The organism is Streptomyces sp. NPDC043738, assembly GCF_056436545.1.
Genome location: NZ_JBWKCJ010000017.1, coordinates 54,991 through 167,283, shown reverse-complemented (window position 1 = coordinate 167,283; position 112,293 = coordinate 54,991). Strand labels below are relative to the sequence as shown.

The following is a 112,293-nucleotide window of genomic DNA, read 5'->3' as shown; positions in this document are numbered from 1 at the left end:
ACTCCTCTTGCTCTTCCTTCGGGGGCAGGGATACCGCCTCCCCCCCCCCCCCCCCCCCCCCCCCCCCCCCCCCCCCCCCCAGGGCGCCATCTGTACGGCGGCCGCTCATACTCCGGCCGTGACCGGTTCTACCCGCCGCGGGCGGATCAGCAGCGCCGCCCCCGCGAGTCCCGCACTGACGATGGCCAGTCCCACCGCGACCACTTCGGGCCACATCGCGGTGTCGCCCAGTCCGCTGCCCAGTGGTGTCAGGACACCGGCCCGGGACAGTGCGTGCAGGGCGACGATGACCATGGCCGCGGCCGCGCTCACGGTCCAGACCATGGCGGTGTCGCGCATCGCCAGCCAGCCCGCCAGCAGCAGGTAGATGACGGTGATGGCCATCGAGAGCCCGGCGGCGGCCTGCGCGCCCTGCATGTGCGAGGAGTTCACCGGCAGATGGCCCAGACCGCACAGCGCCAGCGCCGCGGCCGCGGGCCAGCGCAGTACCGAGCGCAGCACTCCGGGGAGCGCGTAGCCGGGCGGCCGGGGCTCCTGGTGCGCGGCCTGCCACCCCGGACCGCCCTGCGGCGGGTGGCCGGCCGGCTGCTGGGCCCAGGGCGGGCGGTTGGGGTGCTGCGGCGCGGCCTCGCGGCGTGCGGCGTGCGGCTGCCCGGCGTTGCCCAGGGGCCGTACGTCGGGGTCGAGGACGTGCATGGCCGCGGTGGGCTCCGGCTCCATGGGGCCACCGGGACCGGGAGGGAAGTGGTCGGACAGGTGCGGGGAGTCGGCGCCGTAGGGGCCGGCGCCGCCGAAGAGGTCGGCGCCGCCTTGCTTCGTGCGGTCGAACAGCTCGATCAGCTGCGCGACCTCCTCCACCGACCTGCCCACCGCCGCGGCGCGCAGCGCGTCATGGCTCGACTCCACGGTGTTCGGGGCGGCCCGGAGCAGGTCGAAGAGCGCAGCGACCTCGCTCACCGGACGGGACACGACCGCCACCCGCAGGGCCTCGTCACCCGGGTTGGGAACGTCGTCGCTGCGCTTGAGCAGTTCCACAAGCGCGGCGACTTCCTCCAGGGGCCGATGGGTGACTGCCTCGAACAGAATGGTGCGGGCCGAGTTCTTTTCAGGGGTGTCGGGCGGAATGTGCTCGCCGTGTTCTGTCGATGACAGTTCGGCGTCGCCCCCACAAAGTGCTGGTTCGGATGTCATGGAGGGTCTCCACTGAACGAGGAGAGCGTCAAACACCAGAAGCGCTGACACTCAGCGGACGTTGTGCTGCTGTGCTTCAGCCAACGTCCCTCTGGGCCGCCCCCGCCATTCAGGAAGGCCATCCGGTGGAGACACGCCGATACGCCCGGGCGCGCCGCGGTCGGAGGGTTCCTACGATCCGGCTTCGTTGCGGCCGGCGGATTTCCGCGGCCGGGAGAGTGGCCCTTCGAGGTGCCGACGGCCGCCGAGCCTGATTCGCTGGTATAGGCGACTCCCCTACACCGTGCGAGGACAGAACATGAATGCCTCAGGAGAATCACGCGCACGAATCCAGCAGATGCGCGACAAGGCCCAGGAATTGAAGGCCGCCGCGGAGCGCACCAGCGACCCGGACGAGCGGAAGCGGCTTCAGGAGAAGGCCCGCAGGCTGCAGTCCCAGAGTGAACAGGAAAGCATGATGCGGGGCGGGGACATCTACCCCGCGGAGTGAGTGAGCGACAGGTGAGAACGGGACGCGGCCTGAGGGCCGCGTCCCGTCCGCGTGTGGCCTCGCACGGGTGCAGGCGGTACGCGCTCACACCGTGAAGGGCTGCTGCTCCAGGAACCCCTCGGCGGGCTGACCGGTCACATAGAGGTTGGGCACCTGGGTGGGCGGCATATTGTGTCGGATGTTGAGGTGGAAGCTGCGGTAGCCACCGCGGAATGCCCCGTTGTCCCAGACCTTCAGCAGAGTTCCGGTGAATTCGCCGTTGACGTCGCCGTCGGAGGCCAGCTGATCGTCCTGGCAGGCGGAGATGAGAAGTGCGTCGGCGGAGCGCTCGCGCCCCTTGCCCGCGGCGAGATCGCGCTGGATTTCCTGGAAGAACTCCTTGTCGCGCTGGTAGATCTCCTGCTGTTTGGGGACCGGCATGAGGCGTGCGTTCTGCTCGTCCCCGCCGGGCAGCTCGATGGCGGTGCCGCTGTGGCAGCAGTCCAGGAGGGCCAGGATGCGGACTCCCTGGGCGAAGCGCCCGAATTCCCGGTGCAACTCGTCGTCGAGGAATTCGCGGTCGTAGAACACCAGGGTCTCGTCGAACGCGTCCGGCTCCTCGTCGCGGCCGTCGGTGTGCGGGACCTGTCCGCCGTGTCCGGAGTAGGTGAACAGCAGGATGTCGCCGCTCTTGAGGGCCTTGGCCGCCGCCCGCAGCTCGGCGGTGATGTTCCGCACGGTGCCGTCCGAGGTGAGCAGGGTCGTGTCGTCGAACCCGGCTCCGTGGGCCAGCCGCGCCATGTCGTGTGCGTCGTTCTCGCAGGCGACGAGCCGGCCGTCCCAGCCGCCGTACCTGTCGGGATCGACCTGGTTGAGTCCGACGTGGAGGGAGAGGCCGGTCGGCATGGTGGTGCTCCTTGGGGACGGCGGGGTGACGGGCAACGCCTGGATGCGTTCCGTGAGCCGTCGGCCGCTGAACGCGGCGCGCTGCCCAACCGCCTGAACGGGCCCCTCCCGGCGGGTCGCCGGGGACGCCCCGGCTGTTCGAGTGGCTTCCCGCGGGGCACCGATTCGGTGGTCCGCGCCACCGGGAACCGGTGGACACATGATCCCATCAGATTCCCCGCGGTCGGGTGGGTCGACGGCCCGGATCGAGTCCCGGGATCCGTTGGCCGACCGAGCGGGCTACGACGAGAACTTCCTCGGCGTCCCGGTCCCGCTGCCGACGCCGACCAGCCCCGATGTGCGGTCCGTGGTCCTGCCGTACACCCACTTCACCGTCCTCCTGCGCCCGGACCGGCGGATGGCGGCCGCCACCGCGGTGTGCATCGACGGGCGCCTGCTGGTGGAACACGTGCCCCGGGAGAGCAGCTGGCGCTTCGATCCGCGGCTGGACGAGCACCACCAGACCGGTGACGAGGTGTACCGCGACAACTCCCTGGACAAGGGGCATCTGGTGCGCCGGCTCGATCCCGTATGGGGCGAGGCCACGGAGGCGAACAAGGCCAACGCGGACACCTTCCACTACACCAACGCCGCCCCGCAGGCCGATGTCTTCAACCAGGGCAAGCAGCTGTGGCAGGGGCTGGAGAACTTCCTGCTCGACCACGCCGCGACGTTCGACCGCAAACTGACCGTGCTGACCGGACCGGTGCTGCACGACTCGGACCCCCCGTACCGGGGCGTCCAAGTACCGCTGCGCTTCTGGAAGGTGGCGGCGTTCCTGCAGGACGGATCGCTGGCGGCGACGGCGTACGTCCTGGACCAGAGCCCGGACCTCACCCGGGACGCCGAGCGGGCGCTGGCCGGCGCGACGCCGGGGGCGCCGCCTCCCCTGGGCGCCTTCCGGACGTTCCAGGTGCCGGTGTCGGACGTCGTCGAGCTGACCTCGCTGGACCTCGGGCCGCTGCCGGCCGCCGATCTGATGCCGGCCGTGCGCGCCCCGGGCGAGCGCTGGAAGCGCCTCGCCTCCCACGACGACATCATGATGCAGCGCTGAGGCGCGGAGGGAAGCGCAATGCCACCCACGGTTGTCTACGTCCACGGAAACGGGAACAAGCCGCGCGCGGAGCTGCTCAAGTCCCAGTGGGACGCGGCGCTGTTCGGCCGGGACATGGGTGCGGCGTCGCGGATGGCGTACTGGGCCCCGCTGCGGTATCCGACGCCGCTGCCCGACCTGCGGCCGGACCCGCTGGACGGCGGGCCGGAGCTGATCGAGGAGCTGCCGGCGCTGGCCGAGCGCGCCGAGGCCGAGCCGCCCGAGGACTTCGTGGCGCGGACGCTGGAGGAGGCGCGGCGGGAAGCCGGCGACCTCGGGCTGGAGGGGCGCGCCGGCCTCGAGGAGAGTGCCCTGGCCGACTGGCTGCGGGACATGACCTACCTCGCGGACACGCTGGCCCACGCCGGTGAGAGCGAGGAGCCCGGCGCGGAGCTGCCGCTGGAGGCGCTGCCGCTGCCCCAGTCGGGCCGGACTGCGCTGTTCCGGCTGCTGGTCAAGCACGCGTTCCAGGATGTGCACGCCTACTTCTTCGGCGGGGCGGGCCCGGCGATGCGGCAGGTGGTCGCACAGGCGCTGGACGGCCCGGACGGCGGCCCGCTCGTGGTCGTCGGGCACAGCCTGGGCACGATCATCGCCTACGAGGTGCTGATGGAGCAGGGGCGGGAGGTGGAGCTGCTGGTCACCGTCGGCTCCCCGCTGGCCATCGCGGAGGTGCAGGACCATCTGGCGCGGCCGCCGGCGGTTCCGGCGGGCGTGGCCGCCTGGCGCAACGCCTCGGACCTGCGGGACCTGGTGGCGCTCGACCACACCCTGCGGCCCGAGTACGCGCCGCAGGAGAAGGTCACCGATCTGCTGGTCACCAACGACAGCCGCAACCACCACGGCGTCACCGAGTACCTGTCCCAGCGCCAGGTCAGGGAGCCGGTTCAGCGGATCTTCGACGACGGTGCGGGGTAGGTGCGACGTGCCGCTGGACGAGACGGAGTGGGACCTGGTCACCGACTGGGCGCAGACCTATCTGCTCGACAACGTCGAGCCGCACGCCCAGCTCGCCCAACACGGGTTCCCGTCGGAATTCATCGCCGCGCTGCCGCTGGGGCGCGTCAGCTCCGACAACGCCCGCGCCCTGGTGCACCAGTCGCGTACGGACATCCAGGGGCAGCTCAGGCTCGTCGAGGCGCTCACCAAGGAGGACCGGCTGCGGGTGCTGCCGCAGGTGAGGAAGGCCGAGGAGTTCCGGGACCGGCTGCGCGAGGACTTACGCGCCCACAACGCGCAGGACAACTTCCGCACCTGCGTCCTGAAGAACGGCACCGAGGCCTTCATCGACCGTGCGGACCTGCGGGAGACCCTGCGCCGGTTCATCGCGGACCCCGACAAGTTCATTCTGCTGGTCGACGGCGAGCCCGACAGCGGCCGGTCCTACACCTACGGCTTTCTGCGCCACATCGGTCAGCACTGCGGATTCCGTCCCGTACGGGTCACCCTGTCACGCACCTCCACCGCCGCCCGGGTCGTCCGGCGGCTGGCCGACTTCGTCGCCGGTCCGCACGCCGGGGCCTCCGCGCCGCACCCCACCGGCCTCGACGACCTGCTCCCGTCGATCGACGAGGCGGCGCACTGGGTGGCCGGGCGGGCGACCGCCTCCGAGGAACGCCTGTGGCTGGTCCTGGACGAGTGCGACAAGCTCGACCCCAGCTCCGATGTGTGGGACTTCATCGGGCAGCTGGCCATGGCCATCTACGAGCACGCCGACGTACGGGGCGACGACGCGCCCCGCCTGGTGCTCCTGGGGTACGGGCGCTCGATGCCGGAGCTCCCCCACGACCTGCGGGGAAACATCTGCCGGGACACCGCCCGGGTGGCCGAACCCGGCGATCTGCGGACCTTCTTCGACCAGGTCTTCCACGAGTCGCCGCCCGCGCTCCTCGGCAGCGGCGACGCCCGGGAAGCCACCATCGCCGAACTCGTGGACGTGGCCGTCGCGGAGGTGCTGCACGCCTCCACCGCGGACGCCCGGCACGGCGAAAGCTATATGCGCAGGATCTGCACGGCCGCAGAGGGGGCCATCCGTGTCTATCGATCCCTCTGAGCGGTCGACCGAACCGCCTTGCGACGTACGGGAGTTGTTCGCCACCCGGTTACGGGCGGCGCTGCGCACCGGCGAGGACCGGTCCCCCGATGTGCCCGCGGTCCGCCGGGCCTACCGGGAGGCGGCCTGTCTGCTGGCCCGCTTCGATCCCCGCCGGCTCAAACTGCCCGGGGAGGAGTGGCCGGCCGGCTCCGCGGCCCTGGAGCTGGTCGACGACTGCACGACCCTGGGCATGCCGGACCGGGCCGAGTGGGCCCTGGCCTCGGACGTCCGGGAGGAGGCGTTACGCGGGCTGGCCGGGCCCGCGGCGGCCCGGCGGGTCCTGGAGTGCAACCTCGATCAGCTTCCCGCCGGGCCCGGACCGGAGCGTTTCGCGCTGGCCTTCCTGTCCGGCGGCCCGCCGGCCACCGACCGGATGTCCGCCGACGAACTGACCGACGTCCTCCAGGCGGTGCTGTGGCTGTCCCGGGTACCGGGCATGACCGGCCTTCCGGACACCGCCGAGCTGCAGCACTCCCTGGAGCGGGCCCGCCTGCTGGAGCCGCTGGAACGCCTCGTGCGGCAGCCGTTCCAGGGCCGGGACCGCGAACTGGCGGAGCTGCGGCGCTATGCCGGCCTGTCCGCCCTGTCCGGGCAGCAGCCCTTCGACGCCCCCGCCGGCGGCCGCCTGGAGCCGGCGCTGCCGCTGGTCATCCACGGCCCCGACGGCATGGGCAAGAGCACCCTCCTCGCCAAGTTCGTGCTCGACGGCGCCCACGGTCTCGGCGACGGCTTCCCCTTCGCGTACATCGACTTCGCGCGGCCCACCCTCTCGCTCCGGGAGCCGGTCACCCTGATCGCCGAGGCCGCCCGGCAGCTCGGTGTCCAGTACCCGGCCCACCGCGCCGAGCTGGACGCGCTGGCGGACGAGGCCCAGCAGGTGGTCCGCAGCCAGCGTGAGGGGCAGGACCGGGTGACCCAGCTGCGGCAACTCGCCACCACCCGGGCGGTGCTGGGACGCCGTTCCTCCCAGCAGTTCCAGATGCTGGCCGCCGGACGGGAGACCGATCTGATCCGGCGGGTCGCCGACGTCCTGGTCCGGGCGGTCGCCGACGGCAAGACCGACCCGAGTCAGCCGGACCCGCCGTTCGTGATCGCCGTCGACTCGTTCGAGGAGGCGCAGTACCGCGGATCACCTGTGGTGGGACGGATGTGGGCGATCTTCCGCTCGCTGCAGAGCGTCTATCCGGGGTTGCGGTTCATCGTCTCCGGGCGGGCGCCGGTGGAGCATCCGGCGAGGGCCACGCCCCCGCTCGACATCGAACTCGGCGAACTCGCCCCGGAGGCGGCCGTCGACATGCTGCTGTCCTGCGGAGTCGAGGACCCGGAGCTGGCGCGGGCGCTGGCCGACCGGGTCGGCGGCCATCCGCTCAGCCTGCGGCTGGCCGCCCGGGCCGCCACGCTCGCCGGGCCGGAGCCCGAGCGGACCCGCGAGCTGATCCGCAGCCTGCCCGAACGCCGCCGCGAGGGCTTCCGCCACGTCGACCAGCTGCTGGTCCAGGGCATCCTCTACGACCGGATCCTCGGTCACATCGCCGACGAGGACGTCCGCCGGCTCGCCCACCCGGGCCTGGTGCTGCGGGTGATCACCCCGGAGGTCATCAAGGAGGTGCTCGCCGAACCCTGCGGGCTGCCGGCGGCGACCACGGACCGGGCCCGTGCGCTCTTCGACGAACTGAGCCGCCTGGACATGGTCGAGCCGGCCGGCCCGGACACCGTGCGCTACCGCGGCGACGTCCGCGCCATCATGCTGCGGCTGCCGGGCGGCGAGCGTACCGAGGTGATGCGGGCCGTCGAACGGCGCGCCGTCGACTACTACGCCGCACGCGACGGGCTGGAGGCCCGGGCCGAGGAGATCTACCACCGGCTGCGGCTGGACGAGAACCCGCGCTCGGTGGAGGAGCGGTGGCTGCCGGGCGTCGAGCGGTATCTGGCCGGGGCCCAGCAGGACATGACGCCCCGGGCGGCCGGGCTGCTCACGGCCCGGCTCGGGGGTGGGACACCCGACCAGGTGGCGGCGGGCGCCGACCAGGAGGACTGGGAGCGGATCGCCGCCCGCGAGGTGGAGGACCTGCTGGCACAGGGGTTCGCACAGGCGGCGTTCGAGCGGATCGGCCGGCGCCGGCCGTGGACTCCCTGCAGCCCGCTGCACGCGCTGTTCGCCGAGACGCTCGCCCGGCTCGGACGGCTGGCCGAGGCCCGTGCGGCCGTGGCGCAGGCCCTCGGTCCGGCGGAGCGCGCGGGGTGCGGGGAGCGCCATCTGGAGCTGCTGCTGCTCTCCGCCCGGCTCGCGGAGGAAGCCGGCGACCGCGAGAGCGCCGGCCGGGACCTGCGGGTGGCGGAGGACGTCGCCGTCGGCCTGGGACAGGACCTGGAGGCGATGGGCGCGCTGCTGGCGCAGGCGCAGCTGACCGCGGGCGACGGCGGCGCGGACCTGGAGGCGGATGAGCAGCTCGCCGAGCGGCTGCGGCAGTTGCCCGACCATGTACTCGCCGATCAGCCCGTCCTCGTGCGCGCGGTCGCCTCGCAGATCTACGAGCTGGAGCCCGGGGCGCTGGACCATGCGCTGGAGGTGGTGGGCCTGTCCGCCGACGACGAGACGCTGGACGCGCTCGGTGCGGCGATGCGCCGCGCGACACTTCGGCAACCGGCGCTGCTGGGCGCCGTGATGGAGATCCTCAACGAGGCCGCGGGGCCGACCCGGCCGGAGGCGGGCGGGGCGCCCAGCAGCATCGCGGGGATCCTGCGGCTGGCCCGCGACCGCGGCACGCTCGACGAGCTGGCCCGGCGGCTGCTGGCCACGCCCGACGAGAGCGGGGAGATCGTCGCCGGAGTGGCGGCGGCCATGGGAGTGGGCAGCACGGGCCGCCCGGCGGCCGCCTCCCGGATCGTCCAGCACACGCCGGTGCCCGGGAGTGCCCCGGCGGAAAGCGGTGAACGGTGAACACCTATCTCTCCACCGACGAGATCCAACGGCTGCTGGACGCCGCCGTGGAGACCGGACTGGCCGACCCCACCGTCCGGCCGCTGCTGCTCGACGGGATCATGCCCCGCTACCGCGGCACCCTTCCGCTCAACCCCGCGCCCGGCCGTCAGGTGCGCTCGGACCTCAATGAGATGAACCGGGTGGAGCGGCTGGTGGACGGCTCGGTGCCGCTGGAGATCTGGCTGCGCAACGCGGTAGCCGAGACCACCGAGGCCGAGCCGCTCACCGTCTTCCAGCGGGCCCTGGACGAGGTGGCCCGCAAGGCGGGCGGGGAGCCGGATGTGCTGGCGGGTCTGCCCACTCCGGCGGCGGAGATCAAGGAGGAGATCATCCACCGGGACGACACCGTCCCGATCGGATTTCTGCGGGGCGGGGAGCTGGCCGGCGGGGCGGTGGCCCGGATCAAGGTGCCGCCGTACGAGGGGGGCGCGCCGCTGCAGCCGAACGGCTTCCCGCACTCCGGTACCGGGTGGCTGATCGCCCCGGACCTGCTGGTCACCAACCACCATGTGGTCAACGCCCGGGCCGGGACCGGCACGGGGCGGCCGATGGCCGACAGCGCGGATCTACGCCTCCAGGCCCGGCACACCACCGCCCGGTTCGACTTCGACACCGACGAGGTGGAGACGGAGGAGGCCACCGTCAGCGAACTCCTCGCCGCGGACGCCGCACTCGACTACGCGGTGCTGCGGCTGGCCCCCGGCCCCGCCCGGCCGGTGCTGAGGCTGGCGGACAGACCGCTGGCGGTCGCCCGGGGCGACTACGTGGCCGTCAACATCATCCAGCATCCGGGCGGCCGGCCGAAGCGGGTGGCGCTGCGCAACAACCTCGTCTACGAGGCGGACGAGCAGGACGTCCGCTACTTCACCGACACCCGCGGCGGGTCCTCGGGCTCGCCCGTACTGACCGACGACTGGAAGGTGGTGGCGCTCCACCGGGGCACGCGGCGGGTGGAGAACGTGCAGTTCCAGGGCAGGACCACGGCGTTCGTCAACGTCGGCACCCAGATGCGCAGCGTGATGCGCCATCTGGAGACCACCAGTCCCGGTGTCCATGCCGAGATCGCCGCGGCACAGGCAGCGGTCTAGCGGGGGCCACAGTCCAAGGAGGGCAAGATGCACAGAGGGAGCAGATCACCGGTCGCGGCCGGGCCGCAGCAGGTCTTCTCGGACCTGCGGGAGGTCGCGGCACGGGTGCGGGACGGGCTGTCCTGGGAGATCCCCGAGTCCCTGGAGGAGCTGCCGGCGGACGAGCTGCCTGCCGGGCAGATCTCCCAGTTCGCCCAGCAGGAGCGCACCCGGGTGCTGTCGGCAGGCGTCAGCGGTCTGGAGAAGCTCGCCGAGGGCCGCGACGACGAGATCAGCGACGACGAGTCCTTCGGCATGGAAGCCATCGTGCTGCTGGAGGGCCGGCCGGCCATCCTCGTCCAGAACCACGACTTCGCGCCGCAGCAGGGGGACTGGGCGGTGCTCGACGGGCACCGGGCGGCGATCCGGGAGTCGCTGGCCCGGGTGGGACGGGTCGAGCTGACCGGGCACATCAGTCTGGACTGGCTCGGAACGGCGTTCCTGGTCGGCCCGGACGTGGTGCTGACGAACCGTCATGTAGCGGCGGAGTTCGCCCGCGGGGGCGGCGCCGACTGGACCTTCCAGCCGGGCGTCAGCGCCAACGTCGACATGGGTGAGGAGTACGGCGGCGCCGAGCCCGGTGGCGGCCCCTCCTTCGACGTCGTGGAGATCCTGGGCATCCACGAGGACGTCGATCTGGCGCTGCTGCGGGTCGCGCCGTCGGACGGCGGCACGCTGCCCGCTCCCCTGGCGGTGGCCGCGGACGCGCCGGGCGACCTGCCCGGGCGCCCGGTGTACTGCGTCGGCTATCCGGCGTACGACGGCCGGCGCAACGAACCGGAGTCGATGCGCCGGATCTTCATGGACATCTACAACGTCAAACGGCTCCAGCCCGGCACCGCCACCGAGCTGGTGCCGGACCGGAACGTCATCAAGCACGACTGCTCCACGCTGGGCGGCAACAGCGGCTCCCCGGTCATCGACCTCACCGACCACCGCGTGCTCGGACTGCACTTCGGCGGCCGCTACGGCTTCGGCAACTTCGCGGTCCCGCTGTGGCAGCTGGTCGACGATCCGCTGCTGGGCCGGGCGGAGATCAACTTCGTCTGACCGGGGGCGCGTGCCGCCGGCCGGTCAGCCCGCCTTCTTGACGAATTCGGTGGTGTAGGTCTTCTTCAGATCCACCGTGGCGTTCTTGAGGTTGGGGTTGAAGGACTTCAGGACGCGCTCGACGGTGGCGGGGCCGTCGGCCGGCATCACCCCGTCCTTGGTGAACATCGGCAGGGTGTCCTTGATGGCCTGGACGTAGAGCTGCTTGCCGCCCTGGGCGTAGTCGGACGGCATCTTCGCGGCGATCTGCTCGGGGGTGTGCGCGGACATCCACTTGAGGGTCCTCACCAGGGCGTTGGCCAGCTTCTGCACCTCCTTCTTGTGGCTGTTCACCCAGTCGGTGCTCATGTAGAGGCTGGAGGAGGGGTACGGGCCGCCGAGCGCCTCCTTCGAGCCCTCGGGGGTGCGCATGTCGATCAGGACCTTGCCGAGCTTCTTGTCCACGATCTGCGCGGCCGTCGGATCGGTGGTCATTCCGCCCTGGATCGAGCCCTGCTGGATGGCGGAGATGAAGGTCTGGCCGGCGCCGACCGCCACCGGCGTGAACTCGTCGGTCCGCACGCCGTTCTTGACCGCGAGGTACTTGGTCAGGAAGTCGGTGGACGAACCGAGGCCGGTGACCCCGAGCTTCTTGCCCTTGAAGTCCTTGGGCGAGGTGAGTTCGCCGGCCGCCTGGTTCGAGACGACCTCGACCTCCCCGGGGGCGTGCGCGAGCTGCACCACCGATTCCGCCTGCTTGCCCTTGACCTGCAGATCGAGGGTGTGGTCGTAGAAGCCGACGACGCCCTGGACGTCGCCGGAGACGAGCGAGGTGGTGGCCTGCACGCCGGCCGGTTCGGTGAGCAGGGTGACGTGGATGCCCTCGTCCTCGAAGTAGCCGAGTTGCTGGGTGAGTCTGGCGGGCAGATAGATGACCTTGTCGAGGCCCCCCACCATGATCTTGATCTTGCCGTTGCCGCCGTCGGCAGCGGAGGTCGTCGCGCCACCGCCGCCGCACGCGGTGAGGGTGGTCAGGGCGAGCAGGGCGGCGGCCGCGACGGCCGGCAGCTTGCGGTGCGTACGCATGATGACGTCCTTGGAGGAAGGTGTGGTGGGATACGGGGAGTTCAGCGGCTGGTGGCGTCGGCCGGCTTCCAGCGGAAGAGCCGCCTTTCGAGGAAGGCCAGCAGCCCTTCGGCGAGCAGTGCGACGACGGCGAGGATCGCCATGGCCGCGTACACACCGGCCGCGTTGAAGGTGCCCTGCGACGCCGAGACCAGCAGGCCGAGGCCCTTGGTCGCGCCGATGTACTCGCCGACGATCGCGCCGATCAGCGCGAAGCCGAAGCTGACGTGCAGGCTGGTGAAGATCCATGAGGTGGCGGAGGGGATGACGACCCGCAGCGTGACCTGGCGGCTGCTAGCGCCGAGGATCCGGGCGTTGGCGACCAGGTTGCGGTCCACCTCCCGGGCGCCCTGGAAGGCGTTGAAGAAGACCGGGAAGAAGACCAGGACCACGGCGGAGGCGACCTTGGAGGCCGGTCCCAGGCCGAACCAGATGAGGAAGATGGGGGCGAGCACGATCCGCGGCAGCGCGTTGAGGACCTTGATGTAGGGGCCGAGGACATCGGCGAGGAAGCGGATCCGGCCGAGCGCGATGCCCAGCACCACCCCGCCCGTCACCCCGATGACCCAGCCGAGCAGCGCTTCGTAGAGCGTGTACCAGATCTGCTCCCACAACGAGCCCTGCGGGGTGCCGTGCAGCGCCCACTGGGTCGTCTGGTCCCAGATCTTCGAGGGCATCGAGAAGTTGAAGGGATCGATCACCGCGGCCCGGGCCAGCCACTCCCACAGGGCGATCAGCCCGACGAGCAGCAGCACCCGCGCACCGTGGACCAGCAGCCGGTGGTTGCGGGCGGTGCGCGCCCGCTCCCGCTCCCGCGAACGGTCGCTTCCCGCAACGGACTTGGTCATCCCGACGCGCCGTGCGGGCACGGTCTCAGGCGGCATCCGCGGCACCCCTCTCGCGGGTGATCCGGACCTCTTCGCCGAGCGAGGACCAGATCTCCCGGTAGATCTCGATGAACCGCGGCTCCAGCCGCACCGACTCGACCTGGCGGGGGCGCGGCAGATCGATTTCGAAGACCTCCTTGACGGTCGCGGGACCGGCGGTCATCACCACGACCTTGTCGGCCAGGGCGATCGACTCCTCCAGGTCGTGGGTGACGAAGACGACGGAGGCGCCGGTCCCCGACCACAGCTCCAGGAGCTCGTCCGACATCAGCGCCCGGGTCTGCACGTCGAGTGCGGAGAACGGCTCGTCCATGAGCAGGAGTTCGGGGTCGTTGACGAAGGTCGCGGCGAGCGCGACCCGTTTGCGCTGACCGCCGGAGAGCTGATGCGGATAGCGGTCCTCGAAGGCCGCCAGACCGACCCGGGCCAGCCATTCGCGCGCCCGCTGCCGGGCCTCGGACTTCGGTACGCCGCGGAAGCGGGGGCCGGCCATCACGTTCGACAGCACGGTGCGCCAGGGGAAGACCGCGTCCTGCTGGAAGACGAAGCCGATCTTCTCGCCGATGCCGCGGACCGGTTCACCGGCGACCAGCACATCGCCCTCGGTGGGCTCCTCCAGCCCGCTGATCAGGGTCAGCGTGGTGGATTTGCCGCACCCCGTGGGGCCGACCACGGCGACGAACTCACCGCGCTCGACGACCAGGTCCAGATCCCGGACGGCGGTGTGCAGCGCCCCCGACGGAGTCCGGAACGTCTTGCTCGTTCCCCGCAGTTCGATAGCGGGGCTCGTGTGGCTGCTCATGGCCCGGGAGGCTAGGAGTGATCCGGGCCACAGCCTGCCTTGTGGGCACAAGCTGCCTTTCTGCGCGCAAACCCTGTTGTGCTCGTTTTGCTCACGCTAGAAACGACAACCGCAATACAGGGGGTGGGCAGTTGGTCACGAACGGCTCATGTCGCGGACGTTGCGGCGTAGGGTCTGACCGATGGGTCAGTGCCTGAGAGGCCCGGCCACGACCCATCGGACAACCCCTGAGGAGAAGGCGTCGGTTCCGCGAGGGCGCGGAGGGCCCGAGACGAGGGAGACCCATGCGGATCCACTGGCCCCGGCGCGTCTTCGCGCAGGTACTGACGGCACAGGTGACCCTCACCACCGGCGTGCTGGCGCTTGCCACCAGCCTGTTCCTCGCCCCGCTCAGCTCCGAGCTGGACGACCAGGCGATGCGGCGGGCGCTGTCCATCGCCCAGACCGCGGCCGCCGATCCCGACCTCGCACCCCGGCTCGTCGCCACCGAGCCGGATGCCCGCGGCCCGGTGCAGGCGGAAGCGGAGCGGATCCGCCGGGCGACCGGGGCGCTGTACGTCGTGGTGATGGACACCCGCGGGGTGCGCTGGTCGCACACCCGCACCGCCGAGATCGGCCGGCACGTCTCCACCGACCCGAGCCGCACCCTGGCCGGTCAGGAGGTGCGGCAGATCGACACCGGGACGCTGGGGCGTTCGGCCCGCGCCAAGGTGCCGCTGCGCGACGCCCGCGGCCGGATCGTCGGCGCGGTCTCGGTCGGCATCGCCTACGACAGCGTCCGGGGGCGGCTGCTGGGCACCATCCCCACCGTGCTGCGGTACGCCGGTGCGGCACTGGCCGTCGGCGTACTGGCCGCCGTCGTGCTCTCCCGCCGTCTTCGCCGCCGTACGCACGGCGTGGCGTTCGCCGACATCTCCGCGCTGCTCGACGAGCGCGAGGCGATGCTGCACAGCATCCGGGAGGGCGTGGTGGCCTTCGACCGGCGGGGCCGGATCCGGCTGGTCAACGACGAGGCCGGGCGGCTGCTCGGGCTCGGTGCGGGGGCCGCGGGACGGGCGTTGGACGAGGTGCTGCCACCGGGCCGGACGACGGATGTGCTGGCCGGACGCGTGGACGGAACGGATCTGCTGGCCGTGTGCGGTGGCCGGGTGCTGATCGCGAACCGGGTGCCGACACGGGACGGCGGGGCCGTGGTGACGCTGCGGGACCGCACCGAGCTGGAGCTGCTGGGCCGTGAACTGGACAGCACCCAGGGGCTGTTGGACGCACTGCGGGCCCAGGACCACGAGCATGCCAACCAGCTGCACACCGTGCGCGGACTGCTGGAACTGGGCCGGCACGACAAGGCGGTGGAGTTCGTCACCGAAGTGGCCGGCGCCCACCGGGCGTCCGCCGAGCAGATCGCCGAGCGGGTGCACGACCCGCTGCTGTCGGCGCTGCTGGTCGGCAAGGCGGCCATCGCCGCCGAGCGCGGGGTGTCGCTGCGGGTGTCGTCCTCGACGCTGCTGCCCGATGCGGTCGTCGACCCGCGCGACCTGGTGACCGTACTGGGCAATCTCCTCGACAACGCACTGGACGCCACCGCCGGGCGCCGCCGCGAGCAGCCGTTCGTCGAGGTGGAGCTGCGCGCCGAGGGCACCACGGCCGTGCTGCGGGTCTCGGACACCGGGCCGGGAGTGCCGCCCGAACTGCGCGAGCGGATCTTCGCCGAGGGCTGGACCACGAAGGCCGCGGTGCCGGCCCCGGGCGACCGCGCCTCCGGAGGGCCGGTGGCCTTCCGGCGCGGCCGGGGCATCGGCCTGGCGCTGGTGCGCCGGCTCGCCGAGCGCCACGGCGGGATGGCCCGGGTGACCGCCCGCGCGGGCGGCGGTGCGGTGTTCACCGTCGTCCTGCCCGACGCGCTCGCCACGACCCTGGACGGCGAGGCGAGCACACCCACGACGATCGGAACGGCGAGATGATCGATGTCCTGGTCGTCGACGACGACTTCCATGTCGCCGAGATCAACGCCGCGTACGTCTCCCAGGTGCCCGGCTTCCGCGTCACCGGTCGCGCCCACACCGCCGCCCAGGCCCTGGCCGCCTTGGAGCGCACGCCGGTCGACCTGGTGCTGCTCGATCACTACCTTCCGGACGAGACCGGTCTGGCCCTGGTGCGGCGGCTGCGGCAGCTGGGCCACCGCGCGGACGTGATCATGGTGACGGCGGCCCGTGACGTGAGCACGATCCAGGACGCCATGCGCTCCGGTGCGCTGCAGTACCTCGTCAAGCCCTTCGGCTTCTCCGGACTGCGCGCCAAGCTCGACGGCTATGCCGCGCTGCGCCGCACGGTCGAGGGGGTGGGCGGCCGCGGCGAGGCCGGCCAGGAGCAGGTCGACCGGATCTTCGGCGCCTTCCGGACCGCCGGAGCCCCCCACACCGAGCTGCCCAAAGGCCACTCGGCGGCCACCGTCGACCTGGTCCGGCGCGTCCTGGACGAGGCCGGGCACCCGCTGTCCGCGCACGAGGTCGCCGAACGCTCCGGCGTCAGCCGCTCCACCGCCCAGCGCTACCTCAAGCATCTGGAGCGCAGCGGCCATATCGCCCTGACGCTCAAATACGGCGACACCGGGCGGCCCGAGCACCGCTACCAGTGGGCGGACGCACAGTGACACCACCGGGTCGCCGACTGTGACCAGGTACGACGTGCGCCCCGGGCCGGACTTCGGCGAAGCGCGTCACACCCCTTGACAGCGCCCCCCGCCGGACTCGACGATCCCGGGGTGAACCTGTCAGACAGCCAGACAGCTGGCGATCCGCCCCGGCGGGTGAGTGCGATGGAAGCGGTACTGAACCATCTGCGCGGCGCCATCGAGCGGGGCGACTACGCGGTCGGGGAGAAGCTCCCCTCGGAGGCAGAGCTCTGCCGTCGCCTGGAAGTGAGCAGACCCGTGCTCCGCGAGGCCCTGCGGGCGCTCCAGACGATGGGGCTGACGGTGTCGCGCACCGGCAAGGGCACCTTCGTCGTCTCCGACGGCGCGGTCGCCGACCCCACCTTCGGCGACTACGCGGCCAGCGACCTCCTCGAAGTACGCCGGCACGTGGAGATCCCGGTGGCCGGATACGCGGCGGTGCGCCGCACCCCCGAGGACCTCGACCAGCTCGGTCACCTGCTGGAGCGGATGGAGCGGGAGACCGACACCACCGCCTGGGTCGCCATGGACACGCTCTTCCACCTCGCCATCGCCCAGGCGGCCCGCAACCCGGTCTTCCGGCGGGTGATCGAGGAGATCCGCGATGCGCTGGCCCGGCAGTCGGCCTTCCTCAACGAGCTCGGCGGACGGCGTGAGCAGGCGAACCGGGAGCACCGGGCGATCGTCGAGGCGCTGATCGACCAGTCCGAGCACGATGCGGCCGAGGCCATGGAGCACCACCTGGCACGCGTCGAGTCGACGCTGACCACCATCGTGCGGCCGTCCCACCGTACGAGCCCTTCCACAGGAAACGAGGATCACGCGTGAGCCACCGCAGCGAGATCACCATGGCAAGGCGCGCGTCTCGCGCAGCCGAGGCCGAGCGAAGCGAGGTCCCGGCATGAGCGAGCAGCACCTCCGGACGGCGGAACCGCAGTCAGAGCAGCGGACCGAACCTCGGCACGTCGACGCGGGAGACGTCGGTTACAGCAAGTCGCTGAAGTCCCGGCACGTCAACATGATCGCCATCGGCGGCGCGATCGGCACCGGACTGTTCCTCGGTGCGGGCGGCCGGCTGGCCGGCGCCGGGCCCTCGCTGGCCGTGGCGTACGCGGTCTGCGGTGTCTTCGCCTTCCTCGTGGTCCGCGCGCTGGGAGAACTGGTGCTGCACCGCCCGTCCTCGGGCGCCTTCGTCTCCTACGCCCGGGAGTTCCTCGGCGAGAAGGGGGCGTTCGTCGCGGGCTGGATGTACTTCCTGAACTGGGCCACCACCGGCATCGCCGACATCACGGCGGTGGCGACCTACACCCACTACTGGGGCATGTTCTCCGACATCCCGCAGTGGGTGATCGCCCTGATCGCGCTCGCGGTCGTGCTGGCCGTGAACCTGATCTCCGTGAAGATCTTCGGTGAGCTGGAGTTCTGGTTCGCGATCGTCAAGGTCGGCGCGCTGGTCGTCTTCATGCTGATCGGCATCTTCCTGCTGGTCACCCAGCACCCGGTCGCCGGCCACTCCCCCGGTCCCTCCCTGATCACCGACAACGGCGGTGTCTTCCCCACCGGCACGCTGGCGATGCTGCTGGTCGTCCAGGGGGTCGTCTTCGCCTACGCCTCGGTCGAGCTGGTCGGTGTCACCGCGGGTGAGACCGCGGAGCCGGAGAAGGTCATGCCCAAGGCGATCAACTCCATCATGTGGCGGGTGGGAGTGTTCTACGTCGGCTCGGTGGTCCTGCTGACGATGCTGCTGCCCTGGAACGCGTACTCGGCCGGCGAGTCCCCCTTCGTGACCGTGCTGTCCAACGTGGGGGTGCCCGCGGCCGGCGGTGTGATGAACCTCGTGGTGCTCACCGCCGCGATGTCCAGCCTGAACTCCGGCCTCTACTCCACCGGCCGCATCCTGCGCTCGATGGCGATGTCCGGTTCCGCGCCGCGGTTCACCGGCGTGATGAGCCGCAGCCACGTCCCCTACGGCGGCATCCTGCTCACGTCGGGGGTCTGCGTGCTGGGCGTGGGCCTGAACTACGTCGTGCCCAGCGAGGCCTTCGAGATCGTGCTGAACTTCGCGGCGATCGGCATCCTCAGCACCTGGGCCATGATCATGCTCTGCCATCTGCTCTTCTGGCGGAAGGCGCGGGCCGGACAGCTCGTCCGCCCGAGCTACCGGCTCCCCGGCTCCCCGTGGACCGAGATCGTCACGCTGGCCTTCCTCGCCATGGTCCTGGTCCTGATGTGGGCCGACGGCGGCGCCGGCCGGACCACCATCCTCTCCCTGCCCCTGATCGTGGCCGCGCTGGTCGGCGGCTGGTTCCTGGTACGGGGCCGGGTCGGGACCGTACGGGATGCGGCGGGGCGTCAGGACGCCGCGGACACCCACCACACCGACAACCCCTAGAGCACCGAGAGCACCGAGAACCGATCATGAGTCAGAGCACCACCCTGCCGCGCCGCGCTCCCCAGGCACCGCCCGAGATCCGCGAACCGGCCCACGCTCCCGTCGCCCATGTGGTGCGCGGCGGCATCGTCGAGGGCGTCCACCACGGATCGGTGGTGGTCCTGGCGGCCGACGGGAGCGTCGCGTTCCAGACCGGCGACATCGAGGCCGCCTTCTACCCGCGCTCGGCGCTCAAGCCGGTCCAGGCGGTCGGCCTGCTGCGCGCGGGGCTGCCGCCCCTGGACGACGAGGCGCTGGCGCTGGTCGCGGCCAGCCACTCCGGTGAGGAGCGGCACCTGGCCACCGCCCGGCGCATCCTCACCACCGCCGGTCTGGCCGAGGACGACCTGCGCAACGTCCCCGACCTGCCGTACGGAAGCTCCGTACGGGACGAGTGGATCGGGCGGGGTCTCGGCCCCACCCGGCTCGCCCAGAACTGCTCGGGCAAGCACGCCGCCATGCTGCTGACGGCCCGGACCCGGGACTGGCGGCTGGAGGACTACCTCGACCCGGAGCACCCGCTCCAGCGGGAGATCGCCGCGGCCGTCGAGGACCTCACCGGTCAGCGCATCGCCCGCGTCACCGTCGACGGCTGCGGCGCGCCGCTGTTCGCCGTCTCCCTGCACGGCCTGACCCGGGCCGCCGCCCGCCTGGCGACCGCCGCTCCCGGCACCGAGGAGGGCCGGGTCGCCCACGCCATGCGCGAGCACCCCGAGATGGTCTCCGGGAGCGGACGGGACGTCGCCCGGCTGGTGCGGGCCGTCCCGGGGCTGCTCGCCAAGGACGGCTTCGAGGGCGTGCAGATCGCGGCGCTGCCGGACGGACGGGCCGTCGGTGTGAAGATCGCCGACGGCGCCGACCGCGCCCGGATGCCGGTGACGGCGGCGGCCCTGGCCCGCTGCGGGATCGATCCCGAGGTCCTCGCCCCCTTCGCCGCCACACCGGTCATCGGTGGCGGCGCCCCGGTCGGGGCGCTCCGGGCGGCGGGCGCGCTCGCCCAGCCCGCCGCCGGCACCCGCCCCACCCCCTCCTGACCCCACGTCAACTCCCCCTGGGCCGCGCCCACCCACCCCTCACGGCGCCCGTCGCCGCCCACCTCGCAAAGGACCACCCGCACCATGACCGCCGCCGCCCACCGCCGCGAACACGATCTGCTCGGCGACCGCGAGATACCCGCCGACGCGTACTGGGGCGTGCACACCCTGCGCGCCGTGGAGAACTTCCCCATCACCGGTACGCCGATCTCCGCCTACCCGCACCTGATCAACGCGCTCGCCGCCGTCAAGGAGGCCGCCGCCCGCGCCAACCAGGACCTCGGACTGCTCGATGCCGAGCGGGCCGACGCCATCGCCGCCGCCTGCCGCGAGATCCGGGCCGACGGCCGGCTGCACGACCAGTTCGTCGTCGACGTCATCCAGGGCGGTGCCGGCACCTCGACGAACATGAACGCCAACGAGGTGATCGCCAACCGGGCCCTGGAGATCCTGGGCCACGACAAGGGCGACTACCGCCATCTGCACCCCAACGAGCACGTCAACCTCAGCCAGTCGACCAACGACGTCTACCCGACCGCGGTGAACGTGGCCACGATCAGCACCGTACGGGAGCTGCTCGACGCGATGACCGTGCTGCGCGAGGCCTTCGCCGCCAAGGCCGAGGAGTTCCGCGACGTCCTCAAGATGGGCCGCACCCAGCTCCAGGACGCGGTGCCGATGACGCTGGGCCAGGAGTTCTCGGCGTACGCGGTGATGCTGGAGGAGGACCAGAGCCGGCTGGCCGAGGCGGTACTGCTCATCCACGAGATCAACCTCGGCGCCACCGCCATCGGCACCGGGCTCAACGCGCCCAAGGGCTACGCCGCGGCGGCCCGCGACCACCTGGCGGCCCTGACCGGCCTGCCGCTGGTCACCGCCGCCAACCTCGTCGAGGCGACGCAGGACTGCGGGGCGTTCGTCCACCTCTCCGGCGTCCTCAAGCGCATCGCCGTCAAGCTCTCCAAGAGCTGCAACGACCTGCGGCTGCTGTCCTCCGGCCCGCGCGCCGGCCTCGCGGAGATCAACCTGCCGCCGGTGCAGGCCGGTTCGAGCATCATGCCCGGCAAGGTCAACCCGGTGATCCCGGAGGTCGTCAACCAGGTCGCCTTCGAGGTCATCGGCAACGACGTCACCATCACCATGGCCGCCGAGGCGGGCCAGCTCCAGCTCAACGCGTTCGAGCCAGTCATCCTGCACTCCCTCTCGGAGAGCATCACCCACCTCGGTGCCGCCTGCCGCACGCTCGCCGAGCGCTGCGTGGTGGGCATCACCGCCAACACCGAGACCCTCCGCGCGAGCGTGGAGAACTCCATCGGGCTGGTCACCGCCCTCAACCCGCACATCGGGTACACCGCCGCCACCGCGATCGCCAAGGAAGCCCTCGCCACCGGGCGCGGGGTCGCCGAACTGGTCCTGGAGCAGGGGCTGCTCCCGGCGGAGCGGCTCGCGGCGCTGCTGCGCCCGGAGGAGGTCGCGGGGACGGGGACCCGGTAGCCCCTCCGGTGCCGCGACGGCCCGGCCCGCGCTCGCGGGGTCGGGCCGTTCCCGTACTCGGTTCGGGCAGGATGGGCACAAGGGAAGCACGAGGGAAGAGGGAAGAGAGATCGCATGCGTATCGCGCTGTGCCAGATGACGGCATCGACCGACCCGAAGGAGAACCTCGCGGCGGTGACGGAGCAGGTGCGCCGGGCGGCCCGCGAGGGGGCGCGGCTCGCGGTTCTTCCCGAGGCCTCCATGGTGCGCTTCGGGGTGCCGCTCGGGCCGGTGGCGGAGCCGCTGGACGGGCCGTGGGCGGAAGGTGTGCGCTCCGTCGCCCGTGAGACGGGGGTGACGGTGGTGGTGGGCATGTTCACCCCGGCGCCCGACGGCCGGGTCGCCAACACCCTGCTGGCCACCGGGCCCGATGTCGAGGAGTCCTACGACAAGATCCACCTCTATGACGCCTTCGGGTTCCGGGAGTCCGACACGGTCGCGGCGGGCACGCGGGTGGTCACCATCGACGTCGACGGGGTCCGGGTGGGCCTGGCGACCTGCTACGACCTGCGGTTCCCGGAGCTCTTCCGGGCCCACGCCGACGCGGGGGCGACGCTGTCGGTGCTGCCCGCCGCCTGGGGCGCGGGACCGGGCAAGCGCGCGCAGTGGGACTTGCTGGTGCGGGCCCGCGCCCTGGACGCGACGGTGTGGCTGGCGGCCGTCGGCCAGGCCGCCCCGGACCCGGCGGCCGATCCGGAGGCGCGCACCAAGGCCCCGACCGGCGTCGGGCGCAGCGTGCTGGTCGGCCCCGACGGGACCGTCCGCGCCCAGCTGGGCAGCGCGCCGGAACTGCTGGTCGCCGACGCGGACATCGAGGAGACCGAGCGGGTGCGACGGGCCGTGGCCGTGCTGGACAACCGCCGGCTGTAGGGGATGTCGCGCCGCGGCCGCGCACCGCGGCGGCCGGTCAGGCGGCCAGCAGGATGCGCTGGGTCGCCCGAAGATGGCGGTCGATGGCCGCGCAGGCGGCCGCGGCGTCGCCGGCGGCCAGTCCGTCGAGGATCCGGCGGTGTTCGGCGAGGATCTCGTGCCGGCGGTGGTCGGAACGGTAGAGCGGGATCGCGCCGGCCCTGGTCTGGCGGCTGCGCAGCGCGGCGTACTGACGGCTCATCAGCGCGTTGCCGGCGGCGGCGACCAGGGCGACGTGGAAGCGCAGGTCGGCGGCGAGGAACTCCTGGACGCTGCCGGTGCCGCGCAGGGCGTCCTGCTGGGCGAGGATGGCGGTCAGCTCGTCGACGGGCACGGTGCCCTCGGCCGTCGTGCGCTCGGCGGCGAAGCGCTCGATCAGGCCGCGCATCTCCATCAGTTCGGCGATCTCCCGGCCGGACAGCGGGGCGATGTGCGCCCCGCGCTTGGGGACCAGCCGCACCAGGTCCTCGGCGGCGAGCAGCAGCAGGGCCTCGCGGATGGGGGTGCGCGAGACGCCGATCCGGTCGGCGATCTCCTGCTCGGACAGGAAGCGGTCCTGCATCTCCGGGTCGGCCAGCACGGTGTCCTTGAGATACGCGTAGGCCTTCTCGCGCCCCGACTGCATCGCCCGCTCCCCCACTCGTGAAGATCCACGCACATCGACGGCACGGCATACGAGCTGTATGTGAAATGCGCGTGGTATGCGAAGGCTACACGGCGCCCGGTCGTCAGCGGCGCACCGCGTCCGGTGCTTCTGATGGAGCGTCACGCAGCCCCAGGCGCAGATGCTCGACATGGAAGAGCGCCTGATCGAGCAGCTCGGCGACATGGTGGTCGTAGAGGGCGTAGACGATCGAGCGGCCGTTGCGCTCGCCGGTGACCAGGCCGAGGTTGCGCAGCAGCCGGAGCTGATGGGAGCAGGCGGACTGCTCCATGCCGACGGCGGCGGCGAGGTCGCCGACCGCGCAGGGGCTCTCCTGCAGGCGGGCGAGGATCCGCAGCCGGGAGGGCGTGGACAGGGCCTGGAGTGTCGCGGCGACATCGGCGGCCCCGACGGCGTCCAGGCGTTCGCGGGTGGTGCTGCGGTTGTCCATTCCGTGGCCCATGGAGCCATCCTAGCGACGAAAGATGAATGCCTCTTCATTTATTCCTGTACGGTGATGAGGTTGCCGGTCCCCGCACCCGTGAAGGGCTGATTCGCCATGCCTTCTGCCGCGCCCTCCGCCGTACTGCGGCGTCCACCACGGCCGGCCCCGCCTCGTCGGCAACCCTCCCGGCGCACCCGCGCGTTCGCGCTGCCCGAGGTCGGCTGGGCGGCCGCGGCCGCCGTCGCGTTCCTGCTCGCGCTGCCGCTGCAGCTCACCGGCGCACCGGCGTGGACCTGGGGACCGCTGTACGCGCTGGCGTATGCGGCGGGCGGCTGGGAGCCGGCCTGGTCCGGGCTGCGGGCGCTCAAGGACCGCACCCTCGACGTGGATCTGCTGATGGTCGTCGCCGCGATCGGGGCGGCCGCCATCGGCCAGGTGCTGGACGGCGCACTGCTGATCGTCATCTTCGCCGGCTCCGGGGCCCTGGAGGCGCTGGCCACCGCCCGTACCGAGGACTCGGTGCGCGGTCTGCTCGATCTCGCGCCGACCACCGCGACCAGGCTGACCGGCAACGACGACGATCCCGAGGCCGAGGAGAGCGTGGCCGCCGCGGACCTCGCGGTGGGCGACGTCATCGTGGTCCGCCCGGGAGAGCGGGTCGGCGCGGACGGCCGCGTACTGCACGGGAGCAGCGAGGTCGACCAGGCGACCATCACCGGCGAGCCGCTTCCGGTGGCCAAGCGGCCCGGTGACGAGGTGTTCGCCGGCACCCTCAACGGCACCGGCGCGCTGCGGGTCGAGGTCGTGCGCGACGCGGGCGATTCGGTCATCGCGCGGATCGTGGCCATGGTCGCCGAGGCCTCCCGGACCAAGGCGCCGACGCAGCTGTTCATCGAGAAGGTCGAACAGCGCTACTCGGTCGGCATGGTGGCCGCCACCCTCGCCGTCTTCACCGTCCCGCTCCTCTTCGGCGCGGACCCGACCCGCTCCCTGCTGCGGGCGATGACCTTCATGATCGTCGCGTCGCCGTGCGCGGTGGTGCTGGCGACCATGCCGCCGCTGCTGTCGGCCGTCGCCAACGCCGGACGGCACGGCGTACTGGTCAAATCCGCCGTCGTGATGGAACGCCTCGGCGAGGTGGACACCGTCGCGCTCGACAAGACGGGCACGCTGACACAGGGCGCCCCCCAGGTCAGTGCGATCCGCCCGCTGCCGGACCCCGGCCCGACCGAGGAGACCCTGCTGACCTGGGCGGCCGCGGCCGAGCACGGCGGCGAACACCCCCTGGCCCGCGCGATCGTGGCCGCCGCCCGCGAACGAGGCCTGTCGCTGCCCGCCGCCGAGGAGTTCACCGCCTCCCCCGGCATCGGCGTGCACGCCACCGTCGGCGGCGCACGCATCGAGGTGGGCGCCCCGGCCCGGCTGCTGCCCGCCGGCCGTCCGGCCACCGCCGCGGCCGAATCACTCGTCGCGGAGCTGGAGCGGGACGGGCTCACCGCCGTAGTCGTCCTGCGGGACGGTGTGCCGGCCGGGGTGCTGGGGCTCGCCGACCGGCTGCGCCCCGGCGCGGCCGCCACCGTCGCCGCCCTCCAGGCCCTCACCGGCCGGATGCCGATGCTGCTGACCGGTGACAATCCACGCGCCGCGGCCCGGCCGGCCGCCGAGACCGGCATCGTCGACGTACGCGCCGGCCTGCTGCCCCAGGACAAGGTCGACGCGGTGCGCGCACAGCAGACGGCCGGGCGGCGGGTGCTGGTGGTGGGCGACGGGGTGAACGACGCCCCCGCCCTGGCGGCCGCGCACACCGGTGTCGCCATGGGCCGAGCCGGCAGCGACCTCGCCCTGGAGACCGCCGACGCGGTGATCGTCCGGGACGAACTGGCCACCGTTCCGGCGGTGTTGGCGCTGTCCCGGACGGCCCGCCGACTCGTCGCCCAGAACCTGTGCCTCGCCGCGGTCTTCCTCTGCGGCCTGGTCGTCTGGGACCTCGCCGGAGACCTCCCGCTGCCGCTGGGCGTCCTCGGCCACGAGGGCTCCACGGTCCTCGTCGGCCTCAACGGCCTGCGTCTGCTGCGCGATACGGCCTGGCAGCGGGCGGCCCGGGCGGGGTGAGGGGGCGCCGGATCCGGGTTCCGGCGCGGCGTGAAACGGCCCGCATCGCCCCATGGCGCACGGGCTGTCACATGGAACGCACCGGCCTGCCCGCCGGCTCTCGGGGTGCGCCGTGGAAGACCTGTTGAACGTGCCACTCGCGGTGTCGTCTCGCAACCGGCAGGACGCCCGGCTGCGGTCCGATGACCGGCCGGCCCGCGAGGGCGAGGACGTGCTGCCGGCTGGCCTCGCTGCGGCCGACGAAACGTTGGGAGACGAGGATGCGGTGATCGCCTCCGAGGCCCAGGACCCCCTTGTCGAAGAGCTTGTGGTGCAACGAGCACAGGCACAGGCCGTTGTCGACCTCGTCCGGCCCGTCATGTGACCACCAGCGCACATGCGCGGCCTCCAGCCCGACCGTGCTCGCGCCGAGCGCCCCGTCGTAACCACAGAACGCGCACCGGAACTCGTAGGCCGTCAATATGAGTTCACGCATGCGTCGATCACGTTGCCGCCGCGCCGGGGCACCCGCGCCGTGCACGACCCCGGTCTCGGCAAGCTCCAGGTCGAGACCGACGGCTTCGCACAGATCGAGGTGCAGCGACGGCGGGAAGTGGGTGTCCAGCAGGACTCTGATCAGCCGGCCCAGCAGCGACGGCTCCTCGGCGAGCGCGGCCCGCAGGCCCGGCGCGAGCCGGCCGGTGGCCCCACTGGAACGAAGGACCCGGACCCCGCTTCCCGGGCTCCCCGGGCCCTGGTCGGTCCTGACCTCCCACACGCCATCACTGACGAGGTGGTGGAAGGGGTATGCGGGCGTCGTCGGGTGCGAGGGCCCGTACTCGGTGAGCAACCGCTTGAGCTCCTCCTCGACCGAGCTGTAGCGCAGTTCGCCGCCGGCATCCTGCTGATAGCTGCCGAGCGCGTACAGCAGCAACAACGGCTTGTGCGGGGCCCGGACGTCGCTGCTCGTCCACCGTCTCAGCTTCGCCACCCGATCAAGCCAGTCCATGGCCGCCAGGGTAGTTCGCGCCCGCCGGAGTCCCGGCCGGGGTCTGCCGGTACCCGCGCAGTGGCCACTATGACCTCGGGCGCCGCCTCGTCCGGATGCAGACTCACCCGCGCGGTGCCGGCCGCGACCGTGTTCCAGCCCGGCTCCGACCCCACCCGGTACGGCAGGTCCTGTTGGTCCGTCACTCACCCTCCCCGTTCCCGACGCCCTCGACCGAACGAACTGAAGGTACGTCAGCCCGTGCTGAAGTAGAGGGATTCCATGTGGCTGGTGGCGTACTCGCCGTGCCGTACTCGCAGCACCGAGGCCTCCAGGTCGGACCTGCCCCACGGGTCGGCGTCCCCGAGGCACGCGGTCGCGAGCGCGCCCCAGTCGTTCTGGTTCGGCTCGTCGTCCAGGTCGAAGTACACGCCAAGGTCGTCGAGGGCCTCCGTGGTGATGCCGAGGGCGGTCATCACCGCCTGGGGGTCGCCGGCGACGACGAACGGTTCGTCGCCGGGCCGGCCGCAGGCGTGGAACATGGTGCCGTCGGGGAGCCATACGAGGTCTTCGGTGTGCTCGGCGCCGCAGTGCACTTCCACCCGGCCCACGATCCGCGCGTCGGGGAAGCGCTTGCGCAGGCGGGCGGCCTCGGCGAGGAGCGGCATGTCGTTGCCGTCGTCCGCGAACGCCGGATCGGAGATCGACATGACGTTGCCCCACGCCCCGGCCTGGACGACGTCCAGATCGGCCCGGGTGGTGACCGTGTGGGTGTCGCTCTGCTTGCGGGGGCCGAGGTCTTCGATCACGCCGTCGATCGTGTCCAGCGAGCGGGCCAACGCGGCGGCCCGGGCGGGATCGTTGGGCGGGAGCTCCGCCGCGTCGACGATGAACGGCGGCTGGAGGACGGTCAGTTCGTAGCGGGCTCCGCTGCCGGTGGTCATGCGGTCTGCCGGGACCGTCCAGAACGCGTTGTCGAGCATGGGGTATACGGTATCGGTGTGACGATCCGACCTGGGGTCCGGTAGCCGGACCAGCCCCCTAAAGTCCGGGCCTGGTACGGAAGTTGGTCGCGCGGGCGCCCCGCCCTGGCATGGCAGGAGACCCGGGGAAGCCCCGCGCCGACGGATCGGCCAGGTCCACGTGGGCGCGTCGACTACTCGTCGACGGATGGCCCGGGCTTCGCCTGGAGCTCGTCGAGCCGCAGGAACGCCAGCGCGCGGCGCATCAGATCGACGAGTTCCTCGGGCTCGTCCTGCCAGGCCCAGTGCTCCATGGTGACGGTGAACGCATCCAGGACCGCGGTGGTCAGCAGACGCACTTCGAGACTGTCGACAGGGGCGTGCACGCGGGATGCCAGCGCGGGCGCGAGCCGTTCCTGCATCTCCCGGCCCGCGGCGAGCCAGCGCATCTTCAGGGCGGGGACGGTCCCCATGACCCGGACCAGCCGACGGGCCCGGGCGGCGTCCTCCAGGCGCCGCTCGGCCGTCGCCGTCCCGAAGGACGCCTCGATGGCGGTGCTGAGCGGTTCCGCGACCGGATGTTCCGCGAGGACGTCCACGAGCTGGCCGACGCTGGAGGCGTAGAGGGGGGTGAGGGCGTCCTCCTTCGCCGGGCAGTAGCGGTAGAAGGTGCGCAGGGAGACGCCCGCGGCCGAGGCGATGTCCTCGACCGTCGTCGTGTCGTACCCGCGGTCGGCGAAGAGGGTCGCCGCGGCCTCCGCGATCTCCAGCCGAGTCTGAAGGCGCCGATGTTCCGTCAGGGACGGACGACCCCGCGCTGCCGCCATTGTGTGCTCCTTGCCGTGCTTCGCCTCGGCCTTTATTGTCACAGACAGATTTTTTGGCACGCCATGCCAAAAAAGCGTATGTTGATCAGCGACTGATCAGGAGCCGATCGATCGGCGACCGGCGGCGTGCGGCCGACGGCCGAAACGTGCAGTGATCAGCGACCGGCGAACGTAGAGCCCCAGCGAAGGAGCCGACCATGTCCCGTACCTACCTCGTCACCGGAGCCGCCTCCGGCATCGGCAAGGCCACCGCCACCCGGCTCAAGGAGCAGGGGAACACGGTCATCGGCGCCGACCTCAGGGACGCCGATATCGTGGCAGACCTCGCCACGCCCGATGGCCGGGCCCATCTGGTCGAGCGTGCAGGCGAGTTGAGCGGTGGACGACTCGACGCCGTGATCGCGGGCGCCGGCCTCGCCGGTTTCGAACCGCGCGCCGTCAGCGTCAACTACTTCGGCGCGGTCGCCACCTTGGAAGGGCTGCGTCCCCTGCTGGCCGCCGGCACGGACCCGCGCGCCGTCGTCATCGCCTCGGTCGCCTCCCTCCACCCTCACGACACGGCCATCGCCGAGGCGGCGCTCGCCGGTGACGAGGAAGCGGCGCTGGCCGCCGCCCAGGCGGCGGTCGACCGGGGAGAGGGCTATGCGATCTACGGCTCGACCAAGGCCGCCATGGCCCGATGGATCCGCCGCACCGCCGTGACCGCCGACTGGGCGGGCGCCGGTATCCCGCTCAACGCCATCGCCCCCGGAACCGTCGTCACCCCGATGACCGAACCCATGCTGGCCAGCCCCGACGTACGCAAGATCGTCGACGCGACCGTCCCCATGCCGCTCCACGGCCACGCCCAGCCGGCACAGATCGCTCCCCTCCTGGCCTGGCTCACCTCACCCGAGAACGAACTGGTCACCGGTCAGGTCGTCTTCATCGACGGCGGCGCCGACGCCGTACTGCGCGGCGACGGAACGTGGTGAACCGCCGGGGGAAGCGACGGATCAGAGACAACCCGCAGTCCTCGCAACCCGCAGTCCTCGGAGGTCCTTGCGTGCACACGCTCACCCGTACCGCCGTCGTCACCGCCGACCCCGATGCCGTCTGGCGGATCATCGGCAAGTTCGGCGGCCTCGCCGACTGGCACCCCCTGCTGCCGCCGTCCGTGATCGAGGACGGCGCCGATCCCGAGTCGCCCGGGGCGGTGCAGGCGTTCTCCGTCAACGGCCAAGTGGTCATCCGGGAACGGCTCCTGGAGAAGGACGACTCGCGCCGGATGCTCCGCTACACCATCCATGAATCCGCCGCCCCTGTCTCCGACTACGTCTCCACGCTGTCCGTGCGGCCGCACGAGGCGGGCGCCGAGATCCACTGGGTCGCGACATACGAGGCCGCCGACGAACTCGTCCCCGCGATCGAGAAGCAATTCGGCGACACCATCTACGCCACCGGCCTGAACGCCCTCAAGGAACGCTTCGCCCTGCCCGCCTAGGGCGTGCCCGGCGGGTCATGCGCGAAGCCGGCGGCGAAGGGCTGCGGCGGTGACGGTGCCGTGCACGACGTACGCCCTCTTGCCGAAGCGCGTGGCCGCCGCCCGGCGGATCTTCAACCGGTTGAGGGGCGCCACACGGCAAAGGCAAGGAGATGTCTCTCCTTGCCACTCTCAACGTATAGCGCACCGGGGGGCTTGCGGCAAGACCCGGGTGGTGGCGCAAAATCGTCGGCCGAGGCCACAAGCTGCAGAAATGGGGCACGACGTGCGTGTGTTGTCGACGTATGGGGGACGCGGTGAGGTCGAACCAGTGGGGGTGCTGACGAGAGGTTCGACAGAGCTGGCGACGCCGGTGATTCGATCGGCCGGTGCAGGGCGACGGGACACGACTGCCGCGGAGGTGTCGCGATGACCGAGCAGTACGTGTGGGATCTTCACGAGGTTGACGAGACACAGGTCTCGGTCGTCGGCGGCAAGGGCGCGCACCTGGGCGGGCTGTCACGGATCGAAGGCATCCGCGTGCCGGCCGGCTTCTGCGTGACGACGGACGCCTTCCGGCGGATCATGGCGGAAGCACCGTCGATCGGCGATCGGCTCGATCAGCTGTCGCGCCTGGCTCGCTTCGACGGGGAGGGGGACGACCGGGAGGCGATCCGCACGCTCAGCGCGCAGATCCGCCGGACCATCGAAGGGATCGCCATCCCGGACGACCTCGCGGCGGCGATCACCCGCGCGCTCGCCCGGCACGGTGAGCAGGCCGCCTTCGCCGTCCGATCCAGCGCGACGGCGGAGGACCTGCCGACGGCCTCGTTCGCCGGCCAGCAGGACACCTACCTGAACGTCGTGGGGCCGACGGCGGTCCTTCAGCACGTCAGCCGGTGCTGGGCCTCGCTGTTCACCGAGCGGGCCGTGACCTACCGCCGGCGCAACGGCATCGACCACCGTACGGTCCACATGGCCGTGGTCGTGCAGCAGATGGTGTTCCCGGATGCGGCCGGCATCCTGTTCACGGCCGACCCCGTCACGGGCAACCGGAAGGTCGCCACCGTGGACGCCGGCTTCGGCCTCGGCGAGGCCCTGGTATCCGGCCTGGTGAACCCGGACGTCTTCAAGGTGCGGGACGGCGAAGTCGTCGCCAGGACGATCGCCGCCAAAGAGCGTGCCGTTCAGGCCCTGTCGGCCGGCGGTACGCAGGAAGTGGCGATCGACGCGCGGCGGCAGGAGCAGCCGGCGCTGACGGACGCGCAGGTGGTGCGGCTCGTGCGGCTCGGGCGGCGGATCGAGGCGCACTTCGGCCGCCCGCAGGACATCGAATGGTGTCTGGTCGACGACGGCTTCCAGATCGTGCAGAGCCGGCCGATCACGACGCTGTTCCCCGTCCCCGAGACCCGCGACCAGGAGAATCACGTCTACGTCTCCGTCGGTCATGGGCAGATGATGACCGACCCCATGAAGCCCCTGGGGTTCTCCATGTGGCAGCTGACGGCGATGGTGCCGATGCACGAGGCCGGCGGGAGGCTGTTCGTCGACGTCACCCGGCGCCTGGCCTCGCCCGCGAGCCGCGCCGGACTCCTGGACGTCCTGGGGAGAGGCGATCCGCTGATCAGGGACGCTCTGGAGACCGTCCTCGAGCGCGACGACTTCGTCCCGTCGCTCCCGGACGCAGGACCCGGCGGACCGCCGGTCGGCGGTGCGCCCGCGCCGATCGAGACCGATCCGGCCATCGTCACCGAGCTGATCGAGCGCAGCCGGGCGTCCATCGCCGCCCTGGAGCGCGACATCCGGACGAAGACCGGGCCGGCGCTGTTCGACTTCCTGCTGGAGGCCTTCGAGGAGCACAAGCGAGTCCTCAGTGATCCGCTGAGCATGCAGGCGATCATGGCGGGGATGGAGGCCACGTGGTGGCTCAACGACCAGCTGCTGGAGTGGCTCGGCGAGAAGAACGCGGCCGACACGCTGACGCTGTCCGCCCCCGACAACATCACGTCGGAGATGGGGCTGGCGCTGCTCGACGTCGCGGACGTGATCCGCCCGCACCCGGAGGTGGTGGCGTTCCTGCAGGGCGTCGAGGACGAGGACTTCCTGGACGAGCTGGCGAAGCTCGCGGGCGGGACCGAAGCGCGCGACGCCATGGAGGCCTACCTCGACCGGTACGGCATGCGTTGCGTCGGCGAGATCGACATCACGAGGCCGCGTTGGCGCGAGCGCCCCACCACGCTCGTGCCCGTGATCCTCGACAACGTCAGGAACTTCGAGCCGGGCGCCGCCGAGCGACGGTTCGAGGAAGGCCGGCAGAAGGCGCGGAAGAAGGAACAGGACGTGCTGTCGCGCTTGCGGGCCCTGCCGGACGGGGACCGGAAGGCCGACGAGGCCAAGCGCATGATCGACCGGGTCAGGACCTTCATCGGGTACCGGGAGTACCCGAAGTACGGCATCGTCAGCCGCTACTTCGTCTACAAGCAGGCCCTGTCGGCGGAGGCCGAGCGCCTGGTGCGGGCAGGCGTGCTTGCCGAGAAGGAGGACGTCTTCTACCTCACGTTCCAGGAACTCCACGACGTCGTGCGCTCGCACCGGGTGGACGACCAGCTCATCCAGCAGCGCAAGGACGCCTTCCGGTCGTACCACGCGCTCACACCGCCCCGGGTGCTCACCTCGGACGGTGAGGCCGTCACCGGCGCGTACCGGCGCGACGACGTGCCGGCCGGTGCCCTGATCGGCCTACCGGTCTCCGCCGGGACCGTCGAGGGAAGAGCCCGCGTCATCCTCGACATGGCGCAGGCCGATCTCGAAGCGGGCGACATCCTGGTCACGCCCTTCACGGACCCCAGCTGGTCGCCGCTGTTCGTCGGAATCGCGGGCCTGGTGACGGAGGTGGGCGGCCTGATGACCCATGGCGCGGTGATCGCCCGGGAGTACGGACTGCCGGCCGTCGTGGGCGTGGAGCAGGCCACCCGGCTGATCCGGGACGGACAGCGGATCCGCCTGCACGGAACCGACGGGTACATCGAGCTCCTGCCCTGACCGGCCGTACCGAGAAGGCGTAGCCCGTACGGCGGCGCACGCGGCGTCGTACCCGGCCGGCTGCGGGCGGCGCGCCACGTCGCCCGGAGCACGGCCGGGCTGCGCGCTTCGGGCTTATGGTGACGCCCGGAGGTGGAGGATGCGAGTGGCGTTGCACGCGCTCGGTATCGGTGACGGTGCCCGTCCCGAGGTGATCCGTGCGGTGGCCACAGCCGCGGAGACGCACGGCTTCGCGAGGCTCTGGTGCGGCGAGCACGTGGTACTCGTGGACGCGCCCGCCTCTCGCTACCCCTACTCCTCCGACGGCAGGATCGCCGTGCCCGCGGACGCGGACTGGCTGGACCCGCTGCTCGCCCTGGCCTTCGCGGCGGCGGTCACCAGCCGGATCGAGCTCGCCTCCGGCGTGCTCCTGCTGCCCGAGCACAACCCGGTCCTGGTCGCCAAGCAGGCCGCCACACTCGATGTGCTCTCCGCCGGGCGGTTCAGCCTCGGGGTCGGGGTCGGCTGGTCGGCCGAGGAGTTCGCAGCGCTCGGAGTCCCCTTCGCCCAGCGCGGGCGGCGCACCGAGGAGTACCTCGCCGCGATGCGCACCCTCTGGACCCAGGACCCGGCCTCCTTCACAGGGGAGTTCACGCGCTTCGACGCGATCCGGGTCAACCCCAAGCCGCTGCGCGGCGGCCGGCTCCCGGTCGTGGTCGGTGGCAACAGCGACGCCGCCTTGCGCCGCGCGGTCACACTCGCCGACGGCTGGTACGGCTTCAACGTCCCGGCGGCCGACGTCCCGGCGCGCCTGGCCGTCCTCGCCGAGGAGTGCGCCCGCCACGGTCGCGCTCCTGACGAGCTCACCGTCGCCGTCGCGCTGAGCGACGGCATCCCGGAACACCTCCCCGCGCTCGGCGCGGCGGGCGTCACCGAACTCGTCGTCGTCGGCGCACCCCCGCCCGGTCCCGACGCGGCGGCCGCCTGGGTCGCGGAACTCGCCCGGACCTGGATCCGCCCGGAGGAATGACCAGGGACGGCGGGGTGAACGTGGCGGTATCGGCCTGTGTGGCGCTGGTGGCGTGCGTACGCGGCGCGGTCGGGGTGTGGCGGGTCAGCGCGGTTGGAGTTGTCCGCTTGTGGGGACGTCGAGGACGAAGAGGTGGCCGATGTCGGCGCCCGGGTAGCCGTAGTCGATGTTCTTCACTCGCAGCCGCTGCGGCGTGGCTTCGACGATCTGGACGGTGACGGGCTCGGAGTGACCGGGCAGGGAGAGCAGCCAGTCCCGGGCGAGGTAGGCCAGTCCCGTGCGGTCCAGCCGCCGGCGGGCGTCGTCTTCTTCGGCGGGGCGGCCGAGCGGGTGGCCGAAGACCGTGACCGGGACGAACAGGCCCGGGTCCGCTGCGGCGGGACGGAGGTACCCGATGAGCTCGTTGTCCTCTCGGCGGTGGTGGCGAACCCAGTGGGCGGGAATCACAGCGGAACGCTCCAAGGTAGAGGGAGAGGGAGAGGTGAAGGTCCAGGGAAGGGCACCTCGTTGGGGGTGGAGGTGCGTCGCCAGGTCGGCGAGGTGGAGGGAGACCGGCGCCGGGGTCTGCAGCCCCCGGCACCCGGTCCCCGGTCAGTTCAGTCGTGCGTCGGCGTAGGCGACCATCGCGTCGCGCTGGTACGCCGCCAGACCGTCGGCGACCCGGTCGTAGGCCGCGCGCCACTGTGCGTCGTCGACATAGTTCTGCCCGAGGGCCTTGAACGCGGCCGCGTTGGGCGTCCACATCCGGCAGATGCCCTGGTAGTGGGTGTCGACCTCGGCCTGCACCGCCGGATCGGCGACCGGTGTGCCCGCCCGCATGAACTCCGCCATGCGCACCATGGCCGCGCTCGCCTCACGCTGCAGCCGCTCCCGGTCGGCGTCGGTGAGCGTGGCGGCGAACCGTGCCGACTGCTCCGCCTGGTCGGGCCATCTCTCGCGCGCCGGGTCCTCATAGCGGGCGGTGTCGAAGCCGGTGAACAAGTTCTCCGGCCGGCTGATCTTTCCCATGTCCGAGGCGTCCTTGTCTTCCTCGAGTTCGGCGATGGTGCGCGCGACCGTGCGGGCGAGCACGTCGAGACGGTCCCGCTCGGCGAGCAGCCTGCGCCGGTGAGCACGCAGCGCGGTCACCCGGTCGACCTGGGACTCCAGCACCGCTGCGATCTCTCGTAGCCCCAGCCCCAGTTCCCGCATCAGCAGGATCTGTTGCAGTCGCAGCAGATCGGTCTTCTCGTAGTGGCGGTGCCCGTTGCCCCCCATGAAGGCGGGAGTCAGCAGACCGATCTCGTCGTAGTGCCGCAGGGTCCGGGAAGTGACCCCGGACATCCGGGCGACCTCCGCGATCGACCAGGCCATGGTCGTGCCCTTTCATCGCCGGGCCGGTCCCTCCGGCCACACCGACGACGGTAGGAGTTGACGTAGCGGAAGGCGCAAGCCGCAGCGGCCACCGCTCACCACACCGCACTCGGTAACCACGGCAGAGGGGCTGCCGGCGTCAGATCCCGTCCACGGCCGCGACCGTGAACGGCGTCTGCGGGGTGCCGGGGACCATGGGGCCGCCCTTGTCGAACTGGGAGCGGACCACCAGGGTGCGGCCGTGCTGCCGTACGAGGGTGGTGGGGACCTGGAGGGCGGGGTCGGTGACCTGGCGCTCGGAACGGGCGGCGGTGCCGTCGGCGAGGAGCCGCCAACGGCTCACCGTGTTCCGGGTGTTGTGGGCCGCCCACAGGGTGCCGTGGCGCAGGTCGAGCCCGTCGGCCAGGAGGCCCTCGCGGCGGAGTTCAGCGAGGCGGAGCGGGAATCGCTCGTCGCGCTCCTGGGCCGGTGCGTGGATCTCCTGGAGTCCGTCCGGCCGTAGGGAGTATCCGCAGGGTCAGGTCAGCCGTGCTCCCCCTCCAGGCGGTCGGTGACCCAGCGGTGGAAGGCACCGATGTGGTGCTCGCTGGGCACCAGCACCCCGCCGTCGCGGTAGGCGCGGGAGTGCATGGCGGGCTGGGTGCGCTCGCAGGCCTCGAAGTCCTGGGTGTTGACCCGGTGGAAGAGCTCGACGGACCGGGAGACGTCGGCGCCGGAGTCGACGACCTCGGGCAGGTACAGCCAGTCGCACTCGACGAGGGTGCGGTCGGGGGCGGTGGGGAACATCCGGTGGACGATGACGTGGTCGGGGACGAGGTTGACGAACACCTGCGGCCGGACGGTGACCGCGTAATAGCGGCGGTCCTGGACGTCCTCGATGCCGGGCAGCCGGCCGAAGCCCGCGCTGCCGTCGACGGTGAACCCCGCGGCCTCCGCGGCGAACTCCGCGCCATGGCCGACGTAGTACTGGGCGGCGAAGCCGTCGGCGAACTCCGGTAGGACGTCGGTGAGTTCGGGATGGATGGTGGCGCAGTGGTAGCACTCCATGAAGTTCTCGATGATGAGCTTCCAGTTGGCGCGCACGTCGTAGCCGATGCGCCTGCCGAGGGCGAGACCTTCGGTGCGGTAGCGGTCGATGGCGGCCGGGTCCCCCAGCCGCTCGACGGCCGCGCCGATCACGGTGTCCTCGAAGGACGGCGGGTCGTCGGCCAGGCACACCCAGGCGTAGCCGAGCCACTCGCGGAGCGGGACGGCGACCAGGCCGCGCTCGGTACGGTCGATGTCCGGCATCTTCTGCAGGTTGGGGGCGGCGATCAGACGTCCGTCGAGGTCGTAGGTCCAGGCGTGGTAGGGGCACTGGAGGGTGCGGCGGACCTCGCCGGACTCCTCGGTGCACAGCTGCGCGCCGCGGTGGCGGCAGATGTTGAGGAAGGCGCGCAGCTCGCCGGCGCGGTTGCGGGTGACCAGTACGCTCTCCCGGCCGACCCGGACCGTGCGGAAGGCGCCGGGCCGGCCCAGGTCGGCGCTGCGTACCGCGCAGAACCACAGGCGTTCGAAGATCTTCTCCTGCTCCTGGCGGAAGATCTCGGGGTCGGTGTAGTAGTGGCCGGCGAGGGTGCTGATCAGGCTCGGGGCGACGCCGGTCGCGGGCCCGGCGGGCGCCGCCGGCGCGGACTCGGTGGGTGTGGTCGTCATGGGTGCTCTCCTCAAACGGCCGCGGCGGCGGGCCGGCCGGGGGTCTTTCCGGCGAAGCGGCGGGCAGGGTCGAACAGCTCGATGGGGTGCGCGGTGGCACCGGTCAGCGCGAGATCGGCGACGATCTCCCCGACCACCGGCACGAACTTGAAGCCGTGTCCGGAGAAGCCGCAGGCGACGGTCACCGTCCCCGGGTGCGCGGGGTGCCGGGTGATCACGAAGTGCTCGTCGGGGGTGTTGGAGTACATGCAGGTGGCGGCCTTGAGGAAGCGGCCGGGCAGGGCCGGGATCCGCGGGGCGAGCTGGTCGGCCATGGCGCGCACCTCGTGGTCGTGCACGGTGCGTTCGATGGTCTCGGGGGTGCAGACGGTGCCCTTGCGGAAGAACGCGACCTTGGCGCCGCCCTCGGGGCCGTCGATCGACGGGAAGCCGTAGATCTGGACGCCCCGCGCATCCTCCCAGATGTAGATCGGATGCCGCTCGGGGACGAACGGCGCGGTGCCGCCGTCGGGGGCGAACCAGTACATGATCTGTCGTTCGATGGTGAACGGCACGCCCAGGTCGGTGAGCAGCGCCGGCGCCCAGGCGCCCGGGCAGATCACCAACTGCCCTGCGGTGTAGGTGTCTTCGGGGGTGTGGACGCGGACACCGGCGCCGCCGGGAAGCTCCTCCCAGCGGATGACCGGCTCCTCGAAGCGCAGCTCGGCACCGTCCTGGGTGGCGAGCTGGACGTGGGCGGCGACGGTGTACTCCGGCCGGACGAGCCCGGCCCGCGCCTCGTACAGCGCGACCTCGTCGTCGGCGGGGGTGAGGGTGGGAAAGCGGCGGCGGATCTCCTTGGCGTCGAGCATGTCGTGCGGCAGGTCCCACTGCCGGGCGGACTGCAGACTGCCGCTGACGGTGCGGCTGTCGGGGCGGCCGATCATCACCCCGCCGCACAGGGTGGCGATCTCGCGGCCGGTGTCCCGCTCCAGCTTGTCGTACAGCTCGTACGAGCGCAGCAGCAGCGGTACGTAGGCCGGGTCCTCGAAGTAGGACTGGCGGGTGATGCGCGAACCGCCGTGGCTGGAGCCGCGGTTGTGCACCGGGCCGAACCTCTCCAGGCCCAGGACCCGTGCGCCGCGGGCGGCGAGATGGTGGGCCGCGGCGCTGCCCATGCCGCCGAGCCCGAGGACGATGACGTCGTACGTGGGGGACACAGTGGCCTCCTGGCGTGTCTGGCGCGTCTGTGGTGTGCGGGCCCGCGGACCCGGACCCATCGGACACGCCCTAGCGGCGGATGCGGGTCATCTTCGGGTCGAAGAGCGGCTCGTCGGCGACGGTCGCCGGGACCTTCTCGCCGAAGTACTCGATGTGCACACCGGTGCCGGTGGCGAGCGGCGGCAGCCAGGCGTAGGCGACGCAGCGGCCCAGGGTGTAGCCGTACGAAGCGCTGGTCACATAGCCCGCGGGCGCACCGTCGAGGTACACGGGCTCCTTGCCCAGGACGTTGGCGGCCGGGTCGTCGAGCACGAGCGCGGTCAGTTTGCGGGTGAGGGCCCGGTTCGCGTCGAGGGCGGCCCGGCCCACGAACTCCTTGTCCGCCCGGACCGCGAATCCGACCCCCGCCTCGTACGGGTCGTGCTCGGCGGTCATGTCGGCGCCCCAGGCGCGGTAGCCCTTCTCCAGACGCAGGCTGTTGAAGGCCGAGCGGCCGGCCGCGATCACTCCGAGTTCCCGGCCCGCCTCCCACAGCGTGTCCCAGAGCCGCAGTCCCAGGTCGGCGGTGGTGTACAGCTCCCAGCCCAGCTCACCGACGTACGACAGGCGCATCGCCGTCACCGGCACATGGCCGAGGTGAGTGCGCTTCGCGCGGAAGTAGCCGAAGCCCTCGTGGGAGAAGTCGTCGCGGGTCAGCGGCTGGACGAGGGCGCGGGCGAGCGGCCCCCACACGCCGACGCAGCAGGTGCCGGAGGTGATGTCGCGGACCCCGACGCCGTCCGGCGCATGCCGCAGCAGCCAGTCCAGGTCGGCCGGGGAGTTGGCGCCGACCTGGAACCGGTCGGGAGCCAGGCGGGCGACGGTGAGGTCGGAGCGGATGCCGCCGGACTCGTCCAGGAGCAGGGTGTAGGTGACCGCGCCGGGCTTCTTGCGGAGGTTGTTGGTGGTCATACGGTCCAGGAAGTCCAGCGCGTCCGGGCCGGTGACCTCCAGCCTGCGCAGCGGGGTCATGTCGTACAGCGCGACCCTCTCGCGGGTCGTCCTCGCCTCGGCGGCGGCGATCGGCGACCAGTGGCGCGCGGACCAGGCGTCGCGCTCGGGCAGGTGGAGTCCCTCGGCCAGCGGGGCGTTGGCCTCGTACCAGTGGGGGCGCTCCCAGCCGCCGCTTTCGAGGAAGTACGCGCCGAGCTGCTGCTGGCGTACGTGGAAGGGGCTGGTGCGCAGCGGCCTGGGCTGCTCCATGGGCTGCAGGGGGTGGATGACGTCATAGACCTCGATGAAGTTCTGGGCGCCGCGGTCGGCGATGTAGGCGGGCGAGCGCTGGGCGTCCTCGAAGCGGTGGAGGTCGCACTCGTGGATGTCGGTGGCGGGCCGGCCGTCCGTCATCCACTCGGCGACGGCCTTCGCGACGCCCGCGGAGTGGGTGACCCAGACCGCCTCGGCGAGCCAGAATCCCCGCAGTTCGCGGGATTCGCCGAGCACCGGCATCCCGTCGGGGGTGAAGGAGAAGACGCCGTTGAAGCCCTCGGCCACCTCCGACGCGCCCAGCGCGGGCAGCAGGGTGACGCTGTCCTGCCAGCTCGGCGCGAAGTCGTCCTCGGTGAACGGCAGCGACGACGGCATGACGGGAGCTTCGTCGAAGGCGGGGACGGTGAAGGGGTCGACGGGCATCGGGCGGTGGGCGTAGGAGCCGATGCCGATGCGGTCGGTGTGCTCCCGGAAGTACAGGTCGCGGTCCTGGAAGCGCAGGATGGGCCGGCTCGCCTCGGTGCGGGGGTCGTTGACACCCGCGAGCTCGGGGAGCGGTGCGGTCCTGGCGTACTGGTGGGCGAGCGGGAGCAGGGGCACGTCCACCCCGGCCATCGCGCCGATCACCGGGCCCCAGAAGCCGGCGGCCGAGACGACATGGTCGGCGGGGAAGGTGCCCCGGTCGGTGATGACGCCGGTGACCTGGCCGTTCTCCCGCTCGATGCCGGTGACGGTGTGCCGTTCCAGGAAGCGGGCGCCGTGCCGCGCGGCCCGCTCCATCTGGGCTCGGCAGGCCAGGGTCGCGCGGGCCAGCCCGTCGTCGGGGGTGTGGAAGCCGCCGTGGAGCACGCTCTCGTCGAGCATCGGCCAGAGCTCCTTGCACTGCCGCGGGGTGAGGAGTTCCCCGCGTACGCCCCAGGAGGCGGCGAGTCCGGCCTTGCGGTGCAGATCGGCCCAGCGGGCTTCGGTGGTGGCGACCTCCAGGCCGCCCACCGGGTTGAAGCAGGGCAGTCCGTCGACCTCCAGGGAGCCGAACTTCCGCACCGTGTAGGCGGCGAACCCGGTCATGGTCTTGGAGGGGCTGGTCTGGAAGACCAGGCCCGGGGCGTGCGAGGTGGAGCCGCCGGGGGCCGGCAGCGGGCCCTGTTCGAGGACAGTGACGTCGGTCCAGCCGCGGGCGGTCAGCTCATCGGCGAGCGAGCAGCCGACGATGCCGGCGCCGATGACAACCACACGGGAACTGTTGGCGGGCGTGCGGGACATGCCCCTCCTCCTGCTGGTCGGGGTGGTCGACGGGGGGTGCTGCGCCGTTACCGGATCGATGGCGTGCGAAGGGGGCCCTACAGGACCACGACGGAGCGCAGCACCCGGCCGTCGCGCATCTTGTCGAAGGCGGACTCCACCTCGTCCAGGCCGATCGTCTCGGTGACGAACCCGTCGAGGTCGAGCCGTCCGCTGAGGTAGCGGTCGATCAGGAGGGGGAAGTCGCGGCTGGGCAGGCAGTCGCCGTACCAGGAGGACTTCAGCGCGCCACCGCGCGAGAAGAGGTCGATCAGCGGCAGCTCGATGCGCATGTCGGGGTCGGGGACGCCGACCAGGACCAGGGTTCCGGCCAGGTCGCGCAGGTAGAAGCCCTGGGTGAAGGTCTCGGGGCGGCCGACCGCGTCGATGACGACATCGGCGCCGTTGCCGCCGGTGAGCTGCCGTACGGCCTCGACGGCGTCCGTACCACGGGAGTTGACGGTGTGGGTGGCGCCGAAGCGGGTGGCGCCGTCCAGCTTCCGCTCGTCGATGTCGATCGCGATGACCCGGCGCGCCCCGGCGATCGAGGCGCCGGCGATCGCGGCGTTGCCGACGCCGCCGCAGCCGATGACGGCGACGGTGTCACCGCTGCCGACGGCCCCCGTGTGCACGGCGGCGCCGTATCCGGCCATCACCCCGCAGCCGATCAGCCCGGCGGCCTCCGGGCGCGCCGACGGATCGACCTTCACCGCCTGTCCGGCCGCGACCAGCGTCTTCTCGGCGAACGCCCCGATACCGAGCGCGGGGCTGAGCGGGGTGCCGTCCAGCAGGGTCATCGGCTGGGCGGCGTTGCGGGAGTCGAAGCAGTACCAGGGCCGGCCACGGCGACAGGACCGGCAGCTGCCGCAGGGCGCCCGCCAGGCGAGTACGACGTAGTCGCCCGGGGCGAGTTCGGTGACGCCGGGGCCGACCGACTCGATGACGCCGGCCGCCTCGTGACCGAGCAGGAAGGGGAACGCGTCGTTGATCGCGCCGTCCCGATAGTGCAGATCGGTGTGGCAGACGCCGCAGGCCTGTACGGCGACGAGCACTTCGCCCGGGCCGGGATCCGGCACCAGGATCGTCTGCAGCTCGACCGGTGCGCCTTGTTTCGCCGCGACGACGGCATGGACTTCGTGTGGCATGCCCTACCCCTCGGTGTTGCGCAGTGCACGACTGGTTGCGCGATGAGAGACATAGTGGGAACGCGGCCTCGGCACCGTCAAGGGGGTACGTGCCAGCGCTTGGTAAAAGGCCCGTGACACGTCACCACACGACTGCGGGGCCGGAACAACCGCTCCGGCCCCGCCCGCGCACCCGTGCCCGTCAGCCGCTCAACAGGCGTACCCCATCCGCCGCGAGAGCTCCTCGGCCGCGGAAACGGTGCCCTTGACGACCTGGGGCAGCCGCTCCTCGTCCAGCCGGTAGGCGGGCACCGAGACGCTGATCGCCCCGATCACCGAGCCGTCGTGCGCCCGCACCGGCGCCGCGACCGCGCGCAGCCCGAGCTCCAGCTCCTCGACCGCCACCGCGAATCCCCGCTCGACGACCTCCCCCAGCTGCCGGCGCAGTTCGGCGGCCGAGGTGACCGTCCGCTCGGTGAGCCGCGGCAACTTCCGCCCCAGGACCGCCTCCTGGACCGGTTCGGGCTGGTAGGCGAGCAGCGCCTTGCCGCTGGAGGTGGCGTGCAGCGGTGTACGGCGGCCGAGCCAGTTCTGCGCGGTGACCGAGGCCGGGCCGCGCGCCTGCATGATGTTGACCGCGGCATCGCTCTCCAGCACCGCGATGTTGACCGTCTCCCCCAGCTCGTCGGCCAGCTGCTTGCAGACCGCCGCGCCCTCCTGGGAGATGTCCAGCCGTACGGCGGCCGCTCCGGCCAGCCGCAGCACACCGGCGCCGAGGTAGTACTTGCCGCGCTCCTGCTCCTGACCCACCAGCCCGCGGCTCTCCAGCACACCGAGCAGCCGGAACGCGGTCGACTTGTGCACCCCCAGCTCGTCGGCGACCTCGGTCACCCCGGCCTCGCCCAGCCGCGCCAGGATCTCCAGTACGGTCACCGCCCGGTCCACCGACTGCACGGCGGTCGCGGGCCCCTTCGGCGGTCTGCCCTCCGCCCGCCCCTCCACGTTGTCCGTCATCTGTTGGATCTCACCACCTGGGAACCCGGTCGCGGGTCCGATCCTGTGCGCTCGGCATTTCCGGGGACCGCTTGACGCACACGCTCCCCGTCTGGATTCTGTTGCGCATAGCGCTTCATCGTGCGCAACGCGAAACTCGATGATACCGAACAGTAACAGGGGGGTCCTGTGATTCCTGTCTGCCATCTCGCCGACCTGCCCGCAGGCGAGTCCGTACGCATCGACACCGCACCTCCGATCGCCGTCTTCAACGCCGACGGGCAGCTGTACGCCATCGACGACACCTGCACCCACCAGGACGCCTCGCTCGCGGACGGCTGGCTGGAGGGGTGTCTGGTCGAATGCCCGCTGCACGCCGCTTCATTCGATCTCCGCACCGGAGCGCCCACCTGCCTGCCCGCACGCCGGGCCGTGCGCACCCATCCCGTGACCGTCGAGGACGGCATGATCTACGTCCACCACGCCGCCGAGGAGGGCACCGCCGCATGAACTCGGTCGCTGTCATCGGGGCGTCGCTGGCCGGGTTGTACACCGCGCGGGCCCTGCGCGCCCAGGGGTTCGAGGGCCGCCTGGTGATCGTCGGGGACGAGCGGCACCGCCCCTACGACCGGCCGCCGCTGTCCAAGGGCTTCCTCACCGGCTCGGCCGGCCAGGAGCAACTGGCGCTCGCCGACGCCGAGGAGATCGCCGGACTCGACGCCGAATGGCTGCTGGGCACCCGGGCGGTCGGCCTCGACACCGCCTCGGGCGCGGTACTGCTCGACGGCGACCGGTCCCTGAGCGCCGACGGCGTGGTCATCGCCACCGGCGCCGCCCCCCGGCGCCTGGCCGGCCCCGCGCCCGGCGGTGCGCACACCCTGCGCACCCTCGACGACGCCCAGGCACTGCGTGCGGACCTCGTCCGGGGCCCGGTCAGGGTCGTGGTGATCGGCGCCGGCTTCATCGGTGCCGAGGTCGCCGCCTCGTGCGCCGCCCTCGGCCATGACGTCACCGTCGTCGAGGCCGCGCCCCTGCCGCTCCTGCCCCAACTCGGCGACGAGATGGCCGGGATCTGCTCCGCGCTCCACGCGGACCACGGCGTCACCCTCCTCACCGGCACCGGCGTCGCCCGCCTGCACGACGGCGGGACCGACCGGCGGGTCACCGCGGTCGAGCTGTCCGACGGCCGGCTGCTGCCCGCCGAGGTCGTGGTCACCGGCATCGGCGTACGCCCGAACACCGACTGGCTCGCGGGCTCCGGGCTGCCGCTCGACGACGGCGTGCGCTGCGACGCCGGCTGTGTCACCCCGCTGCCCAACGTCGTGGCCGTCGGCGATGTCGCCAGGGTGGCCGGTACCCGCGCCGAACACTGGACCAGCGCGACCGAGCAGTCCGCGGTGGCGGCCCGCAACCTGCTGGCCGGCAGCACCGTCGCCACCCATCAGGCACTGCCCTACTTCTGGTCCGACCAGTACGGCGTACGCATCCAGTTCGCCGGCCGGCGGGGCCCCGCCGACACCCCGCGCATCCTCGAGGGCTCACCCGACGACCGCAGTTTCCTCGCCTGCTACGAACGCGACGGGCGCCCCACCGCCGTCCTCGCCCTCAACCGGCCCCGCCCCTTCATGCGCCACCGCCGCGAGCTCGCCCGCGCCACCCAGCCGGCCACCACCTGACCTCCCGCCCGGGAAGGCCCGCCCCGGCCGTCAGCGGCCGCGCTCCTCGCCGTCGCCACGCGGTTCCAGGCGGAAGGTGAACGCGGCGCCGCCGGTGTCGACGGCCGTGGCGCCGCCGTCGACGGTGAGGACCGCGCCGTTGACGAAGGACGCGGCAGGCGAGAGGAGCCAGTCGACGGCCTCGGCGACCTCGTGCGGCTCGCCGGGACGGCCGACGGGGAGCAGCCGGGTGGCCTCCTCGTACGCGGCGTCGATGCCGCCGGTGAGGCCGGCCTCGTCGGCGAACCGCGCCATCCGCCGGTCGGCCATCTCCGTACGCACCCAGCTGGGGCAGACGATGTTGGCGCGGAGCCCGTCGCGTCCGTAGTCGACGGCGAGGGAGCGGCAGAGCTGGAGCAGGGCGGCCTTGGAGGTCGCATAGGCGGCGTTGCCGGCGCCGTTGCGCAGGGCGGAGACCGAGGCGACGGCGACGACCGAGCCGCGCGCCGCCAACAGGTGCGGCAGGGCGGCGCGTTGGAGGAGGAAGGGGCCGGTGACGTTGGTGGTCATCACGGCCTCCCAGTCCTCGACCGACAGATCGCCGACGGAGCCGCTGCGGCCGATGCCGGCGTTGAGGACCAGCCCGTCGAGCCGTCCGTACGCCGACACGGCGGCATCGACCAGGCCCTGGACGGCCTCGGGGTCGGCGGCGTCGGAGGGGTGGGCCAGGGCGCCGGTCTCCTCCGCGAGGCGGTGCAGCGGTTCGGGCCGGCGGCCGGAGATCACCACCTGGTGGCCGGCCGCCCGCAGCAGCCGGGCGGTGGCGGCACCGATGCCCGTACCGCCGCCCGTCACGATGACAACGCGCTGTTCCGCCATGGCCGTTCACCCTCCGGTTGATGATCGTTTGTCGCCCTGGCGATCATACGGAGGGCGACTGCCCGGCCGCCGCACACTTCCGGCCCCGCCCCGCACGGGGCTTCGATGCCGCGCCGTCAGGCGGCCTTCAGCTGACGGGCCGCGGCGTCGACGGTCTGGGTGAGCAGGGTGGCGATGGTCATGGGGCCGACGCCGCCGGGGACCGGGGTGATCAGGGAGGCGCGGCTGCTCGCGGAGTCGAAGTCCACATCGCCGACGTTGCCGGGGTTGTAGCCGGCGTCGACGACGACGGCACCGGGCTTGATGTGTTCGCCGGTGAGCAGACGGGGCCGGCCGACGGCGGCGATCAGCACGTCGGCCTGACGGGTGATCGACGCGAGGTCGGTGGTGCGGGAGTGGCAGTAGGTGACGGTGGCGTTGCGCCCGAGCAGCAGCATCCCGACGGGCTTGCCGAGGATCGCGCTGCGGCCGACCACGACGGCGTGCTTGCCGGCCAGCTCGACGTCGTAGTGGTCGAGGAGGCGGAGGATGCCGGCCGGCGTGCAGGAGGCGAAGCCGTCGACGCCGAAGCTCATCGTGGCGAAGGAGTGGTAGGTGACGCCGTCGACGTCCTTTTCGGGGGCGATGGCCTCGAACGCGGCGCGCTCGTCGATGTGCGGGCCGACCGGGTGCTGCAGGAGGATGCCGTGGACGGTGGGGTCGTCGGAGAGCTCGGTGATGGTGCCGACCAGCTCCGCGGTCGTGGTCTCGGCGGGCAGTGCGACATGCCGCGACCGGATCCCAGCCTTCTCGCAGCGGGCGCGCTTCATCCGTACGTATGTCGCGGAGGCGGGGTCGTCACCGACCAGTACCGTGGCCAGGCAGGGGGCCTGGCCGGTCTCCCGGGTGAGGGTCGCCGCGCGGTCCGCGGCCTGCTCGACGATGCGGCGGGCCAGTGCGCTGCCGTCCATGAGGCGGGCGGTCTGGGACATCGGGTGCTCCTGAGCGTCGTGAGGGATCGCCCAGGCGCGCGGCAGTGGCCAGATGCGGCCGGGCCGCTCCCCGGTGGTACTCCACCCAAGCGCCAGTCACGGCCCGCCGACCACTGTAATCGACGGCCGATCGTTCCTGGGAGCCGGCGTCAGGTGCCTCCGTGACCGCCCGGGGCCGGGGTGGGCGTGCTGGCTTCCCATTGACTGAGGATGCCGTCCCAGTCGTGCTGGGCGGTGGTGATGGCGCTGGGGTCCCAGGTGGCGGGGGCGGGCTGTTGCCCTTGGTACACCTGGTAGTCCTGGTAGCTCTGGTTGCCCTGGTAGCTCTGATAGCCCTGGTAATCCTGATAGCCCCGGTAATCCGCGTTGTTCTGATAGCCCGCGTACTGCTGCTGTTTCCAGGGTTCGTGCTCGTACGTCTCCCGTGGGGGCTGCGCGGGTCGCTCGCGCCAGGCCAGATGAGGCGTCTCGGACTGCTGGGAGGGCTGGAGCGTGGCCATCCGGCGGTGGCGGCCGATGCGGTCCGGTGGTGTGGTCTGGGGGGTCTGGCGGTTCTCGGCGGACAGCTGCTGGGCGCGGGCCGCGAGGAAACGGGCGTCGAGACCGAGTTCGGTGGCCAGGGCCGTGAGGTCGACTCCGGTGTGCCAGCTGCTCATCAGGATCGCGTCCAGGGCCGGCGCCCAGGCCGAGTCGGTGGCCTGGGGCGCAGCGGCCTGGGGCGGGGCGGCCTGAGGTGGGGCGGACGGGGGCGGAGCGGCCTGAGGTGGGGCGGACGGGGGCGGAGCGGCCTGGAGCGGGCCGGTCGCCGGTGCGCCGGCGTGGCCTGTCGGGACCTGGCCGGGCGCGGCGGCCTGGCCCGAGGGGTGCGCGGCGGGGTGGGCGCCGGTCTGCGCCTGCTGGTGGGCGGCGGCCGGCTGTGCGGGGGCGTGCTCCCGGGCGCCGGTCTGCTCGCCCGCGGGCGGCTGCTCGTTGGCGGGGTGGGCGGGCTGGGCGAGCAGGCTCTTGGCGACCGCGCGGGCGTCGTCCTTGCCCACCGTGCGGCGGGCCAGGCGCACTTCGCGTTCGTCCAGGCCGAGCAGGTCCGCCACCACCGCGTCGCTGCCCACGGTCACGGCGAAGGCGGCCAGCGTCCGCGACCGGCGGACCTCGGCCTCGTCGAGGAGTCCCTGCGTCCGGCGGACCTCGTCATCGCTGCTGCAAAACGCCTGTGCGAGTACCGCGTGGCGCTCCCACAACTCCCTCGGTTCCATGACTGCGACAACGTTCCTTCGTCCGGATTGGACTGCTTCCCGGCAATAGATCACTGCATGGGGTGATATTCGAGGGCGTTTCGCCCCCCACGGAAGGACGCATGTGCGGGGAGCCGCAAAAATACGCAGTGACCCCAGGCCCGCAGGATCGTTTCAACGGCCATGAGCGCTCCTACCTCCGGCACCGTCGCAGGTCACGGACAGACTTCCCTCCCCCACCCCGGGTCCATGCCCCGGTGGATCACCGCCGAGGTCGCCCACCAGACCCCGTTGTACGCCACTCTGGTGCGGATTTGGACGGAGCGCGCCGCCACGGTACCCGGGGTCGCCGACCCCGAATGGCAGCGGCTGGTCTCGTACCGCTGCCTGATGGAGGAGACCGAGACCGCGCTGACCGCCCTCCGGCCGCACCGCGCCCCCGACGTGCTGCCCGCGCGCCGGCCGGTCCCGGCCGCCCGGCCCGCCCGGCTGGACTCCTGAGCCGGCCGGATCGCCCGGAGTACCGTTGAGTTGTCGAGATTTCCCGCTGCCCGGCTTCCGGGCCGACAGCGGCTTTGACCAGCGACGGAGCCCGGGTGAGCGCGAGGGATGACACGGACTTCGACCCGATCGGCGCGATCGGGCGGGTGACCGTCTCGATCCCGAGCGACGGACCGGGCGAGGTGCTGCTGCCCGTACGCGGCGGGACCGAGGCCTTCGCCGCCTGGTCCCGAGAGCCCATCGCCCGCCATACGCAGGTCGTCGTGGTGGACCACACCTCGGCGCGGTCGGTGATCGTCGCACCGCTGCCGGCCGCCTGATCCGGACCGGAGCCCGTACGGCCGGGCGGAGGGATGCTCTCCCCGCTCCGCGCCCTCCCGCCCGGAGTGCCCGAGGCCGGCCGCACCGGACCAGGAGCCTTGTGATGTTGTTCTGGCATGTTCCCGCGCCGAACGAGGCGCTGTTGATCTCCGGCTCGAAGCGCCGTGCGGGGGACGCGCAATTCCGTATCGTCACGGGCCATGGCTGCTGGGTCATGCCCGTCAAGCAGAAGGCGAGCCTGCTGTCGCTGTCGCTGCGGGAGGCGGAGATCTCCGAGGACTGCGTCACCCAGCAGGGCATCAGGCTCGCCGTCCGGGCGGTCGCCGTCTTCAAGGTCGGCGACGACCCGACGTCGATCGCCAACGCCGCGCGACGGTTCCTGGACGAGCAGGACACCATGGAGGATCTGGTGGGGCGGATCTTCGCCGGCCATCTGCGCTCGATCGTCGGCGGCCTGACCGTCGAGCAGATCATCCGGGAGCGGGACCGGGTCGCCCAGGAGGTCAAGGACGGCAGCCACTCCGAGATGGAGAAGCTCGGCATCGTCGTCGACGCCCTGCAGATCCAGGAGATCGGCGACACCTCCGGCTACATCACCAACCTGGCCGCCCCGCACGCCGCGGCGGTCGCCAGCGCCGCGCGGATCGCGGAGGCGAAGGCCGACCAGGAAGCGGCCGAGCGGGAGCAGCAGGCGGCGGCGCTGAAGGCGAAGTACGAGCGGGACACCGCGATCAAACGGGCCGGGTTCCTCGCCGAGACCGAGCAGTACAACGCCAGCGCCGCACAGGCCGGTCCGTTGTCCCAGGCCAGGGCCTCACAGCAGGTCATCGAGGAGCAGACCGCGCTGGCCGAGCGGCAGGCCGCGCTGGCCGCCCAGCGGCTGGAGGCCGAGGTGCGCCGCCCCGCGGACGCCGAGGCCTACCGGCTGCGCACCCTGGCGGAGGCTCGGCGCGACCAGGTCCGCTTCGAGGCGGACGCCCGTGCCTACACCGAACGCGCGCTCGCCCAGGCACGCGCCGATGCCAACACCGTGCTGGCCGCCTCGCTGCGGGACGGCAACCAGGAGCTGATCGCCGCCAACCGCACCGTCGAGAACCTCCCGGCGCTGGCCCAGGCCGCCGCCGAGGGCATCTCCGGGTCCCGGCTGACCGTCCTCAACGGCACCGACGGCATCGACGAGATCGCCTCCGCCATCGTCGGTCAGGGCCTGGCCATCCTCGACACCCTGAAGAAGGGATCCGCCGCGGCGCCCGGCACCGCCCCGCCCGCCGCCACTCCCCCGCTGGCGGACGGGGACGGTTCCCTCCCGCAGAAGGTCGCGCCTCCCAGAGGGTGACGGGCCAAAAGCGCGAAGATGAGCGCAGCGGCGCACCGAGTGCGGCGACGTACCGAACGCGGCGACGCACCCGAAGACAGCGACGCATCCGAAGGCAGCAACGTCCTCCCACCGCAGCGAACCGAGAGTGCCTCCCATGTCGAAACCACCGCTCCCCGAAGCCGCCGTCGCCATGCTGGCCAAGCCCAACCCCGCGGTCATCACCACACTGCGGCCGGACGGCCAGCCGGTCTCCACGGCCACCTGGTACCTCTGGGACGAGGGCCGGGTGCTGGTCAACATGGACGAGGGCCGCAAGCGGCTGGAGCACGTCCGCCGCGATCCCCGGGTCACGCTCACCGTGCTCGACGAGAGCAACTGGTACACCCACCTCAGCCTCATCGGCCGCGTCGGGGAACTCCGGGACGACCAGGAACTGTCCGACATCGACCGGCTGGCCCGGCACTACCTCCGGCGGCCGTACCCGCAGCGGGACCGCCGCCGGGTCAGTGCCTGGATCGAGATCGAGCGCTGGCACGGCTGGGGAAGCCTGAAGGACAGCAGCCAGGCGGGGTGAGCCCGGCTACCCGCTCGTCTGCTGCAGGTAGGCCGCGACCTCGGCCACATCGTTCCCGACCGCCAGGACGCCGCCGATGTTCGTGCCCGCCGTGGAGGCACCGTTCACGCCGGCGAAGAACACGTCGAAGCGGTCCTTGCCCGTCTCCAGGTAGCCGGCCGTGGTCTCGGCTCCCACGGCCAGCCGGTCGTTGAGCGCGTCATCGCCCGCCACGGTGCCGGTCTTGGCGAACACCCTGCCGCGTGACGGGCAGTCACGGCAGGAGTCCGCCAGGGTGCCGTCGACGCCCAGGATCGGCAGTGAGGTGCGAAAGCGCTCCGCGTCGGCGGTGTGCTGCCAGTACGTCAGGAGCTGGGCCGCGGCACGTGGTGTGGTCCGGTCGACCGGACTGCCGCCCCGGCCGTCCGCGAGCTGTACGGCCCCGCGGTCCACCTTCGCGCCGTCCAGGAAGGCGGCGAGCACCGGGAATCCGTCCTGGCAGTCGGTCTTCCCCCGGCTCACGGCCATCAGGCAGATCCCGAGATTCGCCCCGAGGTTGTGGCTCACCTTGAGGACGAGCTCGGCGTACTCGGCGTACGGCGGGGAGGTGTACCGGGCCACGGTGGGCACGCCCTGGTAGGAGCGCGGCAACCGGGCGACGGGGTTGGGGCCGACGGCGGGTGCGGTGACCTCCACCCCGGCCCGCTTCAGCGCCTCGATCATCGCGGTCCGGCCGAAGGCGTTCGGGTCCTTGACGGGCGACACCCGCAGGACGGGGGCCGAGCCGGCGGCGATGGTGCCGGCCAGCTGGATGCGGGTGCCGTCGGCGGAGGCCTTGACGGAGATGTCGGTCGGCTTGCCGGCGGCGACGGTGCGGACGGCGGACGTGACCCGGTACGGCGCGACCTTCGGGCGCACCTCCAGGCCGGCCGGTGCCCCCGCTCCGCTGCCGGGGGAGGTCAGCAGATCGATGACGTTGTCGTTGATGATCAGTGGGGTGGGCGTCGGGTCGAACGTCGGGTCCCGGCGGAACAGCCGTGCGTCGACGACCACGTCGCCCTCGACCCGGCGGATTCCCGCGGCACGCACCTGCCGGGCGAGCTGGTCGACGCCGGCCAGCGGGTTCTGCGGGGTGAGGGTGGCGCCGGGGATGTCGTTGGCGTAGGTGTGGTCGATGGTGGTGAAGGCGACGGTGCCGTTCTTGCGCGTCCTGCCGCCGAGTGTCAGGTCCCCCTGCGCGACCAGGTCGAGATCGCCCTGGAGCGTCGCGTTGCGGCGGCTGCCGACGGCGTGCAGCGGGGTGACGAAGCGGTGGCCGCCGCCCAGTGTGTGCCAGGTGCCGCTGACGCCGAACAGTTTGGCCGTGGACCCGGGGATGAAGAACTGATCGGCGTTACGGGACCGGGTCACCTTTCCGGTCTGCGGGTTCTGCTGGAACAGGCCCCACTGGGCGTGCCGGTAGGCGGGCTTTCGCAGGACCGCGGTGATGCGCGGATCGAGGGTCTCGTGGTCCGTGGGGGTGGGCGGGGTGGCCTGGACGAGGGCGGCGAGGACGGCGCCGACGGCCACCACAAGGGCCAGGGCGCGCACGGTGCGCCGGCGGTTCCTCCTGCACGCGGCGGATGGTGACATACGGACTCCACGAGGGACGGAACGCGCCCGACGGCCCCGTTGGCCGGCGGCCGCCGGGGTGGTCGCCGGGTGCGGGAACGAAGGGCGGAACAGGACGCCGCGTCGACTCCGATACGCCTGGCGGGCGGCTGTGCTGCGCCCCGGCACGCGGCAGTGGGCCCGGGAGGAGGCCCCGGGCCCACTGGGTGGACTACCTGGTGGGTGTCAGACGAGCCCGAGCAGCCCGAGGCCGAGCAGGCCGTCCCTGCCCAGGCCGTAGGGGAAGCCGTGGGGGTGAAAGAGGTGACGCCCGTACTCGTAGCCGTCCTTCTTGTGGCCCTTGCCCTTCTTGCCCTTGTGGTCCTTGCTCTTGTTGCCGCTGTGGCCCTTGTTGCCGGTGTGGTCCTTGCCGCAGTGCATGTCGCACAGGGCGCGCTGCGCGCCGCTGGGGGACGCGGTGGCGGCGCCCGCTGCCGGCACGACCAGGACGGCCGCGGTCAACCCGGCCACTGCGAGGCCACGAGGGATCGAACGGAGCATGTTCCCACCTTCACTCGAATCTGCAGAAAAGGAATATCCTCTGCAAACGCGACGTTAGAGTGGCGTTTCACCCCTCTGGTGGTGCCCCGCCGCGGAGTCACTGGAACGCAGCACGCCCCCCTGCTCCCCGTCGTGCGGCAGGCTTTCGAGCAGGCTTCCCAGCGCTCCCGTGACGAGCGCGCAGACCGTGTCGGGGTCGGCGCTCGCCAGTGGTTCCTTGGCGACCACCACACGCATCAAGCCAATTCCCAGCAGCCAGGACAGCGCCAGATCGGCGCGGAGTCCGCCGTTTTCGGAGCGGGAGAGCGTGGCGAGCACGTCCGCGTACTCCTCCCCCAGCCCCCGCAGCGCGTCCGCGATCTCGTCGCTGCCGCCGATCGAGCGCAGGCAGACCTCCAGCGAACGGTCGGATTCCGCGCCGCCGGCCAGCATGCCGCGCAGTGCGACCTCGAACAGCCGCTCGGCGGGGGTGGTCCGCAGCTGCTCCTGCCCGCCGCGCGCCATCACCTCTCCGAACAGGGCCTTCTTCGAGCCGAAGTAGCGGAACAGCAGGGCCTGGTTGGCCCCGGCCCGGGCCGCGATGTCCCGTACCGTCGCCCGTTCGTAACCGCGCTCCGCGAACAGTTCCGACGCCGCGTCGAGCAGACGCAGCCGGGTGCCCTGCGCATCCCTGCGGTAGGTGCCCGCCGTGCCGTGCTGCGGGGTCTCCCCCATCGTCTCGTCACGCTCCTCTCCGTCGGACCGTCACCATGACGGCCACATCGCGTCGTTGACCGCCCCGGGGGAGCGGCCTACCTTTGTAAGCAGGTGCTTACACAAGGGAGGTCGCCGTGACCACAGCCGACACAGCACCCCTCTCCTACCCCTTCAATGTCGCCGAGAGCCTTGAGTTGTCCGACGAGTACGAGCGTGCGCGCCATCGTCCGGGACTGCTGAAGGTACGCATGCCCTACGGCGAGCCGGCCTGGCTCGTGACCCGTTACGCCGAGGCCCGCTTCATCCTCGGCGATCAGCGCTTCAGCCGCGCCGAGAGCGCGCGGCACGACGAGCCCCGGCAGTCCGAGGGCCGCCGCGACAGCGGCATCCTGGGCATGGACCCGCCCGACCACACCCGGCTGCGGGCGCTGGTGGCCAAGGCGTTCACCGTCCGCCAGGTCGAAAAGCTCAGGCCGCAGGTCAGGCAGCTGACGAACGAACTCCTCGACGAGCTGGCGGCCGCCGGACCGCCGGCCGATCTGGTGGACCGTTACGCGCTACCCATCCCCGTCGCCGTGATCTGCCGGCTGCTCGGCGTTCCGACGGAGGACCGGCCGCGGTTCAGGGTGTGGAGCGACGCCGCCCTGTCGACGAGCTCGCTGACCGCCGAGGAGTTCGACACCAATCTCGAAGAACTCCGTGGCTATATGGGCCAGTTGATCGAGGAGCACCGGCGCGCGCCGCAGGACGACCTGATGACCGCGCTCATCGAGGCCCGGGACGTCGACGACCGCCTGTCCGAACTGGAACTCGTCGACCTGTGCGTCGGCATCCTGGTCGCCGGGCACGAGACCACCGCCACCCAGATCCCCAACTTCGTCCTCGCCCTGCTCGACCACCCCGACCAGCTCGCCCTCCTGCGCGAGCAGCCCGGTCTGATCGGCGGCGCGGTGGAGGAGTTGCTCCGCTTCGTCCCGCTGGGCAGCGGCGCGGGGCAGGCCCGCTACGCCACTGAGGACGTCGAGGTCGGCGGCACGCTGGTGCGGGCCGGCACTCCCGTACTGGTGGCGGTGGGCGCGGCCAACCGCGATGCGCTGCGCTTCGACTCGCCCGGCACGCTGGACATCTCGCGGGCGGGGAACCAACACCTCGGGTTCGGCCACGGCGCCCACCACTGCCTCGGCGCCCCGCTGGCGCGCCTGGAGCTCCAGGAGGCGCTCAGCGCCCTGATCACCCGGTTCCCCGAGTTGCACCTGGCCGGCGATCTGGAGTGGAAGAGCCAGATGCTGGTACGCGGCCCGCGGGTCATGCCGGTGGGGTGGTGAGTGCGCGGATGACATGGGAAGTGGACATCGCCCCGCACCAGTGCCTGGCGTCGGGCTCCTGCGCCGCCATCGCTCCGGACCTCTTCGCCCTCGACGGCGCCCATGCCCGGCCGCTGAACGACCGGATCGAGGAGGACGAGCGCGCGTTGGACGCCGCCGACGTGTGCCCGGCCATGGCGATCACCGTCCGGCGCGGGAAGGACGTCGTCGGGCCGCGGCCGTAGGAGGGAGCGGGGCGGGGCCATGGCCAGGAGCCGCGGCCGTGGAGTTGCGACCGCGGCTCAGGGAAGCGGCACGGGCGCGGGCGGGTGGGCCCGCCGTGGCGCGGAGTGCGGCGGGCCGTGATCGTCGGCGCGTGAGGGCGTTCCTCAGTGCCGGAATTTGTCCTTGCCCCGCTCCATCGCGTAATTCACTTTCCCCTTGACTATTTCGGCCTTGCCTTTTCTCGCCAGGCTTGTGTTACCCACGGCCTTCCCGACCGTTTCCTTGGCCTTTCCCTCGGCTATCTGGCCGATGCTCTTGGCCTTCTTTCCGATGCCCATGCCGTGCTCCTTCAGGGTCATTCGGACGGTGGCAGCAGCGTTCCGAACGGACCGAGATCCAGCTTCGGATCCCGCCTGGAAAGCTCGTATCCAGCGCAGAGTCCCATCATACGGTCGCGCGGGATCATCGGCATGGCTCCAGGGCGTCCCCGCCGCCCCTCCGCGCACTCCCCCCACCGACCCGCCGCACGACAGCCCCACAACCGGCCGACGCCACTGACTCACCACCGCCTCGACGCCGACTCGGCAGCGACTCGGCAGCGCACGAAATCGACCACGACTGGGGCGGCCGTTTCCGTCGATATCGGGCAGTCTTGAGGTATGGGAATTCAGAATTCGGATCCGGACCGCACTCCCGGCCTCGGCCCTGGTGGCGGGGTACCGCCCGGGGAGACCCCGCCGGGCGAGGGCAGCACGGGCGCGGAAACCGGCCCCCGCGACCTACAGACGAAGGGCTGGGCCAAGGGCCCGGTCATCATCCTCGGCATCCTCGTCGTGCTCTGCGCGATGTTCTTCATCGCCTATGCGGTGATCGTGGCGCTGTGACAGGGGGTGCCCCGAGGGGCGGCCCGCAAGCCTCCCACTTGGTAATGGGATCCATTTTCAAGTAGCGTGTGCTCGCCGCCGAGAGCCACACCCGCGCTCTTCGCCGAGTCGCACCAGGAGATGAGATCCCCCATGGCCGTACCCAAGCGGAAGATGTCCCGCAGCAACACCCGTCACCGCCGCGCCCAGTGGAAGGCCACCGCCCCCCGACTCGTGCGCGTCACCGTCGACGGCACCCCGCACCTGGTGCCGCAGCGACTGGCCAAGGCGTACGAGCGCGGGCTGCTGCACCCGGAGCGCTGAGCCGGGAGCGCTGAGCCGGGATGACGCACCACCGGCTGCCCGAGGCGTCCATCGGAAACACCCTGGCCGGCCAGGGCCGGTCCGACGGGCCAGGTTCGCGCGCTCGGCCATGACCCGTCGGACCGGCCCTGGGGCGGGTGGCCGGCCGGCGCGCACTCCAGGTCTACTCGCGCATGGCGGCCTGGTACTCCGCGACCTCCAACCGACCGTCGCCGTCGCGGTCCAGCGCCGCGAAGGCCTGCTCCGCCTGCGCGTCCGAGAAGCCGGTCGCCCGCTGCAGAGCCGTGAACTCCGCCCGGTTCACCACACCGTCGTCGTCGGTGTCGGCCAGTGCCACCGTCGCCGCGATCGACGGCCACACCATCCGGCCGATGTCCCCCGACTCGCTGGCACGGACGAACGCGGCGATGAACTGCTCCCGGTCCAGTCGCCCCTCGGCGTCGACGTTCGTCAGGGCGGCGAGCTGCTCGAAGATGTTGCGCATCCCGGCATGCACCGCCTGCGCCTTGGGGGACTCCGGAGGCTCGCCCGCGGCGTCGGCCATGCGGCGCGCCCGCTCGGTGAAGTCCTGCGCGGTCAGGTAGCCGTCGCCGTCGGTGTCGTACAGGGAGAAACGGTGCTCGTACTCCGTGCGCAGCGCATCGGTGATCATGCGTCATCCCTTCTGAACGTGGTGGCTCCTGACGGAGCCCGGAGGGGCGGTCGACCGCCTGGGGGCGATCACCGCCAAGAGCACAGTAAGTGGCGACCCCCTGACCGACCGTCACCAACGTTCGCGATCACGCGACCGCGCCACGCCTGCCACCTCGGTGGCCGCACGCGCACTCGCGTCTGGGCCGGTGCGGTGGATCGCGGTTGATCCATAGGAGTGCACCGACCGCGCCCCGGTCATTTCGCTGCCCGACGGCCCCTGGTGCGCGGGCATACGGTGGTCGGCCAGAGCGAGTGGTGACCACCAGATCGCCGCCAGGCCGGGAGTAGCGATGCGACTGACCAATCTCACCGGGGAGTCGGCCGAATACCTCAGCGCCCGCGAGGAGCTGCGGCAGGCCGAGATCGAGCTGATGCGCCATCGTGAACGCGTCGCCGACCTGCGCCGCCGGTTGCCGCTGGGCCCCGTCGTCGACGACTACGTGTTCGAGGAGGGCCCCGCCGATCTGGAGGCCGGTGACGCGCCGGCGCGGACCGTGCGCCTGGGCGAGCTGTTCACCCGGCCCGGGCGTGACCTGGTCGTCTACCACCTGATGTACGGCAAGCTGCAGACCGAGCCGTGCCCCATGTGCACGATGTGGTGCGACGGGTTCAACGGGGTGGCCCGCCACCTCGCGCGGAACGTGGACCTGGCGATCGTCGCCGCAGCCGGCCTGCCGGCCCTCCGCGCGCACGCCCGCAACCGGAAGTGGACGCAGCTGCGTCTGCTCAGCGCCGGGTCCAGCACCTTCAAGTACGACCTGGGCAGCGAGGACGCCGAGGGCAACCAGGACTCGACGGTGTCGGTGTTCACCCGCGACGACGACGGATCGGTGCGCCACTTCTACTCGGTGCACCCACGGATGTCCGACGACCTCGACCAGCGAGGCATCGACCTGCTCAGCCCGGTGTGGCACCTCCTCGACCTCACCCGCAGGGGCCGGGACGACTGGTTCGCCGCACTCGACTACTAGAGGCTTCCCCCATGGGTCAGGGGCGGACGGCCCCTGACCAGCGGCGCTCGCACCAGGGCAGGTCGGCGGGCGGCTTACGCGCCGTGCACGATCTGGATCAGGTTGCCGCAGGTGTCGTCCAGCACGGCGGTGGTGACCGTGCCCATCTCCAGCGGCTCCTGGGTGAAGAACACCCCGAGGCCGCGCAGCCGGTCGAACTCCGCCCGTACGTCGTCCACGGCGAAGGAGGTGGCCGGGATGCCGTCCTGGACCAGCGCCGTCTTGTACGGCTGCACCGCGGGGTGGCCGGAGGGCTCCAGCAGCAGTTCGGTCCCGTCGGGGGCCTCCGGCGAGACCACGGTCAGCCAGCGGGCCCCGCCGCCCAGCGGGATGTCGTGCTTCTTCACGAAGCCCAGGACGTCGGTGTAGAAGCGCAGGGCCTTGTCCTGGTCGTCGACGAAGACGCTGGTCACATGGATCCTCATGGGGTGCTCTCCGGTGCGTCGGGTCTGAGCCATCGGGTCATGACGCGCTCAAGGGGTTCGGTGTTCAGGTCGTGGAACTTGTAGCGGCCCTGGCGCCGCGCGAGGACCAGACCCGCGGATTCGAGTACGGCCAGATGCTGGCTGATCGCCTGGCGGGACAGCCCCAGACCGTGCTTCGTCGCCAGCCGTGCGCATATCTCGAACAGGGTCTGGCCGTCCCGTTCCACCAGCTCGTCAAGGATGCGCCGACGGGTGGGGTCGGCCAGCGCCTTGAAGACATCCTCCGACATGACCCCACCATAGGCAAGCACAGACTTGCCTATCAAGGCGGGCGCCTGCCGGCACGGGTGCCGGGCGGCCGCCGACCGCGTGGCAGGGTGGAGGCATGTGCGGAAGATATGTCTCCACCCGCCGTCCGCAGGATCTCGCGGCCACGTTCGACGTCGCCCGCTGGGACCCCGACCAGGCGTTGGACCCGAGCTGGAACGTGGCCCCGACCGACCATGTGTGGTCGGTGCTGGAGCGCGTCGAACGCGACACCGGCGAGATCACGCGGCAGCTGCGACCGCTGCGCTGGGGCCTGGTGCCGTCGTGGGCGAAGAGCCTGGACGTCGGCGCGAAAATGATCAACGCCAGGGTGGAGACCGTCGCGGAGAAGCCGGCCTACCGCCGGGCCTTCGCCAAGCGACGGTGCCTGCTGCCGGCCGACGGCTTCTACGAGTGGCAGGCCGTCGCCGCGACCAGGACCGCCAAGGCCCGCAAGCAGCCGTACTTCATCAGTCCCGAGGACGGCCAGGTCATGGCGCTCGCCGGTCTCTACGAATTCTGGCGCGACCCCGGCGTATCCGATGACGAGGCGTCCGGGGCGTGGTGGACGACCTGCACCCTCATCACGACCGAGGCCACCGACGCCGCCGGACGCGTCCACCCGCGCATGCCGCTGGCCATCGCCCCCGACGACTGGGGCGCCTGGCTCGACCCCGCCCACCACGACGCCGACGAGCTCCGCGCGCTGCTGGCGGCCCCTGCCGCCGGGCGCCTGGACGCCCGGGCGGTGTCCACCGCGGTCAACAACGTGCGCAACAACGGCCCGCACCTCCTGGACGACGCCGAGGTCGCCGGCGACGGCGGAGCCTGAGGGCGGCGGGTACGCGGGGAACGCCGCGCCGGACCTCCGCTAGCGGAACGTCCTGCGGTAGGTGTGGGGGCTGACGCCGGTGGTGCGTTTGAAGCGGTCGCGGAAGGTGGTGGCCGAGCCGAAGCCGACCTGGGCACCGATCCGTTCGACGGAGTGGTCGGTGGTTTCCAGCAGGTGCTGGGCCTGCCGGACGCGGGCGCGGTGCAGCCACTGCAGCGGTGTGCTGCCGGTCTGCTCGCTGAAGTGCCGCAGCAGGGTGCGGGTGCTCAGTCCGGCGCGGGTGGCGATGTCCGCCAAGGTGAGGTCCCGGGCGATGTTGTCCTGCAGCCAGGCCAGGAGGGGTTCGAGGGTGGCGCCACGGGGTGTGGGCGGGTGCTGCTGGACGATGAACTGGGCCTGGCCGCCCTCGCGTTCCAGCGGCATGACGGACAGCCGGGCGGCGTCGGCGGCGACGGCGGAGCCGTAGTCACGGCGGATCATGTGCAGGCACAGGTCCAGGCCCGCGGCCCCGCCGGCGGAGGTCAGGATCTGCCCGTTGTCGACGTACAGCACGTCCGGGTCGACGTCGATGTCCGGGTAGGCGGCGGCGAGATGGGCCGCACCGATCCAGTGGGTGGTGGCGCGCAGTCCGTCGAGGAGTCCGGCGGCGGCGAGGATGAAGGTGCCCACACAGATCGAGGCCATACGGGTGCCGTCGGCGGCGGCCCGTACGAGGGCCTGCCGGACGGCGGGTGACAGGGTGCCGGATTCGTCGGTCGTGCCGGGCACCACGATCGTGTCGGCATCGCGGAGTGCGTCCAGGCCCCAGGGGGCACGCAGGGTGAACGTCCCCGCGTCGACCTCGGGCTGCTCGGCGCACACGCGCACCCGATAGCCGGCCCGGCCGTCGGGCAGCCGGCTGCGGGCGAAGACCTCGATGGGGGTGGAGAGGTCGAAGGGGATCACCTGATCCAGGGCGAGGACGGCGACGGTGTGCATGGCGGCAATCTACCGGGCCAACGGATTCCCGCCGAGGGCACGATGACTCATGAAGGACCGCCGGGGGCAGGGAGCGGCGCCGGTCCACTCACTCGTTCTCCTGCCGGTCCTGTTACTCGTTCTCGCGCCGGTTCATGTGCTGGTTCTCGTGCTGGTTCCCGTGCCGAGGCTGCGTTCCGCATGGTCGGCGGACGGTTGACGGGGCCCGTTGGCGCCGTTGGCGATAACCCGTTGAAGGTTGTCGATCTCGCTACTGGGGGCGTGCGAGCGCGGTGACTACCGTCGGTGGCGATCAGGGGTGAGACCACCCGTTAGGCCACAAAGGGGATTCCCATGCACGCTCAGCTCGTCCTGTTCGACGGCTTCGATCCGCTCGACGTCATAGCGCCCTACGAGGTCCTCTTCGCGGGCGGCATCGCGTCCGGCGGTGCCGTGACCGTCGAACTGGTATCGGCTGAAGGCCCGCGCGAGGTCGTCAGCGGTATCGGCGGCCTGACGCTGCGGGCGACCGCCCGCCTGGCACCGGAGCGGGCCGACCTGGTCCTGGTCCCCGGCGCGGCGGGCCGGGTGGGCGATGCGGGCGCGGAGCCCGCCGACGGCGAGAACGGTGGCGGGGCCGGCGACGCGTCCGCCGACGGCAGCATCCGGCCGGTGCTGGCCCGCGCCGTGGAGACCGAACTGCCCCGTCTGCTCAAGGCGGCGATGGACGACGCCGGGGTGACGGTCGCCACCGTATGCGGAGGCTCGCTCGTACTGGCGCTGGCCGGGCTCCTGGACGGGCGCCGTGCCACCACCCACCACCAGGGAACGGACCTGCTGGAGGCGGCCGGCGTGACCGCGGTGGCGGCCCGTGTCGTCGACGACGGCGACCTGGTCACCGGCGCGGGCGTCACCTCCGGCCTGGACCTCGGCCTGTATCTGCTGGAGCGCGAGATCGGGCCGCAAGTCGCCCACGCCGTGGAGCAGTTGTTCGCCCATGAGCGTCGAGGCGTGGTGTGGAGCGACCGCGGCCCCGCGCCCGTCGCCCTCTGAGGGCGCCCGATGACCAAGCTCCTGCTCTCCCTGCACGTCCTGGCCGCCATCGTCGCCATCGGACCGGTGACCGTCGCCGCCAGCATGTTTCCCCCCGCCGCCCGGCGCGCCCAGGCGGCCGGTCCCGACGCCGCCGCGTTCGGTACGGTCCGGCTCCTGCACCGCATCTGCCGGGTCTACGCCGGAGTCGGCCTGGCGGTCCCGGTGTTCGGGTTCGCCACGGCGAGCAGCCTCGGCGTCCTCGGGGACGCCTGGCTCGTCGTGTCGATCGTGTTGACCGCGGTGGCGGCCGGCGTCCTCGCCGTGCTCGTCCTGCCCGGCCAGGACGCGCTCCTGGAACAGCTCGGCGGCACGACCGGCTCCGTCCCGGCCGGCGCCACGGGCCGGCTGGCCATGCTCACCGGGGTCTTCAATCTGCTGTGGGCCGCGGTGACGGTGTTGATGATCGTCCGTCCCGGTTCGACGACGGGGGTATGAGCGTGCGCCGCGCCCCACCAGGCGCCGCGATCGCCGCCGCCGAACCGGTCACCCTCGTGGTGATGCCGGCCCACCTCGCCACCGCGCGACCGGCCGTCAGATGAAGACGGAGAGCAGCAAAGGGAGCACCGAGACGGCGGCGGCCGCGCCGCCCGATGCGAGAGCCAGTCGCACGGTGCGCAGGCGCAGGGTCCAGGGGAAGGCGCCGGAGAGCAGGGCCATGCCCGCGCCGGCCAGGTAGAGCCAGGGGGCGCTCGCCAGCGGGACGGTGATGCCGGCGGGGCAGTGGTCCGGGCCGCAGGAGTCCGTGGCCATCGTCGCGAAGCAGTAGAGGAAGAAGCCGGGAAACCAGAGCAGCCCGATGAAGGACAGCGCGATCGCCGCCGGGCACCACCACTGCGGATCGCGGGTCCGCCGCGTCGGCAGGGGGACGCTCGGCGCCTGGAACCCGGTGGCGGTTGCCGCGTGGTGCCCGGCGAAGGCCTCCGACACCGCGCCGCAGGGGGCGTGTGGCGGCGCTGGAGCGGTCGCATCAGTCATGGGAGCGAGTCAACGTGTACATGACGCCCGCCGTCATCGGGAGGCGTACTCAGCCGCGTGGGGGCAGGTACTCACTCCACGACCTGTCGTGGCGGCACGTCTCCACCGCGGGGCGGGAAGAGCCGGTCGAGGTGGTGGTCCAGGACGGCCGCGGCGGACTCCGGCGTGCGGTGGCCGACCAGGATGCTGGTCCCGAGTCCGGCGGCCATGGCGAGCAGGCTGATCGCTTCGAGGCGTGCGTCCATGCCGGGCGGGGTGAGGTCGGCCCGCTGCGCCTGTTGGAGCAGACCGGTCACGGCGTCCTCGGCCGCGGTGGGGTTGTCGACGAAGGGCTGGCCGGCGAGCGCCTGGTCGGTGACGGACAGGATGGCGTACGAGGTGTAGACGAGGTGGAAGCCGATGCCGGCCTCGTCGGTCGGCAGTGACGCCTTCAGCACGGCCTCGATCACCACCCGCGGCCCGGGGTCCTCCCCGGCGGCGCGCACCCGGGCGGTGACCCGTTCACTGAACCGCTCGGTCAGGTGCTGCAGCCCGTAGAGCAGCAGCTTCTCCTTGGTCTGGAAGTAGTACTGCACCAGCCGCAGCGACACTCCCGCCTCCGCCGCCACGTCGCGCATCCCCACGGCGTGGAGTCCGCACCGCCCCGCGACCCGGACGAGCGCTTCGGCGATCTCGGTACGTCGTGCTTCGTGGTCCACCCGCTTCGGCATCGGCCGCTGCTCCGCTCTCGGTTCGCTGGTCTGGGCCCGGTCGGCCACCTTCATGATACGGCCGTACCACCATCATGGTACGGTCGTACCACAAAGATGGACGCTCCAGGAGGTGGCCACGTGCCCGAGACCATGACCCGCGCCCGGACCGATGTCGGCCGCTATGTGAGCGATGCCTTGCGCGACCGCTACTTCGCCGCCTGCGACGCGGTCTACGCGCTGGGGGCGCCCGCCAGCGAGGAGTTGGACGTGGAGACCACCTTCGGCACCACGCACGTCTACCGGTACGCCCCCGCGGACCCCACCGCGGCGTCACGCACCCCGGTGGTGCTGGTGCACGGGGCGGGCTCCTGCTCCGCCATGTGGTACCCGAACACCGCGGCGCTCAGCGCCGAGCGGCCGGTGTACGCCCTCGACACGCCGGGCGACCCCGGGCGCAGCGAGCAGCGCGAGGCCATCCACCAACCCGAGCGTGCCGCGCAGTGGCTGGACGAGGCGCTCGCCGGACTCGGCCTCGACCGCGTACACCTGGTCGGCTCCTCCTACGGCGGGTGGCTGGTGCTGAACCAGGTGCACCGCAGGCCCGGCCGCCTCGCGTCGGTCACGCTGCTCGACCCGGGCGGGCTGGAGAAGGTCGGCCTGCGCTTCTTCACCTGGATCTTCGTCAGCCTCTTCGCGACCTGCGCGCCCAAGGCGTGGCGCCCGCGGCTGGCGGCCTGGCTGGAGCAGCCGGTCCTCATCGTGCCGGAGCTGCGCGCGATGGTCCGGGCGGGGGTGCGCGCCTACCGCATCCGCCGCCCGGCTCCGCTCCCCCTGTCCGAGGACGCACTGCGCACCATCCGCACCCCGCTCTACCTGGTGCTCGGCAGGCGCAGCCTCCTGGTGCATCCGCAGCGGCAGGTGGAGCGCGTTCCCCGCCTGGTGCCGGGAGCCCGCGCCGAGATCGTCTCCGCCACCGGCCACGGGCCGCAGATCGACCATGCGGAGGAGGTCAACCAGCGGATGCTGCACTTCATGGACACGGTTGACTGACGAGGTGTCAGTTCGCGGCCCCGCCCGGTTCGTCGGGCGGGGCCCGGCGTTCACACCACCCCCTGCGCGAGCACCGCGGTGGCCAGGCGGGTGAAGCCGGCGATGTTGGCGCCGAGCACGTAGTTCCCGGGGGCGCCGTAGCGCTCCGCGGTCTGGCGGCAGGTGTCGTGGATCGTGCGCATCGCTTGGGCGAGCCGCTCGGCCACCCGCAGGGAACTCCAGCTCTCGCGCCGGGAGTTCTGCTGCATCTCGAAGGCGCTGGTGACCACGCCGCCGGCGTTGGCGGCCTTCCCCGGCCCGAAGGCCACCCCGGCACCGTGCAGGATGCGGACGGCGTCGGGGGTGGTGGGCATGTTGGCGCCCTCGGACACCACCTTGACGCCGTGCCGGACCAACGTCGCCGCGGCATCGGCGTCCAGTTCGTTCTGGGTGGCCGAGGGCAGTGCGACCTCGCAGGGGACGTCCCAGACCCGGCCGCCGGGGACATAGACCGCGCAGCTGCCCCGACGTCGTGCGTAGGTGCTGATGCGGCCGCGCTCGATCTCCTTGATCTGGCGCAGGAGTTCGACGTCGATGCCCTTCTCGTCCACCACGCAGCCTTCGGAGTCGGAGGCGGTGACCACATGGGCTCCCATGTCCTGGGCCTTGGCGATCGAGTGCAGGGCCACATTGCCCGAGCCGGACACCGCGACCCGCCGGCCGTCCAGATCCTCCCCGCGGGTGTGCAGCAGTTCGGCGGCGAAGAGCACGTTGCCGTACCCGGTGGCCTGCGTACGCAGCGCGGATCCGCCCCATTCGCGGCCCTTGCCGGTGAGCACGCCCGACTCCCAGCGGTTGGTGATGCGCCGGTACTGGCCGAAGAGGAATCCGATCTCCCGGGTGCCCACCCCGATGTCGCCGGCCGGGACGTCGGTGTGCTCGCCGACATGGCGGTGGAGTTCGGTCATGAAGGACTGGCAGAAGCGCATCACTTCGCGGTCGGAGCGGCCTCGCGGGTCGAAGTCGCTGCCGCCCTTCGCGCCGCCGAGGCCGAGTCCGGTGAGGGAGTTCTTGAACACCTGCTCGAAGCCCAGGAACTTGACGATGCCGAGGTTCACGGAGGGATGGAAGCGCAGGCCGCCCTTGTAAGGGCCCAGGGTGCTGCTGAACTCCACCCGGAATCCCCGGTGGACGAGGGTGGTCCCGGAGTCGTCCTGCCAGGGGACCCGGAAGATCACCTGCCGTTCTGGTTCGGTGATGCGCTCGATCAGGCCCGGCTCGGCGAACTCCGGATGGGCGGCCAGTGCCGGTGCGAGGCAGTCCAGGACCTCGCGCACCGCCTGATGGAATTCCGGCTCTCCGGGATTGCGTTGCCGGACGGCGTCGTACAGCCTTCCGAGGTGCGGGATCCGGGTGTCGGGGGTCGTGGCGACGGGGGCGCGGTACGGCATTCATCCTCCGCGGTGAGGGACGTGGGGCCCGCGGTGGGCGGGGCGGGCTCCGTTGTGGGAGGGGTCGGGTGGCGGCGGTCCCGGCCGGAAGGCGAGCACCGTGTTGTGTCCGCCGAAGCCCGCGGAGTTGCTGAGCGCCAGGCGGACGTCCTGCCGGCGGGGTCCGCCGCTCACCAGGTCCAGCCCGCGGGATTCCGGTTCGGGCCGCTGGAGGTTGGCGATGGGCGGGACGAGTCGGTGCTTCGCCGTCAGCACGGTCAGGGCCGCCTCGATGGCGCCCGCCGCCCCCATGGTGTGGCCGATGACGCCCTTGGCGGAGGTCACCGTCGGGGAGTCGGCGCCGAACAGCTTGTGCAGGGCAGCGGCCTCGGTGCGGTCGTTGAGGGGGGTGCCGGTGCCGTGCGCGTTGATGTGGTCGACCTCGCCCGGGGCCGCGCCGGCCGTCCGCACCGCCTGCTCCATGGCCCGCTGGAGCCCGTGCCCCTCGGGGTCGGGGGCCACCTGGTGGTGGGCGTCGGCGGTCAGCCCGTATCCGGCGAGCCAGGCGTGCACCGGCGCGTGCCGGGCGGCCGCGTCGGTGTCCCGCTCCATGACGACTACGCCCGCCCCTTCGGCCAGGACGAAGCCGTCGCGGGCGGCGTCGAAGGGCCGGGAGGCGGCGGCCGGGCAGCCGTGGCGCCGGGAGAGCGCCCCCATTCTCGCGAAGGCGGTGGCGCACAGCGGCGTGATCATGGCATCGGCCCCGCCGGCGACCGCGATGTCGCAGGCATCGGTGCGCAGCAGCACCGCCGCGAGGGCGATGGCGGTGGCGCCGGACGCACAGGCCGTGGCGGTGTGCAGCACCGCGCCGTGCGCCCGTAGCGCGATCGCCAGTTGTCCCGCGGCCATGTTGGGCAGGAAGCCGGGCAGGGTGAGCGGTGAGACCGACCGGGGGCCGGTGTGCAGGAGCTTGCGGAACTGGTCCTCGTAGGTCTGCACTCCCCCGGCGGCCGAGCCCAGGACGACCGCGACCCGGGAGCCGTCCCACAGGGCCGGGTCCAGTCCGGCGTCGGCGACGGCTTCGCCGGCGGCCGCCAGCGCGAACTGGGTGAAACGGTCGTACCGCCAGGGCCGGGGGCCGGGCACCCGGGTCCGCGGGTCGAAGCCGGGCACCCGGCAGGAGAAGGAGACGGGGAGGCCGGCCAGTGCGGGGTCCTCCGCCGCGGTGCCCCGCCCCGCGCAGACGCCGGCCCAGGTCTGGGCGGTGCCGGTGCCGGCGGGTGTGACCAGCCCGATGCCGGTGACGGCGAGGTCCCCGTTCGCGCCGCGACCGCTCACCGGGGAGCTCCGCCGTCGGACGGTGCGCCGGCCGCGGACAGTTGTGCGTCGACGGCCCGGGCGAGCTGTTCCAGCGTCAGGCCGGTGGCGGAGTCGTCCTCTTCCAGGGGGATGCCGAAGTGTTCCTGGAGCGTGACGTACAGCTCGACGACGGCGAGCGAGTCGAGTTCGAGGCCGGCCAGCGTGCTGTCGGGCCGCATGGCGTCGGCGTCGACCTCGAACTTGTCCGCCAGTACGGTCACGAGGTGGTCGTAGACACTTTCCATGGCTGCTTCCTCCGGCGTGCGGGGTGGGTGGTGGGGTGGGTGGTACGAGGTTCGGGATCGTGCGCCCAGGGCAGCGCGGAGGGCCAGCTCATCGCGAGCGAACCCCAGGTCAGTCCGCCGCCGAAGGCGGTCAGCAGCGTCCGCGTCCCGGGGCGGACGAGCTTGCGTCGGGCGGTGTCGGCGAGGGCCAGCGGGATGGAGGCGGCGGCGGTGTTGCCGACCTCGCGGATGTTGCCGAAGCGGTACCCCCGTGCGATGCCCACCCGGTCGGCGACCGAGTCGAGGATGCGCTGGTTGGCCTGGTGGCCGATGAACGCCCCGACGCCGTCGGGCTGCCAGCCGGCCTGTTCCAGCACCGCCAGCGACGATTCGGTCATCCGGCGGACCGCCTGCCCGTACACCTCGCGGCCGCTCATCCGGAAGTAGCGGTCCTCACGGCACAGACGGCGCGAGGTGTCGGGCCGGCGGCAGCCGCCGGCGGCGATGGCGATGAGGTCGCTGCCCCCGCCGTCGGAGCCCCAGTCGACGGCGGCGACGGCGCCCGGCTCACCACGGTCCCCGGCGCGCAGCAGGACCGCGCCGGCGCCGTCACCGAAGATCACCGCGGTGTCCCGGTCCAGCGGGTCGATGATGCTGGAGTACTTCTCGGCGCCGATCACCAGCGGTCGGGCGCAGACCCCGGTCCGGACCAGTGCGGTGGCGACGGTGACGCCGTAGACGAACCCGGAGCACACGGCCGCCAGGTCGAAGGCGGGGACCGTGCCCAGGCCGAGCCGGTGGGCGACCTCGGGGGCGGTGGCCGGGCAGCGGCGGTCCGGTGTGGTGGTGGCGACCAGGACCAGGTCCGCGCGGGCGCGGGCGGAGGCCTGCGCGGCCCGGCCGGCGGCCACGGCGAGGTCGCCGGTGCTGGTTGCGTCGTCGGCGGCCCGGCGCCGGAGGATGCCGGTGCGGGAGCGGATCCACTCGTCGGTGGTGTCCAGCACACCACGGCGCTTGACGTCCTCGTTGGAGAGCACGCGTGGGGGCAGACAGGTCCCGATGCCGTGGATCACGGCGGTGGGGCTCACCTTGGTCATGGTCGGCAGTCCTCAGGTCGCGGGGTGGTCGGGTCAGGCGGCGAACGGGGAGGGGGGTTTGGGGATTCCGGCCAGTCCGCCGTCGGGGACGGACGCGCCGCCGTCGAGCACCAGCGCCTGACCGGTGAGGTAGGACGCGGCGGGCGAGGCGAGGTAGAGCGCGGCGCAGGCCACCTCGTGCGGCTCGGCCCAACGGCCCAGCGGGACATGGGACATCAGCCAGTCGGACAGCGGCCCCGTGGAGTAGGCGAAGGCCGTCATGTCCGTACGGGTCCAGCCCGGGCACAGCGCGTTGACCCGGATGCCCTCGCGGGCCCAGCCGACCGCGAGGCTGCGGGCCAGCGAGATCTGCGCCGCCTTGGAGGCCGCGTACGCCTCCATCCTGGGTGTGCCCACCACACCGGCGAGGGACGACATCAGCACCACGGCGGCCCGCGGCGAGGCGGCCAGGTGGCGGTGCGCACGCCGGCACAGGGCCGCGGTGGCGTTGAGGTTGACCGACAGCACCTGGTTCCAGTCGTCCTGGTCGGAGTCCTGCAGGGGGTCCAGGGTGGGGCTGCCGTCGGGCCGGGAGGGGAGGATGCCCGCGTTGTGGACCACGACGTCGAGCCCGCCGAGCCGGGCCGCGGCGTCGTCCACCACGGTGTCCGCGGCACCCGGCTCGGCGAGGTCGCCCGGCACGAGGGCCGCGGTGCGCCCCTCCTCCGCGACGAGTCGGGCGGTCTCCTTCAGCGCGGCCGAGGTCCGGGCGGACAGCGCCAGGTCCGCGCCGGCCTGGGCGAGCGCCACGGCCACGGCCTGGCCGATGCCGCGGGAGGCGCCGGTCACCAGGGTGCGCGCGCCGTCCAGCCGGAACGAGGCGAGTGGGGTCATCGGGAACTCCTTTGCACAGCGGGGGTTCGGGCGGGTGGTGGGGCGGTGTGCGGGGTGCGGGCCGGCGCTATCCGGATGGCGGGTGCGCCGGTCCAGGTCAGCAGGGCACTGCCCCAGGTCACACCGGCGCCGAAGACGGCGAGCAGGATCCGGCCGCCGCGCGGCAGCAGCCCGCGGGAGGCGGCGGTGGCCAGTGCGTACGGGGCGCTGGCGGCACCGATGTTGCCCACCTCGTCGCCGACGATGACCAGCCGCTCGGGCGGGATGCCGATGCGCTCGCCGAGGCCGCGCAGCAGCACGGGGTTGGGCTGGTGGGTGATGTACGCGTCGATGTCCTCCAGCCGGAGCCGGTTGCGGACCAGGGCCTCGCCGACCAGCTGCGGAAAGATCCGGGCGATGAAGTCGCGGACCGCACGGCCGTCCATGTGGATGTGGTGCCGGTGCGCGCCGAGGGTGGCGGGGCTCGCGGGGATGCGGCTGCCGCCGGCGGGGATGAGCACGTGGTGGGCGCCGGTGCCGTCGGAGCCGAGGCGGAAGTCGGCGAATCCGCCGCCGCCCGGGACGGGGCCCAGGATCGCGGCGGCCGCGCCGTCGGCGAAGAGCACCGCGGTCCCGCGGTCCGCGGGGTCGACGAACTTGGAGTACGCCTCGACGCCGACGACCGCCGCGTACCGCGCGCCGCGGTTGCCGCGGAGCCAGTCGTGGGCGACCCGGGCCGCGAACAGCCAGCCGGCGCAGGCCGCGCTGACGTCCAGGGCCACCGCGTGCCGGGCGCCGGTCAGGGCCTGGACCCGGCAGGCGGTGGAGGGGCCCAGCTCGTCGGGGGTGGAGGTGGCCGCGATCAGCACGTCGACCTGGTCGATGTCGATGTTCGCGGCGGCCACCGCGGCCCGCACCGCGGCCGCCGCCAGATCGGAGGCGGCCTCTGCCGGGTCGGCCACATGCCGGGTGTGGACACCGGTGCGCTGGGCGATCCACTCCGGTGTGACGCCCGCCGCCGCCGCGACCTCCTCGTTGGTCCGGGTGGTGCGGGGCAGGTAGGTGCCCATGCCCAGCACACCGATACGGGGCATCCTCGGGCAGGTATGGCTCATGACGGCCCTTCCGGTAGCGGGTCGAGGGACTCGGTCAGGGCCGCGGCGTAGTCGTCGGCACCCAAGGGGGCGGGCGGCGCACCGCCCGCGGCGCCCATGGCCTCCTCCAGCAGGGGGAGATGGGGCATCAGCCGGTCGCACAGGCCGTCCAGCACGGCGGGCAGCGCCCGCACCGTGGCCGCGCTCAGCACGCCGGTGGCCTGGAGGCCGCCGGCCAGGCGGCGCGCCTCGACCGCCCCGTACAGCGCCACCAGGGGGCGCAGCACCGCGAGCAGCCCGGGATCGTCGACCGCCGCGAGGGCTCCGGCCAGGCTCTCGGCGACGAGCCGGCTCCCGTAGGCCTCGCCGAGTTCACCGGCCGCGTCCAGCAGCGGATTCCACAGCTCCAGGCCCGTGAGCCCGGCCCGGGTCCGCCGCTCCAGCGTCCGGTGCAACTCCCCTGCCAGCCAGGCCTCCTGGGCTCTGGTGACCGCCGGCCACCACGCGGGGTGGTCCGCGGGGACGGCGGGTGCCGCAACGCCCGTGCGGCGGCCGGCGGCGTGCTGCCCGTTGTGGGCGCCCTCCGCCGCGAGCGCCCGCCCGGCGTCCAGCAGGATCAGCCGGCTGTCGCCGCCGGCGCTGTCGAAGGCATGGGCGAAACCGTGGTACCCCGCCAGCAGGTTGGGCTGCAGGAAGCCCGCGACCCCGCACCGGTGCTGGCATTCGGCGGCCACCCGCGCGGTGCCGCGGACGGTGAGCGCCTTGAGCACCGCCAGGGGCCGGTCGACCGCGGTCCACGGCGCGAAGGTCATCGCGTCGACCGTGCCGCGGCGGCCGGCCACGGCGCGCGACCTGGTCCAGATCTCGCGGGCCGTCCGGCCGGCGCAGGTGAGGGCGAAGGACTCGGCCAGGCAACCGAGCAGCGCGTGCTGCTGGTTGCGGTAGGTCAGCACGCTCGCCCCCGGGGCCAGCCGGCCGTGGGCCCGCCGGCGCGCGGAGAAGCGCAGTGCCCGTACCGCGCACTCCCGTGCCATGGCGGCCATCGCCGAGGGCAGCGTGGCCCACAGGACCTGCCCCACGCACAGGGTCCGCTGGAGCCGGGCGTCCGCGGTGCCGAGCGGATCGTGGAAGGCTCCCTCGTCGTCGATGCGGGCGCGGTCGCGGAGCCACTGCTCGTGGCGCAGCCGTACGCCGTGGAAGCGCACCAGCGCGTAGTCCATCGGCAGGGCCGGCAGTTCGAGGCTGCGGGAGATCTCCACGCCCGGCAGCGGGCCGTGCTCGTCGGTGAGGTCCACCACGAAGGAGAACACCCCGCGGTCCGCCCCGCCGGCCAGCACCCGTGCGCACACCACGGCCGTCTGCGGCATCCGTGAGGAACCGACGGAGGAGAACTTGGCCGCCCCGGCGTCCGGCGTGCCGAGTAGGAACTCACCGGTGCGCGGGTCGAATTCGGCGGTGGTGCGGATTCCCAGGTGGCTGCTGGCGTCGCCGATCTCCGTCACCATGAACACGCCCTTGGAGCGGGCGCTCGCCAGCGCCTCCCACTGGTTTCCGAGGCGGGCCGGGTCGTCCGTCAGCGCGATGACCGAGCCCAGGCAGAGCGCGTAGTGGGAGAGGGTGGCCATGTACAACGGCGGGTCGGCGACCGCGACGCACTCGCTGAGCAGCGCGAGCCGACGGGGGTCGGACAGCAGCTCGGCGGCCGGCGGCAGGGCGTCGGCCAGGCGGCGCAGCCGCCGGTGGATGCGGTGGGCGCGCTCCGCGCGGTCCGCTGTCGGGGGCTCGTCGGTGGCCGCCAGGGCGGCGCGCAGTCGGCCGCGCAGCGGGTCCGGGGACGCCCCGTTGATGAGGTCGTGCAGTTCACCGCGCGGCGGCAGGCGTGTGGTCATCGGGACGGCTCCAAGGGGCGGCGGGGAGGACCGCCGGTCGGCGATGCGGCTCGGGCGGCGGCCCGCGTCCAGGGGAATCCGGGGTCGGCGAGGGGTGCGTGGGCGCGGGCCGCGGCGGGCGGCAGGGTGTGCTGTGCGTTGCGGGTGAGCGAGCGGCCGGTTCCCGCCTCCAGCAGCAACACGGCCCCACGGGTGGTCAGTTGGTGCAGCACCTTCGGCAGCCGTGCGGGGCGGATCAGGCAGTTCGCCAGTCCGCGGGCCACATCGTCGCCGGGCCCGTAGGGGCCGCCGTGGACGGCGGAGAGCACCGGCATCCGGGCGGGGTGGGCGGCGAGCTGCCGGATCGAGGCCGCGAAGGCGTCCGCCGGCCCGGTCAGCGACGGGTGGTGGGAGGAGAACGGCAGCCGCAGCCGGGAGGCCGGCACCCCCTGCCGCCTGGCGAGTTCCTCCACGGCGGCGAGGGCCGCGACGGGGCCGCTGACCACGGTCTCACCGGGGTCGTTCACGCAGGCCAGGGCCAGTTCCGGGGACCTGGCCTCGCGCAGCAGCGCATGGGTGCGGCACTCCGCGGCGCCGATCAGCGTCAGCCCGCCCGCGCAGTGCGTCAGCTGCCGTGCCAGCAGGCAGGCGATCCGGGCTCCGGTGGCGATGTCGAAGACGCCGGCCGCGGTGAGCGCCGCGATCTCCCCGAAACTCACCCCCAGCACCTGGTCGGGTGCCCTCCCGATGGCGCACAGTGCGCGGTGGACGGCCATCGAGGAGCAGAACAGGGCGAGTTGGGCGGTACCGACGGTGGCGGCGGCGAGGTCGCGGCCGCTGGGGGGCGAGTCGCCCAGCAGCGCCTGTGCGAGGGGCGGGATGCCGAACTCCCGGCCCGCCTCCTCCGCTTCCCCGAACACCTCGGCGACCGCGGTGCGTACGCAGTCGTGCGCGCGTACCGCCCGGACGAGCGGGCTGACGGCGAAGTCGCCCTGGCCCGGAAAGAGGTGGACGACCTGGCGGTGTGACGCGTCGGTTTCTTCCGGGGAAACGCCGGTGGTGCCGGTCATATTCACCGCTCCTTTCCGTCCCGCGGTGGCTTCTCCTCGATTGAACAGCGACTTTCGCGAGGATGGGGGTGGCCGTGATACGCGGAGATGTTGAAAGGCGTGAAAGCGCACAGCCGGTCGAATGGTTCAGGGTCTCGGATAAACGGATGTCAGGGCGGACGTACGGTGCAGAATCGCGGTCACCGCGGGGAGCGGGCGAAAAGGGGCGAGGAGTTGCCGCAGCCGGCTCACCGCGAGATCCGCCGCGCCCGACCGCACATGGACGTACTGATCGAGGAAGGAACTCCAGGCGGCACAGGCCTCCTCCACATGACCGAGTCCGACGAGGATCTCGGCGTGCCGGGCATGGCTCAGCGCAAGCCCGCGGTGGTCGTCGCCCGGGCGCCGCGCCAAGGAGTGGTGCAGGGCCGCCCGAGCCGCCGGCAGATCTCCCAGATGGCGGAAGACCTCGGCGCTCTGGAACTCCAGCGCCGCGGACGCGTAGGTGTGGAAGGGACCCGGCGCGCACCCGTGCCGCCGGCCCGACTCGGCCGCGCGCTCGGCCGTGCCCAAGGAGGTGAGCGCCGCATGGCGCAGACCGCAGGCGGCCTGGGCGACGGCGAGTTGGGACAGCAGGAACGCCCGGGTGCCGCCGTCCGGCGCGACGGCGGTGGACGCGGCGGTCTCGGCGGCCTGCAGCGCCGTCCGCCGGTGGCCCAGCGCGAGTCCCTGGGCGCTCAGTCCCCGTAGGGCGACGGCCCAGGCGGTGGCGTCCCCGGACTCCGCGGCCAGTCGCAGGGCGGTGTGGAAGTGGCGTTGGGCGAGTCCGTGGACGGATGCGTCCTGGTACATCCGCGCGAGCAGGAAGGTCAGTCGTGAGGTCTCCACCAGCAGGCCCCGGTGGGTGTCCTGGTCCGTCATCTCCCGCAGCCTGGGGACGATGTCGTCCGCGAGGTAGGTGGCCAGGGTCGAGCGGGCCCGCCGGCCGCCGTGCGCGTTGAAGGACGCCGCGTAGAAGCGCACGGCGAGCCGGACGACGGCGAGTTCCTCCTCGGTCTCCTCACGCCGCACCGCCGGACGCGTCGTCCAGGACCGCGGTTCGGCCCGTGCGCCCGCGAGGTCCGATTCCCGGTACGGCTGGAGTCGTGCGGACACCCGGCGGGTGGGGTCGCTCTCCATGCTGCACAGATCGGTGAGCGCCGATTCGGCCGGTGAGACATGGTCGGGTGGCCGCCCGCTCGTCGGCGCGGAAGGGGCACCGGCGAGTCCTGCCGCGCTCGGGGAGACGGACCGGCCCAGGCGCCGGGTCAGCGCCTCCGCTATGAGTTCGGGCACCGGTGGGGCCGGCTGCGTACCGCTGAGCCAATGGGAGACGGCCGTGCGGTCGTAGTTCAGGTCCAGGTCGATCTCCGCGGCCAGCGCATTGACCGACCGGGCGAGCGCGGCTTGGGTCCAGCGGGCCTCCGCCAGCAGGGACCTCAGGAATTCGTTGCGGCGTCTGGTCTGCGCCACTTTTCGCTCCCGGGCGGAGAGTCGGCCGGCCGGCCAACGGTGGTGGGCCGCTCGTTCCGAGCCAATTCCACGGCCGGGCCGCGGGTGATACAGGGTGCGGAACTGCGGGAATACTTCTGCTGAGTTGTTTTGCGAGGTGCCATGTGCCGTGCCTGGTGCTGCTGTTGTACGTGAGGAATCCTGGTGCGGACCGCCGGAGCGCATTCGGCGCAGAATTCACCGGCGCACGAGCCGGCCAGTGTCCGGAAATCCGCCTTCCGGAACCTGGGGCATAGCCGACGTCCGCCCCTTAACGGAACCATGAATCCGGTCGGGCGGGAACGCCCGGCATGCGGTGGGTCCGTGAACGTGTTGAAAGTCCCCGCACCACGTCGCGGTGCGTCGTATCCGGAGGGAAGACGGATCATGGAAGACGGATCATGAAGGGCCGGCGCCCGAATCGCCTGCTGGCCGCGCTGCTGGCCGAAGCCGACTGGTCCGCCGGGGACCTCGCCCGCGCCGTCAACCTCCTGGGCACGGCACACGGACTGAACCTGCGCTACGACCGGACCTCCGTGGCCCACTGGCTCCACGGATCGCGCCCCCGTCCACCGGTCGACGAGCTCGTGGGGCAGGCGCTGAGCCGCCGTGTCGGCCGGCGTCTGACGCCCGCCGACACCGGGTTCGACGCGCCGGACGCGGGCGGCGACACGGTGGCGGCCGTGCTGCGCAGCGACGATCCGGTGCGGCGGTTGGCCGCGCTGTGCCGGGCGGACGCCGATCCCACCCGCCGGGCGCCGCTGGCCCGCTCGGTCATCTCCGCCCCGCCCCCCGTGCTCCGCAGCTGGGACAAGAGCCCCCCACCGGTCGTGCGACCCACCGGGGTTGGGCGGCAGGCGACCTCGGCGGACGCGGCGCGGCTGACGACCATGGCGTCCTACAGCGCGCTGATGGGGGAGAAGTACGGCGGCGCCCACGGCAGGCCCGCACTGGCGCTGTACCTCGCCGACGACGTGGTGCCGCTGCTCACCGCACCCGCCGATCCGGCGGTCCGCAGCTCCCTGCTCACCGGGGCGGCCCATCTGACGCTGCTGCTCGCCTCGATGACGTCCGATGTGGGGCACACCGCCCTCGCGCTGCACTACTACGACGTCGCCCTCTCACTCGCCCACGCGGCCGAGGACCGCGGCTCCTACGCGATCACTCTGCGCTGTCTGAGTGTGCAGGCGCACCGGCTGGGCGACCACCGCCAGGCCGTCGAGCTCGGCGAGGCGGCACTCGGCGTCGCGGGCTCGGCCGTCCCCCACGCGACCCGGGCCTTCCTGCACGCCGGGCGCGCCGTCGTGCGCGCCGGCGCCGGCGGGCACCGCCCGGCGGCCGCGGATCTCGGGGCGGCGGAACGTCAGCTCGCCCTGGCCACGGGACCGGAGGGCCCCTTCACCAGCTATCCGGAGTCCGCCCTGCGCTACCAGCGGGCCGAGGTGCTCGCGCGGCTGGGGGACCACGACGGCGCGGCGGCCGAGCTGGCACGCTCGCTGGCCGGCCGGCCGGCCGATCACCACAAGGCCCGTACGCTGCTGCACGCCCAGCTCGCGCAGGTCCTGTTGGCCACGCGCGAGGTGGAGGCGGCCGTCGAGCACTGCTTCCACGCTCTCCAGCACCACCAGCAGCTCGCCAAGGGGTCCGTGCACGGCACGCTCCCCCGGCTGGTCCAGCGGCTCGCCCCCTATCAGAGGCATCCCCGCGTCAGGGCCTTCCGCGAGCGTCTGCGCGCGATGCCGCGGTGACACCGCCATGGACCTCTCCCCCCGTTGGAGACAGTCGCACGGTCTTCGGCTCCAGTGCCGCGCCGTCGCGCTCCAGGTCAGAAACAGGCTCTGATCGGGCAAGCATCAGCATCGCCACGTCAAAAGGGTCTGTCACAGCTCTATAGGTGCGTTCGAGCGCCGACTTCTAACCTCCGCGCACCCACCTCGCCACCGGCTTCACCCGTACGCACGCCGCCTCCGGTGCCCCTGGTGATCGACGCCGGAGGTGGGGTGCGACGATGGGCCTGTCATGGATGCGGGGCAGGTTCTCAGGGGGCTACGGGCCGCGGTGTTCGCCGCGGTGTGTGTGCTGCTCGCTGCGCTGGGACACGCGGTGATGTCGGATGCCGCGGTGCCCGCGTGGATGCTGCTCGCGGCCGGCGTGGGAACGGCGGCCGGTGCCTGGTGCTTCGCGGGCCGGGAACGCGGCCCGCTGCTGGTCGGGTTGCTGACCGTCGGCACCCAGGCGGCGCTGCACGGCGCCTTCTCGTTCGGCCAGGCGGTGGCCCGCTCCGGCGGTGGCGGCGAGCCGCTGTCGCTCGCGCGGCGGTGGGCGGACTCCTGGATGTGCGGCGCGCAGGGCATGCGGCTCTCCGACGGCGCCACCGCACAGATGACACAGCTGATGCAGCGGCAGATGGCGTCCGTGCACGGGATGCACGGAGCCTCCGGGATGCCGGGGATGTCCCCGGCGGAGCATGCGGGCCGGCTGCAGCATCTGGATCCGTCCGGTCAGATGACGGGGATGCACGGCGGCGCCACCGGCATGCTGGCCGCCCACCTGCTGGTCGCGCTGCTCAGCGCGTGGTGGCTGTGGGGTGGCGAGCGGGCGGCGTTCCGGCTCGTGCGGAGCGTGTCGTCCTGGCTGTTCGCCCCGCTGGTGCTCGTCCTGCGCGGGGTGCTGCCCGATGCGCCGCCCGCCGTGCGCGCCGCCCGGCAGGAGCCGCGGCGAGCGGTGCAGAAGCTGCTGCTGGCCCATGCGATGTCGCTGCGGGGTCCGCCGTATGAGCCGGCTGTCGGCTGACAGCACGGTCGAATTCCCGAGCCGAGGGGCGGACGGGTGCTGCGCGCCGAGCGCGGACGCCCGGGTCCCGGCTCCGTTTTCACCGGTCGCCGCCCACGTGCGGTGACCGGATCATGCGAAGGACTCCAGATGATGAATCCTGTCCGGATGCCGACGGCATCCGACGCCGGCACACCGGTTCGGGGGCGCGGGCGCCCGCGCCCCGTCCGTTCAGCCGGCCCGTCCGCCGTCCGTGCCCACCGAGCCGGGGGGCGCCGGCCCCGCGGCCACCGACCGCAGGCCGGCGAGCAGCGCGTCGACGGCCGCCGGGTCGTCCTCAAAGGGGGCCGTGGCGCGGTCGAGACGCGCCGTCAGGGCCCGCGCCCGGGCTTCCCACTGCCGGCAGTCCCGGCAGTCGGCGAGGTGGGCGGCGAGCCCGCCGGGCGTGACGCCGGGTGGCGGTTGCTCCCCGTCGAGGCGGGCGGAGAGGGCCGTACGGATGCGCGAGCAGTGCATGTGTCCATCCTCCCCGAAGCACCGCGGTGCGGCGAGGGGCGGTCGCGATATGCGGGATGACGAGGCGGTGACCGGCTGGGCGCTGGCCGCCCGCACCGGTGACGAGCGGGCCGTCGAGCAGTTCGTGCGGGCCACCCAGCTCGATGTGCGGCGCTATGTGACGCATCTCAGCGGCGATCCGCAGGCGACCGACGACCTGGTGCAGGACACCTACGTACGGGCGTTGCGCAGCCTGCCGCGGTTCGAGGGCCGGTCCTCGGCACGTACCTGGCTGCTGACCATCGCCCGGCGGGTGGTGGCGGACCGGATCCGGTCCCATGCGGTCCGGCCGCGGCTGGCCGCGACCGACGACTGGCAGTCGGCGGCGGAGCGGGTGCAGCCGCGCGGGGTGCCGGGCTTCGACGAGGGCGTCGCGCTGTCCGAGCTGCTCGCGGCCCTGGCGCCGCAGCGGCGGGAGGCGTTCGTCCTCACCCAGTTGCTGGGGCTGCCGTACGCGGCGGCCGCCGGCGTGATGGGCACTCCCGTGGGGACCGTACGGTCCCGGGTGGCGCGCGCCCGCGAGACGCTGGTGGCGCTGCTGGCGGAGGCGGAGCGACCGGAACCGGCCGAGCGGCCGCGCGCGCTCGCGGGCGCCGTGGCCTGACGGTCCGCGCCCGGCAGGCGAAGGGGGCTCATGGACGCGCGCCGGTGCGCGTCCATGAGCCCCCTGTCGTCACTGGCCGGGACGCACCGCCCGGGCCCGTACGGTCCGCGGCGGGCTGTCGCGGAAGTGGAGCGTGAAGGTGAGCCGGTCGCCGGGTGCGAGCGCCGGCGGCGGGCTGATCATGACGTCCAGGTCCGTCGGTGTCATCCGCAGGGTGCCGCCGGCCGGGACGGTGGCGGCCCGGACCATCGCCATGCTCCGGGCGTTGTGGCCGATGTCGACGGTGCGGCTGAGCATCGCCCGGTGGCCGGCGGGCCCGGTGACGCCCGTCAGGACGTCGTCCGCGCCGCCGGTGTTGCGGATGGTGAAGAACGCGGCGGTGGCCTCGGAGCCGGCGGGGACCAGCACCCGGCCCTCGGCGACGCTCAGCCGCGCGGGCGTCCCCGCGTTGCCGGTCGCGGTCCACACGGTGAGCGTGCCGAGGGTCGCCAGGCAGGTGAGCAGCGGTACGGCGACGGCCGCTGCGGGCAGCCGGTTCATGCGATTCCTCCAGGTGCCGGGGTACGGGCTCGTTCGGCCTGGCGGGCGGGCCTGCGGGCGCCGCCGCCCGGCTGCCAGGCGCGCAGCCGCAGGCTGTTGCCCACGACCAGCAGGGAGCTGACGGACATCGCGGCGGCCGCCAGCATCGGGTTGAGCAGGCCGACCGCGGCGAGCGGCACGGTGAGGAGGTTGTAGCCGAAGGCCCAGACGAGGTTGGCGCGGATCGTCGCCAGGGTGCGGCGCGCGAGGCGTACCGCGTCGGCGATGGCCTGGAGGTCCTCGCGGACGAGGGTGACATCGGCGGCACCGATCGCGGCGTCGGTGCCGCTGCCCATGGCGATGCCGAGGTCGGCGAGCGCAAGGGCCGCCGCGTCGTTGACGCCGTCGCCGACGACGGCGACCCGGCCGCCCTGCTCCTTCAGCGCCGTGACGAGGGCGGCCTTGTCCTCGGGGCGGGCCTCGGCGTGGATCTCGGTGACGGCGAGCCGGCCGGCCACCGCACGGGCGGTGGCGGCGCGGTCGCCGGTGGCCAGGACTGGCCGCAGGCCCAGGCGCCGCAGATGGTCCACGGCGCGGTAGCAGTCGGGGCGCAGCGTGTCGCCGACGGCGAGGACCGCCTCCGGAGTGCCGTCGACGGTCACCAGCACCGGGGTGTGTCCGGCGGTCTCGGCCGCCCGCACCGCGTCCGGGAGGGGCGCCGGCAGACCGGTGAGGTCGCCGGGGCGGGTGACCTCCACCCGGCGCCCGTCTGCCGTGCCGGATACGCCGTACCCGGGCGTGGCGCTGAAGTCGCCCACCGTGGGCGGGAGTTGATCGCCCTGCGGCCGGGCCGCGCGGGCGTGGGCGGTGATCGCGCGGCCCAGCGGGTGTTCGGAGCCCTGCTCCACGGCGGCGGCCAGGCGCAGCGTGGTGGCCGCGTCGAGGCCGCCGCCGCGCGCGGTGAGGTCGGTGACGCTCATCCGCCCGGTGGTGAGGGTGCCGGTCTTGTCGAGGACCACGGTGTCGATGCGCCGCAGCCGCTCCAGTGCCTGCGGGCCGCGGACCAGGATCCCGAGCTGGGCGCCGCGGCCGGTGGCGGCCAGCAGCGCGGTCGGGGTGGCCAGCCCCAGCGCGCACGGACAGGCCACGACGAGGACGGCGACCGCGGCCGTGATCGCGGCCTGCGGCTCGGCGCCGGCGCCGAGCCAGAAGCCCAGGACGCTGACCGACACGGTCAGTACGGCGGGGACGAAGACGGCCGCCACCGCGTCGGCGAGCCGCTGGATGTGGGTCTTGCCGCTCTGGGCGTCCTCGACGAGCCGGGTGATCCGGGCGAGCTGGGTGTCGGCGCCCACCGCGTCGGCCCGTACCTCCAGCAGGCCGCCGGAGTTGACCGCGCCGCCGACGACCGCCGAGCCCGCGCCGACCTCGACCGGGCGGCTCTCGCCGGTGATCAGGGACAGGTCCAGGGCGGAGCTGCCCTCGACGACGGTGCCGTCGGTGGCGACCCGCTCGCCGGGGCGCACCAGGAAGCGGTCACCGGCCCGCAGGCGGTCCGCGGGAATGCTCCGCCACGCCCCGTTCCCCTCCGGCGGGGGGAGCCCCGGCTCGCCGCCGGGCGCCCGTACGGTGACGTCCTTGACGGCGAGTTCGGCCAGCGCCCGCAGCGCGGAGCCGGTGCCGCGCCGGGCCCTGGCCTCCATCCGGCGCCCGGCCAGCACGAACAGCGGTACGCCGACGGCGGCTTCCAGATAGAGGTGCGCGCTGCCGTCGCCCGCTGTGGGCAGCAGGCGCAGCGGCATCGTCATACCGGGCGCGCCAGCCCCGCCGAGGAACAGCGCATAGCCGGACCAGGCGAAGGTCGCGACGACGCCGAGGGAGACCAGGGTGTCCATGGTGGCGGCGCCGTGCCGCAGGCCCCGCAGCGCCCGCGCGTGGAAGGGCGCTGCGCCCCATACGGCGACGGGTGCGGCGAGCACGAAGCACAGCCACTGCCAGTTGCGGAACTGCCAGCCGGGCACCATCGACAGCGCCAGGACGGGCAGCGAGAGCAGGGCGGTCAGCAGCAGCCGGTGGCGCTCGACCCGGGCGGCCTGGTCGTCCGGGCGCCCGGGCGACGGCGGCCGGTCCTCGCCGCCCGGCTCCGGGGCGACGGGCTCGGGGAGCCGTGCGGTGAAACCGGCCGCCTCGACCGTGGAGATCAGTTCGCTGACGGGGACCGTCGCGGGGTGGCTGACCGTCGCCCGCCCGGTGGCCAGGTTCACCGAGGCCGCGACACCGTCCAGCCGGCCGAGCTTCTTCTCGACCCGCCCCACACAGGCGGCGCAGGTCATCCCGCCGATGGTGAGGGTGGTGGTGTGGTCGGGCAGCGGGTCGCCGGTAGGAGCCCCGGCCGGCGCCCGGTCGCCGACCGATCGGGGTGCGGGCCGCGCCGGCCGCGCACTCATCGTGCCGCTCCCACCGTCACCGGGCGGGGTGCCCCGGCGCCCATGTCGTGCATCCGGCCCATGTCCCCGTCGTCGGCGGGCGCGGTACCGGGCGCCCGGGTGCCGCCTGCCGGGTGCAGGCCCGGTGCCACCGGGCCGGCGAGGGTACCGGCGGCGTACGACAGCGCGAAGAGCAGCACCAGCAGGGCGATGAATCCGATGACCGGTCGTGCGGGCAGCAGCCGTCCGACGGCCGGAGGGAGTGCGGGCCGACTGCGGTCGGCCGGAGAGGTGGACATCGCGTCATGGTCGCAGCCGCGAACGGTGCGAAGCGGGCGTTCGGGGGTCCGTCGGCGCGTGAGGTTCGTCCCGTTCGCCGGCCGGAACCCGAGGGTGCGGCGGACCGACTAACTGGGTTTGTCCGGCGCGCCACTTGACCGCCCGTACGTCGCCGTCCGTCCGCGCGGCCGCCGAATTCCCCGCGGCCGGCGGGAACTCGGCGCGCCCCGCGGCCGACCTTTCCCACGCCGTGCCGTGCGGGTGCGGTTGTCGCAGACCAGCGCCGTTGAGGAGGACGCCTTGTCCACGTTGCCCGATCCCGTCCCGCTGTACGGAGCGGAGTACACCCGCGATCCCTATCCCCTGTACTCCGAGCTGCGGGCGCGCGGCCCGGTCCACCGGGTGCGCTTCCCCAGCGGGGTGTGCGCCTGGCTTGTCACCGGGTACGAGGCCGCGCACCAGGCGCTGACCGACCCCCGGCTGGGCAAGCACCACTCGCGCGGCAACGCGGCCTGGCGGGCGCGCGCCTCGATCATGCCCGAGCCCCAGCACTCCCAGTTGCAGGTGCATCTGCTCCACCAGGACCCGCCCCGGCACACCGCGCTGCGCCGGCTGATCACCGACGCCTTCGCCCCGCAGCGCGTGGCGGCGCTCGAACCCCGCTTCCGGGCGATGGCCGACGCGCTGCTCGACCGGCTCCCGGAGCGCGGCGAGGCCGATCTCGTCGAGGCCTTCGCCGCGCACTTCCCCTTCCAGGTGCTCGCCCATGTGATCGGCCTGCCCGGGGAGTTCGCGGACCGCTTCGACCGAGACTGGGGGAAGGTGGTCCAGCCCGTGGGGCCCGGGGACCCGGGCCGTCCCGCCTACGAGGCGCGGCTGCGCGGGCTGCAGCAGTACATCGCCGATCTGGTGGTCCACAAGCGCCGTGAGCCCGGCGAGGACCTGCTCTCCCGGCTGGTGGCCGCCCGCGACGCCGGTGGGATCGGCCCGGAGGAGCTGGACTCGATGATCTTCCAGCTGCTGGTGGCGGGCCAGGAGCCGGTCACCAACCAGATCACCACGGCCCTGGTCGCCCTGCTGCGCCACCCCGAGCACCTCGCCGAGCTGGCCGGCCGCCCGGAGCTGCCGCCCAGCGCCGTCGAGGAACTCCTGCGCTACGACAGCGCCTTCGAGCTGACGACCTGGCGGTTCTTCGCCGAGGACGCCGATCTGCACGGCACCCCGATCCCGGCGGGCGACTCGGTGATCGTGTCGTTGTGCGCGGCCAACCGCGACCCCGAACGGTTCGCCGACGCGGACGCCCTCGACCTCGACCGCTCCCCCAACCCGCACCTCGCCTTCGGCCACGGCATCCACTTCTGCCCCGGTGCCGCGCTCGCCCGGCTGGAACTCCGGATCGCCCTCGGCGCGCTGCTCCGGCGACTGCCGGACCTCCGGACGGCCGTCGCGGATGCCGAACTGCGGTGGATACCCGCGGTGCTGGCGCGCGGGGTCGACCGGCTGCCGGTCGCCTACGGCGCGGCCGGCGGCTGCCCGGTGTCCGGCGGGGCGGTCACCGCGTGCTGACCAGCCCCACCCGACCGCACACCGCCGCGCCGGCCGACCGGCAGGCCGTCTGCGCGGCGGTGCTCACCACGCTGCTGCCGTACCGCCGCACGCTGGACGCCACCCACCACGACTCCCCCGACGGCTTCCCCGCCCAGCTGCGCCAGCTGGCCGCTCCGGTGGCGGCGGGCGAGCCGATCCTGTTCACCCTGCCGGGCTTTCCCTGCAAGTCGCCCAACCCCGCCAAGGTCCTGGGCCACCTCCCGGACGAGGGCGAACGGCTGGCGCTGCGCTTCCTGGACGCGCTGTGCGCGCGTATCGAGGCCGTGTATCCGCCCGGTGCGCGGGTGGTCATCTGCTCGGACGGACATGTCTTCAGCGATCTCATCGGGGTGCCGGACCGCGACATCGACGCCTACAGCGACGCGCTGCGCGCCCTGATCCGCGCGGAGGGCCTGACCCGGCTGGACGTCTTCGACCTGCGCCAGGTGTACGGGGAGGGGCCGACGCACGACGACAAGCGCCTGCTGGTCGAGGAGCGCCACGCCCCCTCTCTGGCGGAACTGCGGTCGCTGACCCGCAGCGACGAGCCGGCCCGGCGGCTGTACCAGGGCATCACCCGGTTCCTGTTCGAGGACACCGCCCAGTTCCCCGGTACCCGCTCGGCGCTGCAGCGCGACTGCCGCCGGCGTGCCTACGGCGTGATGCGGCGCAGCCGCGCCTGGGGCGAGCTGGTCGCCGTGCACCACCCGGAGGCGTTCCGGCTCTCGATCCATCCGCAGCCGCGGAGCTCGGCCAAGTTCGGGATACGGCTGCTCGAAGCGCCCGATGTGTGGCTGACGCCGTGGCACTCCTGTGTGCTCGAACACGCCGACGGGCGCCGCGAGTTGATGCACCGGACGGATGCCGAGCGGCGCGGCCGGCTGGTGCTGCGCGAGGGGCGGCCGAGCCACTACGTGGCGGGGTGAGCGCGCGGGGCCCCAGAACCCCGCACCCGCGCCGAGCCCGCCCGGTGCGCCTCACCCGTCGCCGGCGGGCAGCGGCTCGCGGTGGTCGAAGGCGATCAACGGGTCGCCGGTGAGCGGGTGTTCGGCCACCGCGGCGCGCACCCCGAACACCTCGGCGAGCAGGGGCGGGGTCAGCACCTCGCGGGGCGTGCCGGAGGCCACCACCCGCCCGGCGTGCAGCACATGCAGCCGGTCGCACAGGGACGCCGCGGCGTTCAGGTCGTGCAGTGAGATCAGCGTCGTGCGGCGCTGTGCGCGCAGCAGCGCGAGCAGTTCGACCTGGTGCCGGACGTCGAGGTGGTTGGTGGGCTCGTCCAGCACCAGTACGTCCGGATCCTGCGCGAACGCCCGTGCCAGCAGCGCGCGTTGGCGCTCCCCGCCGGACAGTGCGGAGAACCGGCGGGCGCCCTGCCCGGCCAGGCCCACGGCGGCCAGGGCGGCCGCGACGGTCTCCCGGTCGGTGTGGTCCTCACCCGCGAACGCCCGCTTGTAGGGCGTCCGGCCCATCGCCACCACTTCGCGCACGGTCAGCTCGAAGTCGCTGCCGCGCTCCTGCGGCAGCGCGGCGACCTGCCGCGCGGTCTGCGCGGGTGTCAGCGCGCCGAGGTCGGCCCCGGCCAGCAGTACCCGCCCCGCGGTGGGCCGCAGATGGCGGTAGACGGTCCGCAGCACGGTGGACTTCCCGCTGCCGTTGGGCCCGACCAGCCCGGCGATCTCCCCGGCCGCGGCCAGCAGACGCACCCCGGCGACCACATCGCGGCCCGCGTAGCCGACGTGCAGATCCTCGATCTCGACGTTCACCGGCCCACCGCCATCCGCCGGTCCAGGATGAACAGCAGCGCGGGCGCGCCGATCATCGCCGTCACCACGCCCACCGGCAGCTCCTGGCTGTCCATGGCCGTACGGCACACGACGTCCACCACCACCAGCAGCAGGGCCCCGGTGAGCGCGGACAGCGGCAGCAGCCGGCGGTGGTCGCCGCCGATGACCATCCGGCACAGATGCGGCACCATCAGCCCCACGAAGGCGATCGCCCCGGAGACCGCGACCAGGACGCCGGTCAACAGGCTGGTCACCACGAACAGTTCGCGGCGCAACCGGGTGACGTCCACGCCCACCCCGGCCGCGGTCTCATCGCCCATGACGAGCGCGTTCATGGGGCGGGCCCGCGCCTGGAGCGCGAGCAGCCCGGCGGCGACCGCCAGCACCGGCGGCCACAGCACGCTCCAGGTGGCCCCGCTCAAGCTCCCCATCAGCCAGAACAGCACGCTGCGGGTCTGCTGCTCGTCGCCGGCCTGCAGCACCAGATAGCTGGTGAACCCGGACAGGAACTGTCCGATCCCCACCCCGGCCAGCACCAGCCGCAGCGGTGAGAACCCTCCCCCGCGCCGCGCCATCCACCACACCAGCGCGAACGCGCCCAGCGCGCCGGCGAAGGCGGCCGCCGACAGTCCCAGGCCCAGCACCCCGCCGGCGCTCGCCCCCAGCACGATCGCGGCGACCGCGCCGAGCGAGGCGCCGTTGGAGATGCCCAGCAGATACGGGTCCGCCAGCGGATTGCGCACCAGCGCCTGGGTCGCCGTCCCCACCAGGCCCAGTCCCGCGCCCACCAGGGCCGCCAACAGGGCGCGGGGGACGCGCAGTTGCCACACGATCAGGTCGTCGGTGCCCGGCCGGGGCGCGGCGCCGCCCAGCCGGCGCAGCACCACCGACCAGACGTGTGCGGGCGCGATGTCGGTGGAGCCGAGCGAGACCGCGGCGGTCAGCGCCACCGCCAGCGCCAGGCCCAGCGCCAGGGCGAGCAGCCCGGCGCGCGGGGTGCGCCGCCCGGGCGGCCCGGGCGGCTGCCGCTGTCCGCGCGGGGCGTCGAGCACGGATGCCACTACCGCTCCGCCTTGAACCGTGCCGCGTGGACGGTGTGCGCGATCGCCTCGACGGTGTCCGCGTTGCCGACGCCGGCGATCGTCGTACGCTCCGAGCCGATCCGCAGCAGGTGCCCGTTGCGCACGGCGGCGAGCCCCTTGGTGGCGGGGAAGCTCTTCAAGAAGGCCTCGGCCTGGTCGAACGCCTTCTTGGTGGCCGCCGCGTCGCCGCGGTCGCGGATCCCGAGCTGGATCCAGTCCGGGTTCTTGGCGACCACGTCCTCCCAGGAGACCGGCTTGAAGTCACCGTCGCAGCCGTCGAAGACGTTGCGCGCCCCGGCCTGGCCGATGACCGCGTTGGCGACCTGGTTGCGGCAGACCGCCATCGGCTGCTTGGTGCCGGCGTCGAAGTCGAAGAAGAAGTACGTCGGCCGCTTGCCGGGCGCGAGGTCGCCCACCGCCTTTCGCACCGCGGCGACCTTGGACCGCATGCCGGCCACCAGTTCGTCCGCCCGCCGGGACGTGCCGGTCACCGCGCCCAGCCGCTTGATGTCCCCCTCCACTCCCGACAGGTCCCGCTGCGGCTTCCCGGCCGTCGGGGCGCAGGCGGTGGAGGCGAGGTGGATGTGCTTGATGCCCGCTGCCTCGAACTCCTCGGCGCTCGGCGCGTCGCCCGCCCCGCCCATGTTGTTCATCGACGCGAACGTGTCGACGTAGAGGTCGGCGCCCGACCCGAGCAGCTTCTCCTTGGGAATGATGTGCCGGCCCAGCACCGGCACCTTCCGGGCCTGCGCCCCGAGTTCGCCGGGCAGGGCGCCCTTGCCGGGCGGGAAGCCGGTCCCGATGACCCGGTCGCCCGCGCCGAGTCGCAGCAGGATCTCCAGGGCGGCGGCGTTACTGGTGACGATCTTGCGCGGTGCGGATGCGAAGGTGGTGGTCGCGCCCTTGCAGTCGGCGATCCGCACCGGAAAACCCGGGCCGCCGCTTCCGGACGCCTGCTCGCCGGTGTCCGCGCCTTCGCCGCCGCACGCGGTGGCGACCAGCGCGACGACCACCGCCAGACCGCACAGCTTCCCACGACGCATGGTGTGTTTCTCCCCTACCCGTCACCAGCCGGTCCCCCGGCCGTCTCACCGGCCGCAGGTGCCGGCCGGCGGGTCGCAGGCACGACCCGGCACAGGTAGTCGGCCCGGGCCGGGGGACGGTTCCCCGGCCGCGGCGCCCTTTTGGCCGGCGCCTCCGGCCGGGGCCTTCCCGACCCGACCCGTCGGACGCGCCCCAGGGTCCGTCCGAGGGGTCATGGCCGGTCCGGCCCGCCCCGCCGAGGGCTCACTTGCGCAGCGGCTGGGTGAAGCGCAGGAGGTTGCCGGCGGGGTCTCGGAAGGCGCAGTCGCGGACGCCGTAGGGCTGGTCCATCGGCTCCTGCAGTACCTCACCGCCCGCGGCGCTGATGCGTTCGAAGGTGGCGTCGCAGTCCCGCGTCGCGAAGATGACGCCGCGCAGCAGGCCCTTGGCCATCAGCTCCGCCATGGCCTGCTTGTCGGCCGGTGAGGCGTTCGGGTCGGCGAGCGGCGGTTCCAGCACGATGTTCACGTCCGGCTGCGCGGGCGCCCCGACGGTCACCCAGCGCATCCCCTCGAACCCGACGTCGTTGCGTACCTCAAGGCCGAGCACATCGCGGTAGAAGGAGATCGCCTTGTCATGGTCGTCGACGGCGATGAAGCACTGGGAAAGGGTGATGTCCATGCCGCTCACGCTACGGGCCCGGCGGCGGGGCCCGCTTCTCCGTTCCTGACCGGTCTGGTGTGGATCTTGGCGATGCAGGCCGGGATGGCGGCGCCATGATCATGACTGCGGGCCCGGTAGGCGCTCGGGCTCTCGCCGACCAGCTGGGTGAAGCGCGAGCTGAACGACCCCAGCGACGTACAGCCGACCGCGAAGCAGACCTCGGTCACGCTCAGGTCGCCGCGCCGCAGCAGCGCCTTGGCCCGCTCGATGCGGCGGGTCATCAGGTAGCTGTACGGCGTCTCGCCGAAGGCGGCGCGGAAGCTACGGGAGAAGTGGCCCGCCGACATCAGGGCGCCGCGCGCCAGCGCCGGGACGTCGAGCGGCTCGGCGTAGTCGCGGTCCATCCGGTCACGGGCCCGCCGCAGCCGGACGAGGTCGTCGAGGTCCTGCCGTTTCATCCGCCGATTTTCCCACAGCGCCCGAGGCCGGTGGTCAGGAGCGTGGACGGCGCGCTGAAGCTGTCGTCGTCCGTCACGGGCGGGTGCGGGGAGCGATCGGGGCCGTACCGGTCAGGAATCGAGAAGCGCCGGTGACCGGGCCGGATCTAGCCTGACCGTCATGGCCGTGCGCGTCGCGTGGCCGGGTCGCAGTGGATCCACAGACCGCCCACGACAGAAGGAGACGACGAGCATGGCCAAGAGGACGGACCCGCGGTCGCCCGCACCGCACGTCGCCGACAGCCACGAGATGATCCGGGTGCACGGTGCCCGCGAGAACAACCTCAAGGACGTCAGCATCGAGATCCCCAAGCGCCGGCTGACGGTGTTCACGGGTGTCTCCGGCTCGGGCAAGAGCTCGCTGGTCTTCGACACGATCGCCGCCGAGTCGCAGCGGCTGATCAACGAGACCTACAGCGCCTTCGTGCAGGGCTTCATGCCGACCACGGCGCGGCCCGAGGTGGACGTACTCGACGGGCTGACGACCGCGATCTCCGTCGACCAGCAGCGGATGGGCGGCGACCCCCGCTCGACGGTCGGCACCGCCACCGACGCCAACGCGATGCTGCGCATCCTCTTCAGCCGGCTCGGCAAGCCGCACATCGGCCCGCCCAGCGCGTACTCCTTCAACACCGCCTCGGTCCGGGCGAGCGGTGCGATCACCGTCGAGCGCGGCGCCAAGAAGGCGGTGAAGGCGACCTACCAGCGCACCGGCGGGATGTGCACGGGCTGCGAGGGCCGGGGCTCGGTCACCGACATCGATCTGGCGCAGCTGTACGACGACGGCAAGTCGCTCAACGAGGGCGCGTTCACGATCCCCGGCTACACCGGGGGCGGCTGGAACTCCCGGCTCTACATCGAGTCGGGCTTCTTCGACCCGGACAAGCCGATCCGCAAGTTCACCAAGAAGGAGCTGCACGACCTCCTGCACCGCGAGCCGACCAGGATGAAGATCGCGGGCATCAACATGACGTACGAGGGGCTGATCCCCCGGGTCCAGAAGTCGATGCTGTCCAAGGACAGGGAGGCGATGCAGCCGCACGTCCGGGAGTTCGTCGACCGGGCGGTCACCTTCACCACCTGCCCCGACTGCGACGGCACCCGGCTCAGCGAGGGGGCCCGGTCGTCGAAGATCAAGCGCGTCAGCATCGCGGACGCCTGCGCGATGGAGATCAGGGACCTGGCCGAATGGGTCCGCGGCCTCAAGGAGCCCTCGGTGGCACCGCTGCTCACCGCGCTCCAGCAGACCCTCGACTCGTTCGTGGAGATCGGGCTCGGCTATCTCGCGCTCGACCGGCCCGCGGGCACGCTGTCGGGCGGCGAGGCGCAGCGCGTCAAGATGATCCGCCACCTCGGCTCCTCGCTGACCGACGTCACCTATGTCTTCGACGAGCCCACCTCGGGTCTGCACCCCCATGACATCCAGCGGATGAACGACCTGCTGCTGCGGCTGCGGGACAAGGGCAACACGGTGCTCGTGGTGGAGCACAAGCCCGAGGTGATCGCGATCGCCGACCACGTCGTCGACCTCGGCCCCGGCGCCGGCGCCGCGGGCGGCACCGTCTGCTTCGAGGGCACCGTCGAGCAGCTGCGGGCCGGCGACACCGTCACCGGCCGCCACTTCGACGACCGGGCCGCGCTCAAGGAGACGGTGCGCAAGCCCACCGGCGCCCTGCGGATCCGCGGGGCGACGGCGAACAACCTGCGCGACGTCGACGTCGACATCCCGCTCGGGGTGCTCGCCGTCGTCACCGGCGTCGCCGGATCCGGCAAGAGCTCGCTCATGCACGGGTCGATCCCGGCCGACGGCGGTGTGGTGTCGGTCGACCAGGCCCCGATCCGCGGCTCGCGGCGCAGCAACCCGGCGACGTACACCGGACTCCTCGACCCGATCCGCAAGGCGTTCGCGAAGGCCAACGGCGTGAAGCCGGCACTGTTCAGCGCCAACTCCGAGGGTGCCTGCCCCACCTGCAACGGCGCCGGGGTCGTCTACACCGACCTGGCGATGATGGCCGGCGTCGCCAGCCCCTGCGAGGACTGCGAGGGCAAGCGTTTCCAGGCTTCGGTGCTCGACTACCACCTGGGGGGCCGCGACATCAGCGAGGTGCTGGCGATGTCGGTGACGGAGGCCGAGGAGTTCTTCGGCGACGGCGCGGCGCACACGCCGGCCGCCCACCGGATCCTGCGCCGGCTGGCCGATGTCGGGCTCGGCTACCTCACCATCGGCCAGCCGCTGACCACGCTGTCCGGTGGCGAGCGGCAACGGCTCAAGCTGGCCACCCACATGGCCGAGAAGGGCGGCGTCTACGTCCTCGACGAACCGACCGCCGGGCTGCACCTCGCCGATGTCGAGCAGCTCCTCGGGCTGCTCGACGGGCTCGTCGACGCCGGCAAGTCGGTCGTCGTCATCGAGCACCACCAGGCGGTCATGGCGCACGCCGACTGGATCATCGACCTCGGACCCGGCGCCGGCCACGACGGCGGCACGATCGTCTTCGAGGGCACACCGGCCGATCTCGTCGCCGCCCGCTCCACCCTCACCGGCGAGCACCTCGCGGCCTACGTCGGCGCCTGACCGCGGCCCGCGCGGCACCCGTGGGACGGGTTCCGCCGTCCGGTACGCGAGCGGCGGTCCCCGGTCACGCCCCGGTGGCCGCCGCCCGGCTCACGGGCCCGGTCCACTGCCCTGGGGGCCGTAGAGGTCGAGCAGCCGGGTGCGGGTGCCGTGCAGCCGGTCGGCGACCGTCTGGGCGACGTAGCGGTACATCTCCCGGCCGAGGATCGCATCGGACTCGCACAGGGCGCGGACCACGCTCGCGTCGAACTCCACCGCCTCCACCGGGCCGACGGTCTGCGCACCCAGGTGCCACAGGTAGGGCGGGAACAGCCAGGACCAGCCGAGCAGTTCGTCGCGGCCGAGGGTTTCGACGACCGCCGCCCGGCGTCCGGGGACGCGCTGGTCGAGCACGACCTGTCCACTGCGGATGATCCAGAACCGGTCCGCCCGGTGGCCCTCCTCGAACACCCGGGTGGCGCGCGGCAGCGACACCTCCCGTGCGACGTCGGTCAGCCGCCGGCGTCGGTCCGGTGGCAGCGCCTCGAACAGGCTGCGCGCTGTGGCCATCTCATCCTCCGTCCGCTGCACTGCACGATATGCGGTGTTCTGCGGGGAATCGGGGAACGGCTCGGCCCGGCGGGGCCGTCCCCTTCCTCGGGGACGCCGCCGGCTCGCGGCTCAGGCCAGCTGGCGGCGCACCAGGTCGTGCAGCCGGCCGCCGGTGTCGGCCAGCAGCTCGGCCGGGGCGCCCTGCTCGACGATCCGGCCCTCCTCCATCACGATCACGCGGTCGGCGTCCATGACCGTGGTCAGCCGGTGGGCGATCACCAGCCGGCTGGCGCTGAGCCTGCGGGTGCTGTCGATGACGATGCGCTGCGTCTCGTTGTCCAGGGCGCTGGTGGCCTCGTCGAAGAAGAGGATCCGGGGGCGGCGGACCAGCGCCTGCGCGATCATCAGGCGCTGGCGCTGGCCGCCGGAGATCGCGCCACCACCGGAGATCATGGTGTGCAGGCCCATCGGCATCCGCTTGATGTCCTCGGCCAGACCCGCCATCTCGGCGGCCGCCCAGGCCTCCTCCTGGGTGAATGCCTCCGCACCGCAGATGCAGTCGAGGATGGAGCCGGTGAGCGGCTGGGCGTTTTGCAGCACGACCCCGCACTGGCGGCGGACCGCGGCCTGGTCCAGGGCGGCGAGGTCCTGCCCGTCGTACAGGACGCTGCCCGAGGAGGGCTTGTCGAAGCCGATCAGGAGCCGCAGCAGGGTCGACTTGCCGCATCCGCTGGGCCCCACCACCGCGACGAACTCTCCGGGCCGGACCCGGAGCGAGACGTCGTCGAGGACGAGCGGCCCGTCGTCGGTGTAGCGGAAGGAGAGCTTCTTGGCCTCGATGCCGCCGGAGAGCGTGCCGGGCTGGGCGCTGGCGCCGCGTACCTCGGGCGCCTCGTCCAGCACCGGCTTGATCTGCTCGAACATCGGCAGCGCGGCGGCGGCCGCGACGAACGCGCCGGTGATCTGGGTGACCGAGGTCAGCAGCATGGTCACCGCGGTGTTGAAGGTGAGGAACGAGGCGGCGGACATGGTGCCGCGGGCCGGGCCGGCCAACAGCATGAACAGGGTCAGCGAGCACAGCGGCAGATAGACCGCGTTGAGCACGGTGGTCAGGTTCTTGATCCGGCCGGCCTTCTGCTGAAGCTCCCGGGAGCGGGCGAACTCCCGGGCCCAGGCCGCGTACGCGAAGCTCTCGGCCGCCGCGACCCGCAGCTTGGGCAGCCCGCGCAGGGTCTGGAACGCCTGGTTGTTGAGCTTGTTGCCGAGCTTGACCAGCCGCCGCTGCCAGCGCAGCTCCCACAGGCCCATGGCGAGGAACACCGCCCCGATGACGAGCAGCATGCCGATCGCGGCGAGCGCCAGCGGCACGCTGTAGACCAGCAGCAGGACGAGGTTCATCGCGCCGACCGTCGTGGACTGCACCGCCACCGGGCCGACGCCGGACAGCACCCGCCGCACGGCGCTGATGCCCATCGCGGCACTGGCCAGCTCGCCGGTGGAGCGCTCGGTGAAGAACTTCGTCGGCAGCCGCAGCAGCCGGTCCCAGACGGCGGGCTGCAGCGCGCTCTCGATGCGGCCCTCCAGCCGCAGCACGGTGAGGTTCTGCAGCAGCATGAAGGCGGCGGAGACGATGCTGGTGACGACGACCGCCAGGGAGACCTGGACGATCAGGCTGCGCTCCGCGGCGGGTACGTAGACCCCGAGCACCTGGCCGGTCGCGAGGGGGACGAGCGCGCCGAGGCCGACCGTCACCAGTCCGCTCAGGGCCAGGTTGCGGACGTCCATCCGGGTCCCGCGCAGGCTGAAGCGCATCAGCCGCCACATGGTCAGCGGCCGCTCCGGCAGCGGGCGGTAGAACATCACCGCGCGCGGCTCGAACTCCCCGGCGTTGTCCTTGCCGATGCGCAGCCGCAGTCCGGAGGCCGGGTTGACGGCCTCGTAGCGGCCGCGGCGCCACAGCAGCGCCACCGGGGCACCGGACTTGGCGCGCTGCCCCACCAGCGGGCCGGTGTTCGTCCGCCACCAGCTCCCGGCGAGCTTGACCGCCCTGGTGCGGATCCGGGAGGCGACCGCGATCCGCTCGACCGGGGAGACCCGGTCGTTGACCGGGCCGCCCTTGGGGGGCTCGGTCAGCGTGATGCCGGCCGCCTCGGCGACCGTCCGGCACACCGCGAAGGTGGCGTCGTCGCCGGCCCGTCCCGGTCCGTCACCGCCCCGCCCGGAGCGCTCCGGCCGGCCGATGGAGGCCAGCAGCGCCTGGTCGGCCCGCTCGCGGACGGCCTCACCGGCCTTGATGCCGGCCGCGGTGCGGTCCTCATGGGCGCGCTCCAGCTGCTCGATCCAGCGGTCGACGGCGGACAGCAACCGGTACTGCTGGTTGACCATCTGCTGCCACAGCTCGGGGTCCACCAGCAGATCGCCGGCCGCCTCCGCGCTGTAGGAGGCGCCGTACTGCACGCTGCCGGGCGGCACCGGCATCCACAGGACGTCGTCGTCGGCCACCGCGTCGTCGCCGGGCCGGCCGTCGAGCGGTGCCTCGAAGAGCACGCCCGAGCTGCGGGCCGTGCCCAGCGCGAAGGCGTGCTCCAGTGGGGAGGGTGCCTCGTGGCCGTAGCCTCCCTGCGCGCCGTACTGCGCGAAGGCCCCGGTGTCCTGGTACTCGCCGTACGGCGCGTAGTCGTACCGGGGCAGCTCGCGCAGCGGGATCCGGCGCAGCCGGCAGTCCTGCGAGGGCCGGCCGAGCAGGGTGTGCTGGGGCCCCTCGACGGGGCCGAGCAGCAGGGTGCCGGCTTCGAGCCGGCCGAGGAAGTGCCAGTGCCCGGCGGCGGCGGCGTCGACCGCGAAGAGGTCCAGCGCACCGCCGGTGACCAGCCACAGCACCTGCGGCCCTTCGAGCGGAACGCTGCGCAGGCCGGTGCAGTCGACGGGCGCGCCGAGGCCGCCCAACGCCTGCGTCACCGCGTCGGTCGTGCCCGGCTCCGCGGCCGGGGACGAGGAGACGGGCGGGGGCATGGCTGACACGTCAGTGCTCCTTGACCAGCTCGGCGTACGCGCCCCCGGCGGCGACCAGGTCCTCGTGCCGGCCTCGTTCGACGACCACGCCGTGGTCGAGGACCACGATCTCGTCGCTGTCGCGGACGGTGCTCAGCCGGTGGGCGATGACGACGCAGGCGCAGCCGCGCCGTCGCAGGTTGTCCATGATGATCTGCTCGGTCTGGGCGTCCAGGGCGCTGGTGACCTCGTCGAGGACCAGGATGCTGGGGCGTCGGACCAGGGCGCGGGCGATCTCCAGCCGCTGCCGCTGCCCGCCGGAGAAGTTGCGGCCGTCCTGCTCGACGCGGCTGTATATGCCGTCGGGGCGCCGGGCGATGACGTCGTCGTAGAGGGCGGCGTCCTTCAGGGCGGTGACGACCGCGTCGTCGGGGATGGAGGGGTCCCACAGCGCCACGTTGTCGCGGACGGTGCCCTCGAAGAGGAAGACGTCCTGGTCGACGAAGGAGACGGAGGCGGCCAGCGCGCTGCGGGAGAGGTCCTCCAGGCGCTGTCCGTCGATGCGGATGGTGCCTTCCCAGGGGCTGTAGAGGCCGGAGATCAGCCGGGAGACGGTGGACTTGCCGCTGCCGGAGCCGCCGACGAGGGCGACCTGCCGGCCGGGGCCCACCGCGAGGGAGAAGCCGGTGAGCAGCGGTTTGTCCAGCGGGCTGTAGCCGAAGGTGATGTTCTCCAGCGTCACGTGGCCGGTGAGCCGGCGGGTGCCGCCCGCCGTGCCCGGGCGCGAGTAGAGGGTGTCGGCGGGGAAGGACTCGACGTCCTTGAGGCGGGCCACGTCGGCGGCGAAGTCCTGGATCCGGCCGGCCACTCCGTTGAGCCGGGTGATGGGCGCGGTGAAGCGGGTCACCAGCGCCTGGAAGGCGACCAGCAGGCCGATGGAGATATGGCCCTCGACGGCCCGCATGCCGCCGATCCACAGGATCAGCGCGCTGTTGAGGGTGGCGAGGGTGGGGGCGACGACGGCCAGCCAGGCGCTCGGCACCCCGAGCCGCTGCTGTTCCTCCAGCGTGGCGGCGTGCTGGCCGGCCCAGCGGCGGAAGTAGCCGTTCTCCCCGCCGGTGGCCTTCATCGTCTCGATGAGCTGCAGGCCGGTGTAGGAGGTGTTGGTGAGCCGGGCGGTGTCGGCGCGCAGCTTCTGGGTGTGGGTGGCGCGCAGCCGGACGACGATCCGCATCGCGACGACGTTGAGCAGCGCGATCCCGATGCCGATGACGGTCAGCTGGGGGTCGTAGCTCCACAGCAGGAGCGCGTAGAGGACGACGACGATGCCGTCCACGCCCGCGGCGGCGAGGTCACGGGCCAGGGTTTCGGCGACCGCGTCGTTGGACTGCAGCCGCTGGACCAGGTCGGCGGGGCTGCGCTGGGCGAAGAAGGTGACCGGCAGCCTGAGCAGATGGCGCAGGAAGCGGGCGCTGGTGAGGGTGGAGGAGATGATCCGGCCGCGCAGCAGGTTCGCCTGTTGCAGCCCGGTCAGTACGGCGGTGAGCACCACCATCGCCGCCATCGACGCGAAGAGCGGCCCCAGCAGCGAGGTCTGGTTGCCGATCAGGAACATGTCGATGTACGTCCGGCTGAGCGCGGGCACCGCGGCGCCGACCGCGACCAGCAGCAGGCTGGCGAGCAGCGCGGCCAGCAGGGTGCCGGTGGTACCGCGCAACCGGGCGGGCACGGCGCCGAGGACGCCGGGTTTGCGGCCGCCCTTGCGGAAGGACTCGGACGGCTCGAAGACCAGGGCGACGCCGGTGAAGCTGGTGTCGAAGTCCTCCGTCGCCACGAAGCGGCGGCCCTTGTCGGGGTCGTTGATGTGGACGCCGCGGCGGCCGAGGCGGCGGCCCATGCCGTCGTAGACGACGTAGTGGTTGAACTCCCAGAAGAGGATGGCCGGTGCCGTGACCTCGGCGAGCGCGGCCGGTTCCATCTGCATGCCCTTGGCCGTCAGGCCGTAGGAGCGGGCCGCCTTGAGCAGGTTGCTGGCGCGGGAGCCGTCGCGCGAGACGCCGCAGGCGATCCGCAGCTCTTCGAGCGGGACGTGCTTTCCGTAGTGGGCGAGGACCATGGCCAAGGAGGCGGCCCCGCACTCCACGGCCTCCATCTGCAGGACGGTGGGCGTGCGGACGGTCTTCGGCTTCCCGGTCTTCGGTGCGGGCGGCGCACCGCGCCGGGTACGACGGGTGCCGGGCGCGGGCTCGGGGCGGTGCCGGCCGCGGCCGGGCGGCGGGAGTTGCTGCTGCCGGGCGGCGGCGGAGTCGTGGGGTGCGGTCACGGCAGCAGCCAATCGACCGGGTGCTGCGCGGCCAGGTGGACCGCTCCATTGGCCAGCGTCATGGAGTCGACGGCGTAGGGCGGGCCGCCGGAGGTCGACCAGGCGTAGCCGGACTTGTTCTGCGGGGCGGCGTCGAGCTGGACCAGGACCGCGACGGGCGGGCCGTGTTGCGAGAACTGCTCACCGAGCTGGCTGCTGCCCAGGAAGGCGCCGATCCGCTGGCGGGTCTGGGCCATCCGGCCGACGGCCTTGACCCGGCCGCGCAGCACGCCGTACCGCTGGTTGGGCACGGACTGGACGGTGAGGTCCACCGCGGCGCCGACGGGAACGGTGGCACTGCTCTCGGCCGGTACGTACAGCGTCGCCGTCAGGGGGTCGTCGGCGTGTGCGACCCGTTCTACGGAGGCCACGTCCGCTCCGGTGGTGACGACCGAGCCGATCGTGGCGACCATCGTGGTCAGCCGTCCGGCGGCGAGGGAGCGTACGACGGTGGTGCCCTGCGCGGTACGGACCTTGAGGACGGGGGTGCCGGCGGCCACCCGCCGGCCTTCCTCGGCGAACACGGCGGTGACCTGGCCCGCGACGGGGCTCTGCAGGATGTAGCTGCCCTGTCCGTAGGTGAGGATCCCGGGTGCGTTGAGCGTGGCGGAGACGGTTCCGGTCACCGCCCAGCCGGCCGCGGCGATCACGACGAGGACCGTGACGATCAGCACGAGCCAGCCCTGTGGCCGGGCGAAGCGCACCGGCAGATCGATCTCCTCGGGCGACTGCAGCTTGGAAAGGGCCTGTTGGCGGAACTGCACGACACTCTTCCCTCAACTGCAGTGTTCTGTCAGACGGATGGCGGCCGGGTGCCCCGGGGCCCGGGCGAGCCGGGCGGGTCCGGGGCACACGGCCCGGCAGGTCGGCAAGGAGGGGGCGCCGACCCGCCGTTGTCACCGTTCAAAGCCGGCTGTGCCGCTCAGCGGCACAGAGGGGCTCAGAGACCGGAGACGAGGCCCGTGACGGCGCCGGTGTTCACGCCGGTGGTGCCCTGGACCAGGCCGGTGACCTCGCCGACGAGGGGGGAGACCGGGGCAACGGAGTCAACGGTGCCGCTCACGGAACCGACCACGCCGCCGACGAGGCCACCGGACACGTTGTCCAGGTCGGCGTCGGAGATTTCCTGGGTCTGAACCTGGGGGGTGGAGTTCATGATGTTTCCCTTCGGATGAATATCTCGAAAAAGCTGCGGCCGAACCGTCCGGTGGGCTGGTCCGACCACGGCAGCGGGAGTCCGGGCCCGAAATCGGGAACCGTTGGTGTGACTCCCGCAGTGCGAAGGATCAAAGCATGCAGGCGCGTTGTCCGGCTAATCCGACTGCCGCCGAACCGGACGTCGATGCTCCGCCGAATTACGTGTCGTGCACGCCCATCCATGAATCGGTGGCAGCTTCTTCACAACTTCTGCGGTTTCCTCTCCACGGATGCGCCAGGCCCACGTTCGACGAACGGGACATTCCCGCACCAAACCGCTGACGTGCAGGTCAGCGCAGGTATCCGGCACCGGAGTCCGTGTGCCGACTGCACATTCGGTGTGCAGATTCCTTGAAGGCGGTCAATTTTTACGGCACTTGACCACCCGCCAGCTCCAGAACTCCACTGCCCATCCCCAACGAACCCCGCCGAATGTCGCAAGAGCTTTAACTGCGCCCGATTCACCCACATTTCCCGGTCCGGCATTGCGGCCGTAGAACGTATTGAACGGAATCATCAGCACTATCCGTGCGTCATTCCGAAGCAATCGGATCGACCGCATCGAGAACGGACATAACCGCATAACGGCACGGCTTCCGACTCGGCGGAAAAGGGCGATTTACCGCCGGTATCACCCCGGTGGCAGCCCGCTTCCGGGTGGGGCACCGTGAAGGGGACCCGGCAACGGGGACCTGAAGGGCCGGGCACGCCGGGAAGGAGCCGCCTACGTGGAGCCCGTCGAGGCGCTGGAGCGCATCGCCTTCCTCCTGGAGCGCCAGGGCGCCCAGACCTATCGCGTACAGGCCTTCCGCACGGCCGCCACGGCGATCGCCGCCCTGCCGGACGACGAGCTGCGCACCCGCGCGGACGACCACTCGTTGGGGCGCCTGAAGGGACTCGGGCCCAAAACCACCCGGGTGGTCGAAGAGGCGCTCGTGGGCGTGCGGCCCGAATACCTCGCCCGCCTCGAGGACGAGGCGGGCGGCCCGCTGGTCGAGGGGGAAGGGGGAGCGCGGCTGCGGCAGGCGCTGCGCGGCGACTGCCATCTGCACTCGGACTGGTCGGACGGGGGCAGTCCGGTCGAGGCGATGGCCAGGGCCGCCCGCGACCTCGGCCACGACTGGTGTGCGCTGACCGACCACTCCCCCCGGCTCACCGTCGCCCGCGGCCTGACCGCCGAGCGGCTGCGGCGGCAACTGGCACTGGTGGCGGAGGTCAACGAGCGGCTGGCGCCGTTCCGGCTGCTGACCGGGATCGAGTGCGACATCCTCGACGACGGCACCCTCGACCAGGAGCCGGAGCTGCTGGCCGAGCTCGATGTGGTGGTCGCCTCGGTGCACTCCAAGCTGCGCATGGACAAGGCGCCGATGACCCGGCGGCTGCTGGCCGCGGTCCGCAATCCGCTGGTGGACGTCCTCGGCCACTGCACCGGGCGGCAGATCACCGGCAAACTGCGCCCGGAGTCGCAGTTCGACGCCGAGGCGGTGTTCGCGGCCTGCGCCGAACACCACACGGCCGTGGAGATCAACTGCCGTCCCGACCGCCTCGATCCCCCGCGCCGGTTGCTCCGTCAGGCGCTGGCGGCCGGGACCCTGTTCGCCATCGACAGCGACGCGCACGCGCCGGGCCAACTGGACTGGCAGATCTACGGCTGCGCCCGCGCCGAGGAGTGCGGCGTGCCGGCGGACCGGGTCATCAACACCTGGACACGGCGCCAGTTGGCCACCTGGACCGAAACCGGCCGGACACCGCGCCGGTGAGCCGACGGCCGGTCAGGCGGGGGACGGCGCGGCGACGGGCACGACCGGGGTGAGCCGGAGCACCACGACGTACGCGACGACCACCGCGACGATCACCAGCGGCATGACCGTGAGCCCGTTGCTGCCCATCAGCAGCGTGGCCAGCAGCACCGAGCTCATCGGAAGCCGGAGCATCGCCACCGCCATCGCCCCGACCCCCATCGCGAACGCCGGGGTGAGCGACAGGCCGGGCAGATGGGACAGCGCCACCCCGCCCGCCTCCCCGATGAACAGCGCCGGAAAGATCGGTCCGCCCCGGAAGGCGCTCATCGAGGCGCAGTACGCCAGGCTCTTGCACAGCACGAGCAGCACCAGCGCCGCCGCCGAATAGCCGGCGCCGCCATGGACCAGCGACCCCAGCGCCGACTGCCCCGAATAGAGCACCTCGGTGGCGGGCTTGCCGGTGGCCGCCGCGAACCCGACCGCCAGCCCGCCGACCACCAGGCCCATCAGCACCGTCGCGGGCACCCGGTGCCGCGCGACGCGCGCCTTCAGCAGCTGCGCGAGCCGCCGTACACCGGTCCCGAGGAACGCGGCCGCCAGCCCGATGACCACGGCCCAGCCGAACTCCCCGGCCATCGGCTGCGCGGCCGTGGGGACGTCGTCCAGTGTGAGCGAGTACGTACCGAGGCCGGTCCAGTCCCCCAGCCCGGTGAAGATCAGCGCCCCCAGGCCGGACGCGAGCAGGCCGGGCAGCAGCACCATCCCCAGCATCGGACCACCCAGCCCCACCACCTCCATCAGCAGGAAGGCGCCCAGGAGCGGGGAGCCGAGCAGGGCACTGATCGCCGCGAAGCTGCCGGCGGCACCCACCACGGGCAGGACCCGCTTCGGCAGGCCCCGGTCCGTCAGCCGTACGGCACACATGGCCAGCCCGCCGCCGAGGGCGATCAGCGGCGCCTCCGGGCCGAGCACCACGCCGAAGCTGAGGGACGCCAGGGCGGCGAGCACGATACCGGGCAGGGCGGAGGGCGCCGGGGCGCCGCCGAGCGCCAGTCCGTCGGCCGGCTCATGGCCGCCGTTGCCGGGCAGGTAGCGGATGACCGGCCCGACCAGCAGACCGGCCACCGCGAGCATCGGCAGCGGCCACCACAGCGGTGTCCCGGCGAAGCCCAGTGCCCGCGGCAGATCGTGCTCGATCAGCGGTTCCAGCGCGTGGACCAGCGCGAGAAAGCCGAAGGAGGCGGCGCACACCGGGACGCCGATCACCGCCGCCACCAGCAGAAGCTTCAGATACCCGCGGGTGCGCACCAGCGCGTAGGGATCCTGCGGCACCGTGGCCGGCGCCTCGCCGACCGGGCCGGTGGGGCCGACCGCCATCGCCTCGCCTCCTCGCCGCCGCCGCGACGAGCCTGCCACGGCCGGCTCGCCCCGGCGGGCACGACGCGGGGCCGGACACCCGAACGCCGCGATCTCACCCCTGCGCGGCCGCGGCCTCCTGGAGGGCGGCCAGGACCGGGCGGAACAGCGGATGTTCCTCGGCTCCACGGCGTACCGCGGCGAAGACCCGGCGGGTGGGCACCACCCCGTCGACCGGCCGGACCACCACCCCCGTGAGGTCCACGTCGCGCAGGGCCGAGCGGGGGACGAGGGCCACGCCGGCCGCGGCGGAGGCCAGGGCGACCACCGCCCGGAAGTCGTCGGAGGAGTGCTCCAGGCGCGGCTCGAATCCGGCGTATTCGCAGGCCAGGACGACCACGTCATGGCAGGGGTTGCCCTGGTACGGACCGATCCAGCGGTCCTCGGCGAGGTCGGCGACCGCCACCTGTTCCGCCTGTGCCAGGCGGTGGCCGGTCGGCAGTACGGCGTCGAACGGCTCGGCGTACAGCGGCAGACGGGTCAGCCGTGGATCGTCCGCGCGGGGCGCGCCCCGGTATTCGACGGCCACCGCCACATCGACCTGCCGGTCGAGGACCATCCGCAGGCTGGCGTCGCCCTCGGCGTCCTGGACGCGGACCTGTATGCCGGGCGCGGAGCGTGCGAGGGCGGTGAGCGCGGGCGCGACGACCAGGCCGATACCGGTGGCGAAGGCCGCGACGGTCACCGTGCCCGCCTCGCCCGAGCCGTACGCGGCCAGCTCGGACTCGGCGCGCTCCAGCTGGGCCAGGACCGCGTTGGCGTGGGAGAGCAGGATGTCGCCCGCGGCGGTCAGCCGCACGCCGCGGGCGCTGCGCTCCACCAGGCGGTGGCCGGTCTCCTGTTCCAGGGCGGCCAGCTGCTGGGAGACCGCCGAGGGCGTGAGATAGAGCGCGGCGGCCGCGGCGGTGACCGTGCGGTGGTCGGCCACCGCACGCAGGATGTGCAGCCGTCGTGCTTCGATCATGCGGCTATTTTCGCAGGCCGCGCCCGCTGGTCCTCACACGCCGGAAGCGGGCTCCGCCTCGGCCGCCATGTCGGACCGCGCCGCCACGAAGGCGTCCACGGCGCGGTGGACGTCCTCGGTGGAGTGGGCGGCCGACAGCTGTACGCGGATGCGCGCCTGACCCTGCGGGACCACGGGGTAGGAGAAGCCGATGACGTACACCCCGCGCTCCAGGAGCAGCTCCGCCATCCGGGCCGCCTCGGCCGCGTCACCGATCATGACGGGGGCGATCGCGTGGTCGCCGGGGAGGACGTCGAAGCCCTCCTCCGTCATCCGGGAGCGGAACAGCGCGGTGTTCGCGTGCAGCCGTTCGCGCAGGTCGCCGGCCGACTCCAGCAGGTCCAGGACCGTGAGCGAGGCGGCGGCGATCACCGGGGCGAGCGAGTTGGAGAAGAGGTACGGGCGGGAGCGCTGGCGCAGCAGCGCGACGATCTCGGCGCGGGCCGCGACATAGCCGCCGGAGGCACCGCCCAGGGCCTTGCCGAGGGTGCCGGTGATGATGTCGACGCGGTCCATCACGTCGTGGAGTTCGGGGGTGCCGCGGCCGCCGGGGCCGACGAAGCCGACCGCGTGCGAGTCGTCGACCATCACCATGGCGCCGTAGCGGTCGGCCAGGTCGCAGATCTCGCGCAGCGGCGCGACATAGCCGTCCATGGAGAAGACACCGTCGGTGACGATCAGCTTGCGCCCGGCGCCCTCGGCCTCCTTCAGCTGGCGCTCCAGGTCGGCCATGTCGCGGTTGGCGTAGCGGAAGCGGCGGGCCTTGCACAGCCGGATGCCGTCGATGATGGAGGCGTGGTTGAGGGCGTCGGAGATGACCGCGTCGTCCGGGCCGAGCAGGGTCTCGAAGACGCCGCCGTTGGCGTCGAAGCAGGAGGAGTAGAGGATGGTGTCCTCCTGGCCCAGGAAGCCGGCGATCCGCTGCTCCAGCTCCTTGTGGACCTCCTGGGTGCCGCAGATGAAGCGGACCGAGGCGAGGCCGTAGCCCCAGCGGTCGAGCGCGTCATGGGCGGCCGCGACGACCTCGGGGTGGTCGGCGAGGCCGAGGTAGTTGTTGGCGCAGAAGTTGAGGACCTCGCCGGGGTTGCCTTCCCCCAGCTCTCGGCTTCGCTCGAGCAGGGGAGACCCCATTGCGGTGACCTTGACGGTGGCGGACTGCGGGGTGCCGATGACGCGCTCGGGCTTGTGCAGTCCGGCGGCGCGGATCTCGTCGAGGGTGCCGCGCAGTTCGTCGCGTACGGAGTCGAACATCAGGGTTTTCTCCAGGAGTCGGGGTGGAACGGCGGGCCGAGCCGAGGGTTCAGGCAGTCCAGTCGAGGATGATCTTGCCGCTGCGGCCGCTCGCGGCGTCGTCGAAGGCGGCGTCGAAGTCCTGGTACGGATAGCGGCCGGTGATCACGGGTGCCAGGTCGAGACCGCCCTCCAGCAGCACGGACATCGCGTACCAGGTCTCGAACATCTCCCGGCCGTAGATGCCCTTGATCGTGATCATGGAGGTGACGATCCGGGCCCAGTCGACGGGGAAGTCCTGGGCGGGCAGGCCGAGGACGGCGATCCGGCCGCCGTGCGTCATGTTGGCGATCATGTCGCGCATCGCCTCGGGCCGGCCGGACATCTCCAGGCCGATGTCGAAGCCCTCGCGCAGCCCCAGTGCGCACTGCCCCTCGGCGATCGTGGCGTCGGCGACGTTGAGGGCGAGGCTGACGCCGACCTTGCGGGCGAGTGCCAGGCGCGACTCGCTGACGTCCGTGATCATGACGTTGCGGGCGCCGGCGTGCCGGGCGACGGCCGCGGCCATGATGCCGATCGGTCCGGCGCCGGTGATCAGCACGTCCTCGCCGACCAGCGGGAACGACAGCGCGGTGTGCACGGCGTTGCCGAACGGGTCGAAGACGGCGGCGATGTCGAGGTCGACGGGGCTGCGGTGCACCCACACGTTGCCGGCGGGCAGCGCCACGTACTCCGCGAAGGCGCCGTCCCGGCCGACACCGAGGCCGACGGTGGCGCGGCACAGATGGCGGCGGCCGGCCAGGCAGTTGCGGCACTTGCCGCAGACCAGGTGCCCCTCGCCGCTGACCAGGTCGCCGGGCTTGATGTCGGCCACCTCGCGGCCGGTCCGCACCACCTCGCCGACGAACTCGTGGCCGATGGTCAGCGGGGTGGCGATCGACTGCTGCGCCCAGCCGTCCCAGGCCCGGATGTGCAGGTCCGTACCGCAAATACCGGTGCGCAGGACCTTGATCAGTACGTCACCCGGCCCACAGTCCGGCTCGGGGACCTCCGTGAGCCACAGTCCCGGCTCCGCCTTCTGCTTGACCAGTGCCTTCACCGCGCCGGCTCCCGTGGGTAGGTAAGAGTGCTGTGACCTGCCGGGAGGCGAATATCGGCCACCCGGTCTCGATCTAGAAATCTTCCGTATGCCGGGCTTCTGGTCCATCGAGGTTTTCTTAAGCAGGGTCACAGCTGCCCTTTACGCCCCACCGGTCCCGGGGCTTCCTGCGGCCGCGGAGCCCGGGGAGTGTAGGGGTTCGCCAACGCGAACGGCGGAATTCATCACAGGTTGAGTGGCCGTGAGACCGGGGTGGGCGGCGCTACGTAGGACTGGGTGAGCAACTCGCACGGGTGCTGACGCGACGCACCGCGGCCTCCCGTGTGCTTCGTCCCTGTGCGTCCCTGGAGGTCAGTGAATTGAGCCACCGACATGTGAACAAGCGGACGGGCGCCGTCGCCGGGGCGGCCGCGGCCGCCATCGCGGCCGCGGCGATCCTGCTCCCCGACGCCAATGCGAGCACGGACCGGCCAACGGTCCCCCGGACGTTCGGCGCCCACGCGGCCACCCAGCTGGCGACGTCGCTCAAGGCGGACCTCGGGGACCAGGCCGCCGGCTGGTACCTGGACGGTGCGAACGGCCACCTGGTCATGAACGTCCTGTCGGAGGACGACGCCGAGAGCGTCCGGGCCAAGGGCGCGGTCGCCAAGGTCGTCCGCAACAGCATGACCGCGCTGAAGGCCGGCACGCAGACCCTGCGCGAGACCGCCGCGGTGCCCGGCACGGCGTGGTCGATCGACCCGAAGACCAACAAGATCGTGGTGCTGGCCGACAGAACGGTCACCGGCGCCAAGATGGCCACGCTGACCAAGGCCGCCGGCGGTATGCGCGAGTTGGTCACGGTCAAGCGGTCCCAGGGCGAGTTCCAGCGGTACGACGGCGGGGGCGCGGGCAGCGCCGCGGGAAGTGCAGGCGCGGGCGGGAACGCCGGCGGGAACGCCGGCGGCGCGAATGCGGGCGGCGCCGCGGGCGGCGGGAACGCGGGTGGTGCCGCGGGCGGCGGGAACGCGGGTGGTCAGAACGCCGGTGGCGCAGCGGGCGGCGGGGACGCCGGAGGCGGCGGGGCGGCCGCCGGGCCGATCGGCGGCAGCGCCATCTTCGGCGGCAACGCCCGCTGCTCCCTGGGCTTCAACGTCACGGTCAAGGGCGCCCCCGCGTTCCTCACGGCGGGGCACTGCGGCAACGACTCGCCGACCTGGTCGGCGGACCAGGGCGGCGGCCAGCCGCTGGGCACGGTCGCCGACTCCAAGTTCCCCAAGACCGACTTCGCGCTGGTCACCTACGACGACACGGCCGCCCAGCCGCAGAGCGCGGTCGACCTGGGCAACGGCAGCACCCAGCAGATCACCAAGGCCGCGGAGGCCGCCGTCGGCATGAAGGTGCAGCGGTCGGGCTCCACCACCGGGCTCCACGACGGCACCGTCACCGGCCTGGACGCCACGGTGAACTACGGCAACGGCGACATCGTCAACGGCCTCATACAGACGGACGTCTGCGCGGAGCCCGGCGACAGCGGCGGCTCGATGTTCTCCGGCGACTCGGCCGTCGGACTGACCTCGGGCGGCAGCGGCGACTGCACCCAGGGCGGCGAGACCTTCTTCCAGCCGGTCACCGACGCCCTGGAGGCCACGGGGGCCGAGATCGGTGCCGGTGCCGGTGACGGCGCAGGCGGCGCGGACGCCGGAGCGCAGGACCCGGGCACCGGTACGGAGGACCCCGGAACCGGCACCGAGGACCCGGGCACCGGCAGCGGTGCCGACGACCCGGGCACGGCCACCGAAGACCCGGGAACGGGCACCGAAGACCCCGGCGCGGGCATGGACGACCCCGGCGCCGACCCCGGCATGAATGGTGGTGATTCCCTGAACTGACCACACACTCCCGGAGGTTCGCCTTCCGCGACGGCCCCGCCCACCCCCCTTATCCCCTGTGGGCGGGGCCACTGCGATCCACGAGACCCCTGGGCGAGGCGGAACCATAGCGACCGCCGACGGAGCGGTGCCAGAATGACCGGCCCTACTCCGACCCTTCCTCAGGGGCACCATGGCGTCGAACGAACTCGATTCCCTTACCCCCGCCACTCCCGTCATCCCGGTCTTCCACGGAGCCGGACATCTGCTCCGTCTGATAGCCGACCTGGTACGCAGGCCACGCCGCCGGGAGTGCCCGGAACCGGTGCGGCACCGCGGAGTGGCCCAGGGACGCGAGGGCCTGCCGGTGGTCTGCCTGGTCGCCGGGGACGACCACGCCCAACTCGCCAAGGGCATCAGCTACTTCCTCAGCCACGCCGACCCCCGCCGGGTGCCGCACGTACTGCACGACCTCGAAGCCGGGGCACCGCCCGCCGACCCGGAGTCCGTCGACGCGGTGCGCCACACCCTGGAGCGGCTGGCGCAGGGCTTCGCCCTCAGCGTCAACGGCAGCGACGGACGGGTCCGCTTCCGCCGGTTCGGGCTGGTCAACTGGCTGATGCAGGTGGGGGCCGACAGCGGCCGCAGCCACCCGGGCGATGTGGAGGGCAACGACCACACCCTGCTCCAGGGCCTGCGGGAGCGGGAGTTCCGGCGCCGGCGGGTGTTCGGGCTGCTGCGCTCCCCGGAGACCGAGCTCGCGGTGGACGGCAAGGTGCCGTGGTGGGTGTGGCTGTTCGCGGTCCACGTCTTTCCGCTCGCCTGGTTCCGGATCCGCCGAGGCCTCAGCTGCGAGTACCGCTGGCTGCTCAACCAGCCCTACCTCGCACCGCGCGACCCGGGCACCTTCACCGGGTTCGCCGAGCGGCTGACCGCGCCCCACAACGAGGTGGAAGACCCCGAACAGTTACGCAAGTTGATGGTCAACGCGTTCCTGGAGGATCTGCGCGTCGCCTTCCGCCGCCGCATCTGGCGGCCCCGGACAGCCCGGCGCACCGCGTACTGCGTGGCGCTGCTGGACGGTCTGGGTCCGGACACCTGCGGCTATCCGCTGCTCCGGACGATCATCGACGTACGCAACGAGACCGGTGCGTTCGACCCGCTGCTGGTCGTCGCCTGCGGCGCCGAGCCGCCCGCCGAGGGCACCGGGGTCCGCGCCGACTGGGGCCGGCGTGAGCTGTGGCGGCTCTCCGACCGGCTCTACGGCGGCTGGCGGGACACCTTTCTGCACCAAGGCCGGGCCCGCAACCGCGCGCCCTGGTACCTGCCGGTCAGCGTGCCCCGGCTGATGCCGCCCACCGAGGAGAGCTACGAGCTGACGCGGCGGCTGGAGGTCGCCCAGGACGCCCGGCTGCGGATCCCCGAACCGCCGCTGTGGGCCCGTCGGGCGGTGTCGGTGGCGGCGACCTGCTCGGCGGTCTTCGCACTGCTGGGTACGGGCGGGCTGGTGCTGGGCGCCGAGAGCGGCTACCGGCAGGCGCACTGCGGTCTGAGCCGGTTCGACGACGACGCCGGCACCTTGCTCACCGCGGAGACCGGCGAGTGCATCGGGGTGGCACGGCACGGCTTCACCTTCCACTCCCCCGACCCGTCGCTCGACCGGACCCTGCAGACCATCTACGCCCAGAACACCCGCGCCGAGGAGGCGCACCAGGCGGCGCCGGACCGCCCCTTCGTCACCCTCGTCCATCTCTCCGCGCTGCTCAGCGTCTCGGGCAAGCCCTCGGGGCAGCTCGCCTACGGGCGCGAGGCGCTGCAGGGCGCGGCGAGCGCCCAGTCCCGGCAGTTGCGCAGCACCGGTGCCACCGAGCCGATCCTGCGGATCTTCCCCGCCAACGCCGGATCGGGGATGCGCTTCGGCACGCGGGTGGTGGACATCCTGGAGCGGCTCAAGCAGCAGGACCCCTCCCTCGTCGGGGTCACCGGGCTCGACCAGAGCCGGGAGGCGACCAACCGGACGATACGGCGGCTGACCGCGGTGGGGCTGCCGATGGTGGCCACCACCCTGTCCGCGGACACGCTGGTGCGGCAGTCCCCGATGTACTTCCAGGTGTCGCCGCAGAACACCCGCGAGGCGGAGGTCGCCGCGGCGTACGTCGACCACCTCGTGGGACGGGACACGGGCGCGTCGGCCCGGCATGTGCGGATCATCGGTTCCGCCGATCCCAGCGACACCTACAGCAAGACGCTCGGCGACGATGCCGCCAAGCGCTTCCGGGCCCGCGGATTCCAGGTCGAGAGGACGGTGTTCACCCCGCCCCCGCCGCCGGGCGAGGACCCCTCGTCCGACGCCCCCGGCCCCGGGACGGTCGGCCAGCGAAGCTGCTCCTACCAGGGTGTGGTGTTCTACGCGGGGCGCTCGGAGGACTTCGAGGCGCTGCTCGGCGGGATCAACGAGTCCTGCAACTCCGATCCGCCCACGCTCATCGGCGGCGACGACGTGGCGCGACTGGCCGCCGACGCGGACCGCCGCGAGCACTACCCCGGAATCCCCTACGACTTCCTGGACTTCACCCTCGGCTCGGCGCACTGCGACGGCACCAGCGAGCTGTACGCGGAGCTGAGCCGGCTCTTCCCCGACGAGTGCGCGAAGGTCCCCAACTCCTCCCTGGACGGCCATGCGGCGCTCGGCTTCGACGCCGTCAAGCTGTACATCAACGCGGTCAAGCAGCTGCGTGAGGAAGCCGCCCAGATGCCGCTGACGCCGCCCGCGGTGTGGCATGCGATCAGCGGCGTCCACGGCGACGCGGCGCTGGACGGGGAGAGCGGGATCATCAGCTTCGGCGGTGATGTGGACCGCCAGGTCCCGTTGGACAAGCTGCTGTCGGTGCAGCGCATCGACGGCGTGGGCCGGCCGACCCAGGCCGGGTTCTGCGGCCGGGTCGGCGGGAAGCGGCAGTCGGCGTGGTGCCCGCCGCTGGAGCCGGAGCAGGGCCGCTGAGGTACGGGGGTCAGGGCACGTCCGACGGGTCAGGGCCGGGCCCGGCCATGGCCCGTCGGACAACACACCTGGGGCCTGTCCGACGGGTCAGGCCCTAGTCCGCGGTGACGGTGAAGATGCCGCCCTCGGGGTCGCGGATCACCGCCTGCCGGCCCGCGCCCTCGGCACCCGGGGTCACGGGGGTGACGGTGCCGCCGGCGGCGACCGCGGCGGCCGTCACCTTCTCGATGTCACGGACCGGGAAATGGACGTGCCAGCGGGGGCGCACCCGCGGGTCCGGGGCGGACTCCACGGCGCCGCCGTGCAGGGTGGCGACGATGTGCGTACCGTCGCGGACGATCACCTGGTCGTGTTCGTAGGTCACATCGCAGCCGCCGGGCTCCTCGGAGGCCCAGCCGAAGACCTCCGCGTAGAAGATCGCGGCTTCGAAGGCGTCACGGGTGCGCAGTTCCAGGGATGCGGGCGCGTTGCCCTGCCCGACGGACCAGGCCAGCGTCTGGCCCTCCCAGAAGCCGAAGGTGGCTCCGTCGCGGTCGGCGGCGAGGGCGGCGCGGCCGGGGCCGATCTTGAGCGGGCCGACGGCGACGGTCGCACCGCGCTCACGGATCCGGCCCGCGGTGTCGTCGGCGTCCTCCACCGCGAAGTACGCGGTCCAGGCCACGGCGATCTGGAGGCTCTGGGCGAGGGCACCGACACCGGCCACCGGCTCGCCGTCCAGCAGGGCGATGGAGAACTCGTCGCCGAGACTGGCCCGGCGGAACCGCCAGTCCAGTACAGCGGAGTAGAACCCCTGCGCGGCCTCCAGGTCGCGGGCCAGCAGGCTGACCCAGCACGGAGCGCCCCGCACCGGGGTCGTGGGCCGATGGGCCGACATGACATCCGCCTCCTGTCGCTCGCGCCCTCTCCCACTGTGCCAGCGACACCGCGGGGCCGCACCAAGGGCGCATCTCGCCGGGCAGCGCGGTTGTGCCGGTCTTGATCAGGCTCGATGCTGTAGGTACTGAACCGGGCTGGGTTGATGCCATGAACGCATGGAACGCGGCCGAGAGCGCCGACTTCCGTGGTCCCCTCGACGTCACCAGGGCGGCCACAGTGGTTCTGGATGCCCGGGATCTGGTCATCGGCTGGAGTCCGGCGGCCCGGCGGCTCCTCGGGTATGCGCCGGACGAGATCATCGGCCGCCCTTTGGAGACCTTCCTGGCGCCAGCCGAGGCGGCCGGTCCCGCGTGGGCCGAACGGGCTCCGGAGGCGTCGCTCAGCGGGAGCGAGCCCCGTACGGCGCGGCACCGGGACGGCCGGCTGCTGCCGGTGGCGATCACCACCTGCGCGCTGAGCGTCCCCGCCGGCGCGGGTGCCGCCCCGGCCCGCGTCCTGGTGGCGGCCGCGCTGGACGAACAACAGGGGTGGGACTCCCAGCAGTCGATGCTGCACGGACTTGCCACCCAGTCCCCGGTGGGCCTGGGCATCTACGCCCCCGATCTGCGGCTGACCTGGGCGAACACCGCGTTTGTACGGGAGATAGGGCGGCCGCTGCGGGAGTTCCTCGGCGTCCGGGCCGACGATCTGTACCCCGACGGCGAGTTCGTGACCGAGGGGTATCCGCGCACCCTCGAAAAGGTCATGAACAACGTCCTCGACACCGGCGAACCGGTCCTCGACCTGCACTTCGTCGGCCAGCAGCCCTCCGAACCGGGCCCCGATCACGTCTGGTCGTGCTCCTACTACCGGCTGCAGGACGCCCGCGGGCAGGTGATCGGGGTGTGCGAGGACGCCTTCGACATCACCGAGCGCTATCAGGCGCAGCGCCGGCTGAACCTGCTGGTGGCGGCCGGTGCCCGGATCGGCACCACGCTCGACATGGCCGTCACCGCCCGGGAGATGACCGAGGTGGCGGTGCCGGACTTCGCCGCCATGGTCACCGTCGACCTGGTGCAGTCGGTGCTGGAGGGCGCGGAGCCGGATCCGGGCAACGGCACCCTGCCCACGCTGGTCCGGGTCGCCACCCGCCGCGCCGACGACCCGCCCGGCGCCCCGCCGCACGACCCGTACCGCGTCGCGTACCCGCCCGGTTCGCTGCCGTACCGCAGCCTGTCCTCCGGCGGGATGGTGCGCGGGGAGAGCAGCATGGTCGTGCCGCTGCGGTCCGGTGGGGCTCCGATGGGCCTGGTGACCTTCAGCCGCGGGGAGCTGCCCTCGCTCTTCGACAAGGGTGAGGTCGAGCTGGCCGACGAGCTGGTCACCCGAACGGCGGTGTGCCTGGACAACGCCCGCCGCTTCACCCGGGAGCACACCGCCGCGCTGACCCTCCAGCGCAATCTGCTGCCGCAGCACCTGCCCGAGCAGTCCGCGGTGGATCTGGCCTACCGCTATCTGCCCAGCGACGAAGGGGCCGGCGTCGGCGGCGACTGGTTCGACGTCATCGAGCTCTCCGGCACCCGGGTCGGGCTGGTCGTCGGCGACGTGGTCGGCCATGGCCTGGAGGCGGCCGCCACCATGGGGCGGCTGAGGACGACCGTACGCGCCCTGGCCAGGCTCGACCTCTCCCCCGACGAGCTGCTGAGCCGGCTCGACGACCTGGTGGGACAGACCGCCGAGGACCGGCCGGACCGGATCGGCACCGATGCCGCCCCGGACGATGTCGCCACCGGCGTGACCTGCCTGTACGCGGTCTACGACCCCGTTTCACGGCACTGCACGATGGCGCGGGCCGGCCATCTGCCGCCGGCCGTGGTCGACGCGGACGGCGGACTGTACTTCCCGGATCTGCCGGCCGGCCCGCCACTGGGCCTCGGGGGCCTGCCGTTCGAATCGCTGGAGCTCGAACTGCCGGTGGGCAGCCTGCTCGCGCTCTTCACGGACGGGCTGGTCGAGGCCCGTGAGCGGGATGTGGACGAGGGGCTGGAGCTGCTGGGCCGGGTGCTGGCCGACCACCGCAGACCGCTGGACGAGCTGTGCGACCGGGCCTTCGCGGAGCTGTTGCCGGACGGTCCGGCCGCCGACGACTCCGCGCTGCTGCTGGTGCGCACCCGCGAGCTGGACGCCCGGCAGGTCGCGGCCTGGGAGCTGCCCGCCGAGCCGGCCGCGGTGGGCCGGGCCCGGGAGCTGGCCACCGGGCAGCTGCGGACGTGGGGCCTGGAGGAGCTGTCGTACACCACCGAACTCGTGGTCAGCGAGCTGGTCACCAATGCGGTACGGCACGCGGCGGGGCCGCTGCATCTGCGCCTGCTGCGCGACCTGACGTTGCTGACCGAGATCTCCGACACCGGTCACACCTCCCCGCACCTCCGGCACGCCGCCAGCGACGACGA

104 protein-coding genes, 1 pseudogene and 1 riboswitch (1 of these 106 only partly in view) are annotated in these 112,293 nt (G+C 72.6%); of the genes and pseudogenes, 45 read left to right on the top strand and 60 right to left on the bottom strand.

Translation table 11 applies throughout. From position 1 onward, the window contains the following. Positions 1–105: 105 nt before the first annotated feature. The gene (locus tag AC0680_RS22845; RefSeq protein ID WP_478631656.1) at positions 106–1,191 is read right to left on the bottom strand and encodes a hypothetical protein; all 1,086 of its coding nucleotides are present in this window, start codon (positions 1,189–1,191) and stop codon (positions 106–108) included. A 298-nt stretch (positions 1,192–1,489) separates the two neighbouring features. Between AC0680_RS22845 and AC0680_RS22840 the strand changes: the two genes are divergently transcribed. Then, entirely contained in the window at positions 1,490–1,681 is a 192-nt protein-coding gene (locus AC0680_RS22840) for a DUF6381 family protein (RefSeq protein ID WP_384434988.1), read from the top strand. Positions 1,682–1,765: 84 nt separating this feature from the next. On the opposite strand, the gene AC0680_RS22835 is transcribed toward AC0680_RS22840, so the two are convergent. Beyond that, the gene (locus AC0680_RS22835; protein WP_478631654.1) at positions 1,766–2,566 is read right to left on the bottom strand and encodes a caspase family protein; all 801 of its coding nucleotides are present in this window, start codon (positions 2,564–2,566) and stop codon (positions 1,766–1,768) included. 262 nt (positions 2,567–2,828) lie between these two features. Between AC0680_RS22835 and AC0680_RS22830 the strand changes: the two genes are divergently transcribed. The 6 genes from AC0680_RS22830 to AC0680_RS22805 are packed head-to-tail and all read left to right on the top strand — an operon-like array spanning position 2,829 to position 10,953. Next, positions 2,829–3,659 carry a DNA/RNA non-specific endonuclease gene (locus AC0680_RS22830; protein ID WP_478631653.1) on the top strand — a complete coding sequence of 277 codons (831 nt, stop codon included), beginning with the start codon at positions 2,829–2,831 and terminating at the stop codon, positions 3,657–3,659. Between the two features lie 18 nt (positions 3,660–3,677). Beyond that, positions 3,678–4,616, top strand: a complete 939-nt coding sequence (locus AC0680_RS22825; RefSeq protein ID WP_478631651.1) for an alpha/beta fold hydrolase — start codon at positions 3,678–3,680, stop codon at positions 4,614–4,616. Between the two features lie 7 nt (positions 4,617–4,623). Then, the gene (locus AC0680_RS22820) at positions 4,624–5,751 is read left to right on the top strand and encodes a hypothetical protein (RefSeq protein ID WP_478631649.1); all 1,128 of its coding nucleotides are present in this window, start codon (positions 4,624–4,626) and stop codon (positions 5,749–5,751) included. Next, a complete protein-coding gene (locus AC0680_RS22815; protein WP_478631647.1) occupies positions 5,732–8,734 on the top strand; it encodes an ATP-binding protein in 3,003 nt (1,000 codons plus the stop codon). The genes AC0680_RS22820 and AC0680_RS22815 overlap by 20 nt, the downstream gene beginning before the upstream one ends. Further along, positions 8,731–9,864 carry a trypsin-like peptidase domain-containing protein gene (locus AC0680_RS22810; protein WP_478631644.1) on the top strand — a complete coding sequence of 378 codons (1,134 nt, stop codon included), beginning with the start codon at positions 8,731–8,733 and terminating at the stop codon, positions 9,862–9,864. The genes AC0680_RS22815 and AC0680_RS22810 overlap by 4 nt, the downstream gene beginning before the upstream one ends. Positions 9,865–9,891: 27 nt before the next feature. After that, entirely contained in the window at positions 9,892–10,953 is a 1,062-nt protein-coding gene (locus tag AC0680_RS22805) for a trypsin-like serine peptidase (protein ID WP_478631641.1), read from the top strand. A gap of 24 nt (positions 10,954–10,977) precedes the next feature. Here the strand turns inward: AC0680_RS22805 and AC0680_RS22800 are convergent, their stop codons facing one another. The 3 genes from AC0680_RS22800 to AC0680_RS22790 are packed head-to-tail and all read right to left on the bottom strand — an operon-like array spanning position 10,978 to position 13,746. Further along, a complete protein-coding gene (locus AC0680_RS22800; RefSeq protein ID WP_478631639.1) occupies positions 10,978–12,018 on the bottom strand; it encodes an ABC transporter substrate-binding protein in 1,041 nt (346 codons plus the stop codon). A 41-nt stretch (positions 12,019–12,059) separates the two neighbouring features. After that, positions 12,060–12,941: an ABC transporter permease gene (locus AC0680_RS22795; RefSeq protein ID WP_478631637.1), complete on the bottom strand. Its 882-nt coding sequence runs from the start codon at positions 12,939–12,941 to the stop codon at positions 12,060–12,062. Then, positions 12,931–13,746, bottom strand: coding sequence for an ABC transporter ATP-binding protein (locus AC0680_RS22790; RefSeq protein ID WP_478631634.1), 816 nt, complete (start codon positions 13,744–13,746; stop codon positions 12,931–12,933). Before AC0680_RS22790 ends, AC0680_RS22795 begins: the two co-directional genes overlap by 11 nt. Positions 13,747–14,030: 284 nt before the next feature. Between AC0680_RS22790 and AC0680_RS22785 the strand changes: the two genes are divergently transcribed. The 7 genes from AC0680_RS22785 (at position 14,031) to AC0680_RS22755 (ending at position 22,285) form a co-directional block, all read left to right on the top strand. Then, complete coding sequence (locus AC0680_RS22785) at positions 14,031–15,707, top strand: sensor histidine kinase (protein WP_478631631.1); 1,677 nt, start codon at positions 14,031–14,033, stop codon at positions 15,705–15,707. Next, complete coding sequence (locus tag AC0680_RS22780; protein ID WP_478631629.1) at positions 15,704–16,396, top strand: response regulator; 693 nt, start codon at positions 15,704–15,706, stop codon at positions 16,394–16,396. The genes AC0680_RS22785 and AC0680_RS22780 overlap by 4 nt, the downstream gene beginning before the upstream one ends. Positions 16,397–16,507: 111 nt before the next feature. Then, positions 16,508–17,245: a FadR/GntR family transcriptional regulator gene (locus AC0680_RS22775; protein ID WP_478631627.1), complete on the top strand. Its 738-nt coding sequence runs from the start codon at positions 16,508–16,510 to the stop codon at positions 17,243–17,245. A gap of 73 nt (positions 17,246–17,318) precedes the next feature. Then, a complete protein-coding gene (locus AC0680_RS22770) occupies positions 17,319–18,809 on the top strand; it encodes an amino acid permease (protein WP_478631624.1) in 1,491 nt (496 codons plus the stop codon). Positions 18,810–18,835: 26 nt separating this feature from the next. After that, positions 18,836–19,882, top strand: coding sequence for an asparaginase (locus AC0680_RS22765; RefSeq protein ID WP_478631621.1), 1,047 nt, complete (start codon positions 18,836–18,838; stop codon positions 19,880–19,882). 84 nt (positions 19,883–19,966) lie between these two features. Next, positions 19,967–21,376, top strand: coding sequence for an aspartate ammonia-lyase (gene aspA / locus AC0680_RS22760; protein WP_478631618.1), 1,410 nt, complete (start codon positions 19,967–19,969; stop codon positions 21,374–21,376). A gap of 114 nt (positions 21,377–21,490) precedes the next feature. Continuing rightward, positions 21,491–22,285 (top strand): carbon-nitrogen hydrolase family protein, encoded by a 795-nt coding sequence (locus tag AC0680_RS22755; RefSeq protein WP_478631617.1) that lies wholly within the window; start codon positions 21,491–21,493, stop codon positions 22,283–22,285. A gap of 37 nt (positions 22,286–22,322) precedes the next feature. On the opposite strand, the gene AC0680_RS22750 is transcribed toward AC0680_RS22755, so the two are convergent. Both AC0680_RS22750 and AC0680_RS22745 read right to left on the bottom strand, forming a co-directional pair. Further along, complete coding sequence (locus tag AC0680_RS22750) at positions 22,323–22,949, bottom strand: GntR family transcriptional regulator (RefSeq protein ID WP_478631616.1); 627 nt, start codon at positions 22,947–22,949, stop codon at positions 22,323–22,325. 103 nt (positions 22,950–23,052) lie between these two features. Beyond that, positions 23,053–23,430, bottom strand: coding sequence for an ArsR/SmtB family transcription factor (locus AC0680_RS22745; RefSeq protein ID WP_467657399.1), 378 nt, complete (start codon positions 23,428–23,430; stop codon positions 23,053–23,055). Between the two features lie 96 nt (positions 23,431–23,526). Between AC0680_RS22745 and AC0680_RS22740 the strand changes: the two genes are divergently transcribed. Next, positions 23,527–25,524 (top strand): heavy metal translocating P-type ATPase, encoded by a 1,998-nt coding sequence (locus tag AC0680_RS22740; RefSeq protein WP_478631612.1) that lies wholly within the window; start codon positions 23,527–23,529, stop codon positions 25,522–25,524. A gap of 67 nt (positions 25,525–25,591) precedes the next feature. Here the strand turns inward: AC0680_RS22740 and AC0680_RS22735 are convergent, their stop codons facing one another. The 3 genes from AC0680_RS22735 to AC0680_RS22725 form a co-directional block, all read right to left on the bottom strand. Beyond that, the gene (locus tag AC0680_RS22735) at positions 25,592–26,512 is read right to left on the bottom strand and encodes a phosphorothioated DNA-binding restriction endonuclease (protein ID WP_478631610.1); all 921 of its coding nucleotides are present in this window, start codon (positions 26,510–26,512) and stop codon (positions 25,592–25,594) included. A gap of 233 nt (positions 26,513–26,745) precedes the next feature. After that, the gene (locus AC0680_RS22730) at positions 26,746–27,474 is read right to left on the bottom strand and encodes a DUF6333 family protein (protein WP_478631607.1); all 729 of its coding nucleotides are present in this window, start codon (positions 27,472–27,474) and stop codon (positions 26,746–26,748) included. Between the two features lie 173 nt (positions 27,475–27,647). Next, complete coding sequence (locus AC0680_RS22725) at positions 27,648–28,280, bottom strand: TetR/AcrR family transcriptional regulator (RefSeq protein ID WP_478631604.1); 633 nt, start codon at positions 28,278–28,280, stop codon at positions 27,648–27,650. Positions 28,281–28,477: 197 nt separating this feature from the next. Between AC0680_RS22725 and AC0680_RS22720 the strand changes: the two genes are divergently transcribed. After that, on the top strand, positions 28,478–29,254 hold the full coding sequence (locus AC0680_RS22720) for an SDR family oxidoreductase (RefSeq protein ID WP_478631602.1): 777 nt from the start codon (positions 28,478–28,480) through the stop codon (positions 29,252–29,254). Between the two features lie 71 nt (positions 29,255–29,325). Further along, positions 29,326–29,763: an SRPBCC family protein gene (locus tag AC0680_RS22715; RefSeq protein ID WP_478631599.1), complete on the top strand. Its 438-nt coding sequence runs from the start codon at positions 29,326–29,328 to the stop codon at positions 29,761–29,763. 15 nt (positions 29,764–29,778) lie between these two features. Here the strand turns inward: AC0680_RS22715 and AC0680_RS22710 are convergent. Continuing rightward, positions 29,779–29,889 (bottom strand): annotated as a pseudogene (locus AC0680_RS22710) (IS5/IS1182 family transposase); the annotation flags it as partial. Between the two features lie 282 nt (positions 29,890–30,171). Here AC0680_RS22710 and rph point away from each other — a divergent pair. Together rph and AC0680_RS22700 are read left to right on the top strand one after the other, a co-directional pair. Further along, a complete protein-coding gene (gene rph, locus AC0680_RS22705; RefSeq protein WP_478631597.1) occupies positions 30,172–32,784 on the top strand; it encodes a rifamycin-inactivating phosphotransferase in 2,613 nt (870 codons plus the stop codon). Between the two features lie 139 nt (positions 32,785–32,923). Continuing rightward, positions 32,924–33,793 (top strand): LLM class F420-dependent oxidoreductase, encoded by an 870-nt coding sequence (locus AC0680_RS22700; protein ID WP_478631594.1) that lies wholly within the window; start codon positions 32,924–32,926, stop codon positions 33,791–33,793. 84 nt (positions 33,794–33,877) lie between these two features. Here the strand turns inward: AC0680_RS22700 and AC0680_RS22695 are convergent, their stop codons facing one another. The 3 genes from AC0680_RS22695 to AC0680_RS22685 form a co-directional block, all read right to left on the bottom strand. Then, entirely contained in the window at positions 33,878–34,240 is a 363-nt protein-coding gene (locus tag AC0680_RS22695) for a hypothetical protein (protein WP_478631592.1), read from the bottom strand. Positions 34,241–34,384: 144 nt separating this feature from the next. Then, positions 34,385–35,146 (bottom strand): MerR family transcriptional regulator, encoded by a 762-nt coding sequence (locus AC0680_RS22690; protein ID WP_478631590.1) that lies wholly within the window; start codon positions 35,144–35,146, stop codon positions 34,385–34,387. Positions 35,147–35,285: 139 nt separating this feature from the next. Continuing rightward, entirely contained in the window at positions 35,286–35,489 is a 204-nt protein-coding gene (locus AC0680_RS22685) for a hypothetical protein (protein WP_478631588.1), read from the bottom strand. A 36-nt stretch (positions 35,490–35,525) separates the two neighbouring features. On the opposite strand from AC0680_RS22685, the gene AC0680_RS22680 reads away from it, so the two are divergent. Beyond that, positions 35,526–35,648 (top strand): hypothetical protein, encoded by a 123-nt coding sequence (locus AC0680_RS22680; protein WP_478631585.1) that lies wholly within the window; start codon positions 35,526–35,528, stop codon positions 35,646–35,648. 20 nt (positions 35,649–35,668) lie between these two features. Here the strand turns inward: AC0680_RS22680 and AC0680_RS22675 are convergent, their stop codons facing one another. From AC0680_RS22675 to AC0680_RS22655, 5 genes are all read right to left on the bottom strand, one after another. Further along, entirely contained in the window at positions 35,669–36,841 is a 1,173-nt protein-coding gene (locus AC0680_RS22675; protein ID WP_478631582.1) for an aromatic ring-hydroxylating oxygenase subunit alpha, read from the bottom strand. Positions 36,842–36,852: 11 nt separating this feature from the next. Beyond that, positions 36,853–38,040 (bottom strand): N-methyl-L-tryptophan oxidase, encoded by a 1,188-nt coding sequence (gene solA, locus AC0680_RS22670; RefSeq protein WP_478631580.1) that lies wholly within the window; start codon positions 38,038–38,040, stop codon positions 36,853–36,855. A 70-nt stretch (positions 38,041–38,110) separates the two neighbouring features. Then, positions 38,111–40,552, bottom strand: a complete 2,442-nt coding sequence (locus AC0680_RS22665; protein WP_478631577.1) for a GcvT family protein — start codon at positions 40,550–40,552, stop codon at positions 38,111–38,113. Positions 40,553–40,629: 77 nt separating this feature from the next. After that, entirely contained in the window at positions 40,630–41,715 is a 1,086-nt protein-coding gene (locus tag AC0680_RS22660) for an S-(hydroxymethyl)mycothiol dehydrogenase (RefSeq protein WP_478631574.1), read from the bottom strand. A gap of 189 nt (positions 41,716–41,904) precedes the next feature. Continuing rightward, a complete protein-coding gene (locus AC0680_RS22655; protein WP_478631572.1) occupies positions 41,905–42,708 on the bottom strand; it encodes an IclR family transcriptional regulator in 804 nt (267 codons plus the stop codon). A 168-nt stretch (positions 42,709–42,876) separates the two neighbouring features. Here AC0680_RS22655 and AC0680_RS22650 point away from each other — a divergent pair, with 168 nt between their 5' ends. Together AC0680_RS22650 and AC0680_RS22645 are read left to right on the top strand one after the other, a co-directional pair. Then, the gene (locus AC0680_RS22650; RefSeq protein WP_468846654.1) at positions 42,877–43,197 is read left to right on the top strand and encodes a bifunctional 3-phenylpropionate/cinnamic acid dioxygenase ferredoxin subunit; all 321 of its coding nucleotides are present in this window, start codon (positions 42,877–42,879) and stop codon (positions 43,195–43,197) included. Beyond that, positions 43,194–44,363: an NAD(P)/FAD-dependent oxidoreductase gene (locus tag AC0680_RS22645; RefSeq protein ID WP_478631568.1), complete on the top strand. Its 1,170-nt coding sequence runs from the start codon at positions 43,194–43,196 to the stop codon at positions 44,361–44,363. Before AC0680_RS22650 ends, AC0680_RS22645 begins: the two co-directional genes overlap by 4 nt. A 30-nt stretch (positions 44,364–44,393) precedes the next feature. On the opposite strand, the gene AC0680_RS22640 is transcribed toward AC0680_RS22645, so the two are convergent. The 3 genes from AC0680_RS22640 to AC0680_RS22630 form a co-directional block, all read right to left on the bottom strand. Next, positions 44,394–45,221, bottom strand: a complete 828-nt coding sequence (locus AC0680_RS22640) for an SDR family NAD(P)-dependent oxidoreductase (RefSeq protein ID WP_478631565.1) — start codon at positions 45,219–45,221, stop codon at positions 44,394–44,396. Between the two features lie 116 nt (positions 45,222–45,337). Beyond that, positions 45,338–46,192, bottom strand: coding sequence for a bifunctional 5,10-methylenetetrahydrofolate dehydrogenase/5,10-methenyltetrahydrofolate cyclohydrolase (locus AC0680_RS22635; protein ID WP_478631564.1), 855 nt, complete (start codon positions 46,190–46,192; stop codon positions 45,338–45,340). A gap of 21 nt (positions 46,193–46,213) precedes the next feature. Next, a riboswitch (ZMP/ZTP riboswitch) is annotated at positions 46,214–46,302 on the bottom strand. 39 nt (positions 46,303–46,341) lie between these two features. After that, positions 46,342–47,442, bottom strand: a complete 1,101-nt coding sequence (locus AC0680_RS22630; protein ID WP_478631562.1) for a hypothetical protein — start codon at positions 47,440–47,442, stop codon at positions 46,342–46,344. A gap of 228 nt (positions 47,443–47,670) precedes the next feature. Between AC0680_RS22630 and AC0680_RS22625 the strand changes: the two genes are divergently transcribed. The 4 genes from AC0680_RS22625 (at position 47,671) to AC0680_RS22610 (ending at position 50,135) form a co-directional block, all read left to right on the top strand. Then, positions 47,671–47,922 carry a hypothetical protein gene (locus AC0680_RS22625; protein WP_384439285.1) on the top strand — a complete coding sequence of 84 codons (252 nt, stop codon included), beginning with the start codon at positions 47,671–47,673 and terminating at the stop codon, positions 47,920–47,922. Between the two features lie 95 nt (positions 47,923–48,017). Continuing rightward, positions 48,018–48,242, top strand: coding sequence for a hypothetical protein (locus AC0680_RS22620; protein WP_384439282.1), 225 nt, complete (start codon positions 48,018–48,020; stop codon positions 48,240–48,242). 104 nt (positions 48,243–48,346) lie between these two features. Next, on the top strand, positions 48,347–49,579 hold the full coding sequence (locus tag AC0680_RS22615) for an SPFH domain-containing protein (RefSeq protein ID WP_478631558.1): 1,233 nt from the start codon (positions 48,347–48,349) through the stop codon (positions 49,577–49,579). A 136-nt stretch (positions 49,580–49,715) separates the two neighbouring features. Further along, positions 49,716–50,135 carry a PPOX class F420-dependent oxidoreductase gene (locus AC0680_RS22610; protein ID WP_478631555.1) on the top strand — a complete coding sequence of 140 codons (420 nt, stop codon included), beginning with the start codon at positions 49,716–49,718 and terminating at the stop codon, positions 50,133–50,135. A gap of 6 nt (positions 50,136–50,141) precedes the next feature. On the opposite strand, the gene dacB is transcribed toward AC0680_RS22610, so the two are convergent. From dacB to AC0680_RS22595, 3 genes are all read right to left on the bottom strand, one after another. After that, complete coding sequence (gene dacB / locus AC0680_RS22605; RefSeq protein ID WP_478631554.1) at positions 50,142–51,704, bottom strand: D-alanyl-D-alanine carboxypeptidase/D-alanyl-D-alanine endopeptidase; 1,563 nt, start codon at positions 51,702–51,704, stop codon at positions 50,142–50,144. Positions 51,705–51,950: 246 nt separating this feature from the next. Continuing rightward, positions 51,951–52,265, bottom strand: coding sequence for a hypothetical protein (locus AC0680_RS22600; RefSeq protein WP_478631551.1), 315 nt, complete (start codon positions 52,263–52,265; stop codon positions 51,951–51,953). Between the two features lie 54 nt (positions 52,266–52,319). Beyond that, on the bottom strand, positions 52,320–52,979 hold the full coding sequence (locus AC0680_RS22595; protein ID WP_478631548.1) for a TetR/AcrR family transcriptional regulator: 660 nt from the start codon (positions 52,977–52,979) through the stop codon (positions 52,320–52,322). A gap of 116 nt (positions 52,980–53,095) precedes the next feature. On the opposite strand from AC0680_RS22595, the gene AC0680_RS22590 reads away from it, so the two are divergent. Beyond that, on the top strand, positions 53,096–54,286 hold the full coding sequence (locus AC0680_RS22590) for a cytochrome P450 (protein ID WP_478631546.1): 1,191 nt from the start codon (positions 53,096–53,098) through the stop codon (positions 54,284–54,286). An 8-nt stretch (positions 54,287–54,294) separates the two neighbouring features. Then, complete coding sequence (locus AC0680_RS22585) at positions 54,295–54,510, top strand: ferredoxin (protein WP_478631543.1); 216 nt, start codon at positions 54,295–54,297, stop codon at positions 54,508–54,510. A 144-nt stretch (positions 54,511–54,654) separates the two neighbouring features. Here AC0680_RS22585 and AC0680_RS22580 read toward each other — a convergent pair whose 3' ends face one another. After that, entirely contained in the window at positions 54,655–54,828 is a 174-nt protein-coding gene (locus AC0680_RS22580; protein WP_478631540.1) for a CsbD family protein, read from the bottom strand. A gap of 321 nt (positions 54,829–55,149) precedes the next feature. Between AC0680_RS22580 and AC0680_RS22575 the strand changes: the two genes are divergently transcribed. Both AC0680_RS22575 and rpmF read left to right on the top strand, forming a co-directional pair. Further along, positions 55,150–55,374 (top strand): DUF6480 family protein, encoded by a 225-nt coding sequence (locus AC0680_RS22575; RefSeq protein WP_478631538.1) that lies wholly within the window; start codon positions 55,150–55,152, stop codon positions 55,372–55,374. A gap of 132 nt (positions 55,375–55,506) precedes the next feature. After that, complete coding sequence (rpmF, locus tag AC0680_RS22570; RefSeq protein WP_478631535.1) at positions 55,507–55,677, top strand: 50S ribosomal protein L32; 171 nt, start codon at positions 55,507–55,509, stop codon at positions 55,675–55,677. Between the two features lie 163 nt (positions 55,678–55,840). Here the strand turns inward: rpmF and AC0680_RS22565 are convergent, their stop codons facing one another. Further along, positions 55,841–56,329, bottom strand: a complete 489-nt coding sequence (locus AC0680_RS22565; protein WP_478631532.1) for an EF-hand domain-containing protein — start codon at positions 56,327–56,329, stop codon at positions 55,841–55,843. Between the two features lie 331 nt (positions 56,330–56,660). Here AC0680_RS22565 and AC0680_RS22560 point away from each other — a divergent pair, with 331 nt between their 5' ends. Continuing rightward, on the top strand, positions 56,661–57,341 hold the full coding sequence (locus tag AC0680_RS22560; protein ID WP_478631529.1) for a DUF899 family protein: 681 nt from the start codon (positions 56,661–56,663) through the stop codon (positions 57,339–57,341). A 74-nt stretch (positions 57,342–57,415) separates the two neighbouring features. Here the strand turns inward: AC0680_RS22560 and AC0680_RS22555 are convergent, their stop codons facing one another. Both AC0680_RS22555 and AC0680_RS22550 read right to left on the bottom strand, forming a co-directional pair. After that, complete coding sequence (locus AC0680_RS22555) at positions 57,416–57,805, bottom strand: VOC family protein (RefSeq protein ID WP_478631526.1); 390 nt, start codon at positions 57,803–57,805, stop codon at positions 57,416–57,418. Continuing rightward, positions 57,802–58,095, bottom strand: a complete 294-nt coding sequence (locus AC0680_RS22550) for an ArsR/SmtB family transcription factor (RefSeq protein WP_384486349.1) — start codon at positions 58,093–58,095, stop codon at positions 57,802–57,804. The genes AC0680_RS22555 and AC0680_RS22550 overlap by 4 nt, the downstream gene beginning before the upstream one ends. A gap of 95 nt (positions 58,096–58,190) precedes the next feature. Here AC0680_RS22550 and AC0680_RS22545 point away from each other — a divergent pair, with 95 nt between their 5' ends. Beyond that, positions 58,191–58,943 (top strand): SOS response-associated peptidase, encoded by a 753-nt coding sequence (locus AC0680_RS22545; RefSeq protein WP_478631522.1) that lies wholly within the window; start codon positions 58,191–58,193, stop codon positions 58,941–58,943. Positions 58,944–58,982: 39 nt separating this feature from the next. Here the strand turns inward: AC0680_RS22545 and AC0680_RS22540 are convergent, their stop codons facing one another. Beyond that, positions 58,983–59,921, bottom strand: a complete 939-nt coding sequence (locus tag AC0680_RS22540; RefSeq protein WP_478631519.1) for a GlxA family transcriptional regulator — start codon at positions 59,919–59,921, stop codon at positions 58,983–58,985. A 333-nt stretch (positions 59,922–60,254) separates the two neighbouring features. Here AC0680_RS22540 and AC0680_RS22535 point away from each other — a divergent pair, with 333 nt between their 5' ends. Continuing rightward, the gene (locus tag AC0680_RS22535) at positions 60,255–60,953 is read left to right on the top strand and encodes a DJ-1/PfpI family protein (protein ID WP_478631517.1); all 699 of its coding nucleotides are present in this window, start codon (positions 60,255–60,257) and stop codon (positions 60,951–60,953) included. 9 nt (positions 60,954–60,962) lie between these two features. Then, positions 60,963–61,430, top strand: coding sequence for a hypothetical protein (locus AC0680_RS22530; protein ID WP_478631514.1), 468 nt, complete (start codon positions 60,963–60,965; stop codon positions 61,428–61,430). A 96-nt stretch (positions 61,431–61,526) separates the two neighbouring features. Here the strand turns inward: AC0680_RS22530 and AC0680_RS22525 are convergent, their stop codons facing one another. Further along, entirely contained in the window at positions 61,527–61,970 is a 444-nt protein-coding gene (locus tag AC0680_RS22525; RefSeq protein ID WP_478631512.1) for a hypothetical protein, read from the bottom strand. Positions 61,971–62,041: 71 nt separating this feature from the next. Beyond that, the gene (locus tag AC0680_RS22520) at positions 62,042–62,680 is read right to left on the bottom strand and encodes a TetR/AcrR family transcriptional regulator (RefSeq protein WP_478631679.1); all 639 of its coding nucleotides are present in this window, start codon (positions 62,678–62,680) and stop codon (positions 62,042–62,044) included. 120 nt (positions 62,681–62,800) lie between these two features. Between AC0680_RS22520 and AC0680_RS22515 the strand changes: the two genes are divergently transcribed. After that, a complete protein-coding gene (locus AC0680_RS22515) occupies positions 62,801–63,712 on the top strand; it encodes an alpha/beta fold hydrolase (protein WP_478631509.1) in 912 nt (303 codons plus the stop codon). Between the two features lie 50 nt (positions 63,713–63,762). Here the strand turns inward: AC0680_RS22515 and gdhA are convergent, their stop codons facing one another. From gdhA to AC0680_RS22470, 9 genes are all read right to left on the bottom strand, one after another. After that, positions 63,763–65,142 carry an NADP-specific glutamate dehydrogenase gene (gene gdhA / locus AC0680_RS22510; RefSeq protein ID WP_478631506.1) on the bottom strand — a complete coding sequence of 460 codons (1,380 nt, stop codon included), beginning with the start codon at positions 65,140–65,142 and terminating at the stop codon, positions 63,763–63,765. Continuing rightward, positions 65,143–66,459, bottom strand: coding sequence for a beta-ketoacyl-[acyl-carrier-protein] synthase family protein (locus AC0680_RS22505; RefSeq protein ID WP_478631503.1), 1,317 nt, complete (start codon positions 66,457–66,459; stop codon positions 65,143–65,145). Next, positions 66,456–66,725: an acyl carrier protein gene (locus AC0680_RS22500; RefSeq protein ID WP_478631500.1), complete on the bottom strand. Its 270-nt coding sequence runs from the start codon at positions 66,723–66,725 to the stop codon at positions 66,456–66,458. The genes AC0680_RS22505 and AC0680_RS22500 overlap by 4 nt, the downstream gene beginning before the upstream one ends. Next, positions 66,698–67,801, bottom strand: a complete 1,104-nt coding sequence (locus tag AC0680_RS22495; protein ID WP_478631498.1) for a beta-ketoacyl-ACP synthase III — start codon at positions 67,799–67,801, stop codon at positions 66,698–66,700. The genes AC0680_RS22500 and AC0680_RS22495 overlap by 28 nt, the downstream gene beginning before the upstream one ends. Positions 67,802–67,834: 33 nt before the next feature. Then, positions 67,835–68,674: an SDR family NAD(P)-dependent oxidoreductase gene (locus AC0680_RS22490; RefSeq protein ID WP_478631496.1), complete on the bottom strand. Its 840-nt coding sequence runs from the start codon at positions 68,672–68,674 to the stop codon at positions 67,835–67,837. Beyond that, entirely contained in the window at positions 68,671–69,768 is a 1,098-nt protein-coding gene (locus AC0680_RS22485) for a 3-oxoacyl-ACP synthase III family protein (protein ID WP_478631494.1), read from the bottom strand. Before AC0680_RS22485 ends, AC0680_RS22490 begins: the two co-directional genes overlap by 4 nt. Next, complete coding sequence (locus AC0680_RS22480) at positions 69,765–71,636, bottom strand: acyl-CoA dehydrogenase family protein (protein WP_478631491.1); 1,872 nt, start codon at positions 71,634–71,636, stop codon at positions 69,765–69,767. The genes AC0680_RS22485 and AC0680_RS22480 overlap by 4 nt, the downstream gene beginning before the upstream one ends. Further along, the gene (locus tag AC0680_RS22475; protein WP_478631488.1) at positions 71,633–72,685 is read right to left on the bottom strand and encodes an ACP S-malonyltransferase; all 1,053 of its coding nucleotides are present in this window, start codon (positions 72,683–72,685) and stop codon (positions 71,633–71,635) included. Before AC0680_RS22475 ends, AC0680_RS22480 begins: the two co-directional genes overlap by 4 nt. Before the next feature lie 126 nt (positions 72,686–72,811). After that, positions 72,812–74,176 (bottom strand): hypothetical protein, encoded by a 1,365-nt coding sequence (locus AC0680_RS22470; RefSeq protein ID WP_478631485.1) that lies wholly within the window; start codon positions 74,174–74,176, stop codon positions 72,812–72,814. Positions 74,177–74,595: 419 nt separating this feature from the next. On the opposite strand from AC0680_RS22470, the gene AC0680_RS22465 reads away from it, so the two are divergent. Further along, positions 74,596–75,942: a hypothetical protein gene (locus tag AC0680_RS22465; RefSeq protein ID WP_478631482.1), complete on the top strand. Its 1,347-nt coding sequence runs from the start codon at positions 74,596–74,598 to the stop codon at positions 75,940–75,942. Between the two features lie 271 nt (positions 75,943–76,213). Further along, on the top strand, positions 76,214–76,987 hold the full coding sequence (locus tag AC0680_RS22460; RefSeq protein ID WP_478631479.1) for a PE-PGRS family protein: 774 nt from the start codon (positions 76,214–76,216) through the stop codon (positions 76,985–76,987). A gap of 210 nt (positions 76,988–77,197) precedes the next feature. On the opposite strand, the gene AC0680_RS22455 is transcribed toward AC0680_RS22460, so the two are convergent. Continuing rightward, positions 77,198–77,482, bottom strand: coding sequence for a zf-HC2 domain-containing protein (locus AC0680_RS22455; protein WP_478631476.1), 285 nt, complete (start codon positions 77,480–77,482; stop codon positions 77,198–77,200). Between the two features lie 49 nt (positions 77,483–77,531). Between AC0680_RS22455 and AC0680_RS22450 the strand changes: the two genes are divergently transcribed. Beyond that, the gene (locus AC0680_RS22450) at positions 77,532–78,125 is read left to right on the top strand and encodes a sigma-70 family RNA polymerase sigma factor (RefSeq protein WP_384439182.1); all 594 of its coding nucleotides are present in this window, start codon (positions 77,532–77,534) and stop codon (positions 78,123–78,125) included. Between the two features lie 69 nt (positions 78,126–78,194). Here AC0680_RS22450 and AC0680_RS22445 read toward each other — a convergent pair whose 3' ends face one another. From AC0680_RS22445 to AC0680_RS22435, 3 genes are all read right to left on the bottom strand, one after another. Then, positions 78,195–78,665: a copper chaperone PCu(A)C gene (locus tag AC0680_RS22445; protein WP_478631473.1), complete on the bottom strand. Its 471-nt coding sequence runs from the start codon at positions 78,663–78,665 to the stop codon at positions 78,195–78,197. After that, complete coding sequence (locus tag AC0680_RS22440) at positions 78,662–80,977, bottom strand: heavy metal translocating P-type ATPase (RefSeq protein WP_478631676.1); 2,316 nt, start codon at positions 80,975–80,977, stop codon at positions 78,662–78,664. The genes AC0680_RS22445 and AC0680_RS22440 overlap by 4 nt, the downstream gene beginning before the upstream one ends. Positions 80,978–81,087: 110 nt before the next feature. Beyond that, positions 81,088–81,369: a hypothetical protein gene (locus AC0680_RS22435; RefSeq protein ID WP_478631470.1), complete on the bottom strand. Its 282-nt coding sequence runs from the start codon at positions 81,367–81,369 to the stop codon at positions 81,088–81,090. Between the two features lie 280 nt (positions 81,370–81,649). Here AC0680_RS22435 and AC0680_RS22430 point away from each other — a divergent pair, with 280 nt between their 5' ends. Both AC0680_RS22430 and AC0680_RS22425 read left to right on the top strand, forming a co-directional pair. Then, on the top strand, positions 81,650–82,915 hold the full coding sequence (locus tag AC0680_RS22430) for a cytochrome P450 family protein (RefSeq protein ID WP_478631468.1): 1,266 nt from the start codon (positions 81,650–81,652) through the stop codon (positions 82,913–82,915). Continuing rightward, positions 82,909–83,862, top strand: coding sequence for an L-tyrosine/L-tryptophan isonitrile synthase family protein (locus AC0680_RS22425; protein WP_478631466.1), 954 nt, complete (start codon positions 82,909–82,911; stop codon positions 83,860–83,862). Before AC0680_RS22430 ends, AC0680_RS22425 begins: the two co-directional genes overlap by 7 nt. Before the next feature lie 51 nt (positions 83,863–83,913). Here the strand turns inward: AC0680_RS22425 and AC0680_RS22420 are convergent, their stop codons facing one another. The 5 genes from AC0680_RS22420 to AC0680_RS22400 all read right to left on the bottom strand — a co-directional run bounded on the left by AC0680_RS22420 (position 83,914) and on the right by AC0680_RS22400 (position 87,949). Further along, complete coding sequence (locus AC0680_RS22420) at positions 83,914–84,702, bottom strand: ABC transporter ATP-binding protein (protein ID WP_478631464.1); 789 nt, start codon at positions 84,700–84,702, stop codon at positions 83,914–83,916. Further along, a complete protein-coding gene (locus tag AC0680_RS22415) occupies positions 84,699–85,784 on the bottom strand; it encodes a FecCD family ABC transporter permease (protein ID WP_478631461.1) in 1,086 nt (361 codons plus the stop codon). Before AC0680_RS22415 ends, AC0680_RS22420 begins: the two co-directional genes overlap by 4 nt. Then, a complete protein-coding gene (locus tag AC0680_RS22410; protein ID WP_478631459.1) occupies positions 85,784–86,848 on the bottom strand; it encodes an ABC transporter substrate-binding protein in 1,065 nt (354 codons plus the stop codon). The genes AC0680_RS22415 and AC0680_RS22410 overlap by 1 nt, the downstream gene beginning before the upstream one ends. Positions 86,849–87,092: 244 nt before the next feature. Continuing rightward, a complete protein-coding gene (locus AC0680_RS22405) occupies positions 87,093–87,509 on the bottom strand; it encodes a VOC family protein (protein WP_478631456.1) in 417 nt (138 codons plus the stop codon). A gap of 5 nt (positions 87,510–87,514) precedes the next feature. Next, entirely contained in the window at positions 87,515–87,949 is a 435-nt protein-coding gene (locus AC0680_RS22400) for a helix-turn-helix transcriptional regulator (protein ID WP_478631455.1), read from the bottom strand. Positions 87,950–88,181: 232 nt separating this feature from the next. Between AC0680_RS22400 and AC0680_RS22395 the strand changes: the two genes are divergently transcribed. After that, positions 88,182–90,563, top strand: a complete 2,382-nt coding sequence (locus AC0680_RS22395; RefSeq protein WP_478631452.1) for an ATP-binding cassette domain-containing protein — start codon at positions 88,182–88,184, stop codon at positions 90,561–90,563. Positions 90,564–90,653: 90 nt separating this feature from the next. Here the strand turns inward: AC0680_RS22395 and AC0680_RS22390 are convergent, their stop codons facing one another. From AC0680_RS22390 to AC0680_RS22370, 5 genes are all read right to left on the bottom strand, one after another. Continuing rightward, the gene (locus AC0680_RS22390) at positions 90,654–91,112 is read right to left on the bottom strand and encodes a cyclic nucleotide-binding domain-containing protein (RefSeq protein WP_478631449.1); all 459 of its coding nucleotides are present in this window, start codon (positions 91,110–91,112) and stop codon (positions 90,654–90,656) included. A 111-nt stretch (positions 91,113–91,223) separates the two neighbouring features. Then, positions 91,224–94,106 carry an NHLP bacteriocin export ABC transporter permease/ATPase subunit gene (locus AC0680_RS22385; RefSeq protein ID WP_478631675.1) on the bottom strand — a complete coding sequence of 961 codons (2,883 nt, stop codon included), beginning with the start codon at positions 94,104–94,106 and terminating at the stop codon, positions 91,224–91,226. A 10-nt stretch (positions 94,107–94,116) separates the two neighbouring features. Further along, the gene (locus AC0680_RS22380) at positions 94,117–96,408 is read right to left on the bottom strand and encodes an NHLP family bacteriocin export ABC transporter peptidase/permease/ATPase subunit (protein WP_478631446.1); all 2,292 of its coding nucleotides are present in this window, start codon (positions 96,406–96,408) and stop codon (positions 94,117–94,119) included. Next, entirely contained in the window at positions 96,405–97,211 is an 807-nt protein-coding gene (locus AC0680_RS22375) for a hypothetical protein (RefSeq protein WP_478631444.1), read from the bottom strand. Before AC0680_RS22375 ends, AC0680_RS22380 begins: the two co-directional genes overlap by 4 nt. Before the next feature lie 176 nt (positions 97,212–97,387). Next, complete coding sequence (locus tag AC0680_RS22370) at positions 97,388–97,603, bottom strand: type A2 lantipeptide (RefSeq protein ID WP_384440462.1); 216 nt, start codon at positions 97,601–97,603, stop codon at positions 97,388–97,390. A gap of 769 nt (positions 97,604–98,372) precedes the next feature. Here AC0680_RS22370 and AC0680_RS22365 point away from each other — a divergent pair. After that, entirely contained in the window at positions 98,373–99,404 is a 1,032-nt protein-coding gene (locus AC0680_RS22365; protein WP_478631441.1) for a PHP domain-containing protein, read from the top strand. 12 nt (positions 99,405–99,416) lie between these two features. Here the strand turns inward: AC0680_RS22365 and AC0680_RS22360 are convergent, their stop codons facing one another. The 4 genes from AC0680_RS22360 to tdh form a co-directional block, all read right to left on the bottom strand. After that, positions 99,417–100,763 (bottom strand): chloride channel protein, encoded by a 1,347-nt coding sequence (locus AC0680_RS22360; protein ID WP_478631439.1) that lies wholly within the window; start codon positions 100,761–100,763, stop codon positions 99,417–99,419. Between the two features lie 94 nt (positions 100,764–100,857). Beyond that, positions 100,858–101,766 (bottom strand): LysR family transcriptional regulator, encoded by a 909-nt coding sequence (locus tag AC0680_RS22355; RefSeq protein ID WP_478631436.1) that lies wholly within the window; start codon positions 101,764–101,766, stop codon positions 100,858–100,860. A 33-nt stretch (positions 101,767–101,799) separates the two neighbouring features. Then, positions 101,800–103,056: a glycine C-acetyltransferase gene (locus AC0680_RS22350; protein WP_478631433.1), complete on the bottom strand. Its 1,257-nt coding sequence runs from the start codon at positions 103,054–103,056 to the stop codon at positions 101,800–101,802. Positions 103,057–103,105: 49 nt separating this feature from the next. Next, a complete protein-coding gene (gene tdh / locus AC0680_RS22345; protein WP_478631430.1) occupies positions 103,106–104,134 on the bottom strand; it encodes an L-threonine 3-dehydrogenase in 1,029 nt (342 codons plus the stop codon). Positions 104,135–104,508: 374 nt separating this feature from the next. Between tdh and AC0680_RS22340 the strand changes: the two genes are divergently transcribed. Continuing rightward, positions 104,509–106,005, top strand: coding sequence for a S1 family peptidase (locus AC0680_RS22340; protein ID WP_478631428.1), 1,497 nt, complete (start codon positions 104,509–104,511; stop codon positions 106,003–106,005). Positions 106,006–106,177: 172 nt separating this feature from the next. Next, positions 106,178–108,985, top strand: a complete 2,808-nt coding sequence (locus tag AC0680_RS22335; RefSeq protein ID WP_478631425.1) for a type 1 periplasmic-binding domain-containing protein — start codon at positions 106,178–106,180, stop codon at positions 108,983–108,985. A 94-nt stretch (positions 108,986–109,079) separates the two neighbouring features. Here the strand turns inward: AC0680_RS22335 and AC0680_RS22330 are convergent, their stop codons facing one another. Further along, the gene (locus AC0680_RS22330; protein ID WP_478631423.1) at positions 109,080–109,859 is read right to left on the bottom strand and encodes a VOC family protein; all 780 of its coding nucleotides are present in this window, start codon (positions 109,857–109,859) and stop codon (positions 109,080–109,082) included. A gap of 149 nt (positions 109,860–110,008) precedes the next feature. Here AC0680_RS22330 and AC0680_RS22325 point away from each other — a divergent pair, with 149 nt between their 5' ends. Then, positions 110,009–112,293: the 5' portion of a SpoIIE family protein phosphatase gene (locus AC0680_RS22325; RefSeq protein WP_478631420.1), read on the top strand. The gene runs 187 nt beyond the window's last position; the window shows 2,285 of its 2,472 coding nt (coding positions 1–2,285); it begins with the start codon at positions 110,009–110,011; its stop codon lies off the right edge, out of view.

Coding starts and splice junctions, on each gene's coding strand:
- AC0680_RS22845 (WP_478631656.1), bottom strand. CDS start 1,191: ATGACATCCGAACCAGCACTTTGTGGGGGCGACGCCGAACTGTCATCG.
- AC0680_RS22840 (WP_384434988.1), top strand. CDS start 1,490: ATGAATGCCTCAGGAGAATCACGCGCACGAATCCAGCAGATGCGCGAC.
- AC0680_RS22835 (WP_478631654.1), bottom strand. CDS start 2,566: ATGCCGACCGGCCTCTCCCTCCACGTCGGACTCAACCAGGTCGATCCC.
- AC0680_RS22825 (WP_478631651.1), top strand. CDS start 3,678: ATGCCACCCACGGTTGTCTACGTCCACGGAAACGGGAACAAGCCGCGC.
- AC0680_RS22805 (WP_478631641.1), top strand. CDS start 9,892: ATGCACAGAGGGAGCAGATCACCGGTCGCGGCCGGGCCGCAGCAGGTC.
- AC0680_RS22800 (WP_478631639.1), bottom strand. CDS start 12,018: ATGCGTACGCACCGCAAGCTGCCGGCCGTCGCGGCCGCCGCCCTGCTC.
- AC0680_RS22795 (WP_478631637.1), bottom strand. CDS start 12,941: ATGCCGCCTGAGACCGTGCCCGCACGGCGCGTCGGGATGACCAAGTCC.
- AC0680_RS22790 (WP_478631634.1), bottom strand. CDS start 13,746: ATGAGCAGCCACACGAGCCCCGCTATCGAACTGCGGGGAACGAGCAAG.
- AC0680_RS22785 (WP_478631631.1), top strand. CDS start 14,031: ATGCGGATCCACTGGCCCCGGCGCGTCTTCGCGCAGGTACTGACGGCA.
- AC0680_RS22780 (WP_478631629.1), top strand. CDS start 15,704: ATGATCGATGTCCTGGTCGTCGACGACGACTTCCATGTCGCCGAGATC.
- AC0680_RS22770 (WP_478631624.1), top strand. CDS start 17,319: ATGAGCGAGCAGCACCTCCGGACGGCGGAACCGCAGTCAGAGCAGCGG.
- AC0680_RS22765 (WP_478631621.1), top strand. CDS start 18,836: ATGAGTCAGAGCACCACCCTGCCGCGCCGCGCTCCCCAGGCACCGCCC.
- aspA (WP_478631618.1), top strand. CDS start 19,967: ATGACCGCCGCCGCCCACCGCCGCGAACACGATCTGCTCGGCGACCGC.
- AC0680_RS22755 (WP_478631617.1), top strand. CDS start 21,491: ATGCGTATCGCGCTGTGCCAGATGACGGCATCGACCGACCCGAAGGAG.
- AC0680_RS22750 (WP_478631616.1), bottom strand. CDS start 22,949: ATGCAGTCGGGGCGCGAGAAGGCCTACGCGTATCTCAAGGACACCGTG.
- AC0680_RS22745 (WP_467657399.1), bottom strand. CDS start 23,430: ATGGGCCACGGAATGGACAACCGCAGCACCACCCGCGAACGCCTGGAC.
- AC0680_RS22740 (WP_478631612.1), top strand. CDS start 23,527: ATGCCTTCTGCCGCGCCCTCCGCCGTACTGCGGCGTCCACCACGGCCG.
- AC0680_RS22735 (WP_478631610.1), bottom strand. CDS start 26,512: ATGGACTGGCTTGATCGGGTGGCGAAGCTGAGACGGTGGACGAGCAGC.
- AC0680_RS22730 (WP_478631607.1), bottom strand. CDS start 27,474: ATGCTCGACAACGCGTTCTGGACGGTCCCGGCAGACCGCATGACCACC.
- AC0680_RS22725 (WP_478631604.1), bottom strand. CDS start 28,280: ATGGCGGCAGCGCGGGGTCGTCCGTCCCTGACGGAACATCGGCGCCTT.
- AC0680_RS22720 (WP_478631602.1), top strand. CDS start 28,478: ATGTCCCGTACCTACCTCGTCACCGGAGCCGCCTCCGGCATCGGCAAG.
- rph (WP_478631597.1), top strand. CDS start 30,172: ATGACCGAGCAGTACGTGTGGGATCTTCACGAGGTTGACGAGACACAG.
- AC0680_RS22700 (WP_478631594.1), top strand. CDS start 32,924: ATGCGAGTGGCGTTGCACGCGCTCGGTATCGGTGACGGTGCCCGTCCC.
- AC0680_RS22690 (WP_478631590.1), bottom strand. CDS start 35,146: ATGGCCTGGTCGATCGCGGAGGTCGCCCGGATGTCCGGGGTCACTTCC.
- AC0680_RS22675 (WP_478631582.1), bottom strand. CDS start 36,841: ATGACGACCACACCCACCGAGTCCGCGCCGGCGGCGCCCGCCGGGCCC.
- AC0680_RS22665 (WP_478631577.1), bottom strand. CDS start 40,552: ATGTCCCGCACGCCCGCCAACAGTTCCCGTGTGGTTGTCATCGGCGCC.
- AC0680_RS22660 (WP_478631574.1), bottom strand. CDS start 41,715: ATGCCACACGAAGTCCATGCCGTCGTCGCGGCGAAACAAGGCGCACCG.
- AC0680_RS22655 (WP_478631572.1), bottom strand. CDS start 42,708: ATGACGGACAACGTGGAGGGGCGGGCGGAGGGCAGACCGCCGAAGGGG.
- AC0680_RS22645 (WP_478631568.1), top strand. CDS start 43,194: ATGAACTCGGTCGCTGTCATCGGGGCGTCGCTGGCCGGGTTGTACACC.
- AC0680_RS22640 (WP_478631565.1), bottom strand. CDS start 45,221: ATGGCGGAACAGCGCGTTGTCATCGTGACGGGCGGCGGTACGGGCATC.
- AC0680_RS22635 (WP_478631564.1), bottom strand. CDS start 46,192: ATGTCCCAGACCGCCCGCCTCATGGACGGCAGCGCACTGGCCCGCCGC.
- AC0680_RS22630 (WP_478631562.1), bottom strand. CDS start 47,442: ATGGAACCGAGGGAGTTGTGGGAGCGCCACGCGGTACTCGCACAGGCG.
- AC0680_RS22625 (WP_384439285.1), top strand. CDS start 47,671: ATGCCCCGGTGGATCACCGCCGAGGTCGCCCACCAGACCCCGTTGTAC.
- AC0680_RS22615 (WP_478631558.1), top strand. CDS start 48,347: ATGTTGTTCTGGCATGTTCCCGCGCCGAACGAGGCGCTGTTGATCTCC.
- AC0680_RS22610 (WP_478631555.1), top strand. CDS start 49,716: ATGTCGAAACCACCGCTCCCCGAAGCCGCCGTCGCCATGCTGGCCAAG.
- AC0680_RS22600 (WP_478631551.1), bottom strand. CDS start 52,265: ATGCTCCGTTCGATCCCTCGTGGCCTCGCAGTGGCCGGGTTGACCGCG.
- AC0680_RS22595 (WP_478631548.1), bottom strand. CDS start 52,979: ATGGGGGAGACCCCGCAGCACGGCACGGCGGGCACCTACCGCAGGGAT.
- AC0680_RS22585 (WP_478631543.1), top strand. CDS start 54,295: ATGACATGGGAAGTGGACATCGCCCCGCACCAGTGCCTGGCGTCGGGC.
- AC0680_RS22580 (WP_478631540.1), bottom strand. CDS start 54,828: ATGGGCATCGGAAAGAAGGCCAAGAGCATCGGCCAGATAGCCGAGGGA.
- AC0680_RS22575 (WP_478631538.1), top strand. CDS start 55,150: ATGGGAATTCAGAATTCGGATCCGGACCGCACTCCCGGCCTCGGCCCT.
- rpmF (WP_478631535.1), top strand. CDS start 55,507: ATGGCCGTACCCAAGCGGAAGATGTCCCGCAGCAACACCCGTCACCGC.
- AC0680_RS22565 (WP_478631532.1), bottom strand. CDS start 56,329: ATGATCACCGATGCGCTGCGCACGGAGTACGAGCACCGTTTCTCCCTG.
- AC0680_RS22560 (WP_478631529.1), top strand. CDS start 56,661: ATGCGACTGACCAATCTCACCGGGGAGTCGGCCGAATACCTCAGCGCC.
- AC0680_RS22555 (WP_478631526.1), bottom strand. CDS start 57,805: ATGAGGATCCATGTGACCAGCGTCTTCGTCGACGACCAGGACAAGGCC.
- AC0680_RS22550 (WP_384486349.1), bottom strand. CDS start 58,095: ATGTCGGAGGATGTCTTCAAGGCGCTGGCCGACCCCACCCGTCGGCGC.
- AC0680_RS22545 (WP_478631522.1), top strand. CDS start 58,191: ATGTGCGGAAGATATGTCTCCACCCGCCGTCCGCAGGATCTCGCGGCC.
- AC0680_RS22540 (WP_478631519.1), bottom strand. CDS start 59,921: ATGCACACCGTCGCCGTCCTCGCCCTGGATCAGGTGATCCCCTTCGAC.
- AC0680_RS22535 (WP_478631517.1), top strand. CDS start 60,255: ATGCACGCTCAGCTCGTCCTGTTCGACGGCTTCGATCCGCTCGACGTC.
- AC0680_RS22530 (WP_478631514.1), top strand. CDS start 60,963: ATGACCAAGCTCCTGCTCTCCCTGCACGTCCTGGCCGCCATCGTCGCC.
- AC0680_RS22525 (WP_478631512.1), bottom strand. CDS start 61,970: ATGACTGATGCGACCGCTCCAGCGCCGCCACACGCCCCCTGCGGCGCG.
- AC0680_RS22520 (WP_478631679.1), bottom strand. CDS start 62,680: ATGCCGAAGCGGGTGGACCACGAAGCACGACGTACCGAGATCGCCGAA.
- gdhA (WP_478631506.1), bottom strand. CDS start 65,142: ATGCCGTACCGCGCCCCCGTCGCCACGACCCCCGACACCCGGATCCCG.
- AC0680_RS22500 (WP_478631500.1), bottom strand. CDS start 66,725: ATGGAAAGTGTCTACGACCACCTCGTGACCGTACTGGCGGACAAGTTC.
- AC0680_RS22495 (WP_478631498.1), bottom strand. CDS start 67,801: ATGACCAAGGTGAGCCCCACCGCCGTGATCCACGGCATCGGGACCTGT.
- AC0680_RS22490 (WP_478631496.1), bottom strand. CDS start 68,674: ATGACCCCACTCGCCTCGTTCCGGCTGGACGGCGCGCGCACCCTGGTG.
- AC0680_RS22485 (WP_478631494.1), bottom strand. CDS start 69,768: ATGAGCCATACCTGCCCGAGGATGCCCCGTATCGGTGTGCTGGGCATG.
- AC0680_RS22480 (WP_478631491.1), bottom strand. CDS start 71,636: ATGACCACACGCCTGCCGCCGCGCGGTGAACTGCACGACCTCATCAAC.
- AC0680_RS22475 (WP_478631488.1), bottom strand. CDS start 72,685: ATGACCGGCACCACCGGCGTTTCCCCGGAAGAAACCGACGCGTCACAC.
- AC0680_RS22465 (WP_478631482.1), top strand. CDS start 74,596: ATGAAGGGCCGGCGCCCGAATCGCCTGCTGGCCGCGCTGCTGGCCGAA.
- AC0680_RS22460 (WP_478631479.1), top strand. CDS start 76,214: ATGGATGCGGGGCAGGTTCTCAGGGGGCTACGGGCCGCGGTGTTCGCC.
- AC0680_RS22455 (WP_478631476.1), bottom strand. CDS start 77,482: ATGCACTGCTCGCGCATCCGTACGGCCCTCTCCGCCCGCCTCGACGGG.
- AC0680_RS22450 (WP_384439182.1), top strand. CDS start 77,532: ATGCGGGATGACGAGGCGGTGACCGGCTGGGCGCTGGCCGCCCGCACC.
- AC0680_RS22445 (WP_478631473.1), bottom strand. CDS start 78,665: ATGAACCGGCTGCCCGCAGCGGCCGTCGCCGTACCGCTGCTCACCTGC.
- AC0680_RS22440 (WP_478631676.1), bottom strand. CDS start 80,977: ATGACCTGCGCCGCCTGTGTGGGGCGGGTCGAGAAGAAGCTCGGCCGG.
- AC0680_RS22435 (WP_478631470.1), bottom strand. CDS start 81,369: ATGTCCACCTCTCCGGCCGACCGCAGTCGGCCCGCACTCCCTCCGGCC.
- AC0680_RS22410 (WP_478631459.1), bottom strand. CDS start 86,848: ATGCGTCGTGGGAAGCTGTGCGGTCTGGCGGTGGTCGTCGCGCTGGTC.
- AC0680_RS22405 (WP_478631456.1), bottom strand. CDS start 87,509: ATGGACATCACCCTTTCCCAGTGCTTCATCGCCGTCGACGACCATGAC.
- AC0680_RS22400 (WP_478631455.1), bottom strand. CDS start 87,949: ATGAAACGGCAGGACCTCGACGACCTCGTCCGGCTGCGGCGGGCCCGT.
- AC0680_RS22395 (WP_478631452.1), top strand. CDS start 88,182: ATGGCCAAGAGGACGGACCCGCGGTCGCCCGCACCGCACGTCGCCGAC.
- AC0680_RS22390 (WP_478631449.1), bottom strand. CDS start 91,112: ATGGCCACAGCGCGCAGCCTGTTCGAGGCGCTGCCACCGGACCGACGC.
- AC0680_RS22385 (WP_478631675.1), bottom strand. CDS start 94,106: ATGCCCCCGCCCGTCTCCTCGTCCCCGGCCGCGGAGCCGGGCACGACC.
- AC0680_RS22370 (WP_384440462.1), bottom strand. CDS start 97,603: ATGAACTCCACCCCCCAGGTTCAGACCCAGGAAATCTCCGACGCCGAC.
- AC0680_RS22360 (WP_478631439.1), bottom strand. CDS start 100,763: ATGGCGGTCGGCCCCACCGGCCCGGTCGGCGAGGCGCCGGCCACGGTG.
- AC0680_RS22355 (WP_478631436.1), bottom strand. CDS start 101,766: ATGATCGAAGCACGACGGCTGCACATCCTGCGTGCGGTGGCCGACCAC.
- AC0680_RS22350 (WP_478631433.1), bottom strand. CDS start 103,056: ATGTTCGACTCCGTACGCGACGAACTGCGCGGCACCCTCGACGAGATC.
- AC0680_RS22335 (WP_478631425.1), top strand. CDS start 106,178: ATGGCGTCGAACGAACTCGATTCCCTTACCCCCGCCACTCCCGTCATC.
- AC0680_RS22330 (WP_478631423.1), bottom strand. CDS start 109,859: ATGTCGGCCCATCGGCCCACGACCCCGGTGCGGGGCGCTCCGTGCTGG.